At 62.8% G+C, this 83493-nt stretch carries 51 protein-coding genes (1 of these 51 cut by a window edge); 21 read left to right on the top strand and 30 right to left on the bottom strand.

Features of this window, described 5'->3' with window-relative positions:
• Both APH44_RS09110 and APH44_RS30065 read right to left on the bottom strand, forming a co-directional pair.
• Window positions 1-4504 (bottom strand): neuraminidase-like domain-containing protein (locus APH44_RS09110; protein ID WP_054892368.1); only part of this gene is annotated, 4504 nt, incomplete at its 3' end.
• Between the two features lie 328 nt (window positions 4505-4832).
• Window positions 4833-4994 (bottom strand): hypothetical protein, encoded by a 162-nt coding sequence (locus APH44_RS30065; RefSeq protein ID WP_177339344.1) that lies wholly within the window; start codon window positions 4992-4994, stop codon window positions 4833-4835.
• A 139-nt stretch (window positions 4995-5133) separates the two neighbouring features.
• Between APH44_RS30065 and APH44_RS09105 the strand changes: the two genes are divergently transcribed.
• From APH44_RS09105 to glgB, 3 genes are all read left to right on the top strand, one after another.
• Complete coding sequence (locus tag APH44_RS09105; protein ID WP_054892367.1) at window positions 5134-7167, top strand: alpha-1,4-glucan--maltose-1-phosphate maltosyltransferase; 2034 nt, start codon at window positions 5134-5136, stop codon at window positions 7165-7167.
• Window positions 7168-7277: 110 nt separating this feature from the next.
• Window positions 7278-10589 (top strand): maltose alpha-D-glucosyltransferase, encoded by a 3312-nt coding sequence (gene treS / locus APH44_RS09100; RefSeq protein ID WP_054892366.1) that lies wholly within the window; start codon window positions 7278-7280, stop codon window positions 10587-10589.
• 181 nt (window positions 10590-10770) lie between these two features.
• Window positions 10771-12981 (top strand): 1,4-alpha-glucan branching protein GlgB, encoded by a 2211-nt coding sequence (gene glgB / locus APH44_RS09095; protein ID WP_054892365.1) that lies wholly within the window; start codon window positions 10771-10773, stop codon window positions 12979-12981.
• A gap of 45 nt (window positions 12982-13026) precedes the next feature.
• Here glgB and APH44_RS09090 read toward each other — a convergent pair whose 3' ends face one another.
• Window positions 13027-14103, bottom strand: a complete 1077-nt coding sequence (locus APH44_RS09090) for an autotransporter outer membrane beta-barrel domain-containing protein (protein ID WP_054892364.1) — start codon at window positions 14101-14103, stop codon at window positions 13027-13029.
• 489 nt (window positions 14104-14592) lie between these two features.
• Between APH44_RS09090 and APH44_RS09085 the strand changes: the two genes are divergently transcribed.
• The 4 genes from APH44_RS09085 to APH44_RS09070 all read left to right on the top strand — a co-directional run bounded on the left by APH44_RS09085 (window position 14593) and on the right by APH44_RS09070 (window position 32813).
• A complete protein-coding gene (locus APH44_RS09085; RefSeq protein WP_054892363.1) occupies window positions 14593-19224 on the top strand; it encodes an Ig-like domain-containing protein in 4632 nt (1543 codons plus the stop codon).
• Between the two features lie 42 nt (window positions 19225-19266).
• Window positions 19267-23853 carry a neuraminidase-like domain-containing protein gene (locus APH44_RS09080; protein ID WP_054892362.1) on the top strand — a complete coding sequence of 1529 codons (4587 nt, stop codon included), beginning with the start codon at window positions 19267-19269 and terminating at the stop codon, window positions 23851-23853.
• Entirely contained in the window at window positions 23843-27445 is a 3603-nt protein-coding gene (locus APH44_RS09075) for a hypothetical protein (RefSeq protein ID WP_054892361.1), read from the top strand. Before APH44_RS09080 ends, APH44_RS09075 begins: the two co-directional genes overlap by 11 nt.
• 217 nt (window positions 27446-27662) lie before the next feature.
• A complete protein-coding gene (locus tag APH44_RS09070; protein WP_082421000.1) occupies window positions 27663-32813 on the top strand; it encodes a SpvB/TcaC N-terminal domain-containing protein in 5151 nt (1716 codons plus the stop codon).
• 105 nt (window positions 32814-32918) lie between these two features.
• Here the strand turns inward: APH44_RS09070 and glgX are convergent, their stop codons facing one another.
• The 7 genes from glgX to APH44_RS30060 form a co-directional block, all read right to left on the bottom strand.
• Window positions 32919-35072: a glycogen debranching protein GlgX gene (gene glgX / locus APH44_RS09065; RefSeq protein WP_054892359.1), complete on the bottom strand. Its 2154-nt coding sequence runs from the start codon at window positions 35070-35072 to the stop codon at window positions 32919-32921.
• Window positions 35073-35326: 254 nt separating this feature from the next.
• Window positions 35327-35590, bottom strand: a complete 264-nt coding sequence (locus APH44_RS09060; RefSeq protein ID WP_054892358.1) for a DUF2934 domain-containing protein — start codon at window positions 35588-35590, stop codon at window positions 35327-35329.
• A gap of 17 nt (window positions 35591-35607) precedes the next feature.
• On the bottom strand, window positions 35608-38382 hold the full coding sequence (locus APH44_RS09055; protein WP_054892357.1) for a malto-oligosyltrehalose synthase: 2775 nt from the start codon (window positions 38380-38382) through the stop codon (window positions 35608-35610).
• On the bottom strand, window positions 38379-40448 hold the full coding sequence (gene malQ, locus APH44_RS09050) for a 4-alpha-glucanotransferase (RefSeq protein WP_054892356.1): 2070 nt from the start codon (window positions 40446-40448) through the stop codon (window positions 38379-38381). Before malQ ends, APH44_RS09055 begins: the two co-directional genes overlap by 4 nt.
• Complete coding sequence (gene treZ / locus APH44_RS09045; RefSeq protein ID WP_054892355.1) at window positions 40445-42187, bottom strand: malto-oligosyltrehalose trehalohydrolase; 1743 nt, start codon at window positions 42185-42187, stop codon at window positions 40445-40447. The genes malQ and treZ overlap by 4 nt, the downstream gene beginning before the upstream one ends.
• A 15-nt stretch (window positions 42188-42202) precedes the next feature.
• Window positions 42203-43762, bottom strand: a complete 1560-nt coding sequence (gene glgA, locus APH44_RS09040; RefSeq protein WP_054892354.1) for a glycogen synthase GlgA — start codon at window positions 43760-43762, stop codon at window positions 42203-42205.
• 532 nt (window positions 43763-44294) lie between these two features.
• On the bottom strand, window positions 44295-44462 hold the full coding sequence (locus APH44_RS30060) for a DUF6026 family protein (RefSeq protein ID WP_226938273.1): 168 nt from the start codon (window positions 44460-44462) through the stop codon (window positions 44295-44297).
• 160 nt (window positions 44463-44622) lie between these two features.
• Between APH44_RS30060 and gnd the strand changes: the two genes are divergently transcribed.
• Window positions 44623-45651: a phosphogluconate dehydrogenase (NAD(+)-dependent, decarboxylating) gene (gene gnd, locus APH44_RS09035; protein WP_256216585.1), complete on the top strand. Its 1029-nt coding sequence runs from the start codon at window positions 44623-44625 to the stop codon at window positions 45649-45651.
• Entirely contained in the window at window positions 45648-47153 is a 1506-nt protein-coding gene (gene zwf / locus APH44_RS09030) for a glucose-6-phosphate dehydrogenase (RefSeq protein ID WP_054892352.1), read from the top strand. The genes gnd and zwf overlap by 4 nt, the downstream gene beginning before the upstream one ends.
• 110 nt (window positions 47154-47263) lie before the next feature.
• Here zwf and APH44_RS09025 read toward each other — a convergent pair whose 3' ends face one another.
• Both APH44_RS09025 and APH44_RS09020 read right to left on the bottom strand, forming a co-directional pair.
• Entirely contained in the window at window positions 47264-47641 is a 378-nt protein-coding gene (locus APH44_RS09025) for a glycine zipper domain-containing protein (protein WP_054892351.1), read from the bottom strand.
• 75 nt (window positions 47642-47716) lie between these two features.
• Window positions 47717-47896: a hypothetical protein gene (locus tag APH44_RS09020; protein WP_054892350.1), complete on the bottom strand. Its 180-nt coding sequence runs from the start codon at window positions 47894-47896 to the stop codon at window positions 47717-47719.
• Between the two features lie 224 nt (window positions 47897-48120).
• On the opposite strand from APH44_RS09020, the gene APH44_RS09015 reads away from it, so the two are divergent.
• The gene (locus APH44_RS09015) at window positions 48121-49266 is read left to right on the top strand and encodes a GGDEF domain-containing protein (protein ID WP_054892349.1); all 1146 of its coding nucleotides are present in this window, start codon (window positions 48121-48123) and stop codon (window positions 49264-49266) included.
• A gap of 20 nt (window positions 49267-49286) precedes the next feature.
• Here the strand turns inward: APH44_RS09015 and APH44_RS09010 are convergent, their stop codons facing one another.
• From APH44_RS09010 to APH44_RS09000, 3 genes are all read right to left on the bottom strand, one after another.
• Window positions 49287-50240 (bottom strand): ABC transporter substrate-binding protein, encoded by a 954-nt coding sequence (locus tag APH44_RS09010; protein WP_054892348.1) that lies wholly within the window; start codon window positions 50238-50240, stop codon window positions 49287-49289.
• Between the two features lie 9 nt (window positions 50241-50249).
• A complete protein-coding gene (locus APH44_RS09005) occupies window positions 50250-51314 on the bottom strand; it encodes an LLM class flavin-dependent oxidoreductase (protein WP_125931740.1) in 1065 nt (354 codons plus the stop codon).
• A gap of 177 nt (window positions 51315-51491) precedes the next feature.
• The gene (locus tag APH44_RS09000; protein WP_054892346.1) at window positions 51492-52118 is read right to left on the bottom strand and encodes a glutathione S-transferase family protein; all 627 of its coding nucleotides are present in this window, start codon (window positions 52116-52118) and stop codon (window positions 51492-51494) included.
• A gap of 266 nt (window positions 52119-52384) precedes the next feature.
• Between APH44_RS09000 and APH44_RS08995 the strand changes: the two genes are divergently transcribed.
• Window positions 52385-53719, top strand: coding sequence for an OprD family porin (locus APH44_RS08995; RefSeq protein ID WP_054892345.1), 1335 nt, complete (start codon window positions 52385-52387; stop codon window positions 53717-53719).
• Window positions 53720-53824: 105 nt separating this feature from the next.
• On the opposite strand, the gene glsB is transcribed toward APH44_RS08995, so the two are convergent.
• Complete coding sequence (glsB, locus tag APH44_RS08990; protein ID WP_054892344.1) at window positions 53825-54745, bottom strand: glutaminase B; 921 nt, start codon at window positions 54743-54745, stop codon at window positions 53825-53827.
• Window positions 54746-54860: 115 nt separating this feature from the next.
• On the bottom strand, window positions 54861-56834 hold the full coding sequence (locus APH44_RS08985; RefSeq protein WP_054892372.1) for a DNA topoisomerase III: 1974 nt from the start codon (window positions 56832-56834) through the stop codon (window positions 54861-54863).
• A 249-nt stretch (window positions 56835-57083) separates the two neighbouring features.
• Between APH44_RS08985 and APH44_RS08980 the strand changes: the two genes are divergently transcribed.
• The gene (locus APH44_RS08980; RefSeq protein WP_054892343.1) at window positions 57084-58934 is read left to right on the top strand and encodes a polyurethanase; all 1851 of its coding nucleotides are present in this window, start codon (window positions 57084-57086) and stop codon (window positions 58932-58934) included.
• Between the two features lie 35 nt (window positions 58935-58969).
• Here the strand turns inward: APH44_RS08980 and APH44_RS08975 are convergent, their stop codons facing one another.
• The 7 genes from APH44_RS08975 to APH44_RS08945 all read right to left on the bottom strand — a co-directional run bounded on the left by APH44_RS08975 (window position 58970) and on the right by APH44_RS08945 (window position 66880).
• Window positions 58970-59404, bottom strand: coding sequence for a GNAT family N-acetyltransferase (locus APH44_RS08975; protein WP_054892342.1), 435 nt, complete (start codon window positions 59402-59404; stop codon window positions 58970-58972).
• Window positions 59397-60563, bottom strand: coding sequence for a cupin domain-containing protein (locus tag APH44_RS08970; RefSeq protein WP_054892341.1), 1167 nt, complete (start codon window positions 60561-60563; stop codon window positions 59397-59399). The genes APH44_RS08975 and APH44_RS08970 overlap by 8 nt, the downstream gene beginning before the upstream one ends.
• An 81-nt stretch (window positions 60564-60644) precedes the next feature.
• Window positions 60645-62015, bottom strand: coding sequence for an adenylosuccinate lyase (gene purB, locus APH44_RS08965; protein ID WP_054892340.1), 1371 nt, complete (start codon window positions 62013-62015; stop codon window positions 60645-60647).
• Between the two features lie 186 nt (window positions 62016-62201).
• Window positions 62202-62828 carry a high frequency lysogenization protein HflD gene (gene hflD, locus APH44_RS08960; RefSeq protein WP_054892339.1) on the bottom strand — a complete coding sequence of 209 codons (627 nt, stop codon included), beginning with the start codon at window positions 62826-62828 and terminating at the stop codon, window positions 62202-62204.
• Window positions 62825-63949 (bottom strand): tRNA 2-thiouridine(34) synthase MnmA, encoded by a 1125-nt coding sequence (gene mnmA, locus APH44_RS08955; protein WP_054892338.1) that lies wholly within the window; start codon window positions 63947-63949, stop codon window positions 62825-62827. The genes hflD and mnmA overlap by 4 nt, the downstream gene beginning before the upstream one ends.
• A gap of 58 nt (window positions 63950-64007) precedes the next feature.
• On the bottom strand, window positions 64008-64448 hold the full coding sequence (locus APH44_RS08950; protein ID WP_054892337.1) for an NUDIX hydrolase: 441 nt from the start codon (window positions 64446-64448) through the stop codon (window positions 64008-64010).
• Window positions 64449-64654: 206 nt separating this feature from the next.
• The gene (locus APH44_RS08945) at window positions 64655-66880 is read right to left on the bottom strand and encodes an NADP-dependent isocitrate dehydrogenase (RefSeq protein WP_054892336.1); all 2226 of its coding nucleotides are present in this window, start codon (window positions 66878-66880) and stop codon (window positions 64655-64657) included.
• Window positions 66881-67310: 430 nt separating this feature from the next.
• On the opposite strand from APH44_RS08945, the gene icd reads away from it, so the two are divergent.
• Window positions 67311-68567 carry an NADP-dependent isocitrate dehydrogenase gene (icd, locus tag APH44_RS08940; RefSeq protein ID WP_054892335.1) on the top strand — a complete coding sequence of 419 codons (1257 nt, stop codon included), beginning with the start codon at window positions 67311-67313 and terminating at the stop codon, window positions 68565-68567.
• 72 nt (window positions 68568-68639) lie between these two features.
• Here the strand turns inward: icd and cspD are convergent, their stop codons facing one another.
• On the bottom strand, window positions 68640-68888 hold the full coding sequence (cspD, locus tag APH44_RS08935) for a cold shock domain-containing protein CspD (protein ID WP_054892334.1): 249 nt from the start codon (window positions 68886-68888) through the stop codon (window positions 68640-68642).
• A gap of 228 nt (window positions 68889-69116) precedes the next feature.
• Here cspD and clpS point away from each other — a divergent pair, with 228 nt between their 5' ends.
• The gene (clpS, locus tag APH44_RS08930; protein WP_054892333.1) at window positions 69117-69479 is read left to right on the top strand and encodes an ATP-dependent Clp protease adapter ClpS; all 363 of its coding nucleotides are present in this window, start codon (window positions 69117-69119) and stop codon (window positions 69477-69479) included.
• A gap of 30 nt (window positions 69480-69509) precedes the next feature.
• The gene (gene clpA / locus APH44_RS08925; RefSeq protein ID WP_054892332.1) at window positions 69510-71780 is read left to right on the top strand and encodes an ATP-dependent Clp protease ATP-binding subunit ClpA; all 2271 of its coding nucleotides are present in this window, start codon (window positions 69510-69512) and stop codon (window positions 71778-71780) included.
• A 121-nt stretch (window positions 71781-71901) separates the two neighbouring features.
• On the opposite strand, the gene infA is transcribed toward clpA, so the two are convergent.
• The 3 genes from infA to aat all read right to left on the bottom strand — a co-directional run bounded on the left by infA (window position 71902) and on the right by aat (window position 73667).
• Window positions 71902-72120, bottom strand: a complete 219-nt coding sequence (gene infA / locus APH44_RS08920; protein WP_002553999.1) for a translation initiation factor IF-1 — start codon at window positions 72118-72120, stop codon at window positions 71902-71904.
• 103 nt (window positions 72121-72223) lie between these two features.
• The gene (locus APH44_RS08915; protein WP_054892331.1) at window positions 72224-72931 is read right to left on the bottom strand and encodes an arginyltransferase; all 708 of its coding nucleotides are present in this window, start codon (window positions 72929-72931) and stop codon (window positions 72224-72226) included.
• Window positions 72932-72986: 55 nt separating this feature from the next.
• Window positions 72987-73667, bottom strand: a complete 681-nt coding sequence (aat, locus tag APH44_RS08910; RefSeq protein ID WP_054892330.1) for a leucyl/phenylalanyl-tRNA--protein transferase — start codon at window positions 73665-73667, stop codon at window positions 72987-72989.
• Between the two features lie 407 nt (window positions 73668-74074).
• Between aat and ftsK the strand changes: the two genes are divergently transcribed.
• The 6 genes from ftsK (at window position 74075) to cysG (ending at window position 81589) form a co-directional block, all read left to right on the top strand.
• Window positions 74075-76492: a DNA translocase FtsK gene (gene ftsK / locus APH44_RS08905; protein WP_054892329.1), complete on the top strand. Its 2418-nt coding sequence runs from the start codon at window positions 74075-74077 to the stop codon at window positions 76490-76492.
• 62 nt (window positions 76493-76554) lie between these two features.
• The gene (gene lolA / locus APH44_RS08900) at window positions 76555-77178 is read left to right on the top strand and encodes an outer membrane lipoprotein chaperone LolA (protein ID WP_054892328.1); all 624 of its coding nucleotides are present in this window, start codon (window positions 76555-76557) and stop codon (window positions 77176-77178) included.
• Window positions 77179-77189: 11 nt separating this feature from the next.
• Window positions 77190-78515, top strand: a complete 1326-nt coding sequence (locus APH44_RS08895; RefSeq protein WP_054892327.1) for a replication-associated recombination protein A — start codon at window positions 77190-77192, stop codon at window positions 78513-78515.
• On the top strand, window positions 78512-78886 hold the full coding sequence (crcB, locus tag APH44_RS08890) for a fluoride efflux transporter CrcB (RefSeq protein WP_054892326.1): 375 nt from the start codon (window positions 78512-78514) through the stop codon (window positions 78884-78886). The genes APH44_RS08895 and crcB overlap by 4 nt, the downstream gene beginning before the upstream one ends.
• Window positions 78887-78916: 30 nt before the next feature.
• The gene (serS, locus tag APH44_RS08885) at window positions 78917-80197 is read left to right on the top strand and encodes a serine--tRNA ligase (protein WP_054892325.1); all 1281 of its coding nucleotides are present in this window, start codon (window positions 78917-78919) and stop codon (window positions 80195-80197) included.
• Window positions 80198-81589 carry a siroheme synthase CysG gene (gene cysG, locus APH44_RS08880; RefSeq protein ID WP_054892324.1) on the top strand — a complete coding sequence of 464 codons (1392 nt, stop codon included), beginning with the start codon at window positions 80198-80200 and terminating at the stop codon, window positions 81587-81589.
• 119 nt (window positions 81590-81708) lie between these two features.
• On the opposite strand, the gene APH44_RS08875 is transcribed toward cysG, so the two are convergent.
• Together APH44_RS08875 and APH44_RS08870 are read right to left on the bottom strand one after the other, a co-directional pair.
• Window positions 81709-82668, bottom strand: coding sequence for a glutathione S-transferase family protein (locus APH44_RS08875; RefSeq protein ID WP_054892323.1), 960 nt, complete (start codon window positions 82666-82668; stop codon window positions 81709-81711).
• A 98-nt stretch (window positions 82669-82766) separates the two neighbouring features.
• Window positions 82767-83493: the 3' portion of a glycosyl transferase family protein gene (locus tag APH44_RS08870; RefSeq protein ID WP_054892322.1), read on the bottom strand. Its footprint extends 284 nt past the window's final position; only the last 727 of its 1011 coding nucleotides appear in the window; the start codon falls outside the window, past its right edge; the stop codon is at window positions 82767-82769.

Raw genomic sequence — 83493 nt, 5'->3', positions numbered from 1 at the left:
CGGCGTAATCTGGGGTCGCTTCGATAAGCTCTGAGAATTGTGGTAATGGCTGCTCCGTAATTGTTGTCGAAACAATGGAGTCGGTATTTTCAAGCTTGACTGTCAGGGTTTCAGTGGCATCTTCCCAGTTTGACAGTTTCCAGCTTTTCGGCACTATAGGGTTTTTGGTGTTGGAGGTTATTTGTTGATTAATGTTTGAGTTTTCAGGGGTGCTGAATTGTGCGGTTAGTTCTATGGTGGAGGTTATTGAAAGTTCTTCCTGTGAAGGTGGGTATGTTGTTTTGCTTTGGAATATGATGGATTTAAAGTTTCCCTTTATATGGCCGTTTTTTTCTGATTTTGCTGCAAGTAATTTATTTTCCAGATCTTTCTCTCTTTGATCGAGCTTTTTGAGTTTTTCGGCGTAGACCTCTGGCGTTGAATAGAGCTCTGCGTGGTTCCGTTCTTTTCGTACTTCCTTTATGTTGTTTTGTATTTGATTTATTTCATCGTATAGGCGTGCTAGTCCGCTTATCTCACGGCAGTTTTCGACATTTCCGAGGGATGCAAGGATTCGGCCGGCGTCGAATGAGTCTGCAGGACCATAATGCATTTTCAGAGATAGCATTCTGAAATCGCAGTCTGATTCAAACGTTGCTGAAAGGTTTAGATTGTCTTTTCTCAACCTCAATGCGCTGTCCAGCGTGATACCGACTGAAATGCAATCCAAAGCGTCAGACAATGATGCCTCAATAGAGGCCTGCCCGAGCGTACTGATTTCGTAGCGATCTTTTACTTCATCTTTAGAAGCCAGGTCGCTCCAGCTGAACGCTGTGGACTTTTCCTCGACCGTCTTCAGCTGGGTAACCGCCCCCACATAGGGATGTTGTACGGTCCGCGGGTCTCGGAAGAAGCTCAACCACCGCTTCACCATGTTTGTCTCGATAGGGCGGTCCGTCACGTTACCGAGATCGAGCGCTTTGTCCTCGAGCAACAGCAGGTCCTTGGTGCTGATGAAATAATCAACGTTGCGTGTCGGCTCTTTTCCTTCCTCCGCTGGCAGTGAGCTATCGAACACCACGGTGGTCAACCAGGGGTCGTGCAACCGATCCCCATGGATGTTGACCATGACCATCAACCCCGGCATGAACGTCCTGGTCTTCAAATACACGTTGGTGTTTGCAGCAGTCCCTGCTGTGTTGGTCGCCAGTACTTCGCTGCTCTTGAACACGCCTTGCTCGTCATGCCCGTCCAGCGTCATGAACTCATTGGGCGGGCTCCAGTTGCCATCGGTCTGCTGGAAGGCGAATAACACCCGCAAGGCAAAGTACTCGCTGGGCTTGCTGTCGGGCCCCATGGGAATCCCGGTGGTATCACGCTCGACCCACACCACATAACGACGACCGGCAACGATCACCGGGCGGATCAGCTCGATATGGGTACGGTTGTCGTCCGTCTTCGGCGGCAGTGGGGTCAGCGCGATCGTTGCGCTGACCGCCAGGCTGATCTTCTCCCACTCGCCCCACGCCAACATGCTCGGCACGCCCTCTTGATCACGCTGCGACATGTCCAGGGTGCGCCAGTAGAACTCGGTCGGCTCGACGTTGGTCTTGCCGATGAAATGGTAGGTATCGGTCAGTGGCGAGGTGCCGTCGGCATACACCGAGATCGGCTGGATATTGCTCAGGGTTTCGAAGTTGCTCAGATAGCCAAGCATGGCCATGTGGATGTCTTCGGGCTGGCATTTGCCCTGCGCCAGCTGGGTCTCCAGGTCTTTGAAGGCGCTGGTCTTGCGCTGGCGGCGGGTGGGGTCGATGAAGTTCTGGGGCTCGTTGTGCGCATCCTGGCGCAGCCTCCAGCGCTCGTAGCTGCTGCTGAAGTTTTCCCATTCGTCGCGCTCGGCGTCGCTGATCGCGGTGCTGCGGTAGCCGTTTTCCAGGCGTGAGTGGATCTGGTGCAGGTAGCGTTGCAGGCTGGCGGTAGCCGACAGCGTGCGGGTGGTCAGGGGTTCGTGAGACACCTGCAGGTCGATCAGCAGGTAGTCGGCCAGGGTCTGCGTGCTGGTGATCCAGCTGTGTGCCGGGTCGGTGGGCGCCCATTTGCTGATCATCCACTGCATCAGGGCGTCGCGCCAGGCAACGCTGTGCTGTTCATCGACCACCTTGCGCTGCTTGGCGCTGCAGCCTTTGCGCAGGGCCACGGCGGCCTGCTGGAAGGGGGCGTAGCTGTCGGTGCTGGGCAGCTTGCTCAGTTGCAACAAGGTGTCCACTGCCAGCTGGTGTTTGTCTGCCAGCTCAAGGGTGCGCAGCAGGCGATCGATGCCCGTCAAGGTGTCGGGCGGCGCAATGTCGATCAAACCACAGAGAGAACCGCTGGTGCGGCCGAGCAGCTGTTCCAGCGCGGCCCAATGTTCTTTTGCCGTGTTGTCTGCAGATGACGCTTCGTCGTGCGCCTCGAACCTTTTCAGGTATACCAGCAGGTCCTGTTCGCCCATGCCCAGGGCCAGCCTGGCCAGTACTGCCTTGTAACGGCCAAGTTGATAGACGGTGCTCAGGTCCAGCGGGCGGCACTTGTCCGATTTCGGATCCTTGAGGTTGAACCTCTCTGGGGTAAGCGTCAGCTGATCCAGCAGGTGTGCGCTGAGTTTGAACAGTTTTGTCACGTCGGCGTAGCGTTGCAGGGTTGACCACTGCGTGAGGTCACTTTCGGTGAAGCACGCCTTTGGTGTCGTTGACTCTGCAGTACACTGCGCAGCGATGGCCGCTATCCGGGTGCTCAACAGCTCGGCGTCGACCCCGGCCCAGCGCAGCAGGGGCGCAACAAGGTTTGGTGATTCGAGCCCCAGTGCCGTTTTCAGCTGCAGGTGGAGGGCATCGGCGTTCTGGCTGCCTTGAGGGTTGAACGCATTTCCCCATGCCGGGTGGAAGCCAGGCGTCCGGGGATTGAGCAGGTAGGCCAGTTGCAAGGCGTCCATGCCCTGGTGCTGCAGCCACTCCGCAGCCTGCAGCACACCGGCGATCACATCGATGATGTCGGCTTTGCCGGGCTCGCCTGCAAGGCTTGGCTGGCCGGCCAATTGTTGGCAGTAGACAGGGTCCTGATTCATCAGTACGTCGATCAGGGATAGGCCTTGCAGGGTCGACGTGCCGAACAACCGGGCCAGGGCAACGATCCGGTAGCAGGCCGAGACCACGGCCAGCGAGCGTGTCGGTTTTTGCAGATTCCGTGCTTTGACCACCCGATCCAAAATGCCCCGCAGCAAGGTGTCATCCACCCTCAGGCCAAGCGCCAGTTGCTTGACTGTCAGGCCGTCGGCGCCTGTGGTGGACGCAGGATCGAACGCCTTGTCGTCCAGTTTCAGGGAGTGTTGTGCAGGTTGGCCGTCTTCATCATGCCCGGCGGCGAACAGCTGGTCGTAGAACGAAGCCTGCCGCCCAATGGCATAGGGTGAGAGTGCATCGATCAACGCAGCATACTGCTCGGCACTGACGTTGTATTTTTGCTGCAGATGACGGAACAGCCCGAGTGCGCGCAGGGTCTTGTCCGTCAATTGATAGTTGCTGGTCTGGCCTTCGGCACGCAGCGCAGCCATGACCAGCGTGTCAGTCTGGGCTGCGCTCAGGCCCAGGGCCCGCTGCAGGCGCAGTATGCGTTGGAGGCGGTCCAGGTGGGCATCGGTGAGGCCTTCGATGCGCACGATTTTTTTTGTCGCAGGCTGCGCGGGCGCCGATTCGAGCAGATACAACGGCGTTGCACCGTTATTGATGAACACGGCGCCATATACCTGGCTGGATGGCTTGGCGGCTGTGGGCACGTGGGGGCTGCGGGGCACCGCCGTACCGCCCTTGCCGACAGCCTCTACAGCCAGCAACTGGCGCAGTTCACGACGGCTCAGTGCCAGCGCCTTGGCCAGCTTTCGCGTCGTATCGTACGCGGCTGCACTCAGCTTCAGCTCGCTGGGCGTAGCGTGGAGCAGCAGGGTCCGCAGTTGCGGCGAGAAACCGCTGGCCAGTGTGGTGGCCGTCCGCTGGGCTGCCGAAGGCAGATGGGCGAATGTGAACAGTGGATAACAGAGGCTGGTAGCACTCAGCAGGTCCCACAGCTGGACCTGTTTGGCCGCCAGTGTCGCTTTGACCGACTCCCAGGCACGATGGAAGGGCACACTGGCTTGGCCGGAGCCTTGCGCGACCGCTGCTTGTAGCGTCTGATTCTTTGCCAGGGCTTGCTGAGCACGGTTTTCCAGCAGTTCAAGCGTAATCCTGATCTTGGGCAGGGTACGCCGGGCGTTTCTGTCGTCGAGCTTCAACGTCAGCAGGTCAGGGCGCCGTGTCAGCAGGGTGATCGGTGCGTTGACATCCGCGCGTACTTCGAACGCTTGAATCAGTTCCTTGAGGTGCACCAGGTAGGCCAGCCTGCTGTCGTTGCTCATCAACGCCCCGGGCGCGCAGCGTGTGCGGTCTTCCGGGAACAGCTTCATGTAGTTGGCGGCGTCTGGGCGGTTGGCAGGGTTGGTGGCGTCATTCATCGCGGACAGTCCTCGGCAGATGCTGTTGCGCTGACGCGGCTGTAAATCTGCGCCAGGCCCACTGCGGCAAACTACACGCGTCCGCCGCAGGGCACACCTGACAGAAATACTAGGTAGGTCGATGTTTCGCAGGCTCATGCAGGGCCACGCATGCGCTCAAAGTGGCGACGCCGTGGTTTGCCTGAACTGTGTTGTGACAGCGGCTTGCACCGCCAAGGGGCACTGAACGGCCCCGGCTGTTGGTCGAATAAAGCAGTGCCCGCCTGCCGGACAGGCCAGCGATATGGCGGAATCATTGGGCCCCTGTGTGACCCGGCCTGGTCTATGCTCAGGCCTTCACCGGCGGCTCCTGGCTCGGCGGATCACCTACCGTCGGCGGCACGGTCGGCTTGATCGGCAGTTCGTCCGGATCTTCCTCGGGCACCGGCGGCGGCAGCGCCGGTTCGTCGATGTTCGGATCGGGCGTCTCCGGTGGTATGGGAATGTTCATGGCCTGACCTCGCGCGGTGGATGAAGAGGTTCTGCAGGCTTCGACCTGCCGTGCCAGCCATTCGCTCAATTTTTTTGAACCCGCCGCGCACCCACGGCTCTGAACCCTTACCGCCACCAGCTTAGGGGAGCAAGGTTCGATGTCCGGTAATGAGCCCGTCGCAAAAGCGCCTTTCGAGCAAGTGCCCAAGGCCAACGATCATCCCGACCAGGCTATCAGCCTGTCCCAGGCCTTGCTGGCGCCACGCATCGTGATCGAGGACACCACGCCCGTGCTCGACGGCGGCACTTTCGCGGTCAAGGCGGTAAGCGGACAGGCGGTGCAGGTCACCAGCAAGGTCTACAGCGACGGTCATGACCGCCTGGCAGTGGTCCTGCACTGGCGCCAAGCCCATAGCCGGCACTGGCATGGCGTGCCGATGACTTCGGTAGGCAACGATCTGTGGGTTGCCGAGTTCACCCCAGTGGAGCTGGGCTTGCACCTGTTCGGCATCGAAGCCTGGATCGATCCCTACGCCACGTACTGTCACGACCTCGAGAAGAAGTATCACGCCGGGGTGGAGGTCAAGCTGGAGCTGGAGGAGGGCAGGCTGCTGCTGGGTAAGGGCATCGAGCGCAGCGAAGGGCCGTTGCGCAAGCAGCTCGAGCAGTTGCAACAGCGCTTGCCGACGCTGGCGCCGGGCGATCAGGTGGCGTTGCTGCTGAGCCCCGAAAGCGCCAGCCTGATGAGCCAGGCCGAGCACCGCAGTTACCTGACCCGCAGTCCCGAGCTGCCGCTGGACGTGGACCGCGAGCGCGCCCTGTTCGCCAGCTGGTACGAACTGTTCCCACGCTCTGTCACTGACGATCCGGCGCGCCACGGCACGTTCGACGATGTGCACCAGCGCCTGCCGATGATCCGCGACATGGGCTTCGACGTGTTGTACTTCCCGCCCATCCATCCCATCGGCAAGCAGCACCGCAAGGGGCGCAACAATGCCTTGCAGGCGGGCCCCGACGATCCGGGCAGCCCCTACGCCATCGGCAGCCCAGACGGTGGCCACGACGCCATCCACCCGCAACTGGGCACCCGCGAAGACTTCCGTCGGCTGGTCGCCGCCGCCGCCGAGCACGGCCTGGAAATCGCCCTCGACTTCGCCATCCAGTGTTCCCAGGACCATCCCTGGCTTACCGAACACCCGGGCTGGTTCAGCTGGCGCCCGGACGGCACCATTCGCTACGCCGAGAACCCGCCGAAAAAATACCAGGACATCGTCAACGTCGATTTCTATGCGCCCGAGGCCGTGCCCTCGTTGTGGCTGGCACTGCGCGATGTGGTGGTTGGTTGGGTCGAGGAGGGGGTACGCACCTTCCGTGTCGACAACCCGCACACCAAGCCGCTGCCGTTCTGGCAATGGCTGATCGCCAATGTGCGCAGCCAGTACCCTGATGTGATCTTCCTGGCTGAAGCCTTCACCCGCCCGGCGATGATGGCGCGCCTGGGCAAGGTCGGGTACGCGCAGAGCTACACCTATTTCACCTGGCGCAATACCAAGCAGGAGTTGCGCGAGTACTTCGAACAGCTCAACCAGCCGCCGTGGAGCCTGTGCTACCGGCCGAACTTTTTCGTCAATACCCCCGACATCAACCCCTTTTTCCTGCAGACCAGCGGCCGCGCCGGCTTTCTCATTCGTGCGGCGCTGGCGACCATGGGCTCGGGCCTGTGGGGCATGTACTCGGGGTTCGAGCTGTGCGAGGGCACACCGTTGCCGGGCAAGGAGGAGTACCTGGATTCGGAGAAGTACGAGATCCGCCCGCGCGACTTTACCGCGCCCGGCAATATCGTCGCCGAGATCGCCCAGCTCAACCGCATCCGCCGACAGAACCGCGCCTTGCAGACGCACCTGGGCGTGGCCTTCTTCAACTGCTGGAACGACCAGATCCTGTATTTCGCCAAGCGCACGCCCGAGCGCGACAACTTCATCCTGATCGCCATCAGCCTCGATCCGTACAACGCCCAGGAAGCGCATTTCGAACTGCCGCTGTGGGAGCTGGGGCTCGATGACAGCGCCGATACGCAAGGTGAAGACCTGATGACCGGGCACCGCTGGACCTGGCATGGCAAGACCCAGTGGATGCGCATCGAGCCTTGGCACCAGCCGTTCGGCATCTGGCGAATCAGCAAGCTCGGCTGATCCCTTTGCCGGGGTGGGCTTTTGCGGGCGTGACCCGACAGGCCTGCCGCCACTCACAAGGCCGCTCCTGCACAGGGGCGTGCCGAACCCAGAATTGAAAGGAGTCGCACATGGCCAAGCGTTCCCGCCCGGCAGCCTTCATCGACGACCCGCTGTGGTACAAGGATGCGGTGATCTACCAGTTGCACATCAAGTCGTTTTTCGATTCCAACAACGACGGTATCGGGGATTTCGCCGGCCTGATCAGCAAGCTCGACTATATCGCCGAGCTGGGTGTCAACACGCTCTGGCTGCTGCCGTTCTACCCCTCGCCGCGCCGTGACGACGGCTATGACATCGGCGAATACAAGGCTGTGCACCCCGACTATGGCAGCATGGCCGACGCCCGGCGCTTCATCGCCGAGGCGCACAAGCGCGGGCTGCGGGTGATCACCGAGCTGGTCATCAACCACACCTCCGACCAGCACCCCTGGTTCCAGCGTGCCCGCCATGCCAAGCGCGGCAGCAAGGCCCGGGACTTCTATGTGTGGTCGGACGACGACCAGAAGTACGACGGCACGCGGATCATCTTCCTCGACACCGAGAAGTCCAACTGGACCTGGGACCCGGTCGCTGGCCAGTACTTCTGGCATCGCTTCTACTCGCACCAGCCGGACCTGAACTTCGACAACCCGCAGGTGATGAAGGCGGTGATCGGGGTCATGCGCTTCTGGCTCGACATGGGTGTCGATGGTCTGCGTCTGGACGCGATTCCGTACCTGATCGAACGCGACGGCACCAATAACGAGAACCTGCCCGAGACCCATGACGTGCTCAAGGCGATCCGCGCCGAGATCGACGCCAACTACCCTGATCGCATGCTCCTGGCCGAGGCCAATCAGTGGCCGGAAGACACCCGCCCGTACTTCGGCGAAGGCGATGGCGACGAATGCCATATGGCTTTCCATTTCCCGTTGATGCCGCGCATGTACATGGCCCTGGCCATGGAGGACCGCTTTCCGATCACCGACATCCTGCGCCAGACCCCGGAGATTCCTGCCAACTGCCAGTGGGCGATCTTCCTGCGCAACCACGATGAGCTCACCCTGGAGATGGTCACCGACCGCGAGCGCGACTATCTGTGGAACTACTACGCCGAGGACCGCCGCGCGCGCATCAACCTTGGTATCCGCCGGCGCCTGGCGCCGCTGTTGCAGCGCGACCGCAGGCGCATCGAACTGCTGACCAGCCTCCTGCTGTCGATGCCCGGCACTCCGACGCTGTACTACGGCGACGAGCTGGGCATGGGCGACAACATCTACCTCGGTGACCGTGATGGGGTGCGCACACCCATGCAATGGTCGCCAGACCGCAACGGCGGCTTCTCCAAGGCCGATCCGCAGCGCCTGGTGCTGCCGCCGATCATGGACCCGCTGTATGGCTACCAGACGGTCAATGTCGAGGCCCAGAGCCACGACCCGCACTCGCTGCTCAACTGGAACCGGCGCCTGCTCGCGGTGCGCAAGCAACAGAAGGCCTTCGGTCGCGGCACCTTGAAGATGCTGACCCCGAGCAACCGGCGCATCCTCGCCTACGTGCGCGAGTACACCGATGCCGACGGCAACAGCGAGACCATCCTGTGCGTGGCCAACGTCTCGCGCGCGGCGCAGGCCGCCGAACTGGATCTCTCGCAATATGCCGAGCGGGTGCCGGTGGAAATGCTCGGAGGCAGCGCATTCCCGCCCATTGGGCAGTTGCCGTTCCTGCTGACCCTGCCGCCGTATGCCTTCTACTGGTTCCTGCTGGCCTCCCACGACCGCATGCCCAGCTGGCACATCCAGCCTGCCGAAGGCTTGCCGGAACTGACCACCTTGGTGCTGCGCAAGCGTCTGGAGGAGTTGCTCGAAGCGCCGTCGGCAGACACCCTGCAGGCGTCGATCCTGCCGCAATACCTGCCCAAGCGGCGCTGGTTCGCCGGCAAGGTAGGGCCGATCGACGCGGTGCGCATCCGCTATGGCGTGCGTTTCGGCACGCCGTCCACCCCGGTGTTGCTCAGCGAGCTGGAGGTGCTCAGTGACGGTGTGACCAGCCATTACCAACTGCCGTTCGGGCTGCTGCCTGAAGAGCAGATCCACAGCGCCTTGCCCCAGCAGCTGGCGTTGTCGCGGGTGCGCCGAGGTCGACAGGTCGGGCTGATCACCGATGCCTTCGTGCAGGAGTCGTTCGTGCGGGCCGTGTTGCGCGCCTGTCAGGATGACACCCGCCTGCCCTCGAGCGCCGGCGAGCTGCGCTTCGAGTGTACCGAGCAATTGGCTGGCCTGGCGCTGGGTGAGGACAGTGAGGTGCGCTACCTCAGTGCCGAGCAGTCCAACAGTTCGGTGGTGATCGGTGAGCGCGTGGTGCTCAAACTGATCCGACGGGTCAATCCCGGCATTCACCCGGAGCTGGAAATGAGCGCCTACCTCACTGCGGCCGGCTTTGCCAATATCTCGCCGCTGCTGGCCTGGGTCAGTCGGGTGGATGAGCAGGCGCAATCCCACCTGCTGATGATTGCCCAGGGTTACCTGAGTAACCAGGGCGATGCCTGGTCATGGACCCAGAACACCCTGGAGCGAGCGATCCGCGACGAGATGGAGCCCACGCAGGGCAGTGCCGAGGCGCACACCGATGCCTTGTCGGAGCTTTCGGGTTTCGCCACCTTGTTGGGGCAGCGACTGGGTGAGATGCACCTTTTGCTGGCCGCGCCCACCGCCGACCAAGCCTTTGCACCGCGCCCCAGCGACACCCAGGACAGTGAGCGCTGGGGCAGGCAGATCAATGCCGAGCTCAGCCGCGCCCTTGAGCTGCTGGCCCAGCATCGTGAGCAACTGGATCGCGAAAGCCAGGCGTTGGTCGATGACCTGCAACAGCAACGCGAAGGCCTTGCCCAGCACATCGAGATGCTCGCACGCCAGGCCCAGGGCGGCCTGCTTATGCGCGTGCATGGCGACCTGCATCTGGGTCAGGTACTGGTGGTGCAAGGCGATGCCTACCTGATCGATTTCGAAGGCGAGCCAGCGCGGCCGTTGGACGAGCGCCGTGCCAAGCACAGCCCGTACAAGGATGTCAGCGGCGTGCTGCGCTCGTTCGACTATGCTGCAGCGATGATCTTGCGCAGCGCCTCGGCGGTAGACCTCTCCGATGCTGCGCGCCAGGCTCGTCAACGGGTTGCCCGGCAGTACCTGCATCAGTCGCGTCATGCCTTCGTCGAAGCCTACGGCCTGGCCACCGCCGCCATTGCCCATGCCTGGCAGCACGCCGAGGGCGAACGTGCGGCGCTGGAGCTGTTCTGCCTGGAGAAGGCGGCCTACGAAATCACTTATGAAGCCGATAACCGACCCGGCTGGCTGGCCGTGCCTTTGCATGGTCTGCATGGGTTGATCAGTACTTGGGGCGAAGCATGAACCCTGTAGGGAAGGCAGTGTTGCCTGGCACCGGCTGCGCCGGTGATCGCGGGACGAGCCCGCTCCCACAGGTACTGTTGTGCAGGGGTGGGAGCGGGCTCGTCCCGCGATCATGGGCGCAGCCCGTGCCAGGCACTGCGTTACTTTGAAAAATATATGGAATATGGAAAGGGGCAGTGAGATGAATGCATCAATGCGTAGCAACGGCGGCCTTCGCCAACGCGATCTCGACGCCCTGGCCAGCGCCGCGCACGCAGATCCGTTCGCGGTGCTTGGCCCGCACGTCGACGGGGCGGGCGACGAAGTCATCCGCGCCTTCCTGCCAGGCGCCTTGAACGCCCGGGTGCTGGCGCGTCACGACGGGCGCATCCTCGCCGAGATGGAGCAGGGCAGCCTGCCGGGCCTGTTCAGCGCGTACCTGGACGAGCGCCAGCCCTACCTGCTGCAGATCGGCTGGGCCGGAGGCGAGCAGGTCACCGAGGATCCCTACAGCTTCGGCCCGCAGCTTGGCGACATGGACTTGTACCTGTTCGCCGAGGGCAATCATCGTGACCTGTCCGGGCGCTTCGGTGCCCAGCCCATCCAGGTCGACGGCATCGACGGCGTGTGCTTCTCGGTCTGGGCGCCCAACGCCCGGCGCGTCTCGGTAGTGGGCGACTTCAACAACTGGGACGGCCGTCGCCATCCCATGCGCCTGCGCCACGATGCCGGGGTGTGGGAGCTGTTCATCCCGCGCCTGGCCGTGGGCGAAACCTACAAGTTCGAAGTGCTGGCGGCGCACGGCGTACTGCCGCTGAAGGCCGACCCGCTGGCCCGCGCCACCGAACTGCCGCCCAGCACGGCCTCGAAGGTCGCAGGTGCGCTCAGCCACGACTGGCGCGACCAGCAGTGGATGGAGCAACGTGCCCAACGCCATGCCTATAGCGCACCGTTGTCCATCTACGAACTGCACGCGGGCTCCTGGCGCTGCGAGCTGGACGAAGCCGGTGAGGTCGCGCGCTTCTACAACTGGCGCGAGCTGGCCGAGCGCCTGGTGCCCTATGTGCAAGAACTGGGTTTCACCCATATCGAGCTGCTGCCGATCATGGAGCATCCCTTCGGTGGCTCCTGGGGCTACCAGCCGCTGTCGCTGTTCGCACCCACCTCCCGCTACGGCAGTGCGGAAGATTTTGCTGCCTTCATCGATGCCTGCCACCAGGGCGGCATCGGCGTGATCCTCGACTGGGTGCCAGCGCATTTTCCCACCGACGAGCACGGCCTGGCGCGCTTCGACGGCACCGCACTGTACGAGTACGACAACCCGCTCGAAGGGTTTCACCAGGACTGGAACACGCTGATCTACAACCTCGGGCGCAACGAGGTGCGAGGCTTCATGCTCGCCTCGGCGTTGCACTGGCTCAAGCACTTTCACATCGACGGCCTGCGCGTCGATGCCGTGGCTTCCATGCTGTACCGCGACTATTCGCGCAAGGCCGGCGAGTGGGTGCCAAATCGCCATGGCGGCCGTGAGAACCTCGAGGCGATCGACTTCATTCGTCAGCTCAACGACATCGCGCTGCACGAGGCGCCCGGTGCGCTGATCATCGCCGAAGAGTCCACTGCCTGGCCGGGTGTCAGCCAACCCACGCAGCAGGGCGGCCTGGGCTTCGCCTACAAGTGGAACATGGGCTGGATGCACGACACCTTGCACTACATCCAGAACGATCCCGTGCACCGCGCCCATCACCACAACGAGATGAGCTTCGGCCTGATCTACGCCTACTCCGAGCATTTCATCCTGCCCATCTCCCACGATGAAGTGGTGCACGGCAAGCACTCGCTGATCGACAAGATGCCCGGCGATCGCTGGCAGAAATTCGCCAACCTGCGCGCGTATCTGACATTCATGTGGATGCACCCGGGCAAGAAGCTGCTGTTCATGGGCTGCGAGTTCGGCCAGTGGCGCGAGTGGAACCACGACCAGCAACTGGATTGGTACCTGTTGCAGTATTCCGAGCACCAGGGCGTGCAGAAGCTGGTGGGCGATCTGAACCGGCTCTACCGCGAACTGCCGGCCCTGCACGAGCAGGATTGCCAGCCCCAGGGCTTCCAGTGGCTGATCGGCGACGATGCCGCCAACAGCGTCTATGCCTGGCTGCGCTGGAGCAGTGCCGGCGAGCCGCTGCTGGTGGTGGCCAACTTCACCCCGGTGCCGCGTGAGGGCTATCGCATCGGTGTGCCGTTCGGCGAGCGCTGGGTCGAGTTGCTCAACAGCGACGCAGAGCTGTATGCCGGGAGTAATGTCGGCAATCTCGGGGCGGTGGCCGGCGAGGCGGTGGCAAGCCATGGGCAGCCGCTGTCGCTGGCTTTGAACCTGCCGCCGTTGGGGGTTCTGGTCATGAAGCCCGCCTGATGTCGCGGCGCATCCTCCTGGAGGAGGATGCGCCGTACTCACTGATCACCAGCGCATCCGTACCCCAAGGCTTCCGATCAGCCCATTGAGGTCATTGTCATCCACATCACTGCTGTAGTCGGCACTGACGAACAGCGCCACCGTCGGCGTGACCCGCGCCACCAAACCCAGGCCCAGTTCCACGGTCGCTGCACTGCGCGAGCTGGAGATCTTGTCGACCTGATCCAGTTTCACCGCATCGCTGTCGTTGAAGTCGTACCAGACGTTGGTCCGCACGTAGGGTTCGATCGGCATGCCGCGCACTTCGTAGCGCCCCGACAGTTTCGCGCCCACCCGGCCACTCCAGCTCGGCTGGCTGTCGAATGCCTGCAGGGTCTCGGCCTGGGCCTGGTTACCGGGGAAGAACTGCTGGTTGATCAACTGCGCCTGCGGCTCGATCACCCAGTGGTTGCCCAGGCCGATGGGGAAACCACCTTCGACCGAGAAGGTCATCGCATGGCCGCTGTCGTCCAGGCGCTGGCCGCTCTGGCTGCGGCCGTTGACGTCGATGCGCGTGCCCATGGCCACCGCATCCACATGCCAGCCTTGGTCGTGGGTCATGCTCCAGTAAACGCCCAGGCTCTCGCCGCTGAGGTTGACGGCGTTGCGCTGCTTGTCACCGAGCAGCGGACGCATGCCGTTGAAGCTGCTCTGCAGAGTGTTGTGGCCGACGAACACCCCGGCGCGGTGCACGTTGCCGCTGGCGGTCTCGCGTACGAACAGATCCGGGCCGATCATCAGTTGCTGGCTGGGCGCCTCCAGTCGGGCCGGTGGCGCGGAGGCCGGTTGCGCAGCGCCGGGGAAGAATTGCGCCCATTGGCTGGCGACCAGGTCCATCGGCACGTCCCCGTGGCGCGCGCTCATGCGCTCGGAGAACGCCTGCAAGGTGCCCATCCCCAGACCACTGGCGCTCACCGGATTGAGCGACAGCAGCGGTACCGCCGGTGGCTGCATCAGGTTGGCGAAAGGGGTGTCTTCGTCAAGACCAAGCGCAAAGGTTTCCACCGGGGTTGCCAGAAGCAGCGACGTGGAAACCGCGCAGAACAGCCGGTCGAAGCGCAAAGGGTTCGATGCTCGTTTCATGGCGGATCTCCTGTTTCTTGTGGGTAACAGCCAAGGCCTGGCCTGTTGTCACGAGCTGTACGACACGAAACAGGGGGCGACACAAACCAGCACGCGGAAGTCTGCTGGCGCGCGTAAAGACGCGGGCCAGAGAGCTCGGCGCGAAGTTTTCGCAGTGGGCGTTATGTTCAGCTAAGGAGAGCGGGCGCATTGCGTCAAGAAAATGTTGGCGGGATGAGAAAATTGTGTTGTGACAGATAACGTGCTGAATGAGAACGTGATTATTGTTCGCTTAGCAATATGGGTTCTTTGCCTGGGTTGGGTTATGCCGAAACATTGCTAGCCCAGGTTTTGCTGTATCGGCGGTTCTTTTCCCGGCTGGCTACCTGTTATTTCTGTCAGTTTCGTGCGGGCGTATTTGTATCTAGCATCCAGTGACATCCACGAAAGGGCCACCGTATACACAGGCCCGCTTCGTTCGCTCACGCTAAGCACCGCCCGGGGGACGCCATGGCTAAACGCCAGAGCCGCAAACAAGTTGGTCTGCTTGAGAGACTGCTGGACACCGAGCCGGGAATCAAAGTCAAAATCGCCCCAGCGACCCTGGAACAAGACTCGATCATCGACCTGCAGTGCAAGACGACCGATGCGCTGATGGCGCATTATCCGGGCTTGCACAGCGACGAAGCCCGGCGACTCAAGGGGCGTCTGAATGTTGCAGCAGCGGCGATGATGCGTGCTTTCCGGGAAAAGCGCCTGAGTGCCTCGGCGCGCCGCCCCTCGGATGAGCTGAGAGGCCCTCTGGACTTGTCCAGAGGCCCCACCTTCGAAAATCAGTTCTTGCCCAGTTGGGGCAATAACGCACATCCGCAAGCCGTGGATGCCACCACCTCGCCAGTGGCCTACCTCATCGATCTACTGACGTTCATTCAGGAGCACGTCGAGGCCCAGGGCGATGCCGATATGATCCTGACGCTGAAAACGCGGCGCCCTGATCTGTTCGAGCGCCTGATCGATGAGGCGTTCATGAACCGTGAACTGCCGCAGGTCGAGGTGATCATCCATGTCCTGGAACAGCTGATCGAAGAGCATCGCCAGCAAGTGGACAGTGATCGCACGGCCACTGAGGACAAGCTGCTCAAGGTCCGCTATCCCATCAAACAGTTTCCCTATGAAGCGTATTGGGAGCAGATCCACACCGTGCTGTCGCATAACTCGCTGCTGATGGGCGATGTGGCACGCCTGTCGGATATCGACAGTCCTTACTTCATCCAGGCCGGCGCGCATTCACCCTGGTCCGATGCCGCGCTGCAGCAGGAAGCTACGCTTGGCCCGGTGCTGCGTGCCCTGCTGATCGAGGTTCCCTACTTCGGCACCGCGGCGTCGCAGGGCGGCAAAGCGCAGAGTTCTGGGCCGAAGACACAGGCCGATGAGCCCGGGGAGCGGTACAAGGCGTTCTACGAGGACAACTTCGGAGTGCCGAATGCCATGCACCTGCATAAGGTGGTGAGCTTCTGTCAGGTGCTGCAGATCAATCAGGACGAGATGGAGTCGTTGTTCGGCCTGGCGGCCTATGCCCCCACGCGTTCGGACAACGTGACCCGCAGTGTGCTGGCCGAGGAGGTATCGCCGGCCCTGTTCGTCGCGCGCTTCATCAACAGCGGCGGGGCCGCGCCGGTTGGGGTTGTCAGCGATGCGCAGGACCCACAGCGGCACACCTTCGAAAACTTGTCCGACATGCGTTTTGACCGCATCCAACGCCTGGTGCGCGTGGCTACCGCGTTGAAGCTGACCTATGCCCAGGCCGACCAGGTGGTGTGTGCGGCAATCGATGCGGAAAAGCGCGCTGTCGCCGAAGTCAGGCGCATCAAGTCCGATGACTCGCCGCTATGGATGACGGTCAACACCCATCGGGCCTTGGGTGTGTTCCAGTTCTTGCGAGAGCGCTTTGCCTGCAGCGCTGAAGACTTTTCCGTTCTGCTCTCGGATATGGCCGTTCACGGCATTGGCGCGACTGCGAGCCATTTCGACCGGGTATTCAACAGCGACCCTACTTCGCCTCTGGTGCTCGACGGCAGCGACTTCAGCCTCTCGGGAGACGATGTCGCGAGCAAACGTACCGTCGACCAGTTATGCCGCGGGCTGGGCATCAACGTGCAGACGTTCCGTTACCTGTCGCGTCTGGTGATGCAGGGGCAAGGGGGCGACAAATTGCAGCGCTCTGTGCGCGTGGTCAGTGCCTTCTACCGCGTGACGATGCTGGCCCGTCTGCTTTCGGTCACCACCATCGAGCTGCTGGCCCTGTTGGAAACCCTGAGCCCCGAGGGGCTTTATGCCTTGCAACTGGGGGGAGCACCGCAGAATGCCATGTACCGCAGCTTTGCCCAGACCGACACCCTTAGCGTCATCCATGCCATCAGCCACTGTGTGCTCTGGTGTCAGGAGCAGGACCTGCCGATCAGCTGGCTGGTGCAGCAGTTGCTGCCGGTCGAGACGCCCGATGTGGTGCCCCAGGAAGTCTCTGCACTGTTCGGCGAACTCAAGACTCAGTTGCTACCTTTCCAGGCCTTCGAGCAGGCCTTGCTGGATGCCGGTGTTCTGGCCCTGCCCACGGGTGAGTGGCTGAAAGCCTTGGAGCAGGTCGTCGATGAGAACGGCCTGCTGGCGGACACTGGCGACCCTGAACAGGACTTCGACCCTGAGCAGTACGAGCAATTTGCCGAGCGGGAAATCAAGACGGCGGTCGATCAGTTGGCCAGCGCCGGCCAAAGCCCGTTGGTCGATATGGACAGCGCTGAAAAGGAGCGCCTGACCGGCATTATTCTCGGCGTGGTCCTGCGCATTCGTTCGCAGCAGTGGGGCGTCGTTCAGCAGAGTCTTTCACAGCTTCTGAGGGTCAATGCCGATATGGCGATCCCGATGGTCTACTGGGCCGAGGGCACAGTGCACCAACTGCTGGAGAGCGCGGTGGCCTTCGACCCGCAGCAATCCCAGTCCGATGCCATGAAGGCCATGCTGGGGCTGGTGCAGCGGATGCAGCGCTGCGCACAAATCGCGACACGTTTCGAGTTGACGCCCACGTTGTTCTCCAGCCTGCTGATACGCGCGCATCGCGCACGGTTCGGCATCGACGCCTTCGACTTGTCCTTGCACACGCTCTACCACCTTGAACGCTACGCCCGTGGCCTGCGTCTGGCCAAGCAATCGGAAGCACAACTGCTGGGCTATTTCTCGGCAATCGAGGAATTGAAGGATCTGAGCGCAAATGAACAGCGCCTGCTCAGGGACGCGGCTGCCCAGCGTATCGCGGCCTGGCTGGACTGGGGGATCCGTGAGGTGCTGGACGTGGCGGCCCGGGTCTCGCCGGATGGCATCATTCGCGATCTGGCTCAGTTGCGCATCGTGGTCGACACCAAGCTGCTGAGCGACACCACGGGGCTGAGTGCTGAATCACTGATGAAACTCAGCAGGCTGACCGCCTATTCGGGCACGCAGGACTATCGCGATGCCGCACAAGAGATGCTCAGCAGCCTTGAGAGCGACAGCGCGGAGCGCGGCAACGAGGCAGAGCTGCGTCAGAGCCTGGCCTCGCGCTGCACCGTGAGTGAAACACGCCTGATCGCACGCGCGCCTGATCAGGAAACCACGGTGGCCTTGAAACTGCTCGATATGAACAACGAGCCGGTTTCAGATATTCGCATCACCTGGTCCACCGATCTCGGGATTTTGCAGTCCCATTCCAGCTACACCGACGAAGAGGGCGTGGCCAAGGTGCGACTGCAGGCAGGTACGAAGATGGGCAGTGCCCATGTGCAGGCCAGCTACCTGCTCGATGGCAAGGCGTTCGCGCCGCCGGTGGTGATCGACTGTGACGAAGAGACGGTGCGAGTGCGCAGTATCGAAGGGCGACCGGGTAACACGACGCCTCTGGAGCTCGCAGGCGGACAAGGCATTTATCGCTTGGCTGCCCTGCTCGTAGACCGTTATGACAATGATGGGGTGGATCGTCTGGTCAATTGGTCTACCACCATCGGCTACTTTGTGGACAACACAGGTGAAACCCTGACTGATCACACTGGCTACAGCCGGATTGCGCTAAGAAGCCGGGAGCCAGGCTCGGGCGTGATCCGTGCCTGGTACGCCGGCAAGCCCGATGACGTCACAGTGGTGCAGGTTGGCTTCGCCGACAGGCCCTACGTCAATTCGCTCGTACTGCAATCTGCGTTGGTGGTGGACGAGCCGATCACGGTTCAGGCCAGAGTCCTGGGGCTCGATGGTGAGCCGGTCGCTGGTCAGGCGATGTCCTGGTCGTGTGAAGGGGGCGAACTGGTCAGTGCCGACCAAACCTCTGATGCAGCCGGGCTGGGTACAGCCGTACTGCAGGTCGGTACGGCTGGGCGGGTGAAGGTGACCGTGACCCTCAGTACCGCCGGCGAAACCGCAGAGGCCTATCACAGCAAGGATCTCGAGTTCGACGTGCTTGCCGATGCGACGATACGGCAGCACAGGAAGATCGGGAGCTGGCCGTTGGCCGATGGCATCAGCACGGTGGAGTATGAAATTCATATCGCCACCACCGATGGCATCCCCGTGGCGCGCTACCCCATCACCTGGAGCGTCAGTGAAGGTGGCACTCGTGTGGCCGAGCCCGCTGTCAGCTTGACAGGCAGCGATGGTATTGCCCGCTTCGATCTCAAAAGCACCACGACTGGCCAGCGTACGGTAACCGCAAGCTGGGGCAAGGAGCAGTCCCATGCCTTCGATCAGGTGACCTTCCTCGAGCCCCTCGGGTTGATGATCGAATTCGACGGCAAACCGTTGGAGGGGGAGATCGTCATTACGCCGCCTTCCGAAGGGGAAACGACGCACACCTTGACCTATCGCGTAGCTGCCGGCCATTCGCTGATCGGCCAGCCGATGTCTCTTCACGTCAGTGGTCGCAACTCGGCAGCTTCGTTGGGCTTGGTGATCTCGCCTGCGCCAGGTGCCGACAACGAACTGGGCAACGACGGCGTGACCTGGACCATCACCAGTCGGCCCGTGGCCCTGAAGACGGATGTAGGGCTGAAGTTCGGGTTCTCCTATGACACCGCTTATCCGTCGAACCTGACCGATGTCGTGATCAAGGGAATACGGAAATGACTGCAGCGCCATCGACTTTCGAGCTTTTGCAGCGAGGCCCACATGAAGACTGAATTGAGCCACCGACTCGCGGAACAATGGCGCGACGCGCTGAGTGCGTATGCCATTCACCACGTACTGCCGGACAAGCTGCAAGCCGGTAGCCTGGGCATGATGACGGCCGATCACCTGGACCGTTACCTGATGACCGACACCCAGGTCAGCGCCGAGGTCACCACGTCCGCGTTGGCCGAGGCAATCGCGTGTGTCCAGACCTACGTCAATGCGATCCTCAACAATATCGAACAGGGCTACGGCAAGGATTTCGCCCCCGAGTTGACCCTTTTCTGGCAGCAGGCCATGTCGACCTACTCGTTATGGGCGGCCTACCAGATGATGGAAGACTACCCGGAAAACTATATCCGTGCTGACTTGCGCCTGGACAAGACGGAGCTGTTCAAGAACCTGGAGAACGACCTGGCGCAGGGTCGGATCGATGATGCGGGTGTCCAGAAGGCGCTGCTGAACTACCTGAAACGTTATGAGTTCCTGAACAACATCCGGGTCCAGGCCGGCTACATCGACTATCGCGATGGGCACCGCGATGAGGGGCGGTTCCCGGGGTATGCCTACGCCAACGCGGATTACTACTTGCTGGGCAAGGACAATGCGACGCCTTGCGCCTATTACTGGCGCAAGGTCCAGGTCCGTCTGGACGAGGCCTCCACGTATATTCAGCCCGATGCGTGGACGGAATGGAAACCGGTGAGCATTCCGCCGGGCACGACAGTGTTGCAGATATGTCCGGTGTTGTTCGGGGGGCGGTTGCATGTGATCTGGTGGTACTTCACCGCACCGACAAAGGTCCTCGGTGAGAAGGGTGAAACAACCGACAAGCGTTCGTATGCACTGACCCTGGATATCATTCATCTTGGACTTGATAACCAGTGGACTACGCCGGAGCAACTGTGGCAGTACGACGTCGAGGTTGCCGGCCCTGACGTCCCGTCGCAGATACCGCCTGAGGTGGAGCGTTTCAGAGTGATGGCGGTTGCGGCGGGGCGTGTGAACGCCGATGACGATCAACTGTTCGTTTCTGTTCACCAGACCTCGAACGATGAAGCCTGGGCGGAGAAGTTCGTCCTTCAACGGGATGTCTTGAAACGTCGGACTGAGCGCGCTATCGACTCTGATGCCAGCGAAGCCCTTTCTCGGCGATTCACAGGGAGTGCGGGCCGCTTGCCCTTTTCGCAGCGTATTGCAGCGGTTGATGCTGAGGTGAAAAGCATCAAGGGGAGTGGCAATCCTTATATTTCACTCGAGGCTGAGCTCGAGCAGGGCCTGTCGGGGCGTTCACTACGCGTACGTGCGCGCTCCAGCGAGTTGCGCACGGCTACTCGGGTAGCGGTCTTGTCGATTGACCGATTCAGTGTGAATTACCACGGTCTTCACGTGGATTTCCAACTACAAGCCTATGACGCACTCGGTACAACTCATCTTTCTTTCACTGCCGTTACGTTTGGTATTCCGAACTTTGAGTCCGTCACACTCCAGCATGATCTAAAAACCTTGGCTGTATTGAAACGGTCCGACTTTTTTGGCGAGTTTGTCGCCAGCACTTTTATGGCTGAGGCACAGGTTGATTTGCCGGAGTTTTCGCGTCCAATTTCCAAGGATTACATCAGTGAAGGCATGGGTTTCAAGGTCATTGTCGACGAAATAGGGGACGCGGCGCTGGAGGGAACGGAAAACCGAGGCGTTCTTGTTTACGACAATGTCCAGTTGCCGGACGTGAAACTCGTACATAAGCAAGGCGAGGAATCGACAACCTGCTGGTCGGGGCTTTGGGTTCTCAATAGCCATGCCGTCAGCACCTGGAGCCGTCTGGAGGACGTTGCTGCGACTGGCTCGGCAACCTTCGAAGTTATCGCCGCTGGTGAAGCAACCGCCACCTTCACGGTGAGCTGGGGCGCCAGCTCGAGTCTGGCCGATACGACGATTCCGTATATTCACCAACAGTCCGACGGTAGCGACTTCCTCGTCTTCGATACCATTGGTGGTGCCGACGCGCCCTTGGCCGTGCGGCTGAACTCCCAGCATGTTTCCGATTTGATCAATCGCGCCGAAGCCTCGTCCCAGGCCGTATTCGCCTGGGATGCACAGAACCGACAGGAGCCGGCATACCGCAAGGAACTGGCCGGCGCGGTGTATCAGGGTTGGCATCCCAGTGCCGTGGACCCGTTGCTGCACATGTTCGCTGCCTATGGCAGCTACTTGCGTGAGCTGTTCTTCCATGTCCCTCACCTGATCGCATCACGTCTGCAGGAGGAGGAGCGCTTCGCCGATGCCCGGCGCTGGCTGGGGCTGATCTTCAACCCGTACCAGAAGCAGCCGCCCAGGGCGACCCCGGGCCCCGACTACTGGAACTGCGCCTGGTTGCTTCAGGACGACACCGAGGCGGCAGGGCTCGAACACGAATTGATCGAGCCCCATGTCATCGCGCTGCGCGCGCCGTCCCATTATCGCAAGGCAGTGTTCGTGCAGTACGTGAACATGCTGATCGGCGAAGCCGACCAGCACTATCGCTACCAGACCCGTGACGGCCTGGCGCACGCCTGGCTGTTGTACCGCATGGCCGCGGACCTCATGGGAGAGGTGCCGGATGCGCGGGCGATCAATACCTGGCAACCCAAAACGGTTCGCGACGTGCTCGCTGTCGGGCCGGCCGACATGCCGTTGGCCGCTAGTGGCCAGGACATTGTCCCGGCCAACCTGCCCAAGCAGCTGTCCACCTTCTTCTGGGCTGGGGTGGCGGCACATCCGGCTTTCCGCTTGCCGGTCAATCAGCAGTTGCTGGATATCTGGCAATTGCTGGCGGAGCGCTTCTACAACCTGCGGCACTTCCTGACCCTCGATGGACGCCCCATGGTACTGCCACTGTATGCACCACCTGCGAACCCCTTCGATTTGCTGATGGCACGCATGGGGGGCGGTACCAACCTGTCGCACCTGATGGGCCAGCGCACGGTGGTGCCGCCGTATCGTTTCCGTACTCTGATCGCCAAGGCTCATGAGGTGGTGGCGACCCTGACCCAGTTCGCCGAGCAATTGCGTGTCCTCATGGAGCAGGAGGAGCGCACCGGACTTGAAGCGTTGCAATACCAACACGCCGCCGAGATCGCCGGATACACCATTGCCATCCAGGAACAGTTGCTCGAACAGCAGGAACAGCAGGAAGGGGTATTGCTCAAGCAGACGCTCAGTGCCGAGGCTCGGCAAGCCCACTACACCAAGCTGGTCGAAGAGGACATCTCTGCTCTGGAAATCGAGACAATGGTTGTCCATAACTCAGGCGGGTCAATCAATGCCTTTGGTACCAGCGCGATGAGCGCCTACTACGCGACACAGATGGCGCCCAAAATCTTCGGCATGGCGCAGGACACGGGGGATGTGACCGCCCCCATCATGAGTGGTGCTCAGCTTTCGTTCATGGCCGGGAGTGCGTTGCAGATCTCCGGTGACATCATGCGCGAGACGTCGGTCTACAAGCGTCGCCGACAGGAATGGGAGCTGCAGGCAACCTTGGCACGCAAGGACATCGATGTGATCGCCGAGCAGAGCAAGGCACAAGCCTGCGCAACCAAGGCCGCGAGAAACTCGCTCGATCACAGCCGCAAGGTGTTGGACCAGGCCCAGCAGATGTACGCCTTCTACCAGAGCAAATCGACCAACGTACCGCTCTATCGCTGGCTGCGTTCGCAGGTGACCGCCTGGCATGCGACGTTGTTCGATGTCGCGGTGGGCTTGTGCAACAGTGCCGAAGCCTGCTGGCAGTACGAGACGGGCAACTATGACAAACGCATCTTCCGTACCTCGGTCTGGCAGGCCGATCGGCATGGCCTCAATGCTGCAGGCGAACTGCGGCTGGACCTGCATCGCCTGGAGGCCGAAGCTTTGTTGCGCAACGAGCGTCATCTGGAACTGCGCAAGACGGTGTCGCTGCGTGCACTGATCGAAGAGGGCCTGGTCCTCGACAAGAATGGGGCTGCGCTTGGTGACTGGCCGGCGCTGCTCGAGGCGCTGGCCGAGAACGGCGAACTGGATTTCAGCCTTAGCGAAACGCTGTTCAACCAGGATTACCCCGGGCATTACCTGCGGCGCCTGCACAGCGTGGCGCTGTCGCTGCCTGCCTTGCTGGGGCCTTACCAGAACATCCGCGCCACACTGACCCAGACGCAGAGCCGGTTGTTGACCAAGGCCGATATCGAAGGGGTGAAGTACCTGTCGCCGCAACTGGACCAGGGTGAAGGGGATGGGCGCTACGTCATGCGAAGTTTGCGACCCAGCCAACAGGTCTGCCTGTCGTCAGCCACGCAGGACATCGGGTTGGTCACGCCCCCCGAGAGCGATGACCGTTACTTGCCGTTCGAAGGCACTGGCGCCGTCTCCGACTGGAACCTGAAGTTCCCGCGAGTTGCACGGCAAACCGAACTGCTCCAAGGGCTGAGCGATATCGTCATGGAGGTGCGCTACCTCGCACGGTATGGCGGTGCACTGTTCGAGCAACAAGTCGAGGCGTTGTTGCCGGAAGACGCGGCCGGGAGTTTTGCACGTGTCGTCCAATGGGAGGGGAAGGATCATGAGCAATAGTGATGAGGTGCAGGGTATCCGGTCGATTTCGACGCGTGCGCAAAGCCTTACCAAAGGGCATGACTTTCTTCAGGATCCTTTCATCCAGAGGCCAATGGAAAGCGCTGGCCTCGAAGGTGTGTGGAGCTACGAAGAGAAAGACAGCTATGAGCTTCGTGAAAACGATGCCAGGGACGGCACGTACCTTTCGCTTTTCCAGAAGGGTCGGCTCTACCAGGACTTCAGTTTGCTCGAGGGGGTTGCACAGGGATATGCCTTGGGCTGCCAGTACAATGTCCTGTACTTCACCGACAGTTGCTGGCTCAGGGTCTACGCACTCTCGGACGCTTCGCAAGGCCAGATTATTCATGAGCAAGCGCTCAAGAACCCGGAGACCACCGAGCAGGCCGACGAACAAGATCCCAGGCCCGAAGCCGAACCTACCTGGCATACGTTGACGCCCAAGCCCATCGATATACCTGCGGGTGTATCGAGAATTCGTGTGGCGTTCGAAACCCCCGCCGGCACGAGGGCGACGGAACTCAGCCTGCGCAACATCATTTCCGAAGTGCACCTGGCACCCTTCGAAGGGAAGGTGTTGCTGTCGCCTGGACCTGATCAGTCATCGCTGGCTCCGCAAACCCAGCCACCGTTCAAACTGTGCCATGGCGCCACGTACAGCCTGCAGGTCAGCGATGCCTGGCAGGGGCAGAAGCTGAGCGTGCTGTGGCCGGGGAATGCCGATACGCCACCCACGGCGTACGGGCTGACAACGAATCCGTCGCTGAATATCCACGACAGTGACGAGGAAAGCCGCTATCCGCAACCGGAGGCCGGCACCAGTACCTGGAGCTTGGATGCGAGTGCGGCCAAGGAGGTGTTATCCGGCGCGCTACCGCTGGGCCTGGGTAGTTACTGGCGGGCCGAAAAGCATGAGCTCCAGGCGCAGTTGGGGGATTTTCGCTATGAAGTGAGTGAGGTGGCCTGGGATGGCGTGGTGCCGGTGCTGGAGTGGGGTAGCCGTACCCGGTTGACCGCAACGCTGGGCAACCTTGTCGCATCAGCGCGAACGATCGTTGGTCAACATGTGGATTGGTACCTCGACGATGTGCTCTACAAGACTGTCCCAACGGATGAGCAGGGCAAGTCGACACTTGAGTTCATCCCTGAGCAAAAGGAGGGTGTCGACTTCTACACCGCAGAGCTCAGCGCCCGGTGCACTGATGGCCTCGGCGCAGAAAGCGACAAGCTGCAAGCTATCCCTGTGTACTCCCGCTCACCGTGGTCGGCCCAGTTCGATGTGTTGTTCGACGACAGGCCAATCACTGATTTCGATGACGTCAACCTGGTGCTGGGCAGCGTCGGCGAGCATACGTTGACCTTGAAGCCCAAGTCTGCGGACAACTTTTTCATAGGCGAGCAGGTGGCCTTGGGTTGGCCAGGCGGCACACCACAGCTGGACATTACCTTCAGCCCGAGCGAGCCGCAGGAAATGACGGCTGCTGGTGTCAGTTGGACCATCATGCCGGGTGTAGAGCGGGATCATTTCACGCTCGAAGTCATCACGCCGACGCTGACTTTGCCCCTGTCACTCAAAGGCTTGCGCCTATCGCCCAACCTTGAGGACGAGATCGAGCTGACCCTTGCAGACACTGTGCCGGCAAACCTGGCGCTGTTCTGGCGGGAGGAGGCGCAGACGCTGAAGATCAAGCTGAAGCCCGGCAGCCCGCTGGCGAAGATGAAATCAGAAGCCTGGCTGACCTTCACCGACGGCAGCCTGAAACCGACCAGTGTCGTTGCCGCGCCCAATTACGGTGAGCGGCGGGCGATGTTGGAGGACGGGTTGAGCTGGACCCTGACCGGTGCGCAGGTGAGTGGCACCTTTGGAGTGCAGGTTCACATGCAGGGCTTTGACAAACCGTTGGTCGTCGACACTTGCTTGCTGATGTCCCGGGCTTTGGCGGACGAAGCCGAGCTGATCTATGACGATGAGCGTGGCACTGACGAATCGACCTGGATATTCCGGCGCATGGTGCCGTCCTACGTCGGGGTCAAGCCAAAAACCGGTAGCCCGTTGGCTGAAAGCGGTTTGAAGGCCAAGTTGACGTTTGTGGAAGATGACCTGGCGCCGGAGCAGATGGAGGCCTATCCGGACTACGAGGCCGAGCAGGGGTTCACGGGCGGTGAGCTGCAATGGGAGATGCTGGGCAAACAGGCAAGTGGTGTGTTCGGGTTGGCCATTCATGTGGCGGGTTTCTCGAAGCCCCTGGTGACGGGCAATTGCTTGCTGCTGTCGCTGCGCATGGAGGATGAGTTCGACGTGGTGATAGATGGGGGGCCTCTGGTCGAGCCGCTGGTTATTCAATCCAGAGCAGAGCACACATTGAGTATCGTGCCGAAAATGGGCAGTCCGCTAGAGCGAGAATTCCTGAGCGAAGCATGGATCGAGTACGTCGACGGAAGTTTGCCCCAGGCGCAGTTGATTACGGTTCCGACTTACAACGACAGACGACCGATATCCACTGCAGGCCTGGGCTGGAAGTTGACCGCCAGGGCTTCTGGCACATTCGGGTTGACCCTTCATACAGGCGCGTTTCCAGCACCACTGAAGGTGACCTCGGGCTTTGCTTTGTCGCAAGATCTGAGCGATGAAGTGGAGGTGAAGGTAGAAGGGCGCGTTGTCGACGATCTGTTGGTGTTTCGGCGTTCGGTGGGCAAGACCATTGTGCTCGTGCCCAAGCCTGGTAGCCCTCTGGCAGACCTGAAGCGAGAGGTATGGATGACACTCTCCGCAGGCAGTGTGAAGGAAGGGGATGTATCGGCCTCTCCCGATTTTGGTGCGCGAAGAGTGATGTCTTCCGATGGGCTGGAGTGGGAGGTGACGGGAGCCGACCTCAGTGGACAATTCGCGCTGGTTTTTCATGTCGCGGGTTTTTCGACCGTTTGGACACTGCCGACATGTGTACTGTTATCCAGCAAATTGGCAGATGAAGCAGAGGTGACCCATACACCCCATTTTCCGCCTGATCCCGCGATATTCTACCGCGAGGAGTATCTGGCATTCACATTGAAGGCCCGGCCGGGAAGCCCGTTAGTGGCTGCCCGGCTCTCGGCCTGGATGGAATTTAATCCGCAGACGCTGAAAGAGGGCGACATGGGGTCAGTACCCGCGTTCGGCTCAAAAGTAATACTTCCACAGGCGGGGGTGCGTTGGAATACGCGAGGTCGCGAGGCCAGTGGTTATTTCAACTTGACAGTTCATGTCGACGGCTTCGATACGCCGATAACGCTCGTGCCGAAGGTGATGCTGTCCAGCACCGGTGCTAACGAGCTACTCCTTAGATTGTCGGCCTCCGACTCGGATATGGTTCTTGTCGCGGTCCCCGTTCAGGGTAGTCCAATTGCCGATAAGGTTTATTTATTATCCTTGTCGAGTAGCAAGCCAGATCCAGGGTTCGTGCCAGATCCACCATTCAATAAACCTAGGGAGTTGAGAGGCTATTACGGTCTGGTGTGGAACCTGGGCCCTCTTCCGAGGACGGTCTCGATACTGAGAGTTGACGGAGACGACTTTCCGTGCCCGGTCGCCATTCCCTATGGCTGGCCGGGCTAACGGTGCGGTTGAAGAGGACTTTGCAAAAGCCGCTCTTGGCCTTTTGATAAATGACGAGCGTCGGAGCCGTGCATTTACCCTCGTTACGAGATGCGTTGTATGCATTGCCAAATATCTCGCCGTTTGATTAAGAGCGGTCGGGTGATCTGAAGTGACTGCGCGGATCAATGCTGCGCGTCATACACAGGTAGATTGGAACGGGTCACAGGAGGGGTTCATGCCCGACTCATTGGATGGGTATTCACACGAAAAGCAGACTGCTGCTTCGGGCCAGGCCCCCGCTCCGGCGACGGGAGAGGGAGACACCTCCTTCTACACCCCCCCAGCCCTCCCCAAGGGCGGTGGCACGGTCTCGGTCGGTGGCGGCATGCTTTCGGCGGGTGGCCCGGATGGTTCGGCTGGTTGGCAAATGCCCCTGCCATCGCCGGCGGGTCGTGCGCTGTCGGCGGAACTGGCATTGCACTACTCCTCCGGCGGCGGCAACAGCGCCTTTGGCGCCGGCTGGGATTGCGATTTGCCGGCGATCTTCTGCATGACACGCTTCGGTTTCCCTAAATACGACGGCAACGACCGAATGGTCGGTCCGTCCGGGGAGGAAGTCCTCAAGGCGGGTACACCCCATGACCGCACAGGCTTGCCGTTCGCCGAGACCTCTGACGGTGAGCGCTACAGCGTTACCCCTTGGTGCCTGCGCAGCGGTGCGCCCTCGCAGCGTCTTGAGCACTGGGTGGTCAAAGGCGCTGCGGCTGACCCTGGTTTCTGGCTGCACTGGCAGTCCGATGGCAGCCTTTCGTTGTTCGGCTGGTCGGCCGCTGCACGTCTGCACGATCCCGCAGCCCCTGAGCGTGTGGCGGGCTGGTACCTGGAAGAGCGGGTTTCGGCCCGTGGCGAGCATCTGGTGTACCGTTATCGCGCCGAAGACGACAAAGGCTGCAGCGACCAGGAACTCACGGCCCACCCACACGTCGTCAACCTCTATGCCGATGCTGTCTACGCCATGAACGCCACGCCTTCGCAGGCGCTGCTGATTCCACAAGACGGCTTCGACGAGACGGACTTTCTCACCTTCACCCAATTCGACTATGGCGAGCGCGGCGCCGATCCCGAGCGCGTGCCTGGGCTTGCGCCGGAGCAGGACTGGCTGGTGCGCGACGACTGCCATTCGTTCTGGCGCTATGGGTTCAACGTGCGCATCCGCCGGCTGTGCCGCGATGTGCTGCTCTGGCACCGCACCGCACGCATGAACGGCGAGGCCGACGACACGCCAGAGCTGGTGGCACGGCTACACCTGCAGTACGACAGTAGCCCGGTCAGCAGCATTCTGGTGTCGGCGCAACAACTGTCGAGCGTATCCGACTGTCGCTTGCCGCCGATGGAGTTCGAGCTGACCCGACCGGGCAGGGCTACGCCCGGTTGGGAAGCGGTGCCAGCGCTCGACGGATTCTGGGCCCCTGCATGGCAGATGGCCGACTTGCTGGACGAAGGCGTGCCAGGCCTGCTGTACCGAGATCAGGACGCCTGGCATTACCGGCCGCCGATGCGGCCGGGCAAGACCCCTGGCGCGGAGCAGGATGCGATCACCTGGGGAGCGCCCTGGCCCTTGCCCAAGCGTCCGGCCGATAGCACTGGCAGCCTGACCGACCTGGATGGCGATGGTCGCCCCGAGTGGTTGATCACCGAGGAGGGAATGCGTGGCAGTTTCACGCTGGCGCCCGACGGTATCTGGGGGTCGTGGAAACCCCTGTTGAGCTTGCCCAGCGAGTATGGTCATCCGGCTGCGCAGATGACTGATCTCACCGGCGACGGCCGCTCCGATGTGGTCATGCTGCACGCCCTCGGTCCACGGAGCGTGCGACTATACCCCAGCGCAGGCGCCGACGGCTGGCTGGCTGCGGTTACCGCACAGTACGCAGGGCGCGAAGCGCTACCCTTACCGGATAAGGCCGACCGTCAACTGGTCGCTTTTGCCGATCCTGCCGGCAGTGGTCAGTCGCACCTGCTGCGCATCACTGGCGACGGCGTGACGCTCTGGCCGTCTCTGGGCTATGGCCGGTTCGACGAGGCCATCAGTATCCCTGGTTTCAAGGTGGACGATTTCAACGCCTCGCGGGTGTTCCTCGCCGATACCGACGGTACAGGCACCACCGATATCCTTTACCTGGAACCCGCCCGTATCCGTGTGTTCATCAGCCAGTGCGGCAACCGTTTCGTCGAGGGGCCTGCGATCGAGATGCCGCCGGGGGTGACGCTGGACAGTGAAACCCAGCTGCAGGTGGCCGACATCCGTGGTCAGGGGACTGCCGACTTGCTGCTGACGGCGCCGGATCATGGCCCTGAGAAAACACGCCGCAGTTGGCTGTACCGCTTCAACGACCACCGGCCGTGGTTGCTGTCGACCATCGTCGACAACATCGGCAACCGCACCGAGTTGCAGTACCGCAGCTCGGCCCAGGCCTGGCTCGATGAAAAGGCTGAACAGCTGGCCCGCGGGCAGACCCCGGTCAGCTACTTGCCGTTCCCGGTCCATACCGTGAGCCGGGTCACGACGTTCAATGAAATCACCGGCGTGTGCATGGGCCGCGAGACCACCTATCTCGGCGGCGTGTGGGATGGCCGCGAGCGTGAATTTGCAGGGTTCAGGCGCCTGATCCAGACCGACACCCATGAAGGGGCCCGGTCGATGGCGGCACATCTGTCGCCGCCCTCGCGTACCTGCACCTGGTTCTACACCGGGGTGGAGGCGCTCGATGCGGCGGCTGACGGTGCTTTTGTCGACATGGATGCCCGATTCCCTCAGGCTCCACCACGTTTTACCCAGTGGCGCGACGACGCAGAGGAGGCGCTCGAGGTGACGGGGGCGCTGCGCGCCTGGCTGTACTGCGCGGCCCGTGGCCAGGTGATGCGCATCGAGGTGTATGGAGAAGATGGCCATCCGCGTGCAGGAAACCCCTACAGGCTCGAGCGCTCGCGCCTGCAGATCCGGGCCATGGCCAGTGCCGATCCACAGCGACCGAGTGCCCTGGTGACGCCGATCCAGCATCTGGCATTCAGTTGCGAGCGGGTACCGGAGGACCCGGTGGTGGCCCAGACGCTTGTTCTCGCGCAGGACCTGTATGGCAACGTGCTGCAAAGTGCAGCCGTCAACTATCCGCGTCAGTTGAGCGAGGCGGACCTGGTCAAGGAGGAGGGGGAGCGGCAGATCTATCCCGACAGCTTGCCGGCGGGCTTGATCGGGGCAAGTTGCGATGAGCAGCAGTACGACTGTTGGATCAACCTGACCCGCGCTCGCGTGCACAACCTGGTTCGTGGCGATGACTTTGTCATCGGTCTGGCCGATGGCACGCGTCGGGATGTGATCAAGCTGACGGCCAGCGACGTGCCCAAAGACGGTTTCAGCGTGGAGAACCTGGCAGTGGAGGAGCTGCTGGTGGCCGATCCGCAGAGGACGACGCTGGTCGGCTACGAGAAGGCGGTCTGGCGACAAGCCGATGGTACAGGCGCCGCGAAGGTCCCTTCGCGTCAGGCACTGCTGGCCTATACCCGCACGGCAATGCTCGACAAGGCTTCACTGGACGTCCTGCGTCCGACCTTCGAGCAGACCTTGGGCAATCTGGTGGAGCAGGCGCTGGCCAACCCGAATGCCGACCTGGCAGTGCTGCGCCGGGTGCGCGAGCGCTTGCCGGAAGTGACGGCGGTTGCGGCTTCGTACCCGCTGCTGATGGCTTATCTGCAGTGCTCGCCCCACGACGAGCAGGCGCTCGGGCTTCTGCGCGCGGCGCTCAAGACAGTGATCTCGGTGGACGCCTTGCGCGAGCGGCTGTACCAGGCCGACGCTGCGGCGTTGCCGGAGGGCTTGCAGGCGGCGTTGCGCAAGCAGAGCCGTGTGGCCGATGCGGCTCTGCCAGCGGTGGTGGCATGGTTCGCCGGCCAGGCGCAAGGCAGCGCGGATCTGCAGCAGCTGCATGCCGCAGTGGCGGACGGACTGGCCGTGACCGGTGCTGACAGCGTGTTCTGGCGAGTCGTGCTGGCCAACCTTGCCAGGCGTGGCACTGATTCATCCCAGCCTCTCCAGCTCCAGGCATGGTTGGAAGACGTCCGGCACTTGCTGGACACCCGGGTGCAGGCCGAATCCCTGACCGAGCTGCTCAAGCGTGGCGGCTATGTCGCCATGAGCCGAGCGGAGGACGCCGATGAGCTGGCCGAGCCGCACGATCCCTCCGGCGCAGGCGCGCCGTCGATCCCGTGGGCGCCGCCAGTCGAAGAGGCGTACTGCGGCCATCACGGCATTTCAGGGTATCGCGGCGCCGAGCATTTCTGGACGCCCGACACCGTCCAGGAAAGTACGGTGATTGGCCCCCGCCAATTGCGGTACACCGCCCATGACATCGCCGTGTGCGAGGTGACGGATGCTGCCGGTCTGACCTCCACTGTCGAGGTGTATGACTGGCGCTTCATGCAGCCGTCGCAGATCAAGGACGCCAATGACAACATCCACACCAGCAGCCTCGATGCACTGGGACGGGTGATGCATACCCGCTTCTATGGCACCGAAACCCCGGCGGGCAGCGATGAAGCTGTCATGAGCGGCTTCTCCCCCGATGCTGCCTTCACGCCCCCTCGCACGGTCGAGCAAGCCGTGGCCCTGAACGAGAGCAAGGGGGTGCCGGTGGCCATGGCATTCACCAACGTGGTCGACAGCTGGATGCCATTGGCGCTGCAGGCCGATGGTCGTGTCGCGGGCACCCGCCGTTGCGGTGCATTGGCCTGGCAGCGGGATGTGCAGCGTTTGCGTCGGGATGGCATCGAGGTGTCTGGCGACCTGTTCATGGCCGGACGTACGCCACCCCATGTGATCCAGATCCAGCCCGACCGTTATGACAACGACCCCGAGCAACAGGTGCGCGTGCAGGTGTCGCTGACAGGCGGCTCGCAGTTGTTGCAGGCCGCCATCCTCAATCCGGGCGGCGAGGCATTCGTGCGCACCGAGGAAGGAGGGCTTGCCCAGGATCAGGACGGGCACGCCGTGTTGGCCCACACCGAGGTGCGCTGGGCGGTTACCGGCAAGACCGAGTTCGACAACAAGGGGCAGGCGGTTCGAAAGTGGTTGCCGTTCTACCTCGACGACTGGCGCTGGGTCAGCGACGACAGTGCGCGTGAAGGGATCTATGCCGACACGCATTTCTACGATGCGTTGGGCCGCGAATGCAGGATCGTGCGCGCCAATGGCGAGGATGTCGACGGCGAGTGGGCGAACTACGAGCAGCGCGTGCAGGTATACCCCTGGTTCACGGTATCGGAGGACGAAAACGATACCTGGCAGGAGGTCATCGAGCGGGCGCGGCTCAAGGCACGCAGTACCTTGCATTGAGCCGCTGGCCCCGGGCCGTCGATGTGACTCGAGCAACGTGCCGATGGGCTGCCGGGCAGTCCATCGGCAATTGTCACGCGGGCGAGGGCGGGTATCGCCGGCTGATCATTCCTCGTCGCGCTGCAGCACCATCAACAGCATGGAGCGGCCCTGCACCTCGAACAGGCTGTCGAACGCCAGGTGCTGCGCCTTGCGCAACTGCGGCCGATCGGTATCGATCAGGCAGCTCCAATGCTCGCCCTCCGGTACGCTCGGCAGCTTGAACGGCACCACGTCGTGGTGCGCGTTGACGATCAGCAACACCGTTGCTTCCGACCCTGGCCGGGCGATGCCGCTGACCTGCGCACGGCCGTCGATGAGCATGCCCAGGCAACGGCCGTGGGGGTCTTCCCACTGCTCGACGCTCATTTCGCTGCCGTCAGGGGCGAGCCAGGTAACGTCCTTGACCCCGATCGCTTCGTTGTAGTCGCCGACCAGGAAGCTCGAGCGGCGCAGCACCGGGTATTGCAATCTGAGCTGGGTGAGGCGTTTGACGAACTTCAGCAGCGCCTGGCCTTCGTCGTCCAGGTCCCAATTGACCCAGCCGATCTCGCTATCCTGGCAGTACGCGTTGTTGTTGCCATGCTGGGTGCGGCTGAACTCGTCACCGGCGACGATCATCGGCGTACCCTGCGACAGCAGCAGGGTGGCGAAGAAATTGCGCATCTGGCGCAGGCGCAGGGCCTTGATCTCGGGGTCGTCGGTCGGGCCTTCGACGCCGCAGTTCCAGGATAGGTTGTTGCTGGTGCCGTCCTGGTTGTTCTCGTCGTTGTCCTCGTTGTGCTTCTCGTTGTACGAGACCAGGTCGCGCAGGGTGAAGCCGTCATGGGCGGTGATGAAATTGACCGAGGCGTAGGGGCGCCGGCCACGGTTGTTGAACATGTCGCCTGAGCCTGTCAGGCGGGCAGCGAAATCGGCTAGCTGGCCTTCGTCACCTTTCCAGAACGCCCGTGCCGTATCGCGGAAACGGTCGTTCCATTCCGCCCAGCCGGGGGCGAAATTGCCCACCTGGTAGCCGCCGGGGCCGCAGTCCCACGGCTCGGCGATCAGCTTGACGCTGCGCAGCAGCGGGTCCTGGCGGCAGGCGACGAGGAAGCTGTGACGCTCGCTGTAACCGTCGTGGTAGCGGCCCAGGATGGTCGCCAGGTCGAAGCGGAAGCCGTCCACATGCATCTCGCCCGCCCAGTAGCGCAGGGAGTCGGTGACCAGTTGCAGCACGCACGGGTGGCTCAGGTCCAGGGTGTTGCCGGTGCCCGAATCGTTGATGTAGAAGCGCTTGTCGTCGGGCATCAGGCGGTAGTAAGAGGCGTTGTCGATGCCGCGCATCGACAGGGTCGGCCCACGCTCGTTGCCCTCGGCGGTGTGGTTGTAGACCACATCGAGGATCACTTCCAGACCCTTCTCGTGGACGTGCGCGACCATCTCCTTGAACTCGGCGATCTTGCCACTGGCTAGGTATTTGGGATGGGGGGCGAAGAAGGCCAGGGTGTTGTAGCCCCAGTAGTTGTTCAGGCCCTTGTCCAGCAGGTGCTGGTCGTTGACGAAGGCGTGGATGGGCAGCAGCTCGATGCTGGAAACGCCCAGATCCTTGATGTGCCCCAGCAGCTCGTCGTTGGCAAGCCCTGCGAAGGTGCCGCGCAGATGCTCGGGGACAGCCGGGTGGCGCATGCTGATGCCACGGGCGTGGGCTTCGTAGATGACGGTCTGCTCCCAGGGAATCTGCACCCGCTGGTCGCGACCCCAGGTAAAGGCCGGGTCGACCACCTTGCACTTGGGCACGAAGGGGGCGCTGTCGCGTTCATCGAACGACAGGTCGTCGTCGGGGTGCCCCAGGGTGTAGCCGAACAGCGCCTCGGACCATTTCAGCTCGCCCACCAGTTGCTTGGCGTAGGGGTCGATCAGCAGCTTGTTGGCATTGAAACGGTGACCGTTCTGCGGCTCGTAGGGGCCGTGCACGCGATAACCATAGACCAGCCCTGGATGCGCGTCGGGCAGGTAACCGTGGTAGATCTCGTCGGTGTATTCGGGCAGCTCGATGCGCTCGAGCTCGTTTTCGCCGGTCGCATCGAAGATGCACAGCTCGACCTTGGTAGCGTTGGCGGAGAACAGCGCGAAATTCACGCCCAGCCCGTCCCAGGTTGCACCGAGCGGGAAGGGCAGGCCCTCGCGAATCCGGGTTGGCGCGACGGAACGGGTTTTCTTCGGGGTGCGTGGGGTCATGACAGTCCTCGTCTGGCCAGATGAATTGAATTCGGCTGCGGGAGCGGCGGTTCGCCGCTGCGACTTGCCCGCGAAAAAAACACCGCGCTGCCTGGCACGGGCTACGCCCGTGTTCGCGGGCAAGCCCGCTCCCACAGGGACAGGCTTGCCTTTGGATTTTTTACAGGACAGCTGTTCTCAAAGGGAGGGGCTGGCCTTTGGCTTTTGAACAAGGCAGCTGCTCCACAGGTCTTGGGTTGAACCGCAGGCGGGTATCAGCCGGCGGCGGGCTTGCGCGGCGCCCGTGGTTTTTTCTCGACCACAGGCTTGCCCGCCGGTAGCGCTGCAGCCTTGGGTTCGGCCGGTGCCTTGGGCTTGGCTACGGCTTTCTTGCGTGGTGCGGCCTTGGGCGCCAGGGCCTCGGCTTCGGCCAGCTTGCGGGCCATCTCCCAGTGGCGCTCTTCCTCGCCTACCGGTTTACCCTCCGACTCCCAGATCTGGTAGGCGAATTCGCGGATCCGTTTTTCATCGACACTCATTTCGACGCTCCTGAAATTCATGCATGTTCAATCAACAGGTTGAGCGGAAAATCCGACAGCACATCGCTCAGCATCAGCTCCCTAGAAGGGCTGACAGCGGTGTGTGCGAAAAGTCCCTTGCAAGTGGCAGGCGACAAGGCAAACGGCAAAATCAGCCGGGTATCGTCCCAGTTCTGTGCCGGGATAAGGGGTATCGGGGCTGCGCCCAGCAAGGTGCTTGCCAGCCTCGGCACGATGACGATGGCACGCTCGCCCTCACCGAGGCGGGCGAAGGCCAGCACCTTGTCGGCGTGGCGACCCTGGGCGTTGAGCGGCAGGTAGGCACCGCGCAGGAACAGCTCGGGATGCGCTCGGCGCAGGTCCAGCACGCGGGCGATCAAGGCCTGCTTGATGCGCCCGTCGCGCCAGTGTTCGAGCAGTTCGGCCTCGGGCAGGCTGGCGTCGAGGCTGGCGCGTCTTGCCGGGTAATCCACTGGGCGGCGGTTGTCCGGGTCGACCAGGCTCAAGTCCCAGTATTCGTTGCCCTGGTACAGGTCGGGCACGCCCGGAGTTGTCATGCGCAGCAGGCACTGGACCAGGCCGTTGAGGGCGCCCGGGCAGGCGATGCGGGCCACGGCGTCGGCGAGCGAGTGGCGCAGTTGCTGGTTTTCGCTGTCGAGCAAGAGGCCATCGAGGTAGCGGGCGCAGGTCTGTTCGTAGCGCTCGTTGGGGGCGGCCCAGCTGCTGCGCAGTTTGGCTTCGCGCAGGGCTTTCTGCTGCCACTGGCGCACACGTTCGGCAAAGTGCTCCAGGCCCTGCGGGTCATCACGGCTCAGCTCCAGCGGCCAGCTGGCGAGCAGGGTCTGGAACAGCAGCAACTCGTCGCCGGGGCTCGGTGCCAGGCCGTCTTCGAGGGTTTCACGCAGCGGCTCGGCCAGTTCGCGCCAGTGCTCGACGCGGCTGGCGAGCCACTGGCTGTGTTCACTGAGCACCGCCAGGCGCGCGCGACAGTCTTCGCCGCGCTTGTGGTCGTGGGTGGCAGTGGCCAGCAGGTTATCCGGGAAGTCGCGCAGGCGGCGCTGCGCTTCGTTGTGGAACTGCGCAGGTGTGGCGCTGAAACGCTCGGCCTCGAAGCCCACGTCGTTGCGCGAGAGCAGGCGTGCGCTGCGGTAGAACGCCGTGTCCTCGACCGCCTTGGCGGCGCTGGGTGCGGTCAGTTGCTGGAAGCGTACGCACGCGTGGCGCAGGTGTTTGCGCGCGCGCCCGACAGGCAACTGGCGCCAGGGCTGCCCGCCGAGCCAGCGCTCGAGGTGGTCGAGCAACGGCCAGTCGGCTTCGCTGAGCGACTGCCGGGCGCCTTCCAGGGCGCGCTGGAAGAACGCCTCATCCTGCTCAGGGCGGCCACAGGCATTGATGTAGGTGCGGTACACCGAATAGTGCTCGACCAGCGCCTGCAGGGCACGGCGGATTGCGCCGAGGGTGAGGTCGCGGGTCATCAGGTCGTCGCGGGCGACCTGCAACAGCGCCTGGGCCACTGACTCGCAGTCACCGGCCAGGCTGGCATTGAGCACCAGGCGTCTTGCGATGCGCACTTCCTCGTCGAACGCCGGGCGTTCGCTGACGTTGTGCCAGAGCTCGGTCAACGGTACTTCGCCGGCCGGGTCGTGTTGCAGCAGCGAGACCTGGTTCATGAACTCGTAGCCGGTGGTGCCGTCGGTGAGCCAATCCTGGTGCAGGTGCTCGTCGGTACCGAGGATCTTTTCCACGTAGATCGGGAAATGTTCGAGTGCCGCTTCTGGCGGACGCAGGGCCAGCAAGTGATCGACACGGCGGCGCAGGTTGCGGCAGTAGCGGCGAGGATCGGCCAGGCCGTCGATATGGTCGATGCGCAGGCCATCGACCAGGCCGCGCGCGATCAGCTCGAACAGCTTGGCGTGGGTCGCTTCGAACACCGTGGCCCGTTCCACGCGCAGGCCGCCCAGCTCGTTGATATCGAAAAAGCGCCGCCAGTTGATGTCGTCGGCAGCGGTGCGCCAACTGGCCAGGCGGTAGGTCTGGCGTTCGAGCAGCAGATGCAGGCGCTTGAAACCAGGCTCGCTGCGGCTGTCGAAGGCGGCCAGGGCCTGTTCAAGGTGGGCGCCGGTGCGTACCAGGCGGGCCAGTTCCGCGTGCAATGGCAGGGCCTCGGAAAGTGGGTCGGTGCAGTCGCTCAGGGCGCTGAAACGCGTGGCTAGCGCCTGCAATGAAGGATCATCGCTGTGGTTGAGAATCCGCCCGTAATCCAGCGGACAGATCGGGAAGCGGTGCTCGTAGTGCTCAATCTGCAGCAACCCGTGCTCAGTGTCGAAGGTCAGCGGAATCTCGCCATTCTGCAGGGCGATACCGTAGTCGTTGCCCAGGAACGGCAGCAGCAACTGGCCGGCCAGCAGCGGGTCGCTGGAGTGCCACTGGATATCGAAGAATTCGGCGTAGGGGCTGCGCCGTCCCCAGGCCAGCAGGCTCTGCCACCAGGGGTTGTCGGCACCGCCCACGGCCATGTGGTTGGACACGGTGTCGAGGATCAGCCCCATGCCATGCTGGCGCAGCGCGGCCACCAGCCGCTGCAGCGCCGCTTCGCCGCCCAGCTCGGGATTGACCTGAGTCGGATCGACCACGTCGTAGCCGTGCCGGGAACCGGCGCGGGCCTTGAGTATGGGCGACGCGTACAGGTGGCTGATGCCCAACTGGGCGAAGTAGGGCACCAGTGGCACGGCATCGTCGAGGGTGAAGTCGCTGTGAAATTGCAGGCGCTGGGTGGCGGTCAAGGGTTTCATCGGTCGCGCTCCCAAGCTTGTTCGCGCGCCTGCGCCAGCAGTTCCAGGCGGCGTGCGGCATCTTCGTCGTCGAGCAGTTCGGTAACCGGCAGGGCGAAGCGTCGGCGCCAGTTGGGGTGGCCGTCGGTGGTGCCGGGCAGGTTGGGTTGTTCGTCGCTGCCGAGCAGGTCTTCGAGCGGGACCAGCACGAGCGGTGCGCGGGTGTGGCCGACATAACGGATGGCGGTGTCGATCAAGGCGTCGTTATCCTTCAAAGGGCCATAGTTCGCTTCCAGGCTGCGGCGCAGGCCGTGAATCTCCTGCTCGCGCTCATGCCGCCAGTGCAGTTCGGTGGCGGCGTCGATCAGTTGCAGGCGGTGGTTCCAGTCGATGTCGCGTGCTCGCAGCCAGCCGGCCAGCGGGGCGAGGTCGTGGGTGCCGGTGGTGGCCAGGGCGGTATCGGGCCAGTCGAGGATCGGCTTGAAGTGGCCGGGCGAGGTCTGCTCGAACGGCAGCACGCGCATGCCCAGCACACCCTTGTCTGCCAGTTGCTCACGCAGCCCGGACGGTACGGTGCCGAGGTCTTCGCCGAGGATCACGGCCTGATGACGTGCCGACTCGAGTGCCAGCAGGCGCAGCAGGTCTTCGACGGGGTAGTTCAGGTACGCGCCTTCGCTCGGCTTGGCACCGCGCGGGATCAGCCACAGGCGGCGCAGCCCCATCACGTGATCGATGCGCAGGCCGCCGGCGTGGGCGAGGTTGGCCCGCAGCATTTCGATGAAGGCACGGTAGCCGTTGCGCTTGAGGCCCTCGGGCGAGAAGGCGCAGATGCCCCAGTCCTGGCCGGAGCGGTTGAGGATGTCGGGCGGCGCGCCGACCTTGAGTTCGGCCAGCAGTTCGTCCTGGCGGCTCCAGGCCTGGCTACCGGCACCGTCGGCACCCACCGCCAGGTCAGCGATCAAGCCGATGCCCATGCCATTGGTGCGCGCGGCCTCCTGGGCGCGTTGCAGACTGCGCTCGGTGAGCCATTGGCAGAAGGCATGAAACTCCACCCGCGCCGGATAGGCCGCCGCCATGGCCTGCACTTCCGGCTCCTCGGGGCTGCGCCAGGCGTCTGGCCATGCGCGCCAGTCGGCACCCAGGCCTTGCTCCACGGCTTCGGCCTGCAGCACTTCGAAATGGCAATGGTGCTCCAGGGCTTGGCCAGCGGACTGGCGAAAGCTGTCGAAGTCCGGGCGCAGGGGATGTTCGCTCTGGCTGAAATCTGCATACAGCGCCTTGAGCAGCTTGTGCCGCACATCGGCCGCGCGCGGCCAGTCGACCAGCGACGTCTGCTCCAGGTCTTCGAGGCTCTGGGTCAGGCCCGCAGCCTTGGCCGCCATGCGCACCTCGCGCTCGCCGAGCAGTACCGAGGGGCTGGCGTAGAGCGTGTTGAGCAACAGGCGGCTGGACGGTGAATAGGGGCTGAAGTGCTGTTGGTCATACATCGAAAGCGCATGGATCGGGCTGATCGCCAGCGCATCGGCGCCTCGCTCTGCCGCGCTGCGCGCCAGTTGCTCCAGGGCCAGGCAGTCGCCATAGCCACCGTCGCCAGGGCGGCGCAGGCTGTAGAGTTGCACGGCCAGGCCCCAGCGACGTGGCGGGGATTGCTCGCTTATGTCTTGCAGGCTGTGGCAACGCGGCGGCGCGACGGCGATGGTGACCTGTCGGTCATCGATTTCCAGCCGGTGGTAGCCGATAGGCAGTTCGCCGGGCAGCTGTGCCAGTGGGTCGAGGGTCAGCGCGTGCACGCTGCCGTCTTCCTGGGTGCAACGTACCTGGCTGTTCGGGCTGAACCAGCGTGCCAGGGCCAGCGGCTGGCCGAGGTCGGAAGTGAGCAGCGGCGGCAGGTGCTCGCTGTCGTCGAGCTGCTCCAGGGCGGCCAGGCTGCGCGCGATGGCAGCGTCATCCTCGGCCGGATGGCCAAGCCCTTGCAGAACCCGGCGCAGAGCCTCGTCAGATACCTGCTGGGGACGATCGTTGGCGTCTATCCAGTCGCGGGAAAGGCCCGCGCGGGCGGCGAGACGGTGCAGGGGCGTTTCGCTCATGGCGTCTCCAGGAGAGAGGGAAGCAGGCTGACCACGCAGCTGTACGCGGCCAGGGTGGAGTCCGGATGGGCGTTGTCACTGCTGTCGAACAGGCGTGTATCCATGCCTGGCAAAGTAATGGGCTGCGCAGATGCGCCAAGGTTCAAATCGATGCGCAACTCGCAGCCGTCGCCCAGTCGCCAGCGGGCGCTGAGGGCTTTGTCGCCGAGCACTTCGACGCCCAGTGCGCGGCTGCCCACCAGGCGCGGGACGATCTCGCGATGGCGGATGTGCAGCAGTTGGTGATAGAGGCCGTGCCAGCCAGCGAGCACGTGTGTGTTGACCGGGCGTGAGGCTTCGAAGGTTTGCAGGGCGTTGGGGTCAGGTATGTGCGCGCGCTTCTCGTGGTCGGCGAAGGCTGCGAAGTGGGCGAACTCGCCGCGCCGACCTTCGCGCACGGCATCGGCCAGTTCATCGTGGAAATCGGTGAAGAACAGGAACGGCTGGCAACTGCCTTCTTCGTCACCCATGAACAGTAGCGGGATCATTGGCGCCAACAGCAGCAGGCCGGTGGCGGCCCGCAACGCCTGGGGCGGACACAGCCGACCGAGACGCTCGCCCAGGGCGCGGTTGCCGATCTGGTCGTGGTTCTGCAAGAACAGTACGAAGGCACTCGGTGGCAGGTGAGCGCTGGGCTCGCCACGGGGTGTGCCATGGCGGTTGGGCTCGCCCTGAAACACGAAGCCTTCGCTCAGGCACCGGGCCAGTTGCTCAATCGGGCGGTCCTTGTAGTCGGCGTAGTAGCCTTCGGTCTCGCCCGTGAGCAGCACGTGCAGGGCGTTGTGGCCGTCATCGTTCCACTGCGCGTCGAAGCCTTGTTCGAGCAGCGCCGCTTGGTTGTGTTCGTTCTCCAGTACCAGCCACACTTCGCGGCCCGGCTCGACAGCGGCGCGTACGCGGCGGGCCAGTTCGACGAGAAAGTCCGGTTGGTCGATGGCGTGCACGGCGTCCAGGCGCAGGCCATCGAAGCGGTAGTCGCACAGCCACATCAGGGCGTTCTGGATGAAGAACTCGCGCACTTCTGCACGGCGAAAGTCGATGGCGGCGCCCCAGGGCGTCTGACGGTCTGCGCGGAAGAACCGGCTGGCGTACTGCGGCAGGTAATTGCCGTCAGGGCCAAAGTGGTTGTAGACCACATCCAGCATCACCATCAGCCCGTGGCCATGGGCCTGGTCAATGAGTGCGCACAATTGCTCCGGGCTGCCGTAGACATTGTGTGGGGCGAAGGGCAGGGCACCGTCGTAGCCCCAGTTACGCTCGCCCGGGAACTGGTTGATCGGCATCAGCTCGATGGCGGTGATGCCCAGTTCCGCCAGGCGTGGCAGGTGCTGGGAAACGCCGCCATAGCCGCCAAGCAGGCCTACATGCAGTTCCTGGATCACCGCCTCGTGCCATGGGCGGCCTCGCCAGGGGTGCTTCCAGCCGTAACGCTGGGGATCGACGACTTCACTGGGGCCGTGCACGCCGTCAGGCTGGTAGCGCGACGCCGGGTCGGCCACCTGCAGGTGGCCGTCGATCCTGAAATGGTAGCGATCACCCGCCTGGCAGGGGGCGATGCCGATAAACCAGCCATCCTCTTCGGGCAGCAGCTCGACAGACGGCTGCCGCTCGATTTCCACGCTCACGTTGCGCGCATCCGGCGCCCAGAGGGCGAAGCGCGTCGACGTGGCGTCCAGTTGCTGTGCGCCATGCCTGTGCATCTTCGTAGCCCTCGTTCAGTAGTGGCGGCTGCGTGCCTGGCAGACCAGTTCCTCATAAAGGCGAGCGTAGGGTTCCACCGCCTGGCACCAGTTGAAGGGTTGAGTCATCGACAGGCACCGCATGGCGTTGAGCAGATCTTTCTTGCCGTGTACGTAGAAGGCGCGGTTCAGGGCTTCGCGGTAGCTCTCGGGGCTCGATTCGTTGAACAGGAAACCCGTGACGCCATCTTCGATGGTGTCGGCCAGACCGCCGGTGTTGCGCGCCACCGGCAGTGAGCCGAAACGCTGTGCGTACATCTGGCTCAAGCCGCACGGCTCGTAGCGCGAGGGCATCAGCAGAAAATCGCTGCCGGCGAACATGCGCCGCGCATCGGTTTCATTGAAGCCGATGCGCACGCCGATGCGGCCCGGATGGCGCAGGGCCAGATCGCGCATGGCCTGTTCTTCCTCCGGCTCGCCACGGCCGATGATCGCGATTTGCCCGCCCTGGCGGACGATGTCGTCGGCCACGCTCAGCGTCAGGTCCAGGCCTTTCTGATAGACCAGGCGCGAGACCACGGCGAACAGGGGCCCTTCGGACGGCTCCAGGCCGAACAGCTCGCGGACCTGCTCGGCATTGCGTGCCTTGCCTTCCCAGTCGTTGATGCTGAAGTTGTGCACCAGGTGCGAGTCGGTGGCCGAATCCCAGCTCTCGTCGATGCCATTGGGGATGCCGCCCAGCAGGCCTTGCTGGGCCTTGCTTGCAAGAAAACCGTCGAGGCCGCAGCCGAACTCGGGCGTGGTGATCTCCCGCGCGTAGGTGGCACTGACCGTGGTGATGTGGCTCGAGTAGGCAAGCCCGGCCTTGAGGAATGACAGCTTGCCGTAGAATTCCATGCCTTCCTGCTGCATGGCATGGTCGGGAATGGCCAGCTCCGGGCTGCAGCCTCGGCTGTAGACACCCTGGTACGCGAGGTTGTGGATGGTGAACAAGGTCGGCGTATTCAGACCGCGCCAGTGCATGTAGGCAGGTGCCAGACCGGCTGGCCAGTCATGGGCGTGCACCAGATCGGGGCGCCAGTGCGCCATTGCGTCGCCTGCGGCGATCTCTGCGGCGGCCAGGCCCAGGCGGGCGAAACGGATATGGTTGTCGGGCCAGTCACGGCCATTGTTGGCACCGTATGGGGTGCCTTCGCGCTCGTACAACTCGGGGCAGATCAGCACGTAGATGACCAGGCCATCCGGCAGGTCCATGCGCCCGATCTTGCATGGCGGAAGCGCAGCATGGCCACCGATTTCGCCGACGATGTGAATGGGGTTGTCGCTGTCGACCACCTGCGGATAACCCGGAATCAAGACCCGCACATCGTGCAGGTGTGACAGCGCCCTGGGCAGGGCTGCGGAGACATCGCCCAGGCCGCCGGTCTTGACCAGGTCGGCGATTTCGGAGGTGACGAACAGCACCTTGCGCTTGTGCGGATTATTGCGGCGCGTGGTAGCGGGTGCCTTGCCTGCCGTGGCGAAGCCAGGTGCAACAGGCTCGCGATTTTCCAGGTTGAATGATTCTGCGTGAGGCTCGACAGCGGCACTGATCATACTTCTCTCCGTCCCTTGTTCATGCGGGTGGTGGCACCCGTTATGTTTATCTCGTATCTGTTCTCGCTTTGGCTTTCAGCATCTTCGTAGTGCATTCCTTGCCCCATGGTCGTGCGCGCAGGCACAGCGCGAGCGGCATTCCGGCCGAACAGGCGCCTGGACAGTGTGGGGTGGGCGGGCTGACGCGTGAGGAAGTCCCTTTGCGTGGCCTACTTACTTCCTGACCTACCCGTGTTTTGGAAAGTTCGACTTGATTGCGTCACTGGTTTCGGAGCAAAACACGGGCCGAATCGTCAGTGTAGGGGACGAAAGGTAGGAAGGATGACCCGCTGGTCACAATTTGCATGACCGTTGATCCGCGCAAACGTTGGCGCATTAGAGCTGCGGCGCCGGCGCGTTTGCCGGCTTGGGGGGCTCGCGATCCAGGTGGCCTGAGACAGACCTTATAGAGAGGCGGCTGCCATTGAAGGCATTTTTCGCTATGAGGGGGGGGCAGGGCGCCGCGCACGCAGAGCGCGGCGCGGCGAAAAGATCAGAGGCCGGCAGCCTTGCTGCCCAGGCGGGCCTGTTCGAGCAACAGGTTCAGTTCGGCCACCTGCTGGCGCAGTTGATCGCGCTCGTCCTTCAATTGGCGCAATTCGTCGCGGCGCACAGTGACATAGAGGGTCTGGGGGGGAGTAGCAGGCATGTAGGTACCCAAGAGAACACCTCGCAGTTTGGCTGGTGACAGTAACAAGCGTAGACGCTTCGTGCGGCGCGCATTCTGAATTCTTTCCCTGTCCTTGGGAACTTTTTTGTTTATGGTGGTCACGCCGTTCGTCGGTGAACCCTCGTGCGGTACGCTGGACTAACCTGAACACCTGAATCGCGTTCGTCATCCATTTTCGCAAGGGGAGCATCGGCACATGCAACTGGGAATCGTCGGGCTGGGCCGCATGGGCGGCAATATCGCAAGACGGCTGATGCGCGCAGGCCACCAGACCGTGGTACACGATCGCAACCGTGACGCCGTCAGCGCTCTGAGCAGCGACGGCGCCCTGGGCGCCCATGACCTCGGCGCGCTGGTACAGAAACTCAAGGCGCCTAGGGCGGTGTGGGTCATGCTGCCGGCGGGCGACCCTACCGAGCAGACCATCACCCAGCTCGCCGAGCTGCTCGAGCCAGGCGATGCGATCATCGATGGCGGCAACACCTTCTACAAGGATGACATGCGCCGCGCCGCCCAGCTGTCAACGCGTGGCCTGCATTATCTGGACGTAGGCACGTCCGGTGGTGTCTGGGGCCTGGAGCGGGGCTATTGCATGATGATCGGCGGCGAAAAGGACGTGTTCGAACGGCTGGAACCGCTGTTCAAGGCGCTGGCGCCGGGCGTGGGTGACATTGCGCGCACCCAGGGCCGCACGGGTGAGCATGGGCGTGCCGAGCATGGCTACATTCACGCCGGCCCGCCCGGTGCCGGGCACTATGTGAAGATGGTGCACAACGGTATCGAGTACGGCTTGATGCAGGCTTATGCCGAAGGTTTCGACCTGCTGCGCAGCAAGGGCGGTACCGAGTTGCCCGAGGACCAGCGTTTCGACCTGAACGTGGCGGAGATCGCCGAAGTCTGGCGGCGTGGCAGTGTGGTCACTTCGTGGCTGCTCGACCTCACCGCCGATGCGCTGGTCGCCGATCCGCAACTGGCCCAGTTCAGCGGTTCGGTGTCCGACAGTGGTGAAGGGCGCTGGACCATCGATGCTGCAGTCGAGCAGGCGGTACCGGTGCCGGTGTTGTCCAGCGCGTTGTTTGCCCGTTTCCGCTCACGCCAGCAGCAAGGCACCTTCGGCGACAAGGTGCTGTCTGCCATGCGCCTGGGCTTCGGTGGCCATGTCGAGAAGAAGGGTTCATGAGCAAACAGACGATTCCCGCCGCGCCGCCTTGCACGCTGTTCCTGTTCGGCGCCAATGGCGACCTGGTCAAGCGTCTGCTGATGCCGGCGCTGTACAACCTCAGCCGTGACGGTTTGCTGGACCGCAACCTGCGTATTGTCGGGGTCGATCATAACCAGGCCAGTGCCGAGCAGTTCGCCGAGCGCCTGCACGACTTCATGATCGAGCGCGACAAGGGCGGCGAGGGCGCAGGCAAGTGTCTGGACGAAGGGCTGTGGTCGCGCCTGGCCAAGCGCCTGGACTACCAGACCGGCGACTTCCTGGACCCTGCGACCTATGCCGAGATCGGCAAGCGCATCGCCAAGACCCGTCACGGCAACGCCATCTTCTACCTGGCCACTTCGCCGCGTTTCTTTCCTGAGGTGGCCCAGCGCCTGGGCGAGGCGGGCTTGCTCGACGAGTCTGCGGGCGGCTTTCGCCGGGTGGTGGTGGAAAAGCCATTCGGTACCGATCTTGCCAGCGCCGAGGCGCTCAACGCTTGCCTGCTCAAGGTGATGAGCGAGCGGCAGATCTATCGCATCGACCATTACCTGGGCAAGGAAACGGTGCAGAACATTCTGGTCAGCCGCTTCTCCAATGGCCTGTTCGAATCGTTCTGGAACAATCACTACATCGACCACGTGCAGATCACCGCCGCCGAGACCGTCGGGGTCGAGACGCGTGGCGCGTTCTACGACAATACCGGTGCCTTGCGTGACATGGTGCCCAACCACCTGTTCCAGTTGCTGGCGATGGTCGCCATGGAGCCACCGGCGGCCTTCGGCGCTGACGCTGTCAGGGGCGAGAAAGCCAAGGTGATCGGTGCCATCCGCCCATGGTCGCAGAAAATGGCGCTGAAGAGCTCGGTGCGGGGGCAGTACGTGGCGGGCAAGCAGGGCCGCAAGCGGCTGGCCGGTTATCGCCAGGAGCACAATGTCGACGCGCACAGCAGCACCGAAACCTACGTCGCGCTGAAGGTGATGATCGACAACTGGCGCTGGGCGGGCGTGCCGTTCTACCTGCGCACCGGCAAGCGCATGAGCGTGCGCGACACCGAAATCGCCATCTGCTTCAAGCCTGCGCCTTACGCGCAGTTTCGCGAGTCGGAGCTGGAGCGGCCCAAGCCCAACTACCTGAAGATTCAGATTCAGCCCAATGAAGGCATGTGGTTCGATCTACAGGCCAAACGCCCCGGGCCTGAACTGGTGATGGAGAACGTCGAGCTGGGTTTTGCCTACAAGGACTTCTTCAAGATGACCCCGGCGACCGGTTACGAAACCTTGATCTACGACTGCCTGACCGGAGACCAGACGTTGTTCCAGCGGGCCGACAATATCGAGAATGGTTGGCGTGCGGTACAGCCTTTCCTCGACGCCTGGGCCAGTGGTGGCGAAGTGCACGAGTACGAGGCGGGGGAGGATGGGCCCGAGGCCGGCAATGAATTGCTGAGCCGGGACAAGCGCGAGTGGCACCGTCTGGGCTGAAAGACGGCTGAGTAGAGGCCAGCCCAATCCCTGTGGGAGCGGGCTGGCCTTTAGATTTTGAACAAGACAGTCGCTCCTGCAGGGCAGTTGCTCCTGCAGGCGTGCGTCAATCAGTGGCGACGGTGCTTCTTGTTCTTGTCGCCCAGGTGGTTGCCGATCGCACCACCGGCCGCGCCGCCAAGGCCTGCGCCGATGGTCGAACCGTTGCTGCCGCCCAGTTTGGCGCCCACCAGCGAGCCGCCGGCCGAACCCAGGCCACCGCCGATGGCCGCTTCGGTGCGGTTGCCCTTGCGTGCGCCAACGGCGCTGCCGGCTGCGCCACCCAGGCCTGCGCCGATGGCGGCGCCCGTGCTGCCGCCGATCTGCTTGCCGACGACGTTGCCCAAGGCGCCACCCAGGCCGCCACCAATGGCTGCGGTACCGTCACCGGCGAACGCTCCCTGGCACAGCAGCAGGCCCAGGGCGAGGGAAGGCAGAGTCAGACGCATGATTTCATGAACCTCGAAGGAATCATCAGGATTGGATGCCGCAGGCGTGCGGCGGACAGGGATTGGAGAGACGCTTCAGCGGTAATAACGGTCACGGTAGCGGCGATCGTCGTCATCGCGATCATCGCGGTGATGATGACGGTGACGATCGCGGTCGCCGTCACGCCAGCCATCGTCATCATGGTGACGATGGCTGTGGCAACCGGCGAGCAGCACGACAGCGGCGATCAGCGAAAAACTGGCAAGGCGTGGCATGGCGATGGAAATCCTTGATCCGAAACGGTTTTCGGGACAACTGCTGAGACCGGTGAGGATTCATTTGGTTTCAAAGTGGCACAAAATATTACCGCGCCAGGGATAGGCGGCGTGTCTGCGGGCTGCTGTTCTGTCCCGTTGGGTCATGGTCGCGGGCCTGCACGGCTCCTAGACTGTCAGGCAGGCCGCGATCAAGACGGCCATCTGCCACACGGTGAATCATGATGATCGCCCATACTCCTACGCTGTTCGCTGCGGTCGCGCTGGTGGCGACGATCCTGGCTTTCTGTCTGTTGCTGGTCGGGCAGTTCAATCGAGGCGACAACCTGCTGCTGACCGGCTGTGGACTGTTGGCCCATGCCCTGGCCTATGTCTGTTACACGTTGTTCGGCCATGCGCCTCTGTGGGTGAGCTATGTCTTGGCCAACAGCCTGCTGTCATTGGCGTTGGCGTTCTATTCGGCGAGCCTGTTCCGGGTGCGTGAGCGCCCCGTGCCGTGGCGGCCGATCTTCGCCATTCCGCTGTTGATGCTGCTGGGCTTGATCTCGCTGCTCGAGACGGTGGAGCCGCGCATGCTGCTGGCGGCCCTGGTGCTGATGTTGCAATGCGTGTTGATTCTCTACTGGGCCCGTCAACGGGCCCTGCACAAGGGCCGGGCACACCTGCTGCTGGTGATCGGTGCCGGCATCAGCCTGGTGGGGCTGGGCATGCGGGTGGTGGCTGTGCTGGCGGGTACGGCGCAGGAGATGCGCTATGACACCAGCAACCTCAAGCAGACGGTGTCCGTAGCGATCGGCACGGCCACGGTGATGATGTATTCCATTGGCCTGGTGTTGATGGCCAAGGAGCGCAGCGAATCGCGCTTGCAGCACCTGGCCGGACACGATGTGCTGACCGGCACGGGCAATCGGCGCGCCATCCTCGAACGCTTCGAGTTCGAGCTGCAGCAGGCGCGCGCGGCGCAGTACAGCTTGGCTGTGGCGATGATCGATATTGACCATTTCAAGCGTATCAACGATGTGCACGGCCATCTGGCGGGGGACGAGGTTCTTTGCCACTGCGTGCGCCAGTTGCAGCAGCGGCTGCGCGAAGGCGACAGCCTGGGGCGCTACGGCGGCGAGGAATTCCTGCTGTTGTTGCCGCGAACCGAGGGGGAAGGCGCCCTGGCGGCGCTGAACGGCCTGCGCGAAGCCATGGCGAGGAACCCGGCGCGCTTCGCCGGGCTGGAGATCGAGCTGTGCTTCAGCGTCGGGCTCTGGTGCGGTGTGCCGGGGGAGGATGACACCCCGGCACGGCTGATCGCCAAGGCCGACGCCGCCTTGTACCTGGCCAAGGCTGGCGGGCGCAATGCGGTGCGGCTGGCGGCTTGATCCTTCGTGCGCCCGGCAGCTTACTGGCTGAACGCGCCGTCGAACGACGTGTCGATGATCGCGCGAGTGTCCAGGGGCTTGGGCAGCGTGCCGGTCTGCACAAGGAAGTCGGCAGTATCCTGGTAGTCCTTCGCCGCCTGCGCATCGACCGGGCCCACGCTCATGTCGGCCTGACCAATCCAGTGACGCGAGACGCTCTGGTCGAGGTTGGCTTTCTTGGCCCAGAGGTCGGCATAGGCTTCCTTGTGCTCACCGACCCAGGCCCGGGCTTTTTGCAGGCGGCCCAGGAAGTCTTCGATGGCGGCGTGCTTGCTGTCGATCGAATCGTTGCGCGCCGCGATGCTGCTCAGGCCAGGCATCAGGCCCTGGGCGGTGACCAGCTTGCGCGCGCCGGAGAACACGATCTGTTGCGAGATGTAGGGTTCCCATACCGGGAAGGCATCGATGCTGCCCTGCGGCAGCGCGGCGGCGGCATCGATAGGCATCAGTTTGACGAACTCGACGTAGTCATGCGACAGGCCGGCCTTGTCCAGTGCGCGCAAGGTCAACTGCTGGCTCCAGGCGCCGGGCCAGTAGGCGACCTTCTTGCCCTTGAGGTCGGCAATGGTCTTGGCGGGGGAGTCCTTGGGCACCAGCAGGGCGATGGTGTCGAGGTTCTGCCGTGAGACGCCGATCAGCTTGACGGGCGCCCCTTTGGCAGCCAGGAACAGAAAGCCCGAGTCACCGAGAAAACCGATGTCCAGGCCACCGGCCTCCAGCCCTTCGGCCACCGGTGCGGCCGACTGGAAGTGCTTGAACTCGACCTTGTAGGGCGCATCCTTGAGTGCCCCGGAGGCTTCCAGCGATGCGCGCACGTTGTAGTAGTTCTGGTCGCCGATGCGCAGGGTGACCTGCTCGGCGGCGATGGCCTGCGTCAGCGGGGTGCCAAGGAACAGGCCGGCGAGGGTGACTCGGATCAGGTGGGACAGTTTCATGGGGTTTCCTCAGCTGGCCTGGCGCGTGTCCAGGCGTTCGATCTGGTGATGGATGGCGGGGATCAGGGTCTTGCCGTATTCGATGGTGTCGTTCAATGGGTCGAAGCCGCGGATCAGGAAAGTCGACACGCCGAGCTTGTAGTACTCGCCCAACGCCTGGGCGACCTGCTCGGGGGTGCCGACCAGCGCGGTGGAGTTCCAGCGCGCACCAGTCAGACGGGCAACGCCCATCCACAGGCGTTGATCGAGCACTTCGCCCTGTTGCGCAGCGGCCAGCAGACGCTGCGACCCGACGTTCTCGGGCTGGTGGTCGTGCAGCGGCAAACCGAGTTTCTGGCGTGCATCGCGGACCTGCTCGAGGATCTCGGCGGCGCGCTGCCAGGCGGCCTCCTCGGTATCGGCGACGATGGGGCGGAACGACACCGAGAAGCGCGGGGCGCGCTGTTGCACAGCGGCGGCCTGGCGGACCTTGGCGATATGCTCGGCGACGGCGGCCAGGGGTTCGCCCCAGAGCATGTAGGTGTCGGCATGTTGCGCTGCGACCCGCACCGCGGCATCCGATGAACCACTGAAGTAGATCGGGATATGCGGGCGCTGCACAGTCCGTACGGCGGGCGAGGCAGCGTTGAAACGGTAGAAGTCGCCGGCGAAGTCCACCGGATGTTCGGCGGTCCAGATTGCCTTCAGGGCATCGAGGTATTCGCCGGTGCGCGCATAGCGGTGATCGTGGTCGAGAAAATCGCCATCGCGCTGCAGGTCCTGGTCATTGCCACCGCTGACCACGTTCAGCGCCAGACGGCCCTTGCTGAACTGGTCGAGGGTCGCCAGTTGCCGCGCTGCCAGGGGCGGGCTGATCACCCCTGGGCGGTACGCGAGCAGGATACCCAGGCGTTCGGTGGCAGCGACGGCGAACGAACTGACCACTGCGCCTTCCGGCCCGTTGGAGAAATAGCCGACCAGGATGCGGTCGAAACCGGCCGCCTCATGGGCTTGGGCGAAGCGACGCACGTAGTCCGGATCGACCGCATCTCCCGTGGGCTGGTCGACCTCCGAGCCGGGCGAGGCGGTGATCATGCCGAGGATTTCGACGCTCATTGCTGGGTTCCTTTGCTGGGACAAGGTTGCCTGGCGTTGAGCGGTTTAGAAGAAAACGAGCTGGCCGGGCTTCTTCTTAGAATCTAACGGCCAGCCGTAAATGATGGAAATTCATTTTTTGCATATTCTAATATGCAAAATAATTTTATTGCTCGCTCAGGGCGTTCCGTTTCTGCCGTGCAGTCGATAGCCTTCCCGCTCGCTCAGGCGCGCGTAGTAGTCAGCCACTGCAGGCAGGTGCGGGTGCTCGAACGGTGTCTCGAACCAGCGGTTTACCGACAACCCGATTGGAATGTCTGCCAGGGAGAACGCCTTGCCGGCAACGTAGGCGCCAGTCTTTGCCAACTGTTGGTCGAGGATCTGCATATGTCGCGACCATTCGCTGATGCTGGCATTGAGCGCCTGTTCATCCTGATGCGCAGCTGACTGCCTGACCAGCGCCATGAAGGCGTAGCTCCAGGAGCGATTGAGATCGCTGGCCTGCCAGTCGATCCATTGATCGACACGCGCTCTAGCCACCGCGTCGGCCGGGTATATCCCTGCCGCTTGCCCATAGCGGTTGGCGAGATAGCGGATGATGGTATTGGACTCCCACAGCGTAAGGTCGCCGTCCTGGATTACCGGGACCATGGCATTGGGGTTCAGGGCCAGGAATTCAGCGGTTTGGGTGGGCTGGAAACCTGAACCCCAGTCTTCGCGGTGGAATGGAAGGTCGATTTCGGCGCAAGTCCACAGCACCTTGCGCACGTTGATGGAACTCGCCTTACCCAATATTCGCAGCATGTCATCATCCTTTTTGCTAAGCAGCCGAAACAGCGGTGTGCTGTAGCGTCCAAGCGTATCTGTAAAAGCCCTGCCTGAGGTCATGGAACTGAAACCTTTCTCCCTGCCGATAGTGGTTTTTTGCTAGCATTCGGTCCCTATAGCAAAATCGAATAAAAATCTTTTTCGATTGTTGTTAAAGTAATAACGCGTGACGTTCAAACGTATCGAAACTCGGCCCTCGCGTTCAGCGAGAGGCCTATAAGAAAAGCTAGAAAGGAGCACACATGTACAAATGCACACTGCCAGTGGCCGTTGCACTGGCCAGCCTGTCGCTGGGGGCGCAGGCGGCAGGTTTCGTGGAAGACAGCAAGGCTTCGGTCACTGCGCGCAACTTCTACATCAATTCCGACAACCGCAATGGCACTGCCAACCCGTCGAAGCAGGAAGAATGGGGCCAAGGCTTCATCTTCAACTTCACTTCCGGCTACACCCAGGGCACCGTTGGCTTTGGTGTAGACGCCATCGGCCTGACCGGCTTCCGTCTGGATTCGGGCAAGGGTACCCACTACAACCCGACCAGCACCGCCAAGGGCGGTACTGTGTTCCCGACCGGTTCCGATGGCCGCGCCGTTGACGACTTCAGCAGCCTGGGCGTAACCGGCAAGGTCAAGATCTCCAAGACCGAAGCCAAGCTCGGTGTACTGCAGCCCAAGCTGCCAGTAGTCACCTACAACGACGGTCGTCTGTTGCCGCAAACGTTTGAGGGTGGCCAGATCACCTCCAACGAGATCGACAACCTGACCCTGATCGGCGGCAAGCTCGAGCATGCCAAGGGCCGTAACAGCACTAACATGGAGTCGCTGACCATTGCCGGCTCCAACGGCAACCCGGCCACCGCCACCTCCAACCGTCGCAGCAACGCCTTCTATTACGCCGGTGCCGACTACAAGCTGAGCAAGGACCTGCTGCTGCAGTACTACTACGGCAACCTGGACGACTTCTACAAACAGCACTTCCTGGGCCTGACCCACAACCTGGCGCTGCCAGTGGGTTCGTTGAAGTCCGACCTGCGTTACTTCTACAGCGATTCCGACGGCAAGAACGCCAGCACCGAAGGCCGCCTGGCTGGCTATCGCGCATCGGGCTACCAGAACAACGGTGAAGTGGACAACCGCACCTGGAGCGCCAAGTTCACCTACTCGCTGGGCAGCCACGCACTGAGCGCCGGTTACCAGCGTGTCAACGGCACCAGCGACTTCCCGTTCCTGAACCAGGGCGACGGTGCAAGTGCCTACCTGATCACCGACGTGCAGATCGGCAAGTTCCTGCGTGCCGGCGAGCGCACCTGGCTGGCGCAGTACGCGTACGACTTCGCCGCTCTCGGCGTACCCGGCCTGACCGCCAACGCCATCTACCTGAAGGGCACCAACGTCAACTCGGCGGGCTCGGACCGTTCGGAGTGGGAGCGTGACTTCAGCCTGGCCTACGTCGTTCAGGAAGGCACCTTCAAGGGCCTGGGCCTGCAGTGGCGTAACGCTGCGCTGCGTACCGACGTATCGGGCCAGCGTGACCAAGACGAAAACCGCCTGATCGTGAGCTACACCTACAACTTCTTCTGACATCAGGTCAGCCCAGCTACGGGTCGTTGTAGTAAAACAAACCCCACCAGGGACCGCCCTGGTGGGGTTTGTTTTTCAAGGTGCGCTGCGATTGAAGCGTCAGGCCTACAGCACCGCGGAAAACACCGAGCCGGTGATCCGCTCGCTGAGCAGCTCCAGTGCCCGCAGCCCCGCCAGCGAGTTACCTGAGGCGTTCAGTGCAGGCGACCACACGCAGATGCTGTAGCGCCCCGGCACTACCGCGACAATGCCGCCGCCCACGCCGCTTTTGCCCGGCAAGCCCACGCGATAGGCGAAGTTACCCGCCTCGTCGTACAACCCACTGGTGGCCATGATCGCATTCACCTGTTGCGCCTGGCGCGGGCTGAGCACGTGCTCGCCGCTGTGTGGGCAGTAGCCGCTGTTGGCCAGGAAGGCAAAGCCACGGGCGACATCGACGCAATTCATCGACAGCGCACAATGATGGAAGTAGCTGCGCAGCACGGCGTCGACATCGTTGTGGAAGTTGCCGAACGCCTGCATCAGGTAGGCCATGGCGGCGTTGCGGGCGCGGTGCTGGTACTCGGAGTCGGCTACGACCGGGTCACTGACGATGCGTGGGTTGGCTGCCAGGCGGCGGACGAAGTCGCGCATCGACAAGGGCGGGGTAGCATAGCGCGACTGATTGATGTCGCAGATCACCAGCGCGCCGGCATTGATGAAAGGATTGCGTGGGCGACCTTTCTCCACTTCCAGCTGAACCAGCGAGTTGAACGCCTGCCCGGAGGGCTCGTAGCCCAGGCGCGTCCAGATATCCTCGCCACTGTGGTTGATCGCCTGGACCAGGCTGAAGACCTTGGAGATGCTCTGGATCGAGAAGGGCGTATGGGCATCGCCGGCGCAATGCAGCTGGCCGTCCAGGCTCTGCACGGCGATGCCGAGTTGTTGCGGGTCGACCTGGGCGAGGGCGGGGATGTACTGGGCGACCTGGCCCTGGCTGAGCAGCGGGCGGACCTGGTCGAGGATTTCTTGCAGTAATGCTTGCATGGGGGCCTGCGCGGAGCGGGTGATGGGGCTCAGGGGTTGTCTGCTGTACAAGACGAGCGTTGACGAGGCGGCGACACACCTCAGGATGTGATCGTCATGCCGCCACTGCCGATCGTCAGGTAGATTTGCCCGAAGGGCGTCGCGTGGATGTGCTTGCACGGGGCGCTGCTTTGCTGCCGGCGGTTTTGCCTTTACCGCTGCTGCGGCGTTTTTTCTTCCAGGGTGCACCTTTGCCACCGGCAGCGAGGGGCGGGCCGCTGATGGTCAGGCGCATTCCCGCGCAGCGTTGCACCAGCTTGTCCATCCAGGCCGACTGCCGGGTGACGAACTCTTCCAGGCTCATTTCGCCACTTTGAACCATGTCCAGTGCCTGTTCCCAGATCGCAGTGGTGCCGGGGTCGGCGATGGCCCGTGGCACGGCGTCGATCAGGCTGAAGGCCGCGGGGGTGGCGGACAGTGCCTTGCCGTTCTTGACCAGGTAGCCGCGGTCGAGCAGGCCCTGGATGATGCTGGCCCGGGTCGCTTCGGTACCGATGCCGGTGGTTTCCTTGAGTTTCTGCTTGAGCTGCGGGTCGTCGACCAGTTTGGCGACGCTCTTCATCGCCTTGATCAGGTCGCCCTCGGTGAACGGCTTCGGCGGCTGGGTCCACAGGTCTTTCAGCTGCAGGTCCTGGACCCTGCAGTCGTCGCCTTCGCGCAGTTGCGGCAAGACTTGCGCGGGTGGTGCTTCGCGTCCCTTGGTTGGAGTCAGTGCCTCGGGCAGGGCGCGGCGCCAGCCGGGTTCGACGATCTGCTTGCCCACTGCACGCAGGGCCTGCCCGGCACAGTCCAGTTCGGCCTGGGTGCGATCGTACTCGTGATTGGGCAGGAACTGCGCCAGGTAGCGCGCCCGGATCAGCGTATAGACCGCTTTGTACTTGGGTGGCAGGCGCGCAGGATCGCTGGCGGCGGCGGTGGGGATGATGCCGTGATGCGCGCTGACCTTGGCGTCGTTCCAGGCGCGAGAGCGGCGGTGTGGCTCCAGATGCGCCTGCAAGGGGGCGAGGCTCGTGTCGGCGCGTTGCAGGGCGGCGAGCACGGCGGGCGCCTCGGCGTGCTGGCTGAGCGGCAGGTAACCACAGTCGCTGCGCGGGTAGGTGATCAGCTTGTGGGTTTCGTAGAGCGCCTGGGCGATGTCGAGGGTTTCCTGGGCGCCAAGGCCGAATTTCTTGGAGCACAGCTCCTGCAGGGTACCGAGGTCGAAAGGCAAGGGTGCGGCCTCGCGCACACGCTCGGTCTGTACCTTGAGCACCTGTGCGCTGCCTGCGGCCTGCATCTGGGTGGCGGCCTGCTGGGCAAGTGCCTGGTTCAGGCAGCGACCCTGATCGTCGCAGGTGTCTTGTGGTGCACGCCATTGGGCGTTGAAGACCTGGTCCGAATGCGCCAGCTGCACCTCGATCGCCCAGAAGGGCGCGGGCACGAAATCGGCGATGCTGCGGTCGCGGTCGACCACCAGGCGCAGTGTCGGTGTCTGTACCCTTCCTACCGGCAGCACGCCTTGATAACCGGACTGGCGACCAAGCAGGGTGAACAGGCGGCTCATGTTCATGCCGATCAACCAGTCGGCCCGCGAGCGACCAAGGGCCGAGTGATAGAGGCTGAAGGTTTCGCTGCCGGGGAGCAGGCGGGCCAGCGCCTTGCGGATCGAGGCGTCATCGAGCGCGGAGAGCCACAGCCGCTGGATCGGCCCGCGGTAGCGGCAATGCTCGACCAGTTCGCGAGCGATCATCTCGCCTTCACGGTCGGCATCGGTGGCGATCACCAGCTCCCGGGCCTCGCCGAGCAGACGCTTGACCGCCTTGAACTGGCTGGCGGTCTTGGGCTTGACCAGCATTTTCCATTTTTCCGGAATGATCGGCAGATCATCGAGCGACCAGCGCTTGTAGCGTGCGTCATAACTGTCGGGCGGTGCGGTTTCGAGCAGGTGGCCGATACACCAGGTGACGCAGACATCGGTGCCTTGCCAGCAGCCGTCGGCCTTGCGGTTGGCACCCAGTACCTTGGCGATGTCTTTTGCCTGAGAGGGCTTTTCACAGAGAAAAAGGCGCATGGCCGTGAACGCTTCATCGAGGGTGATGGCGACTAGGATGCGCAAGACAGGGCGCGCAGGCAAGATTTATCTGTATGCATGTACAGGTTATTGCCAGGAAATATGTCCGCAGGTTTGGCAAGAATGCCACGGCATCGGGCTTGGATGACCGGCCGGTACCGTGCCAGCGTTGTCGTTCGCCTGCCAGGTGTGTCAAAGGACGATGTCGCTTGTGGGCCTTCCCTCCAATCACAACAAGGAAGTCGGATCATGCCTTTGTTCGATTACCGTCAGCTCGACGGTGCTGCCTCCTACGCGCTCTACAAGGATGCCATGGCCCTGGCGATCTATGCCTATCATGGTATCGACGACGGTTTCTCTGCTGGCTACCAGAAGCACGGCTTCGGCCTCGGGTTGCCGGCAACCCTGGTCAAGGCCCTGATCGGCGGCACCGACAGCCAGGGCGTGATTCCCGGCATCCCCTGGAATCCCGACTCCGAGGCCAAGGCGCTGGCGCAGGTCAAGGCGGCTGGCTGGACGCCAATCAGCGCCGCACAGTTGGGTTACCAGGGCAAGACCGATGCGCGTGGCACCTTCCATGGCGAGGCACCGGGCTACACCTCGGCGCAGGTCGAGGTGCTCGGCCGTTATGCCGGCGATGGTCAGCTTATTGGTCTCGGTATCGCCTTTCGTGGCACCAGCGGCCCGCGGGAGAATCTGATTGGCGACACCCTCGGCGATGCCATCAACGACCTGCTGGCAGCGCTGGGGCCAGCCGACTACGCACGCAACTACGCCGGTAACGCCTTCGACCGCCTGCTGGGCGATGTCGCGACGTTCGCCAGGGCCCACGGCTTGTCAGGTGCCGATATCACCGTCAGCGGCCACAGCCTTGGCGGGCTGGCGGTCAATAGCCTGGCAGACCTCAGTGCTTCGCGCTGGGGCGGCTTCTACAAGGATGCCCGCTATGTTGCCTTCGCCTCGCCCACGCAGGCTGCCGACCCCGACAAGGTGCTCAATATCGGTTACGAGAACGACCCCGTGTTCCGTGTGCTCGACGGCACGGCGCTGACCTGGGCGACCCTGGGCGTGCACGATGCCGCCAAGCCCTCGACCACTGACAACATCGTCAATTTCAATGACCACTACGCCTCCGACGCGTGGAACCTGCTGCCGTTTTCCATCGGCAATATCGCCACCTGGCTCTCACACCTGCCGGCAGCCTACGCCGATGGCCTGGGGCGGGTAGTGGATTCGCCGTTCTACCCCTGGACCAGCCGCGACTCGACCGTGGTGGTCAGCAACCTGTCCGACGCCACCCGTGGCTCGACCTGGGTACAGGACCTCAATCGCAACGCCGAGCCGCACTCTGACAGTACCTTCATTGTCGGTTCGGCCCAGGACGACCTGATCCGCGGCGGGCGCGGCAACGACTACCTGTATGGCGGCGCAGGCAACGACACCTTCCGCGACGACGGCGGTTTCAACCTGATAGACGGCGGCGCCGGACATGACACCCTGCATCTGGGGGACGCGCTGGCGCGCTTCTCGATAGCCCGGGATGGCGAGGGCACGCTGTATGTGCGTGATGCCGAGGGTGGGATCAGCCAGGTGCGCAATGTCGAGTCGCTGGTGAGCAAGGAAAGCAGCCTGGTGTTCTTCAGCAAGGACGTCAGTCACGCAGTGACCGTCAATGGGCTGCTCAGCAGCGGCAAGCTGGATCCCTACGCCCTGTCGGTCAGCGGCGGACAAGGCAATGATCAGTTGGTGGCCGGCAACCAGGGCCAGTGGCTGTTCGGCCTGGGTGGCGATGATCGTCTGGTGGGTGGGGCAGGCGACGATGTGCTGGTGGGCGGTGCCGGGAATGATGTGCTCAGTGGCGGCGGTGGACGAGACACCTTTCTGTTCAGCGGGCACTTCGGGCAGGACCGGGTGCTGGACTTCACCGGGCAGGACCGGTTGGTGTTCATGGGCGTTGAAGGCGGGACGGCAGCGCCGGATTGGCGTGACCACCTGAGTCGGGTGGGGGATGACCTGGTGCTGTCGTTCGGGCGCGATAGCGTGACGTTGGTGGGGATTGCGGGGCAGGGGCTTGGCGATGGGCAGATCGTGATTGCCTGAGCAACGGAGGGGCCGGCAGCGCCGGCCCCGTCCGATCAGGCGATCTCGCGTGAATCGCGGACCATGTCCACGTGCGGGATGCCGGCCTCGAGGAACTCTTCGCTGACCACCTTGAAACCCAGGCGCTCATAGAAGGGTGTGGCATGTACCTGGGCGCTGAGCATCTGCTGCTTGAGGTCACGGTTCTGCGCTTCGATGATGACCGCATTCATCAACGCGTCACCGACTTTCAGACCACGCCAGTCCTTGAGCACCGATACTCGACCGATGGTGCCGTCTGGCAACAGGCGTGCAGTGCCGATCGGGTAGTCACCTTCCATGGCCAGGAAATGGACCGCGGTCGGATCTTCGGCATCGAACTCCAGCTCTGGCGGCACGTGCTGCTCGGCGACGAATACCGCGCTGCGGATACGGTGGATATCGGCGTTGTCTTTATGCCAGTCGGCGAGGCGAACGCGGATCTTATTCATTGGCAAATCCCAGGCTTCCTTGTTGAACCAACTGGCAGACAAGCGTGAGGCCTTCTTCGTCTTCCAGCCACTCTACAAGGTTTTCGCTGTGCAGGGCGTCGGCTGAACAAATCAGTTGCAAAAGAGCACGCAGATGACCGGACAGCAGGCGGCTCTGGCCGCTGGCGAACAGCAGCAGGTTGTCGTCGACTTCCGACCAGGCCAGGCGTGCGCTCGGGTTGCGCACCAGGATCGCGCCCTGTTCGAGATAATTGATCAGCTCTTCTTCGCTCAGCGCCTCGCCTGCCACCTGCTCGGGGTAGCGCGGCTCGGTCATGAACTGGCCGAACCAGGTCAGCAGCAGGCGCTCGTCACCCATGTGCTCGGCCAGCAGGGCCTTGAGGCGGTCGAGGGCGTCGTGCTGGATCTGGTGTGGGTCGCTGACAGGTTGGGCGTCGGCGTCGCTGTAGCGCTCTTCGTCAGGCAGGAACTGGCTGAGGAAGTCGGTGAAGTGGGTCAGCACTTCGGCAGCGCTTGGGGCGCGGAAACCGACCGAGTAGGTCAGGCAGTCGTCCACGGCCACACCGTAGTGGGCCAGGCGCGGCGGCAGGTAGAGCATGTCGCCCGGCTCAAGGGTCCATTCGTCGCTCTGCTCGAAATCGGCGAGGATGCGCAGGTCGGCGTGCTCGATCAGCGGGCTGTCGCTGTTGCACATCTGGCCGATTTTCCAGTTGCGCTTGCCGTGGCCCTGCAGCAGGAATACGTCGTAGTTGTCGAAGTGCGGACCGACGCTGCCACCGGGGGCGGCAAAGCTGATCATCACATCGTCGATACGCCAGCTGGGCAGGAAGCGGAAGTTCTCCAGCAGCTCGGCCACTTCCGGAACGAACTGGTCCACGGCTTGGACCAGCAGGGTCCAGTCACGCTCGGGCAGGGTGGCGAAGGTGTCTTCCTCGAACGGGCCGCGGCGCAGCTCCCATGGGCGTTCGCCGTGCTCCAGCACCAGGCGCGATTCGACCTCTTCCTCAAGGGCCAGGCCGGCCAGCTCGTCCGGATCGATCGGGCTTTCGAAGTCGGTGAAGGCCTGGCGCACCAGCAGGGGCTTCTTCTGCCAGTAGTCGCGCAGGAATTCACGAGCGGTGAGGCCGCCAAGCAGCTGCAGTGGAGTATCAGGATTCATGTTCAACCTATTGAAAAAACGTAATTTTCGTCCGGGAATAAAAACGCCCGGCTGAGCCGGGCGTTGTACGCAGGGCGCAGGTCAGATGCGTTTGGCCTGGGCGGCTGCGTTGCCGATGTAGGTGGCCGGGGTGAGCAGCTTGAGTTCGGCCTTGGCGTCGGCCGGCATGTCCAGGCCGTCGATGAAGGTCAGCAGCGCTTCAGGGGTGATGCCCTTGCCACGGGTCAGCTCCTTGAGCTTCTCGTAGGGGTTCTCGATGTTGAAGCGGCGCATGACGGTCTGGATCGGCTCGGCCAGTACTTCCCAGCAAGCGTCGAGGTCGGCGGCGATGCGCGCTTCGTTGACCTCCAGCTTGCCGATGCCCTTCAGGCTGGCTTCATAGGCGATGACGCTGTGGGCAAAGCCCACGCCCAGGTTGCGCAGCACGGTGGAGTCGGTCAGGTCGCGCTGCCAGCGCGAGATCGGCAGCTTGCTGGCCAGGTGCTGGAACAGCGCGTTGGCGATACCGAGGTTGCCTTCGGAGTTTTCGAAGTCGATCGGGTTGACCTTGTGCGGCATGGTCGAGGAGCCGATTTCGCCGGCGACGGTCTTCTGCTTGAAGTAGCCCAGCGAGATGTAGCCCCAGACGTCGCGGTCGAAGTCGATGAGGATGGTGTTGAAGCGAGCGATGGCATCGAACAGTTCGGCGATGTAGTCGTGCGGCTCGATCTGGGTGGTGTACGGGTTGAACTGCAGACCCAGTTCGTCTTCGATGAAGGCGCGGGCGTTCTGCTCCCAGTCGATCTGCGAGTAGGCCGACAGGTGGGCGTTGTAGTTGCCCACGGCGCCGTTGATCTTGCCCAGCAGCGGCACGGCGGCGACCTGGGCGATCTGACGCTCCAGGCGGTAGACGACGTTGGCCAGCTCTTTGCCCAGGGTGGTCGGCGAGGCCGGCTGGCCGTGGGTGCGCGACAGCATCGGCACGTCGGCGTGCTGGTGGGCCAGGGCGCGGATGGCCTCGGCGATCTGGCGCATCAGCGGCAGCAGCACCTCGTCACGACCGGCGCGCAGCATCAGGGCGTGGGACAGGTTGTTGATGTCTTCGCTGGTGCAGGCGAAGTGGATGAACTCGCTGACCTTGGCCAGCTCAGGCAGCTTGGCGGCCTGCTCCTTGAGGAGGTATTCGATCGCCTTGACGTCGTGGTTGGTGGTGCGCTCGATTTCTTTCACGCGCTCGGCGTGCTCGAGCTTGAAGTCGGTCGCCAGGCTGTCCAGCAGGGCGTTGGCTTCGGCGGAGAACGCCGGCACTTCGCCGATCTGCGGGTGGGCGGCCAGACGCTGCAGCCAGCGTACTTCGACCAGGGCGCGGAAACGGATCAGGCCGAATTCGCTGAAGATGGGGCGCAAGGCCTGGGTTTTGCCGGCGTAACGGCCGTCTACAGGGGAAACCGCAGTGAGCGAAGAGAGCTGCATGGGGTGTTCTCGGACAGTCAGGCTTTTGGAAGGGCGCATATCATACATGAAAATTGCGCCTGGGTCGGGTGGCTGACCAAAGGTCGGCCGTCGAAACGCGTGTCGCGGTTCCTGTGGGAGCGGGCCTGCCCGCGAATGCGGCGGTGAATCCGGCATCGCATTCGCGGGTGAACCCGCTCCCACAGGTCAGGAAGGCGCGCGCATCATGTCGTACAGTTCATTGAGCAACTTGCGTCGGCTGAACACCAACTGCCAGCGATGCCCGCCCAGCTGGCGCCACAGGCGTGCGGCGCGGATGCCCGCCAGCAGCAGGGCGCGGATCTTCGAGGCGTTGCTGGCCTGCTGCAGGAAGCGCATGTCGCCGTGCACCTGGATGCGCTGACGCAGGGTGCTCAGGGTGTCCTGATACAAGGCTCCGCTGGAAGCGATGACGTTTTCGTGAACCAGGCCGAAATGATCGGCTTGCGACTGGATCTGCGGCAGACGGTTGCCGATGGTGTCGAGCAGGTCGCCACGCTTGGCCAGTTGGCGCTCAAGGCCCAGCATCGAAAGGGCGTAGCGCAGCGGCTCGCGTTGCAAGCTGCTGGGGTCGCGCTCCAGGGCGCCGACCAGTGCGCGGTAGCCGTCACGCAGGTTCAGGTCGTCGCCGCCGAACACTTCCAGGGTGCTGTTCGGGTCGCGTACCAGCAGGCTGCCGAGCATGCAGCCGATATTGGCTTCGCTGGCCTGCCCGGTGCGGGCGATGCGATCGACCAGCACTGCGGCCTGGAACACGCCGCCAAGGGCGATCAGTTGCTCCTGCAGATTGCTCATGCGCGTGGGCTCCAAGGCTCGGCGCTCTCGATCACGCCGCCGCCCAGGCATACTTCGCCGTCATAGAACACCACCGATTGTCCTGGCGTCACGGCGCGTTGCGGTTCGTCGAACACCGCGCGGTAGCCGTTCGCGGTGCGTTCCAGGGTGCAGTGCTGGTCGCTCTGGCGGTAGCGCACCTTGGCGGTGAGTCGACGTGGGCTGCTCAGGTCGAGCGGGTTGACCCAGAAGATGTCCGAGGCGAGCAGGGCGCGGGAGAACAGCCACGGGTGTTCGTTGCCCTGGCCCACCACCAGCACATTGCGCGCCAGGTCTTTTTCCAGCACGTACCAGGGCTCGTCGCCGGCGTCTTTCAGGCCACCAATGCCCAGCCCCTGGCGCTGGCCGATGGTGTGGTACATCAGGCCGTGGTGCTGGCCGATCACTTCGCCGTCGGTGGTCTGGATCTCGCCAGGCTGGGCGGGCAGGTACTGCTTGAGGAAGTCGCTGAAGCGACGCTCGCCGATGAAGCAGATGCCGGTGGAGTCTTTTTTCTTCGCCGTGGCCAGGCCGTGTTTCTCGGCGATGGCACGTACTTCGGGCTTTTCCAGCTCGCCAACGGGGAACAGGGTGCGGGCGATTTCCGCGCCGCCCACGGCATGCAGGAAGTAGCTCTGGTCCTTGTTCGGGTCCAGTCCCTTGAGCAGTTCGGTCAGCTCGCCGGTATCGCGCCGGCGCACGTAGTGGCCGGTGGCAATCAGGTCGGCACCCAGCGACAGGGCGTAGTCGAGGAAGGCCTTGAACTTGATTTCGCGGTTGCAGAGGATGTCCGGGTTGGGTGTGCGGCCGGCCTTGTACTCTTCGAGGAAGTGCTCGAACACGTTGTCCCAGTATTCGGCGGCGAAGTTGGCGGTGTGCAGCTTGATGCCGATGCGATCGCACACGGCCTGGGCGTCGGCGAGGTCTTCGCGGGCGGTGCAGTACTCGGTGCCGTCATCCTCCTCCCAGTTTTTCATGAACAGACCTTCCACCTGGTAGCCCTGCTCCATGAGCAGAAGGGCGGAGACGGAAGAGTCCACGCCGCCGGACATGCCGACGATGACGCGGGTCCTGGAGGGGTCTTTGGGTGTTGGGCTGGTCATGGCTACCGATGTGTATCTGGGGGAAAAATTCCGATTCTATCAGGACGGCGCATCCGCGTCAGTCGCGCAGCAGCGAGAGGCTGTGCAGCGGGCCTGCGAGGTAGTCGTCGAGGCAGCGTGGCACCAACTCGCTGCGCCAGCGCTCGGGTTCTGCGAGCAACTGTTCGCGGGTCAGCCACACGGCGCGGACGATGTCGCTGTCCAGGGCACGCTCGGGGTGGTGGCGCAGCGGACGGGCGGCGAAGCAGATGCGCTGGTAGGTCACGCCGTTACTTGGCGCGGTGTAGAGGTAGATGCCGACCACGCCGGTCAATTCGACCTCCCAGGCGGTTTCTTCGAGGGTTTCACGCAGGGCGGCCTGGGGCAGGGTTTCGTTGGCTTCCAGGTGGCCGGCGGGTTGGTTGAAGACGTGCTTGCCAGCCTTGAACTCTTCGACGAAGAGGAATTTGCCCTCGTGTTCGACGATGGTGGCGACGGTGATGTGAGGTTGCCAGGTCATGAACAGCTCCATAAGGGCTGGTACGGACCTTGTAGGAGCGGGTTTATCGAGGCGTCGAACCGCCGCGAATGCGTCAGTGGATCCAGTATCGCATTCGCGGGTAAACCTGCTCCCACAGGGTTCGCGTAGGCCGCTAGACATCTTTTATCCAGAAAGCACAAACCCCGGTGCGTGGCCGGGGTCTGTGCTGTTACTTCAAGCGAACCTTACAGGGCGGCGATGGCGCTGTTCAGGGTCTGGCTTGGACGCATCACCTTGGCGGTCAGCTCGGCATCAGGCGCGTAGTAGCCACCGATGTCGGCCGGCTTGCCCTGGACGGCGTTGAGCTCGGCGACGATGGTCGCTTCGTTCTCGGTCAGGGTCTTGGCCAGTGGGGCGAAGCGTGCCTGCAGGGCAGCGTCGTCGCTCTGGGCAGCCAGGGCCTGGGCCCAGTACAGGGTCAGGTAGAAGTGGCTACCGCGGTTGTCGATACCGCCGACCTTGCGCGAAGGCGACTTGTTGGTGTCGAGGAACTTGCCAGTGGCCTGGTCCAGGGTGTTGGCCAGCACTTTGGCACGTGGGTTGTCGTAGGTGTTGCCCAGGTGCTCGAGGGAGGCAGCCAGGGCCAGGAATTCACCCAGCGAATCCCAACGCAGGAAGTTCTCTTCGACCAGCTGCTGCACGTGCTTGGGTGCCGAACCGCCGGCGCCGGTCTCGAACAGGCCGCCACCGTTCATCAGCGGCACGATCGACAGCATCTTGGCGCTGGTGCCCAGTTCCATGATCGGGAACAGGTCGGTCAGGTAGTCGCGCAGCACGTTGCCGGTCACCGAGATGGTGTCCTTGCCTTCGCGGATGCGAGCCAGGGAGAACTTGATGGCGTCGACCGGTGCCAGGACGCGGATGTCCAGGCCAGTGGTGTCGTGATCCTTCAGGTACTTCTGTACCTTCTCGATCATCACGCCGTCGTGGGCACGAGCCGGGTCCAGCCAGAACACCGCCGGGGTGTTGCTCAGGCGGGCGCGGTTGACAGCCAATTTCACCCAATCCTGGATCGGTGCGTCCTTGGTCTGGCACATGCGGAAGATGTCACCGGCTTCGACGTTCTGCTCCAGAACGACGTTGCCCTTGCCATCGACCACGCGTACGACGCCGTCGGTCTTGATCTGGAAGGTCTTGTCGTGGGAACCGTACTCTTCGGCCTTCTGCGCCATCAGGCCAACGTTCGGTACGCTGCCCATGGTGGTCGGGTCGAAGGCGCCATTTTTCTTGCAGTCTTCGATGGTGGCCTGGTAGATGCCGGCGTAGCAGCGGTCCGGAATGATCGCCTTGGCGTCTTGCAGCTCGCCTGCGGCGTTCCACATCTTGCCCGAGTCGCGGATCATCGCTGGCATCGAAGCGTCGACGATGACGTCGCTCGGTACGTGCAGGTTGGTGATGCCCTTGTCGGAGTTGACCATGGCCAGGGCCGGGCGAACGGCGTACAGGGCCTGGATGTCGGCTTCGATCTCGGCCTGCTTGTCGGCTGGCAGGTCCTTGATGCGGGCGTACAGGTCGCCGATGCCGTTGTTGGCGTTGAAGCCCACTTCGGCCAGCGCAGCCGCGTGCTTGGTCAGCACGTCGTTGTAGAACTCTTCGACGATGACGCCGAACATGATCGGGTCGGAAACCTTCATCATGGTGGCTTTCAGGTGCACCGACAGCAGTACGCCAGAAGCCTTGGCATCGGCGATCTGCTCGGCGATGAAGGCTTTCAGGGCCTTGCGGCTCAGGGTGGCGCAGTCGATGACTTCGGCGGCCTTGACGGCGGTTTTCTCTTTCAGGACGGTGGTGGAACCGTCCTTGCCGACCAGTTCGATGCGCAGGCTGTCGTCGGCCTCGATCAGCGCGGCTTTCTCGCTGCCGTAGAAGTCGCCCTGGGTCATGTGGGCAACGTGCGACTTGGAGTCGGCGGCCCAGGCACCCATCTTGTGCGGGTGCTTGCGGGCGTAGTTCTTGACCGACAGCGGTGCACGACGGTCGGAGTTGCCTTCGCGCAGTACCGGGTTCACGGCGCTGCCCTTGATGCGGTCGTAGCGCGCGCGGGACTCTTTCTCCTCGGCGCTGGCCGGCTCGTCGGCGTAGTCGGGGATGTTGAAGCCCTTGGCCTGAAGTTCCTTGATCGCCGCCTTCAGCTGTGGAACCGAAGCGGAGATGTTCGGCAGCTTGATGATGTTGGCTTCAGGGGTGGTGGCCAGCTGACCCAGTTCCGCCAGGTGATCGCCTACCTGCTTCTCTGCGCCCAGTTGTTCCGGGAACGCCGCGAGGATACGGCCAGCCAGGGAAATGTCGCGGGTTTCGACGGCGATGTCAGCCGAAGCGGTGAAGGCTTCGATGATCGGCAGCAGCGAGTAGGTGGCGAGGGCGGGGGCTTCGTCGGTGAAGGTGTAGATGATCTTGGAACGGGTGGGCATGCGGGTTAACTCTCTATGTGCTGAGCGTACTCGAGTCTCGAGGTGCGCAGGGTAGGCGCTTCGCCCTGGCGACGCCATGAGCGGATGGTCGAGAGGCTGCGAGCGGTGATGGTGGATGCATCAGTCGAGCGTCAAATGCTGGGATGCGGTAACAGCCCAGGCTTTCTGGCCTTTCCTGGCCGAGGGCGAGCCGCATTTTCCAAGGGTTCGCCCCGATGACCCTGCGGTCAGGGCCGGAGTATATCAAACCCTTTGGCCTAATCAGCAAGGCGAAGTGATATCGACGCCTTTATAAGACCAAAGATGTACGGGCAATGTGGCGTGATGCCGCAGGGTGCCGGGGCTGTCCGGCTTGCAGGTCGGCGGATGTGGTTTAGGCTCATTGGATCGCATGATGTCCAACCACACCCGACAGCGGAGTAGTGCAAGCATGGGATACCAGAAAATCAAGGTTCCGACGGATGGCGCCAAGATCACCGTCAATGCAGACCATTCGCTCAACGTTCCCGACAACCCGATCATCCCCTACATCGAGGGCGATGGCATTGGTGTCGATGTCTCTCCGGTCATGATCAAGGTGGTGGATGCCGCCGTGCAGAAGGCCTATGGCGGCAAGCGCAAGATTGCCTGGATGGAGGTGTACGCCGGCGAAAAGGCCACACAGGTCTATGACCAGGATACCTGGCTGCCCCAGGAGACCCTCGATGCGGTGCGCGACTACGTGGTGTCGATCAAGGGCCCGCTCACCACGCCGGTGGGGGGCGGTATCCGCTCGCTGAACGTCGCCCTGCGCCAGCAGCTGGACCTGTACGTCTGCCTGCGCCCGGTATTGTGGTTCCAGGGCGTGCCCAGCCCGGTGAAGAAGCCTGGTGATGTCGACATGGTGATCTTCCGCGAGAACTCCGAGGATATCTACGCCGGTATCGAGTGGAAGGCTGGCTCGCCCGAGGCGAACAAGGTGATCAAGTTCCTGAAGGAGGAAATGGGCGTCACCAAGATCCGGTTCGACCAGGACTGCGGCATCGGGGTCAAGCCGGTCTCGCGCGAGGGCACCAAGCGCTTGGTGCGCAAGGCCCTGCAGTACGTGGTGGACAACGATCGCGAGTCGCTGACCCTGGTGCACAAGGGCAACATCATGAAATTCACCGAGGGTGCTTTCAAGGACTGGGGTTACGAAGTGGCGAAAGACGAATTCGGCGCCGAGCTGCTCGATGGCGGCCCGTGGATGAAGTTCCGCAATCCGAAATCGGGCCGCGAAGTCATCGTCAAGGACGCGATTGCCGACGCCATGCTCCAGCAGATCCTGCTGCGCCCGGCCGAATATGACGTGATTGCCACGCTCAACCTCAATGGTGACTACCTGTCCGATGCGCTGGCGGCGGAGGTGGGCGGTATCGGTATTGCGCCGGGTGCCAACCTTTCCGATACCGTGGCCATGTTCGAGGCGACCCATGGCACTGCGCCCAAGTATGCCGGGCAGGACAAGGTCAATCCGGGGTCGGTGATCCTGTCTGCCGAAATGATGTTGCGGCACATGGGTTGGACCGAAGCGGCCGACCTGATCATCAAGGGTACCAATGGCGCGATCGCCGCCAAGACCGTGACCTACGACTTCGAGCGCCTGATGGACGGCGCCAGGCTGGTGAGCAGCTCGGGCTTCGGCGATGAAATGATCAAGCACATGTGAGGTAACAAAAAACCGGCCGTCTCTTCATATTAAAGAGTCGGCCGGTTTTTTCGTATAGGACAGGAGTCGGGGTCAGGCCTCGGCAGTCGTGTTCGCCTGCGAAGTACCTACCGTGGTGTTGGGGCTGGAAATATTGACCGCGTGCAGTCCCTTGGGGCCTTGGACGATGTCGAAGGAGACGGTCTGGCCGGCCTTCAATGTCTTGTAGCCGTCCATCTGGATCGCCGAATAGTGGGCGAACAGGTCGTCTGTCTTGCCCTCTTCGTTGATGAACCCATAGCCCTTGGCATTGTTGAACCACTTGACTTTACCGCTTGCCATCCCTATGTCCCTCTGCAAAGGACTCCATCACTGGAGTATCATCCACTTCATCCGCATACGAACCGTGCGAAAAATCTGGTTGACTGCGCGGATCTTTATAGACCACGGTGGGTTCTTATTGGTTGTAACACCGTTTTGCCGATAGTCAAGGTCATGCGGCGGCCGCTCCTGCGGTGACTGCGCGGTCAATCCATTACCCTAACCTGTCGATATGATGAAATTCTTTCCATGCATGCACTCAGGCAGATTCGACTAACATTCAATCAGGATCATCCGAAGTCCGATGAGGACGACGGTGCAGGTCTGGCAGTGCAGGAAGCCAAGCCGATCCTGCAGGCGCCACCGATGTACAAGGTGGTTTTGTTCAATGATGACTACACGCCGATGGATTTCGTCGTCGAAGTGCTCGAGACGTTCTTCAGTCTGAACCGCGAGCTGGCGACCAAGATCATGCTGACCGTCCATACCGAGGGGCGGGCAGTGTGCGGATTGTTTACCCGCGACATCGCCGAGACCAAGGCCATGCAGGTCAATCAATACGCAAGAGAAAGCCAGCATCCGCTACTCTGTGAAATCGAGAAGGACGGTTAATCGCCGACCACTTGGGTATGAGGTGAAGCTATGTTAAACCGCGAGCTCGAAGTCACCCTCAATCTGGCCTTCAAGGAGGCCCGTTCGAAGCGTCATGAATTCATGACCGTCGAACACCTGTTGCTGGCACTCCTTGACAACGAGGCCGCCGCGACCGTTCTGCGCGCCTGTGGCGCCAATCTCGACAAGCTCAAGCATGACCTGCAGGAGTTCATCGATTCGACCACGCCACTGATTCCCGTCCACGACGAGGACCGCGAAACCCAGCCTACGCTTGGTTTCCAGCGTGTGCTGCAGCGCGCCGTTTTCCACGTGCAAAGCTCCGGCAAGCGTGAAGTGACCGGTGCCAATGTGCTGGTAGCGATCTTCAGCGAACAGGAAAGCCAGGCCGTGTTCCTGCTCAAGCAGCAGAGCGTGGCGCGCATCGATGTGGTCAACTACATCGCCCATGGCATCTCCAAAGTGCCGGGGCACGGTCCGCATGCCGACAGCGACCAGGAAATGCAGGATGAGGAGGGAGGCGAGGCGTCTTCGTCAAGCAACCCGCTGGACGCCTATGCCAGCAACCTCAACGAACTGGCCCGTGCCGGTCGTATCGATCCGCTGGTGGGGCGTGAGCAGGAGGTCGAGCGCGTCGCGCAGATCCTGGCCCGCCGCCGCAAGAACAACCCGCTGCTGGTCGGGGAGGCGGGCGTCGGCAAGACTGCCATCGCCGAAGGCCTGGCCAAGCGCATCGTCGATGGACAGGTGCCGGACCTGTTGGCGCAGAGCGTGGTCTACTCGCTCGACCTGGGTGCGCTGCTGGCCGGCACCAAATACCGCGGCGATTTCGAGAAGCGCTTCAAGGCGCTGCTGGGTGAGCTGCGCAAGCGTCCGCAGGCAATCCTGTTCATCGACGAGATTCACACCATCATTGGTGCCGGTGCGGCATCCGGTGGGGTGATGGATGCGTCCAACCTGCTCAAGCCGTTGCTGTCCTCCGGCGATATCCGCTGCATCGGTTCGACCACCTTCCAGGAATTCCGTGGCATCTTCGAGAAGGATCGTGCCCTGGCGCGGCGTTTCCAGAAGGTCGATGTCAGCGAGCCGTCGGTGGAAGATACCGTTGGTATCCTGCGTGGCCTGAAGGGGCGTTTCGAAAGCCACCACAACATCGAGTACAGCGATGAGGCGCTGCGCGCGGCTGCAGAACTGGCTGCTCGCTACATCAATGACCGCCACATGCCGGACAAGGCCATCGACGTGATCGATGAAGCGGGTGCATACCAGCGCCTGCAGCCGGAAGCCAGCCGGGTCAAGCGCATCGAGGTGCCGCAGGTCGAGGACATCGTCGCCAAGATCGCGCGGATTCCGCCGAAGCACGTCACCAGTTCCGACAAGGAGCTGCTGCGTAACCTGGAGCGTGACCTCAAGCTGACCGTGTTCGGTCAGGATGCGGCGATCGACTCGCTGTCCACCGCCATCAAGCTGTCACGTGCAGGCCTGAAGGCCCCGGACAAGCCGGTCGGTTCGTTCCTGTTCGCAGGGCCTACCGGTGTCGGCAAGACCGAGGCTGCACGTCAGCTGGCCAAGGCGCTCGGGGTGGAGCTGGTGCGCTTCGACATGTCCGAGTACATGGAGCGGCATACCGTGTCGCGCCTGATCGGTGCGCCGCCCGGCTATGTCGGTTTCGACCAGGGCGGTCTGCTGACCGAGGCGATCACCAAGCAGCCGCACTGTGTGCTGCTGCTCGACGAGATCGAGAAGGCCCATCCTGAAGTCTTCAACCTGCTGCTGCAGGTGATGGACCACGGGACGCTGACCGATAACAACGGGCGCAAGGCCGACTTCCGCAACGTGATCCTGATCATGACCACCAACGCGGGTGCCGAAACCGCGGCGCGTGCCTCGATCGGCTTCACCCAGCAGGATCATACGTCCGATGCCATGGAGGTCATCCGCAAGAGCTTCACGCCGGAGTTCCGCAACCGCCTGGACACCATCATCCAGTTCGGCCGCCTGAGTCACGAGACGATCAAGAGTATCGTCGACAAGTTCCTCATCGAGCTGCAGGCCCAGCTGGAAGACAAGCGCGTGTTGCTGGAGGTCAGCGACGAGGCGCGCGGCTGGCTGGCAGTCAAGGGCTACGACGTACAGATGGGCGCACGGCCGATGGCACGGCTCATCCAGGACAAGATCAAGCGGCCGCTGGCCGAGGAGATCCTGTTCGGCGAGCTGTCCGAGCACGGTGGCGTGGTGCATGTCGAGTTGCGTGACGGTGAGCTGGTCTTCGATTTCGAGACCACGGCCGAGGTTGCGTAACAGCGGTGTCGCGCTGTGCCTGTGGGAGCGGCTTTGGTCGCGATCACAGGCACGGCCGGTCTACATTCAAGCAGATACAAAAAAGCCCGGCACATAGGCCGGGCTTTTTCATGGCTGGAGCTTAGCGGGCGCGGTAGGTGATGCGGCCCTTGCTCAGGTCGTATGGCGTCAGTTCGACGCGAACCTTGTCGCCAGTGAGAATACGGATGTAGTTCTTGCGCATCTTGCCGGAGATGTGCGCGGTAACGACGTGCCCGTTTTCCAACTCCACGCGGAACATGGTGTTGGGCAGGGTGTCGACGACAGTGCCTTCCATTTCGAAGCTGTCTTCTTTCGACATGCAGTAAAGCCCTCGGTATCCAGTGATGGCCCGACGCACGACTGCACCGGGCAAAAAAAGTGGCGTGGATTATGCCCGAAAACTGTGTTTCAAGCCAATGCTTTCAGTTGAGGCTGACCCAGCGCTGGTTGATCAGCAGTTCGATGGGGCGATACTGGGTCTTGTAGTTCATCTTCTTGCAGTTCTTGATCCAGTAACCCAGGTAGACAGCCTCGAGATTCTGCCGCAGCGCTTCGGTGATCTGCCAGAGAATGGCAAAGCGCCCCAGGCTGCGACGTTCTTCATCGGGCTCGTAGAAGGTGTAGACCGCCGAAAGGCCGTTGGGCAGCAGGTCGCACACGGCGATCGCCAGCAGGCGGCCTTCGAGGCGGAACTCGTAGAACCAGCAGAATGGCAGGTCGCGTACCAGGAAGGTGGAGAACTGGTCGCGGCTGGGCGGATACATGTCGCCGTCCGAATGGCGCTGTTCGATGTAGCGTCGATACAGGTCGAAGTACTCTTCCTTGAAGGCTGGGCGCGCAGCGGTGACAGTGACGTCAGCGTTGCGTTTGAGGATGCGCCGCTGCTGGCGGTTGGGGATGAAGCGTGCCGCGGGGATGCGCGCCGGCACGCAGGCATTGCAATTCTGGCAGTGCGGGCGATAGAGATGATCGCCGCTGCGACGAAAACCCATTTCAGAAAGGTCGGCGTACACATGGACGTCCATCGGCTGGCTGGGGTCCAGGAACAGCGTGGTCGCCTGCTCCTCCGGCAGATAGCTGCAGGAGTGAGGTTGAGTGGCATAGAACTTCAACCGCGCCAACTCTGTCATGATCGACCCCTCGGCAAGACGTTGTCTTAAGTGTATGCCAGCAATGGGAACTCGCCTAGCGAACCCAGGTTGCCTTGCTGGGCTGGTCGAGGTAGCGCGCGAGATAACCGGCGAACTCGGCGCGGCTGATGGCGCGAGCACCGAGGCTGTGCAAATGATTGGTCGGCATCTGGCAGTCGATCAGGGCAAAGCCGGCCTGGCGCAGGTGCTCGACCAGGGTTGCGAAGCCGACCTTCGAAGCATTGTCGGCACGGCTGAACATGGACTCTCCGAAGAACAGCTGGCCCATGGCCAAGCCATACAGGCCACCGACCAGCTCGCCATCCTGGCGCACCTCCACCGAATGGGCGATGCCGCGTCGATGCAGTTCACAGTAGGCGGCCTGCATACTGTCGGTGATCCAGGTGCCGTCGGCGTAGTCGCGCGGTGCGGCGCAAGCGGCGATGACCCGTTCGAAGTCACTGTCGAAGCTGACCTGGTAGCGGCCCTGGCGCAGGAGCTTGGCCAGTGAGCGCGAAACGTGCAACTCGTCCGGGAAGAGTACGGTGCGCGGGTCCGGTGACCACCAGAGGATGGGTTGGCCGTCCTGGTACCAGGGAAAGCAGCCATGACGATAGGCCTGGATCAGGCGCTCCGGCGTCAGGTCGCCACCGGCGGCGAGCAGGCCGTTGGGCTCGTTCAGGGCTTTTTCCAGGGGCGGGAAGGTCAGCGAGTCGCGGGTCAGCCAGGTGAGCATGGTCTTTCGGCGGTAGGGGAGGGGAGAGGGCAGCATGGCGGCTGAAAGAAACGTGGTCAACGTCTGGCCTTGTGCTTGCTGAGGGGCTGCCAGCGATTGGGGTTGGTTCCTGCCCGCCATTGGTGGTTTTGGCACAGCGTATACGGCGCTTTCCTACGCATTAATGAGCCATCCGGCACCAACCCGGACATTTGCTGTCATACCTGTGCAAAAATACAGCATAAGCCTTTGTCACAGAACAAAATGCATGCTCAAATTGCACCCATGGAAATCGGCCCTCCGTTCATGCGCCATGCGGCGTGCCGCCATGGCGGCAGGCGGGCAGTAATGATAAAAGTAGTGGTTCGTCGGCCAGTCATCGGCTCGATCACTATTTAACGCGCAGCGAGCGCAGGAATAGACGCGTTTTGAAGAAATCCACCGCAACCCCGACCCCTTTGCCCGTGCCATTGTGGCGCCAGCAGTTGCATTATCGCCTCAAGGAAGGCGCGCTGATCGCCGTCGGTGCCCTGTGCCTGTACCTGTGGATGGCGCTGCTGACCTACGACACGTCCGATCCGAGCTTCAGCCACACCAGCAACGTCGACCAGGTGCAGAATGCTGCCGGGCGCGCCGGAGCCTTCTTCGCCGACATCCTGTTCATGGTGCTCGGCTATTTCGCCTACATTTTCCCGTTGCTGCTGGCAATCAAGACCTGGCAGATTTTCCGCGAGCGCCATCAGCCCTGGCAATGGAGCGGCTGGCTGTTCTCCTGGCGCTTGATCGGCCTGGTGTTCCTGGTGCTGTCGGGCGCGGCGCTGGCGCATATCCATTTCCACCCCACCGCGAGCATGCCGTTCTCCGCAGGCGGTGCCCTGGGTGAAAGCCTGGGTGACCTCGCGCGCAACCTGCTGAATGTGCAGGGCAGCACGCTGATGTTCATCGCCCTGTTCCTGTTCGGCCTGACCGTGTTCACCGATCTGTCCTGGTTCAAGGTGATGGATGTCACCGGCAAGATCACCCTCGATCTGTTCGAACTGGTGCAGGGCGCAGCCACTCGCTGGTGGGAGGCGCGCGACGAGCGCAAGCGCCTGGTGGCGCAACTGCGCGAGGTAGATGACCAGGTCGATGAGGTGGTTGCTCCTGTGGTCGCGGACAAACGCGAGCAGATCAAGGCCCGCGAGCGCATCATCGAGCGCGACGAGGCACTCACCAAGCACGTGGCCCAGCGCGAGCAACAGCCGGCCCCGGTGATCAACATCCCCGCGCCGCCGCCCAAAGCCCCCGAACCGAGCAAGCGGGTGATGAAGGAGAAGCAGGCGCCGCTGTTCGTCGACAGCGCCGTCGAAGGCACGCTGCCGTCGATCTCCATTCTCGACCCGGCCGAGCAGAAGAAGATCGAGTATTCGCCCGAGTCGCTGGCTGGCGTCGGTCACCTGCTGGAAATCAAGCTGAAGGAGTTCGGTGTCGAGGTGTCGGTGGACTCCATCCATCCGGGCCCGGTGATTACCCGTTACGAAATCCAGCCGGCTGCAGGTGTCAAGGTCAGCCGCATCGCCAACCTGGCGAAGGACCTGGCGCGTTCGCTGGCAGTGACCAGCGTGCGGGTGGTCGAGGTGATCCCCGGCAAGACTACCGTGGGTATCGAAATCCCCAACGAGAACCGTCAGATGGTGCGCTTCTCCGAAGTGCTGTCGACCCCGCAGTACGACGAGCAGAAGTCGCCGGTCACCCTCGCGCTGGGGCATGACATCGGCGGCAAGCCAGTGATCACCGACCTTGCGAAGATGCCGCACCTGCTGGTGGCCGGTACCACCGGTTCCGGTAAATCGGTGGGTGTGAACGCGATGATCCTTTCGATCCTGTTCAAGTCCGGCCCTGAAGATGCGCGGCTGATCATGATCGACCCGAAGATGCTCGAACTGTCGATTTACGAAGGCATTCCGCACCTGCTGTGCCCGGTGGTCACCGACATGAAGGACGCCGCCAACGCCCTGCGCTGGAGCGTCGCCGAGATGGAGCGCCGCTACAAGCTGATGGCTGCCATGGGCGTGCGTAACCTGGCGGGCTTCAACCGCAAGATCAAGGACGCCCAGGAAGCGGGTGAGGTCATCCACGATCCGCTGTACCGTCGCGAGAGCATGGAAGACGAGCCGCCGACGCTCAAGACCCTGCCGACCATCGTGGTGGTTGTCGATGAATTCGCCGACATGATGATGATCGTCGGCAAGAAGGTCGAAGAGCTGATCGCGCGGATCGCCCAGAAGGCGCGGGCGGCCGGTATCCACCTGATCCTCGCCACCCAGCGTCCGTCGGTCGATGTGATCACCGGCCTGATCAAGGCCAACATCCCGACCCGCATGGCGTTCCAGGTGTCGAGCAAGATCGACTCGCGGACCATCATCGACCAGGGCGGTGCCGAGCAGCTGCTCGGTCATGGTGACATGCTCTACATGCCGCCGGGTACCAGCCTACCGATCCGTGTTCATGGTGCCTTCGTGTCCGACGATGAAGTGCATCGCGTGGTCGAGGCGTGGAAGCTGCGTGGCGCACCGGACTACAACGACGACATCCTCAACGGTGTCGAAGAGGCCGGCAGCGGCTTCGAAGGTGGCGGCGGTGGTGGCGATGGTGACGATGCGGAAACCGACGCCCTGTACGACGAAGCGGTGCAGTTCGTACTCGAGAGCCGCCGGGCGTCGATCTCCGCGGTACAGCGCAAGCTCAAGATCGGCTACAACCGTGCCGCGCGGATGATCGAGGCGATGGAGATGGCCGGCGTAGTCACCCCGATGAACAGCAACGGCTCGCGGGAAGTGATTGCCCCGGGTGGCCCGCGCGATTGATGATCACTTTGCCGGGCGCCAACGACGGCGTTCGGCCTATTCACTGCTCAATGAGGATTCCCATGCGCGCGATTCGCATGCTGTTGGTTTCTGCCCTGACCCTGGGCTCGGTTACGGCTCATGCCGGTGAGCAAGACGTACAGCGCCTGACCCAATTGCTGGAAAAGTCCCAGACCATCGAGGCCAACTTCTCCCAGCTGACCCTGGATGCCAGCGGCACCAGCTTGCAGGAAACGACCGGCAAGATGACGGTCAAGCGTCCGGGGCTGTTCTACTGGCACACCGATGCTCCGCAGGAGCAGGTGGTGGTGTCCGATGGGCAAAAAGTCACCCTGTGGGACCCGGACCTGGAACAGGCCACGGTCAAGAAGCTTGACGTGCGTTTGAGCCAGACCCCGGCGCTGCTGCTGTCCGGCGATGTCTCCAAGATCAGCCAGAGCTTCGACATCGCGTCGAAGGAGCAGGGCGAGGTCATGGACTTCACCCTCAAGCCCAAGACCAAGGACACGCTGTTCGACTCCCTGCGCATCTCGTTCCGCAAAGGGCTGATCAATGACATGCAACTGATCGACAGCGTCGGTCAGCGCACCAACATCCTGTTCAACGGGGTCAAGGCCAACCAGGCTGTCCCGGCGAGCACGTTCCAGTTCAAGATCCCGGAAGGCGCCGACGTCATCCAGGAGTAACGCGAGGCATCATGGACCTGTTTCGAAGCGAACCCGTTGCCCAGCCCCTGGCTGCTCGCCTGCGTCCGTCCAACCTGGACGAGTACGTGGGCCAGGAGCACCTGCTGGCGCGCGGCAAGCCGCTGCGTGAAGCGCTGGAGCAGGGTGCGCTGCACTCGATGATCTTCTGGGGGCCGCCGGGGGTTGGCAAAACGACGCTGGCCCGGCTGCTTGCGCAGTTTTGCGATGCACATTTCGAGACGGTCTCGGCGGTGCTGGCGGGGGTCAAGGAAATCCGCCAGGCCGTCGAGGTGGCCAAGCAGCAGGCCGGCCAGTATGGTCGGCGTACCATCCTGTTCGTGGATGAAGTGCACCGCTTCAACAAGTCCCAGCAGGATGCCTTCCTACCCTACGTCGAAGACGGCACCTTGCTGTTCATCGGCGCCACCACCGAAAACCCTTCGTTCGAACTGAACAATGCCTTGCTGTCGCGGGCCCGCGTCTATGTGCTCAAGAGCCTGGACGAAGCGGCCCTGCGCAAGTTGGTCAACCGTGCGCTGACCGAAGAACGTGGGCTGGGCAAGCGCAACCTGCGGGTCGGCGATGAGGCGTTCAAAATGCTCATGGCTGCCGCCGATGGCGATGGTCGGCGCATGCTCAACTTCCTCGAGAACGCTTCCGACCTTGCCGAGGATGGCAGCGAAATCGACGTGCAGATGCTGCAAAGCCTGCTTGGCGACAGCCGCCGCCGCTTCGACAAGGGTGGCGAGGCGTTCTATGACCAGATATCAGCGCTGCACAAGTCGGTGCGCGGCTCCAATCCTGACGGTGCGCTGTACTGGTTCGCGCGCATGCTCGATGGCGGTTGCGATCCCTTGTACATCGCCCGTCGCGTGGTGCGCATGGCCAGCGAGGACATCGGTAACGCCGACCCCCGTGCACTGAGCCTGTGCCTGGCAGCCTGGGATGTCCAGGAACGCCTGGGCAGCCCCGAGGGCGAGCTGGCGGTGGCCCAGGCCATCACCTACCTTGCCTGCGCACCCAAGAGCAACGCCGTCTACATGGGCTTCAAGACCGCCTTGCGCGAGGCTGCCGAGCATGGCTCGCTCGAAGTGCCACTGCACCTGCGCAACGCACCGACCAAGCTGATGAAGCAACTGGGCTATGGCGATGAGTACCGCTACGCCCACGACGAGCCGGATGCCTACGCAGCTGGCGAAGATTACTTCCCCGACGAGCTCGAGCCACGCCCCTATTACCAGCCAGTGCCACGTGGCCTGGAATTGAAGATTGGCGAGAAACTGCGCCACCTTGCCGAACTGGACCGCAACAGCCCCCGTCAACGGAGAAAAACGTGATTGCCCTGATCGCTTCGGTGAGCGCCGCAGGTATTGCTGGCACCTTGCTTCGCTTTGCGGCGGGCAACTGGGTCAATGCCCACTGGCCACGGCACTTCTATCTCGCTACGCTTGCGGTCAATCTGGTGGGCTGCCTGATCATTGGTGTGCTGTACGGCCTGTTTCTCAATAAGCCCGGCGTGCCGATCGAGGTACGTGCGGGGCTGATCGTCGGCTTCGTCGGCGGGTTGACCACCTTTTCATCCTTTTCACTGGATACCGTGCGCCTGCTCGAAAGCGGACAGGCGCCCCTGGCCTTCGGCTATGCCGCCGCCAGCGTGCTGGGCGGGCTGCTCGCCACCTGGGCTGGCCTGGCCCTGACCCGAATCTGAACCAACACCTAAACACAACGAGAGAACGATATGCTCGATTCCAAACTGTTACGCGGCCAACTTCAGGAAGTGGCGGAACGCCTGGCCTCCCGTGGCTTCAGCCTGGATGTCGCGCGCATCGAATCACTGGAAGAGCGCCGCAAGTCGGTGCAGACCCGCACCGAGCAGCTGCAGGCCGAGCGTAATGCCCGTTCCAAATCAATCGGTCAGGCCAAGGCCAAGGGCGAAGACATCGCCCCGCTGATGGCGGACGTCGAGCGCATGGCCAACGAGCTGGCGGCCGGCAAGACGGAGCTGGACGAGATCCAGGCCGAGCTCGACGGTATCCTGCTTACCATCCCCAACCTGCCGGACGCCAGCGTGCCGGTCGGCGCCAGCGAAGAAGATAATGTCGAAGTGCGCCGCTGGGGCACGCCGCAGGCCTTCGACTTCGAGATCAAGGACCACGTTGCCCTGGGTGAAGTCAGCGGTGGCCTGGACTTCGAGGCCGCGGCCAAGCTGTCCGGCGCGCGCTTTGCCGTGCTGCGTGGGCCGATCGCCCGCCTGCATCGCGCGCTGGCGCAGTTCATGATCAACCTGCACACCGGCGAGCACGGCTACGAGGAGCACTACACCCCGTACCTGGTACAGGCCCCGGCCCTGCAGGGCACCGGTCAGTTGCCGAAGTTCGAGGAAGACCTGTTCAAGATCACCCGCGAAGGCGAGGCCGACTTCTACCTGATCCCGACCGCTGAAGTGTCGCTGACCAACCTGGTGGCGGGCGAGATCCTCGACGCCAAGCAGTTGCCGCTGAAACTGGTCGCCCACACCCCGTGCTTCCGCAGCGAAGCCGGCGCATCGGGCCGTGACACTCGCGGCATGATCCGCCAGCACCAGTTCGACAAGGTCGAGATGGTCCAGGTGGTGGAGCCGTCCAAGTCGATGGAAGCCCTGGAAGGCCTGACCGCCAACGCCGAGCGCGTGCTGCAGTTGCTGGAACTCCCATACCGCGTGCTGGCCCTGTGCACCGGCGACATGGGCTTTGGCGCAGTGAAGACCTACGACTTGGAAGTGTGGGTGCCGAGCCAGGGCAAGTTCCGCGAAATCAGCTCCTGCTCCAACTGCGGCGACTTCCAGGCCCGTCGCATGCAGGCGCGCTGGCGCAATCCGGAAACCGGCAAGCCGGAGCTGGTGCACACGCTCAACGGCTCGGGCCTGGCCGTGGGCCGTACGCTGGTTGCGGTGCTGGAAAACTACCAGCAAGCCGATGGTTCGATTCGCGTCCCTGAGGTGCTCAAGCCCTACATGGGTGGCGTCGAGGTTATTCGCTAAATGAAGTACCTGCCGCTGTTCCATAAGCTGCAGGGTGGCCGGGTTCTGGTCGTCGGCGGCGGTGAGATCGCCCTGCGCAAGGCGCGTCTGCTGGCGGATGCCGGGGGTGTGCTAAGGGTGGTCGCGCCGGAAGTCGACGGCCAGTTGGCCGCACTGGCCAGGGAAGGCAGCGGAGAGGTGCTGGTGCGTGGCTATCAGGTCGCTGACCTGGAGGGGTGCCGTCTGGTGATCGCTGCCACCGATGACCCGGCGCTCAACGCGCAGGTGTCGGCAGACGCACAAGCGCGCAGCCTGCCGGTCAACGTGGTGGATGCACCGGCCCTGTGCACGGTGATCTTCCCTGCCATCGTCGATCGCTCGCCCTTGGTGGTGGCGGTGTCCAGTGGCGGCGATGCGCCCGTGTTGGCACGCTTGATCCGGGCCAAGCTCGAGGCCTGGATTCCGTCCACCTATGGCGAGCTGGCAGGCCTGGCCGCGCGTTTTCGTGACAAGGTCAAGTCGCTGTACCCGGACGTCAACCAGCGGCGCGGCTTCTGGGAGACAGTGTTCCAGGGGCCGATCGCCGAGCGCCAGTTGGCCGGGCAGGGCGCTGAAGCCGAGCGCCTGTTGCAGGCCATGGTCGATGGCGTGCCAGTGCAGCAGGGCGGTGAGGTCTATCTGGTCGGTGCCGGCCCTGGTGATCCTGATTTGTTGACCTTCCGTGCCTTGCGCCTGATGCAGCAGGCTGACGTGGTGCTTTACGACCGTCTGGTGGCTCCGGCCATCATCGAGATGTGCCGGCGTGATGCCGAGCGCATCTATGTCGGCAAGCGTCGCGCTGACCATGCCGTGCCCCAGGACCAGATCAACCGCCTGTTGGTCGATCTGGCCCGCCAAGGGAAGCGTGTGTTGCGCCTGAAGGGCGGCGATCCGTTCATCTTCGGCCGTGGCGGCGAGGAGATCGAGGAACTGGCCGATGAGGGCATCCCCTTCCAGGTGGTGCCGGGTATCACGGCGGCCAGCGGCTGTTCGGCCTACGGCGGTATTCCGCTGACTCACCGCGACTACGCCCAGTCGGTGCGCTTCGTCACGGGTCACCTCAAGGACGGCACCAGCAACCTGCCCTGGAATGACCTGGTGGCGCCAGCCCAGACCCTGGTGTTCTACATGGGCCTGGTTGGCTTGCCGACCATCTGCGCCGAGTTGATCCGTCATGGTCGTGCGGCAAGCACGCCGGCAGCGCTGGTGCAGCAGGGCACTACCCGCAATCAGCGCGTGTTCACCGGGACCCTGGCAGACCTGCCGGACCTGGTCGCCCGGCATGAAGTGCATGCGCCGACCCTGGTGATCGTTGGGGAAGTGGTGCAGTTGCGTGACAAGCTGGCCTGGTTCGAAGGGGCGCAGAACAGCTGATCACTGGCACCACTTTGTGATCCATTCGCGGGCAAGCCCGCTCCCACAGGTACGGCGCCGCTTTAAACCTGTGGGAGCGGGCTTGCCCGCGAATGGGCTGCGAAGCAGCCCCAGCGATTTCAACCCTGCCATATTCCCTTGCCCGCCAACCGCTCACGGTCATGGGGCAGCGTGAAGTCCTGCAACGGCCCCTTGGGCACGATGCCGTTCGGGTTGATGGTCTTGTGGCTCATGTAGTAGTGCTTCTGGATATGCTCCATATTCACCGTCTGCGCCACCCCCGGCCACTGATAAAGCTCGCGCAGCCAGTTGGAGAGGTTCGGGTAGTCCGCCAGTCGTCGCAGGTTGCACTTGAAGTGCCCGTGATACACCGCATCGAAGCGCACCAGCGTGGTGAACAGCCTTACATCCGCCTCGGTCAGGTATTCGCCGGCCAGGTAGCGCTGGGTGTCGAGCAGCGCCTCCAGGTGATCCAGCTCATTGAACACCTCATCGAACGCTGCCTCGTACGCCTCCTGGGTGGTGGCGAAGCCTGCGCGATAAACGCCGTTGTTCACCGCCGGGTAAATGCGTTCGTTGAGCGCATCGATGGTGGCGCGCAGTGGTTCGGGGTAAAGGTCCAGACGGTTGCCGGTCAACTCGTCGAACGCGCTGTTGAAGATGCGGATGATTTCCGCTGATTCGTTGTTGACGATGCGCTTCTCTTGCTTGTCCCACAGCACGGGTACCGTCACCCGTCCGGTGTAGTGCGGATCATCCAAGGTATAGCGTTGATGCAGGTACTGGAGAGCGTCGAGATGATCGCCGGTCGAGCCTTGTGCGGTGTCGAAGGTCCAACCATGCTCGCCCATCAGCCAGCTCACTACCGATACGTCGATCAGTGGCTCCAGGCCCTTGAGTGCGCGGAGGATCAGGGTGCGGTGCGCCCATGGGCAGGCCAGCGAAACATACAGGTGGTAACGGCCTGCTTCGGCCGCAGGTAGCGCATTTCGGCGCTGGGCGTTTTCGCGGCGGAAGGCGCCATCCTTGCTGTTCTGGTACCACTGGTCATGCCAGCGGCCGTCGATCAAAAGGCCCATGTGGAGCTCCAATTACCAAGTCGTTTGTCGTTGGAGCTCAGTCTAGGGCATACCGTTCGAATAAATAGCGCAAATATCGCCAGTCATTGATCGAGTGATTAGATGTTTCGGTTTGACCAGAACGTGCGCGCGGTGCTGAACGCCTGTTCGCGATCCTGGCCCAGACCGCGCAGCACCAGGGCCATGGTCGCGACTACTGCCAGCTCGCCATAGCTGTCCTGCGCCGCGCCGCGCCATACCGCCAACAGATGCTCAGGCTCAAGCTTTGCCGGCTTGACGTGGCGTTGTGCGCTCAGCGCGGGCCATTCTTCGTCCCAGGCCTCGCTGCCGGTAGTGCCGTACAAGTGACTGACGACATCGGGGTTCACCTCGATCTCGCCGCCATCACCCTTGATCACCAGGGCGTGATCGCCGAGCAGGCGGCTGGCTTCGCGGTGCACGGCCTGGTAGCCGGGGTGGAAGATGCTTTGCAGGCCGCAGCGGGCGCCGAGCGGGTTGAGCACGCGGGCCAGGGAGTGGATCGGCGAGCGCAGGCCCAAGGTATTGCGCAGGTCGATCATCCGCTGCAACTGCGGCGCCCAGTCCTGCAACGGGAAGAAGGCCAGTTGCTGCTGGTCCAGGCTGTTGGCCACCGCTTGCCAGTCGCGGCACAGGGGGATGTCCAACAGGGTGAGCAACTGTTCGGTGTACAGGCGCCCGGCCGTGTGGGCGCCGCCGCCATGCATGAGAATACGCACGCCGTTGCCAGCCAGGCACTTGGCGGCCAGCAGGTACCAGGGCAGGTGGCGCTTCTTGCCGGCATAGCTTGGCCAGTCGATATCCACG

This window comes from Pseudomonas sp. NBRC 111143, assembly GCF_001320965.1.
Lineage (GTDB): Bacteria > Pseudomonadota > Gammaproteobacteria > Pseudomonadales > Pseudomonadaceae > Aquipseudomonas > Aquipseudomonas machongensis.
The sequence above is the reverse complement of the archived record's forward strand: the minus strand, read 5'-3'. Positions and strand labels throughout refer to the sequence as shown.

Bases quoted from the DNA above. Each gene is read 5' to 3' on its own strand.
- APH44_RS09090 (WP_054892364.1), bottom strand. From the start codon at position 14,103: ATGAAACGAGCATCGAACCCTTTGCGCTTCGACCGGCTGTTCTGCGCG.
- clpS (WP_054892333.1), top strand. From the start codon at position 69,117: ATGCATGCACTCAGGCAGATTCGACTAACATTCAATCAGGATCATCCG.
- cspD (WP_054892334.1), bottom strand. From the start codon at position 68,888: ATGGCAAGCGGTAAAGTCAAGTGGTTCAACAATGCCAAGGGCTATGGG.
- lolA (WP_054892328.1), top strand. From the start codon at position 76,555: ATGCGCGCGATTCGCATGCTGTTGGTTTCTGCCCTGACCCTGGGCTCG.
- infA (WP_002553999.1), bottom strand. From the start codon at position 72,120: ATGTCGAAAGAAGACAGCTTCGAAATGGAAGGCACTGTCGTCGACACC.
- APH44_RS08950 (WP_054892337.1), bottom strand. From the start codon at position 64,448: ATGACCTGGCAACCTCACATCACCGTCGCCACCATCGTCGAACACGAG.
- cysG (WP_054892324.1), top strand. From the start codon at position 80,198: ATGAAGTACCTGCCGCTGTTCCATAAGCTGCAGGGTGGCCGGGTTCTG.
- APH44_RS09015 (WP_054892349.1), top strand. From the start codon at position 48,121: ATGATCGCCCATACTCCTACGCTGTTCGCTGCGGTCGCGCTGGTGGCG.
- APH44_RS09070 (WP_082421000.1), top strand. From the start codon at position 27,663: ATGCCCGACTCATTGGATGGGTATTCACACGAAAAGCAGACTGCTGCT.
- zwf (WP_054892352.1), top strand. From the start codon at position 45,648: ATGAGCAAACAGACGATTCCCGCCGCGCCGCCTTGCACGCTGTTCCTG.
- APH44_RS09080 (WP_054892362.1), top strand. From the start codon at position 19,267: ATGAAGACTGAATTGAGCCACCGACTCGCGGAACAATGGCGCGACGCG.
- treS (WP_054892366.1), top strand. From the start codon at position 7,278: ATGGCCAAGCGTTCCCGCCCGGCAGCCTTCATCGACGACCCGCTGTGG.
- APH44_RS09075 (WP_054892361.1), top strand. From the start codon at position 23,843: ATGAGCAATAGTGATGAGGTGCAGGGTATCCGGTCGATTTCGACGCGT.
- APH44_RS08980 (WP_054892343.1), top strand. From the start codon at position 57,084: ATGCCTTTGTTCGATTACCGTCAGCTCGACGGTGCTGCCTCCTACGCG.
- glgA (WP_054892354.1), bottom strand. From the start codon at position 43,762: ATGATCAGTGCCGCTGTCGAGCCTCACGCAGAATCATTCAACCTGGAA.
- APH44_RS09005 (WP_125931740.1), bottom strand. From the start codon at position 51,314: ATGATCACCGCCTCGCCCGGCTCGGAGGTCGACCAGCCCACGGGAGAT.
- APH44_RS08970 (WP_054892341.1), bottom strand. From the start codon at position 60,563: ATGAATCCTGATACTCCACTGCAGCTGCTTGGCGGCCTCACCGCTCGT.
- mnmA (WP_054892338.1), bottom strand. From the start codon at position 63,949: ATGACCAGCCCAACACCCAAAGACCCCTCCAGGACCCGCGTCATCGTC.
- APH44_RS08995 (WP_054892345.1), top strand. From the start codon at position 52,385: ATGTACAAATGCACACTGCCAGTGGCCGTTGCACTGGCCAGCCTGTCG.
- clpA (WP_054892332.1), top strand. From the start codon at position 69,510: ATGTTAAACCGCGAGCTCGAAGTCACCCTCAATCTGGCCTTCAAGGAG.
- malQ (WP_054892356.1), bottom strand. From the start codon at position 40,448: ATGAGCGAAACGCCCCTGCACCGTCTCGCCGCCCGCGCGGGCCTTTCC.
- APH44_RS09010 (WP_054892348.1), bottom strand. From the start codon at position 50,240: ATGAAACTGTCCCACCTGATCCGAGTCACCCTCGCCGGCCTGTTCCTT.
- purB (WP_054892340.1), bottom strand. From the start codon at position 62,015: ATGCAGCTCTCTTCGCTCACTGCGGTTTCCCCTGTAGACGGCCGTTAC.
- APH44_RS09025 (WP_054892351.1), bottom strand. From the start codon at position 47,641: ATGCGTCTGACTCTGCCTTCCCTCGCCCTGGGCCTGCTGCTGTGCCAG.
- serS (WP_054892325.1), top strand. From the start codon at position 78,917: ATGCTCGATTCCAAACTGTTACGCGGCCAACTTCAGGAAGTGGCGGAA.
- APH44_RS09105 (WP_054892367.1), top strand. From the start codon at position 5,134: ATGTCCGGTAATGAGCCCGTCGCAAAAGCGCCTTTCGAGCAAGTGCCC.
- APH44_RS09055 (WP_054892357.1), bottom strand. From the start codon at position 38,382: ATGAAACCCTTGACCGCCACCCAGCGCCTGCAATTTCACAGCGACTTC.
- APH44_RS08895 (WP_054892327.1), top strand. From the start codon at position 77,190: ATGGACCTGTTTCGAAGCGAACCCGTTGCCCAGCCCCTGGCTGCTCGC.
- APH44_RS08915 (WP_054892331.1), bottom strand. From the start codon at position 72,931: ATGACAGAGTTGGCGCGGTTGAAGTTCTATGCCACTCAACCTCACTCC.
- APH44_RS08975 (WP_054892342.1), bottom strand. From the start codon at position 59,404: ATGAATAAGATCCGCGTTCGCCTCGCCGACTGGCATAAAGACAACGCC.
- glgX (WP_054892359.1), bottom strand. From the start codon at position 35,072: ATGACCCCACGCACCCCGAAGAAAACCCGTTCCGTCGCGCCAACCCGG.
- APH44_RS08985 (WP_054892372.1), bottom strand. From the start codon at position 56,834: ATGCGCCTTTTTCTCTGTGAAAAGCCCTCTCAGGCAAAAGACATCGCC.
- APH44_RS09060 (WP_054892358.1), bottom strand. From the start codon at position 35,590: ATGAGTGTCGATGAAAAACGGATCCGCGAATTCGCCTACCAGATCTGG.
- APH44_RS30065 (WP_177339344.1), bottom strand. From the start codon at position 4,994: ATGAACATTCCCATACCACCGGAGACGCCCGATCCGAACATCGACGAA.
- aat (WP_054892330.1), bottom strand. From the start codon at position 73,667: ATGCTCACCTGGCTGACCCGCGACTCGCTGACCTTCCCGCCCCTGGAA.
- APH44_RS09085 (WP_054892363.1), top strand. From the start codon at position 14,593: ATGGCTAAACGCCAGAGCCGCAAACAAGTTGGTCTGCTTGAGAGACTG.
- hflD (WP_054892339.1), bottom strand. From the start codon at position 62,828: ATGAGCAATCTGCAGGAGCAACTGATCGCCCTTGGCGGCGTGTTCCAG.
- APH44_RS08945 (WP_054892336.1), bottom strand. From the start codon at position 66,880: ATGCCCACCCGTTCCAAGATCATCTACACCTTCACCGACGAAGCCCCC.
- glsB (WP_054892344.1), bottom strand. From the start codon at position 54,745: ATGCAAGCATTACTGCAAGAAATCCTCGACCAGGTCCGCCCGCTGCTC.
- APH44_RS09020 (WP_054892350.1), bottom strand. From the start codon at position 47,896: ATGCCACGCCTTGCCAGTTTTTCGCTGATCGCCGCTGTCGTGCTGCTC.
- APH44_RS08875 (WP_054892323.1), bottom strand. From the start codon at position 82,668: ATGGGCCTTTTGATCGACGGCCGCTGGCATGACCAGTGGTACCAGAAC.
- APH44_RS09000 (WP_054892346.1), bottom strand. From the start codon at position 52,118: ATGCTGCGAATATTGGGTAAGGCGAGTTCCATCAACGTGCGCAAGGTG.
- glgB (WP_054892365.1), top strand. From the start codon at position 10,771: ATGAATGCATCAATGCGTAGCAACGGCGGCCTTCGCCAACGCGATCTC.
- treZ (WP_054892355.1), bottom strand. From the start codon at position 42,187: ATGCACAGGCATGGCGCACAGCAACTGGACGCCACGTCGACGCGCTTC.
- icd (WP_054892335.1), top strand. From the start codon at position 67,311: ATGGGATACCAGAAAATCAAGGTTCCGACGGATGGCGCCAAGATCACC.